Origin of the sequence: Thalassospira lucentensis (genome assembly GCF_032921865.1) — a bacterium.
Taxonomy (GTDB): Bacteria; Pseudomonadota; Alphaproteobacteria; order Rhodospirillales; family Thalassospiraceae; genus Thalassospira; species Thalassospira lucentensis_A.
Genome location: NZ_CP136684.1, coordinates 2,471,717 through 2,586,825 on the forward strand (window position 1 = coordinate 2,471,717; position 115,109 = coordinate 2,586,825).

The 115,109-nt window shown below is 54.6% G+C and carries 111 protein-coding genes and 1 riboswitch (1 of these 112 cut by a window edge); of the genes, 51 read left to right on the plus strand and 60 right to left on the minus strand.

The features are described 5' to 3' along the window. Window positions 1-45: 45 nt before the first annotated feature. From R1T41_RS11990 to R1T41_RS12005, 4 genes are all read right to left on the minus strand, one after another. On the minus strand, window positions 46-1,353 hold the full coding sequence (locus R1T41_RS11990) for a TRAP transporter large permease subunit (RefSeq protein ID WP_114111600.1): 1,308 nt from the start codon (window positions 1,351-1,353) through the stop codon (window positions 46-48). Between the two features lie 149 nt (window positions 1,354-1,502). Further along, window positions 1,503-2,138 (minus strand): TRAP transporter small permease subunit, encoded by a 636-nt coding sequence (locus R1T41_RS11995; protein WP_297011630.1) that lies wholly within the window; start codon window positions 2,136-2,138, stop codon window positions 1,503-1,505. A gap of 183 nt (window positions 2,139-2,321) precedes the next feature. Next, window positions 2,322-3,350, minus strand: coding sequence for a TRAP transporter substrate-binding protein (locus R1T41_RS12000; RefSeq protein ID WP_062952963.1), 1,029 nt, complete (start codon window positions 3,348-3,350; stop codon window positions 2,322-2,324). Then, complete coding sequence (locus R1T41_RS12005; protein ID WP_062952962.1) at window positions 3,347-3,958, minus strand: gluconokinase; 612 nt, start codon at window positions 3,956-3,958, stop codon at window positions 3,347-3,349. The genes R1T41_RS12000 and R1T41_RS12005 overlap by 4 nt, the downstream gene beginning before the upstream one ends. A gap of 142 nt (window positions 3,959-4,100) precedes the next feature. Between R1T41_RS12005 and R1T41_RS12010 the strand changes: the two genes are divergently transcribed. Next, window positions 4,101-5,126 carry a LacI family DNA-binding transcriptional regulator gene (locus tag R1T41_RS12010; protein ID WP_317337234.1) on the plus strand — a complete coding sequence of 342 codons (1,026 nt, stop codon included), beginning with the start codon at window positions 4,101-4,103 and terminating at the stop codon, window positions 5,124-5,126. Window positions 5,127-5,151: 25 nt separating this feature from the next. Here R1T41_RS12010 and R1T41_RS12015 read toward each other — a convergent pair whose 3' ends face one another. Beyond that, window positions 5,152-5,721 (minus strand): YigZ family protein, encoded by a 570-nt coding sequence (locus R1T41_RS12015; protein WP_317337236.1) that lies wholly within the window; start codon window positions 5,719-5,721, stop codon window positions 5,152-5,154. A 48-nt stretch (window positions 5,722-5,769) separates the two neighbouring features. Then, a complete protein-coding gene (locus R1T41_RS12020) occupies window positions 5,770-6,519 on the minus strand; it encodes a sulfite exporter TauE/SafE family protein (RefSeq protein WP_317337237.1) in 750 nt (249 codons plus the stop codon). Window positions 6,520-6,928: 409 nt separating this feature from the next. Between R1T41_RS12020 and R1T41_RS12025 the strand changes: the two genes are divergently transcribed. The 5 genes from R1T41_RS12025 to cysS all read left to right on the plus strand — a co-directional run bounded on the left by R1T41_RS12025 (window position 6,929) and on the right by cysS (window position 13,652). Next, entirely contained in the window at window positions 6,929-8,314 is a 1,386-nt protein-coding gene (locus tag R1T41_RS12025; RefSeq protein WP_062959853.1) for a class II 3-deoxy-7-phosphoheptulonate synthase, read from the plus strand. 261 nt (window positions 8,315-8,575) lie between these two features. Continuing rightward, window positions 8,576-9,061 (plus strand): hypothetical protein, encoded by a 486-nt coding sequence (locus R1T41_RS12030; protein WP_062959854.1) that lies wholly within the window; start codon window positions 8,576-8,578, stop codon window positions 9,059-9,061. A 102-nt stretch (window positions 9,062-9,163) separates the two neighbouring features. After that, entirely contained in the window at window positions 9,164-10,840 is a 1,677-nt protein-coding gene (locus R1T41_RS12035; protein ID WP_317337238.1) for an NAD+ synthase, read from the plus strand. A gap of 12 nt (window positions 10,841-10,852) precedes the next feature. Then, window positions 10,853-12,205, plus strand: a complete 1,353-nt coding sequence (gltX, locus tag R1T41_RS12040; RefSeq protein ID WP_317337239.1) for a glutamate--tRNA ligase — start codon at window positions 10,853-10,855, stop codon at window positions 12,203-12,205. A gap of 67 nt (window positions 12,206-12,272) precedes the next feature. Beyond that, the gene (gene cysS / locus R1T41_RS12045) at window positions 12,273-13,652 is read left to right on the plus strand and encodes a cysteine--tRNA ligase (protein WP_317337240.1); all 1,380 of its coding nucleotides are present in this window, start codon (window positions 12,273-12,275) and stop codon (window positions 13,650-13,652) included. A 57-nt stretch (window positions 13,653-13,709) separates the two neighbouring features. Here the strand turns inward: cysS and R1T41_RS12050 are convergent, their stop codons facing one another. Both R1T41_RS12050 and R1T41_RS12055 read right to left on the minus strand, forming a co-directional pair. After that, window positions 13,710-14,105, minus strand: a complete 396-nt coding sequence (locus R1T41_RS12050) for a carboxymuconolactone decarboxylase family protein (protein ID WP_317337241.1) — start codon at window positions 14,103-14,105, stop codon at window positions 13,710-13,712. Window positions 14,106-14,133: 28 nt separating this feature from the next. Further along, complete coding sequence (locus R1T41_RS12055) at window positions 14,134-14,499, minus strand: MerR family transcriptional regulator (RefSeq protein ID WP_062952946.1); 366 nt, start codon at window positions 14,497-14,499, stop codon at window positions 14,134-14,136. Window positions 14,500-14,670: 171 nt separating this feature from the next. Between R1T41_RS12055 and R1T41_RS12060 the strand changes: the two genes are divergently transcribed. Then, window positions 14,671-15,609, plus strand: a complete 939-nt coding sequence (locus R1T41_RS12060; protein WP_317337242.1) for an aldo/keto reductase — start codon at window positions 14,671-14,673, stop codon at window positions 15,607-15,609. Then, window positions 15,609-16,316, plus strand: a complete 708-nt coding sequence (locus tag R1T41_RS12065) for a DUF6064 family protein (RefSeq protein ID WP_317337243.1) — start codon at window positions 15,609-15,611, stop codon at window positions 16,314-16,316. The genes R1T41_RS12060 and R1T41_RS12065 overlap by 1 nt, the downstream gene beginning before the upstream one ends. Here R1T41_RS12065 and R1T41_RS12070 read toward each other — a convergent pair. From R1T41_RS12070 to R1T41_RS12080, 3 genes are all read right to left on the minus strand, one after another. After that, window positions 16,287-16,976 (minus strand): LysE family translocator, encoded by a 690-nt coding sequence (locus R1T41_RS12070; protein ID WP_317337244.1) that lies wholly within the window; start codon window positions 16,974-16,976, stop codon window positions 16,287-16,289. The two genes, R1T41_RS12065 and R1T41_RS12070, sit on opposite strands and share 30 nt — an antisense overlap. A 146-nt stretch (window positions 16,977-17,122) precedes the next feature. Beyond that, on the minus strand, window positions 17,123-17,809 hold the full coding sequence (locus R1T41_RS12075) for a DsbA family oxidoreductase (RefSeq protein ID WP_007091292.1): 687 nt from the start codon (window positions 17,807-17,809) through the stop codon (window positions 17,123-17,125). Window positions 17,810-18,039: 230 nt separating this feature from the next. Continuing rightward, window positions 18,040-18,300: a hypothetical protein gene (locus R1T41_RS12080; RefSeq protein WP_062952942.1), complete on the minus strand. Its 261-nt coding sequence runs from the start codon at window positions 18,298-18,300 to the stop codon at window positions 18,040-18,042. 281 nt (window positions 18,301-18,581) lie between these two features. On the opposite strand from R1T41_RS12080, the gene cimA reads away from it, so the two are divergent. Further along, complete coding sequence (gene cimA, locus R1T41_RS12085; protein ID WP_317337246.1) at window positions 18,582-20,195, plus strand: citramalate synthase; 1,614 nt, start codon at window positions 18,582-18,584, stop codon at window positions 20,193-20,195. A gap of 58 nt (window positions 20,196-20,253) precedes the next feature. Here the strand turns inward: cimA and R1T41_RS12090 are convergent, their stop codons facing one another. The 5 genes from R1T41_RS12090 to R1T41_RS12110 all read right to left on the minus strand — a co-directional run bounded on the left by R1T41_RS12090 (window position 20,254) and on the right by R1T41_RS12110 (window position 24,961). Then, window positions 20,254-20,778 carry a hypothetical protein gene (locus tag R1T41_RS12090; protein ID WP_317337247.1) on the minus strand — a complete coding sequence of 175 codons (525 nt, stop codon included), beginning with the start codon at window positions 20,776-20,778 and terminating at the stop codon, window positions 20,254-20,256. Between the two features lie 4 nt (window positions 20,779-20,782). Continuing rightward, window positions 20,783-22,021 carry an agmatinase family protein gene (locus tag R1T41_RS12095; RefSeq protein WP_317337248.1) on the minus strand — a complete coding sequence of 413 codons (1,239 nt, stop codon included), beginning with the start codon at window positions 22,019-22,021 and terminating at the stop codon, window positions 20,783-20,785. Window positions 22,022-22,076: 55 nt separating this feature from the next. Then, a complete protein-coding gene (locus tag R1T41_RS12100) occupies window positions 22,077-22,895 on the minus strand; it encodes an ABC transporter ATP-binding protein (RefSeq protein WP_317337249.1) in 819 nt (272 codons plus the stop codon). Next, a complete protein-coding gene (locus R1T41_RS12105; protein ID WP_317337250.1) occupies window positions 22,895-23,716 on the minus strand; it encodes an ABC transporter permease in 822 nt (273 codons plus the stop codon). The genes R1T41_RS12100 and R1T41_RS12105 overlap by 1 nt, the downstream gene beginning before the upstream one ends. A gap of 174 nt (window positions 23,717-23,890) precedes the next feature. Then, on the minus strand, window positions 23,891-24,961 hold the full coding sequence (locus tag R1T41_RS12110) for a putative urea ABC transporter substrate-binding protein (RefSeq protein WP_317337251.1): 1,071 nt from the start codon (window positions 24,959-24,961) through the stop codon (window positions 23,891-23,893). Between the two features lie 106 nt (window positions 24,962-25,067). After that, a riboswitch (guanidine-I (ykkC/yxkD leader) is annotated at window positions 25,068-25,175 on the minus strand. Between the two features lie 298 nt (window positions 25,176-25,473). Between R1T41_RS12110 and R1T41_RS12115 the strand changes: the two genes are divergently transcribed. Then, a complete protein-coding gene (locus R1T41_RS12115) occupies window positions 25,474-26,265 on the plus strand; it encodes an RNA methyltransferase (protein WP_317337253.1) in 792 nt (263 codons plus the stop codon). A gap of 195 nt (window positions 26,266-26,460) precedes the next feature. Then, window positions 26,461-27,078: a 30S ribosomal protein S4 gene (gene rpsD / locus R1T41_RS12120; protein WP_062952936.1), complete on the plus strand. Its 618-nt coding sequence runs from the start codon at window positions 26,461-26,463 to the stop codon at window positions 27,076-27,078. Between the two features lie 144 nt (window positions 27,079-27,222). Here the strand turns inward: rpsD and R1T41_RS12125 are convergent, their stop codons facing one another. The 4 genes from R1T41_RS12125 to R1T41_RS12140 form a co-directional block, all read right to left on the minus strand. Next, the gene (locus R1T41_RS12125; RefSeq protein ID WP_317337254.1) at window positions 27,223-29,439 is read right to left on the minus strand and encodes a mechanosensitive ion channel family protein; all 2,217 of its coding nucleotides are present in this window, start codon (window positions 29,437-29,439) and stop codon (window positions 27,223-27,225) included. 224 nt (window positions 29,440-29,663) lie between these two features. After that, window positions 29,664-29,999: a Grx4 family monothiol glutaredoxin gene (gene grxD, locus R1T41_RS12130; RefSeq protein WP_007091305.1), complete on the minus strand. Its 336-nt coding sequence runs from the start codon at window positions 29,997-29,999 to the stop codon at window positions 29,664-29,666. A gap of 97 nt (window positions 30,000-30,096) precedes the next feature. Continuing rightward, a complete protein-coding gene (gene rarD, locus R1T41_RS12135; protein ID WP_317337256.1) occupies window positions 30,097-31,005 on the minus strand; it encodes an EamA family transporter RarD in 909 nt (302 codons plus the stop codon). A gap of 198 nt (window positions 31,006-31,203) precedes the next feature. Beyond that, window positions 31,204-31,437, minus strand: coding sequence for a BolA family protein (locus R1T41_RS12140; protein ID WP_062952934.1), 234 nt, complete (start codon window positions 31,435-31,437; stop codon window positions 31,204-31,206). Between the two features lie 328 nt (window positions 31,438-31,765). Here R1T41_RS12140 and R1T41_RS12145 point away from each other — a divergent pair, with 328 nt between their 5' ends. Both R1T41_RS12145 and R1T41_RS12150 read left to right on the plus strand, forming a co-directional pair. Then, window positions 31,766-32,272, plus strand: coding sequence for a glyoxalase superfamily protein (locus tag R1T41_RS12145; RefSeq protein WP_317337257.1), 507 nt, complete (start codon window positions 31,766-31,768; stop codon window positions 32,270-32,272). Between the two features lie 143 nt (window positions 32,273-32,415). Next, window positions 32,416-34,011, plus strand: a complete 1,596-nt coding sequence (locus tag R1T41_RS12150) for a PIN domain-containing protein (protein ID WP_317337258.1) — start codon at window positions 32,416-32,418, stop codon at window positions 34,009-34,011. Window positions 34,012-34,015: 4 nt separating this feature from the next. On the opposite strand, the gene moaA is transcribed toward R1T41_RS12150, so the two are convergent. The 3 genes from moaA to R1T41_RS12165 all read right to left on the minus strand — a co-directional run bounded on the left by moaA (window position 34,016) and on the right by R1T41_RS12165 (window position 36,388). After that, entirely contained in the window at window positions 34,016-35,014 is a 999-nt protein-coding gene (gene moaA, locus R1T41_RS12155; protein WP_062959870.1) for a GTP 3',8-cyclase MoaA, read from the minus strand. Between the two features lie 192 nt (window positions 35,015-35,206). Beyond that, window positions 35,207-36,040, minus strand: a complete 834-nt coding sequence (locus R1T41_RS12160) for a hypothetical protein (RefSeq protein WP_062952928.1) — start codon at window positions 36,038-36,040, stop codon at window positions 35,207-35,209. Window positions 36,041-36,202: 162 nt separating this feature from the next. Further along, the gene (locus R1T41_RS12165) at window positions 36,203-36,388 is read right to left on the minus strand and encodes a DUF3553 domain-containing protein (protein WP_007091313.1); all 186 of its coding nucleotides are present in this window, start codon (window positions 36,386-36,388) and stop codon (window positions 36,203-36,205) included. A gap of 303 nt (window positions 36,389-36,691) precedes the next feature. Between R1T41_RS12165 and R1T41_RS12170 the strand changes: the two genes are divergently transcribed. The 6 genes from R1T41_RS12170 (at window position 36,692) to R1T41_RS12195 (ending at window position 44,210) form a co-directional block, all read left to right on the plus strand. Next, entirely contained in the window at window positions 36,692-37,300 is a 609-nt protein-coding gene (locus tag R1T41_RS12170; RefSeq protein ID WP_317337260.1) for a histidine phosphotransferase family protein, read from the plus strand. A 141-nt stretch (window positions 37,301-37,441) separates the two neighbouring features. Beyond that, window positions 37,442-40,132, plus strand: a complete 2,691-nt coding sequence (locus R1T41_RS12175; protein WP_317337261.1) for a chemotaxis protein CheW — start codon at window positions 37,442-37,444, stop codon at window positions 40,130-40,132. A 16-nt stretch (window positions 40,133-40,148) separates the two neighbouring features. After that, window positions 40,149-40,655: a chemotaxis protein CheW gene (locus tag R1T41_RS12180; protein WP_007091316.1), complete on the plus strand. Its 507-nt coding sequence runs from the start codon at window positions 40,149-40,151 to the stop codon at window positions 40,653-40,655. A gap of 84 nt (window positions 40,656-40,739) precedes the next feature. Further along, window positions 40,740-41,105 (plus strand): PleD family two-component system response regulator, encoded by a 366-nt coding sequence (locus tag R1T41_RS12185; protein ID WP_062952925.1) that lies wholly within the window; start codon window positions 40,740-40,742, stop codon window positions 41,103-41,105. Between the two features lie 69 nt (window positions 41,106-41,174). Next, entirely contained in the window at window positions 41,175-42,893 is a 1,719-nt protein-coding gene (locus R1T41_RS12190) for a chemotaxis protein CheB (RefSeq protein ID WP_317337262.1), read from the plus strand. Window positions 42,894-42,899: 6 nt separating this feature from the next. Further along, window positions 42,900-44,210: a protein-glutamate O-methyltransferase CheR gene (locus R1T41_RS12195; RefSeq protein WP_317337264.1), complete on the plus strand. Its 1,311-nt coding sequence runs from the start codon at window positions 42,900-42,902 to the stop codon at window positions 44,208-44,210. Window positions 44,211-44,321: 111 nt separating this feature from the next. Here R1T41_RS12195 and ctrA read toward each other — a convergent pair whose 3' ends face one another. Next, entirely contained in the window at window positions 44,322-45,020 is a 699-nt protein-coding gene (ctrA, locus tag R1T41_RS12200; RefSeq protein WP_007091320.1) for a response regulator transcription factor CtrA, read from the minus strand. A 403-nt stretch (window positions 45,021-45,423) separates the two neighbouring features. Here ctrA and fliI point away from each other — a divergent pair, with 403 nt between their 5' ends. Next, on the plus strand, window positions 45,424-46,923 hold the full coding sequence (fliI, locus tag R1T41_RS12205; protein ID WP_317337265.1) for a flagellar protein export ATPase FliI: 1,500 nt from the start codon (window positions 45,424-45,426) through the stop codon (window positions 46,921-46,923). Between the two features lie 54 nt (window positions 46,924-46,977). Then, window positions 46,978-47,406, plus strand: coding sequence for a flagellar FliJ family protein (locus tag R1T41_RS12210; protein WP_317337266.1), 429 nt, complete (start codon window positions 46,978-46,980; stop codon window positions 47,404-47,406). A 6-nt stretch (window positions 47,407-47,412) separates the two neighbouring features. Here the strand turns inward: R1T41_RS12210 and R1T41_RS12215 are convergent, their stop codons facing one another. Further along, entirely contained in the window at window positions 47,413-47,895 is a 483-nt protein-coding gene (locus R1T41_RS12215) for a YbaK/EbsC family protein (protein WP_317337268.1), read from the minus strand. Next, entirely contained in the window at window positions 47,892-48,629 is a 738-nt protein-coding gene (locus tag R1T41_RS12220; protein WP_062952918.1) for a TerC family protein, read from the minus strand. Before R1T41_RS12220 ends, R1T41_RS12215 begins: the two co-directional genes overlap by 4 nt. Window positions 48,630-48,837: 208 nt before the next feature. Between R1T41_RS12220 and R1T41_RS12225 the strand changes: the two genes are divergently transcribed. The 4 genes from R1T41_RS12225 to R1T41_RS12240 all read left to right on the plus strand — a co-directional run bounded on the left by R1T41_RS12225 (window position 48,838) and on the right by R1T41_RS12240 (window position 53,135). After that, a complete protein-coding gene (locus R1T41_RS12225; protein WP_317337270.1) occupies window positions 48,838-50,067 on the plus strand; it encodes an ABC transporter substrate-binding protein in 1,230 nt (409 codons plus the stop codon). A gap of 6 nt (window positions 50,068-50,073) precedes the next feature. After that, window positions 50,074-51,759: an ABC transporter permease gene (locus R1T41_RS12230; protein ID WP_317337271.1), complete on the plus strand. Its 1,686-nt coding sequence runs from the start codon at window positions 50,074-50,076 to the stop codon at window positions 51,757-51,759. Window positions 51,760-51,766: 7 nt separating this feature from the next. Beyond that, window positions 51,767-52,444 (plus strand): ATP-binding cassette domain-containing protein, encoded by a 678-nt coding sequence (locus R1T41_RS12235; RefSeq protein WP_317337272.1) that lies wholly within the window; start codon window positions 51,767-51,769, stop codon window positions 52,442-52,444. A 136-nt stretch (window positions 52,445-52,580) separates the two neighbouring features. Further along, complete coding sequence (locus tag R1T41_RS12240; RefSeq protein WP_317337273.1) at window positions 52,581-53,135, plus strand: 2OG-Fe(II) oxygenase; 555 nt, start codon at window positions 52,581-52,583, stop codon at window positions 53,133-53,135. On the opposite strand, the gene R1T41_RS12245 is transcribed toward R1T41_RS12240, so the two are convergent. From R1T41_RS12245 to R1T41_RS12360, 24 genes are all read right to left on the minus strand, one after another. Beyond that, window positions 53,136-53,537, minus strand: coding sequence for a hypothetical protein (locus R1T41_RS12245; protein ID WP_097051037.1), 402 nt, complete (start codon window positions 53,535-53,537; stop codon window positions 53,136-53,138). It abuts the gene before it with no gap. 103 nt (window positions 53,538-53,640) lie between these two features. Next, complete coding sequence (locus tag R1T41_RS12250; RefSeq protein WP_317337274.1) at window positions 53,641-55,239, minus strand: hypothetical protein; 1,599 nt, start codon at window positions 55,237-55,239, stop codon at window positions 53,641-53,643. Window positions 55,240-55,243: 4 nt separating this feature from the next. After that, a complete protein-coding gene (locus R1T41_RS12255) occupies window positions 55,244-56,032 on the minus strand; it encodes a MinD/ParA family protein (RefSeq protein ID WP_062952911.1) in 789 nt (262 codons plus the stop codon). Continuing rightward, the gene (locus R1T41_RS12260) at window positions 56,029-57,015 is read right to left on the minus strand and encodes a GTP-binding protein (RefSeq protein WP_062952910.1); all 987 of its coding nucleotides are present in this window, start codon (window positions 57,013-57,015) and stop codon (window positions 56,029-56,031) included. Before R1T41_RS12260 ends, R1T41_RS12255 begins: the two co-directional genes overlap by 4 nt. A gap of 24 nt (window positions 57,016-57,039) precedes the next feature. Further along, window positions 57,040-59,196 (minus strand): flagellar biosynthesis protein FlhA, encoded by a 2,157-nt coding sequence (flhA, locus tag R1T41_RS12265; protein WP_062959886.1) that lies wholly within the window; start codon window positions 59,194-59,196, stop codon window positions 57,040-57,042. A gap of 86 nt (window positions 59,197-59,282) precedes the next feature. Continuing rightward, a complete protein-coding gene (locus R1T41_RS12270; RefSeq protein ID WP_317337277.1) occupies window positions 59,283-60,851 on the minus strand; it encodes a sigma-54 dependent transcriptional regulator in 1,569 nt (522 codons plus the stop codon). 58 nt (window positions 60,852-60,909) lie between these two features. Continuing rightward, window positions 60,910-61,704, minus strand: a complete 795-nt coding sequence (locus R1T41_RS12275) for a motility protein A (protein WP_062952907.1) — start codon at window positions 61,702-61,704, stop codon at window positions 60,910-60,912. Window positions 61,705-61,726: 22 nt separating this feature from the next. Continuing rightward, window positions 61,727-62,089, minus strand: coding sequence for a flagellar motor switch protein FliN (gene fliN, locus R1T41_RS12280; RefSeq protein ID WP_007091338.1), 363 nt, complete (start codon window positions 62,087-62,089; stop codon window positions 61,727-61,729). Continuing rightward, complete coding sequence (locus R1T41_RS12285) at window positions 62,079-63,191, minus strand: FliH/SctL family protein (RefSeq protein WP_317337278.1); 1,113 nt, start codon at window positions 63,189-63,191, stop codon at window positions 62,079-62,081. The genes fliN and R1T41_RS12285 overlap by 11 nt, the downstream gene beginning before the upstream one ends. 81 nt (window positions 63,192-63,272) lie before the next feature. Beyond that, a complete protein-coding gene (gene fliF / locus R1T41_RS12290) occupies window positions 63,273-64,922 on the minus strand; it encodes a flagellar basal-body MS-ring/collar protein FliF (RefSeq protein WP_317337279.1) in 1,650 nt (549 codons plus the stop codon). A gap of 310 nt (window positions 64,923-65,232) precedes the next feature. Next, window positions 65,233-66,942, minus strand: a complete 1,710-nt coding sequence (locus R1T41_RS12295) for a flagellar hook-basal body complex protein (protein ID WP_317337282.1) — start codon at window positions 66,940-66,942, stop codon at window positions 65,233-65,235. 51 nt (window positions 66,943-66,993) lie between these two features. Continuing rightward, entirely contained in the window at window positions 66,994-67,779 is a 786-nt protein-coding gene (locus R1T41_RS12300; RefSeq protein ID WP_317337283.1) for a flagellar hook assembly protein FlgD, read from the minus strand. Window positions 67,780-67,800: 21 nt separating this feature from the next. Then, a complete protein-coding gene (locus tag R1T41_RS12305; RefSeq protein ID WP_317337284.1) occupies window positions 67,801-69,399 on the minus strand; it encodes a flagellar hook-length control protein FliK in 1,599 nt (532 codons plus the stop codon). A gap of 199 nt (window positions 69,400-69,598) precedes the next feature. Beyond that, a complete protein-coding gene (fliS, locus tag R1T41_RS12310; protein WP_297016723.1) occupies window positions 69,599-70,114 on the minus strand; it encodes a flagellar export chaperone FliS in 516 nt (171 codons plus the stop codon). Between the two features lie 57 nt (window positions 70,115-70,171). Further along, window positions 70,172-71,944 carry a flagellar filament capping protein FliD gene (fliD, locus tag R1T41_RS12315; protein WP_317337285.1) on the minus strand — a complete coding sequence of 591 codons (1,773 nt, stop codon included), beginning with the start codon at window positions 71,942-71,944 and terminating at the stop codon, window positions 70,172-70,174. Window positions 71,945-72,049: 105 nt separating this feature from the next. After that, window positions 72,050-72,421 carry a flagellar protein FlaG gene (locus R1T41_RS12320; protein WP_317337286.1) on the minus strand — a complete coding sequence of 124 codons (372 nt, stop codon included), beginning with the start codon at window positions 72,419-72,421 and terminating at the stop codon, window positions 72,050-72,052. A gap of 86 nt (window positions 72,422-72,507) precedes the next feature. Continuing rightward, on the minus strand, window positions 72,508-73,878 hold the full coding sequence (locus tag R1T41_RS12325) for a flagellin (RefSeq protein ID WP_317337287.1): 1,371 nt from the start codon (window positions 73,876-73,878) through the stop codon (window positions 72,508-72,510). A 403-nt stretch (window positions 73,879-74,281) separates the two neighbouring features. Further along, window positions 74,282-75,655 carry a flagellin gene (locus R1T41_RS12330; RefSeq protein WP_317337289.1) on the minus strand — a complete coding sequence of 458 codons (1,374 nt, stop codon included), beginning with the start codon at window positions 75,653-75,655 and terminating at the stop codon, window positions 74,282-74,284. A 110-nt stretch (window positions 75,656-75,765) separates the two neighbouring features. Continuing rightward, window positions 75,766-76,236, minus strand: a complete 471-nt coding sequence (gene fliW, locus R1T41_RS12335) for a flagellar assembly protein FliW (RefSeq protein WP_297014443.1) — start codon at window positions 76,234-76,236, stop codon at window positions 75,766-75,768. An 83-nt stretch (window positions 76,237-76,319) separates the two neighbouring features. Next, complete coding sequence (locus R1T41_RS12340) at window positions 76,320-77,549, minus strand: flagellin (RefSeq protein ID WP_297014442.1); 1,230 nt, start codon at window positions 77,547-77,549, stop codon at window positions 76,320-76,322. 27 nt (window positions 77,550-77,576) lie between these two features. Next, the gene (gene flgK / locus R1T41_RS12345; protein ID WP_317337290.1) at window positions 77,577-79,988 is read right to left on the minus strand and encodes a flagellar hook-associated protein FlgK; all 2,412 of its coding nucleotides are present in this window, start codon (window positions 79,986-79,988) and stop codon (window positions 77,577-77,579) included. Between the two features lie 17 nt (window positions 79,989-80,005). Beyond that, window positions 80,006-80,467 carry a hypothetical protein gene (locus R1T41_RS12350; protein ID WP_317337291.1) on the minus strand — a complete coding sequence of 154 codons (462 nt, stop codon included), beginning with the start codon at window positions 80,465-80,467 and terminating at the stop codon, window positions 80,006-80,008. A gap of 5 nt (window positions 80,468-80,472) precedes the next feature. Further along, the gene (locus R1T41_RS12355) at window positions 80,473-80,820 is read right to left on the minus strand and encodes a rod-binding protein (protein WP_062952893.1); all 348 of its coding nucleotides are present in this window, start codon (window positions 80,818-80,820) and stop codon (window positions 80,473-80,475) included. Then, window positions 80,820-81,962, minus strand: a complete 1,143-nt coding sequence (locus R1T41_RS12360; RefSeq protein WP_062952892.1) for a flagellar basal body P-ring protein FlgI — start codon at window positions 81,960-81,962, stop codon at window positions 80,820-80,822. Before R1T41_RS12360 ends, R1T41_RS12355 begins: the two co-directional genes overlap by 1 nt. 353 nt (window positions 81,963-82,315) lie before the next feature. On the opposite strand from R1T41_RS12360, the gene R1T41_RS12365 reads away from it, so the two are divergent. Both R1T41_RS12365 and dksA read left to right on the plus strand, forming a co-directional pair. Further along, window positions 82,316-82,759: a flagellar assembly protein FliX gene (locus R1T41_RS12365; RefSeq protein WP_062961031.1), complete on the plus strand. Its 444-nt coding sequence runs from the start codon at window positions 82,316-82,318 to the stop codon at window positions 82,757-82,759. Window positions 82,760-82,911: 152 nt separating this feature from the next. Continuing rightward, entirely contained in the window at window positions 82,912-83,331 is a 420-nt protein-coding gene (gene dksA, locus R1T41_RS12370; RefSeq protein ID WP_007092332.1) for an RNA polymerase-binding protein DksA, read from the plus strand. A 241-nt stretch (window positions 83,332-83,572) separates the two neighbouring features. Here the strand turns inward: dksA and flgH are convergent, their stop codons facing one another. The 4 genes from flgH to flgF all read right to left on the minus strand — a co-directional run bounded on the left by flgH (window position 83,573) and on the right by flgF (window position 87,198). Next, window positions 83,573-84,346 carry a flagellar basal body L-ring protein FlgH gene (flgH, locus tag R1T41_RS12375; RefSeq protein WP_317337293.1) on the minus strand — a complete coding sequence of 258 codons (774 nt, stop codon included), beginning with the start codon at window positions 84,344-84,346 and terminating at the stop codon, window positions 83,573-83,575. Window positions 84,347-84,473: 127 nt separating this feature from the next. Continuing rightward, window positions 84,474-85,358 carry a flagellar basal body P-ring formation chaperone FlgA gene (gene flgA / locus R1T41_RS12380; protein ID WP_231858337.1) on the minus strand — a complete coding sequence of 295 codons (885 nt, stop codon included), beginning with the start codon at window positions 85,356-85,358 and terminating at the stop codon, window positions 84,474-84,476. Between the two features lie 223 nt (window positions 85,359-85,581). Next, complete coding sequence (flgG, locus tag R1T41_RS12385; protein WP_062952889.1) at window positions 85,582-86,367, minus strand: flagellar basal-body rod protein FlgG; 786 nt, start codon at window positions 86,365-86,367, stop codon at window positions 85,582-85,584. A gap of 69 nt (window positions 86,368-86,436) precedes the next feature. Next, a complete protein-coding gene (flgF, locus tag R1T41_RS12390) occupies window positions 86,437-87,198 on the minus strand; it encodes a flagellar basal-body rod protein FlgF (RefSeq protein WP_062952888.1) in 762 nt (253 codons plus the stop codon). 339 nt (window positions 87,199-87,537) lie between these two features. On the opposite strand from flgF, the gene R1T41_RS12395 reads away from it, so the two are divergent. From R1T41_RS12395 to R1T41_RS12440, 10 genes are all read left to right on the plus strand, one after another. Next, the gene (locus tag R1T41_RS12395) at window positions 87,538-88,071 is read left to right on the plus strand and encodes a flagellar basal body-associated FliL family protein (RefSeq protein ID WP_062952887.1); all 534 of its coding nucleotides are present in this window, start codon (window positions 87,538-87,540) and stop codon (window positions 88,069-88,071) included. Window positions 88,072-88,140: 69 nt separating this feature from the next. After that, entirely contained in the window at window positions 88,141-89,268 is a 1,128-nt protein-coding gene (gene fliM, locus R1T41_RS12400) for a flagellar motor switch protein FliM (protein WP_062952886.1), read from the plus strand. Next, entirely contained in the window at window positions 89,268-89,915 is a 648-nt protein-coding gene (locus R1T41_RS12405) for a DUF6468 domain-containing protein (RefSeq protein WP_317337295.1), read from the plus strand. The genes fliM and R1T41_RS12405 overlap by 1 nt, the downstream gene beginning before the upstream one ends. A 151-nt stretch (window positions 89,916-90,066) precedes the next feature. Then, window positions 90,067-90,798: a MotE family protein gene (locus R1T41_RS12410; RefSeq protein ID WP_062961027.1), complete on the plus strand. Its 732-nt coding sequence runs from the start codon at window positions 90,067-90,069 to the stop codon at window positions 90,796-90,798. 219 nt (window positions 90,799-91,017) lie between these two features. Beyond that, the gene (locus tag R1T41_RS12415) at window positions 91,018-91,404 is read left to right on the plus strand and encodes a response regulator (protein ID WP_062952883.1); all 387 of its coding nucleotides are present in this window, start codon (window positions 91,018-91,020) and stop codon (window positions 91,402-91,404) included. 32 nt (window positions 91,405-91,436) lie between these two features. Beyond that, window positions 91,437-92,087, plus strand: a complete 651-nt coding sequence (locus R1T41_RS12420) for a protein phosphatase CheZ (RefSeq protein WP_317337296.1) — start codon at window positions 91,437-91,439, stop codon at window positions 92,085-92,087. Window positions 92,088-92,098: 11 nt separating this feature from the next. Continuing rightward, complete coding sequence (locus R1T41_RS12425; RefSeq protein WP_062952881.1) at window positions 92,099-92,947, plus strand: flagellar motor protein MotB; 849 nt, start codon at window positions 92,099-92,101, stop codon at window positions 92,945-92,947. Further along, window positions 92,947-93,669, plus strand: a complete 723-nt coding sequence (locus R1T41_RS12430; protein WP_062952880.1) for a flagellar motor protein MotB — start codon at window positions 92,947-92,949, stop codon at window positions 93,667-93,669. Before R1T41_RS12425 ends, R1T41_RS12430 begins: the two co-directional genes overlap by 1 nt. Before the next feature lie 2 nt (window positions 93,670-93,671). After that, complete coding sequence (locus R1T41_RS12435) at window positions 93,672-97,196, plus strand: hypothetical protein (protein WP_317337298.1); 3,525 nt, start codon at window positions 93,672-93,674, stop codon at window positions 97,194-97,196. An 85-nt stretch (window positions 97,197-97,281) separates the two neighbouring features. Next, entirely contained in the window at window positions 97,282-98,601 is a 1,320-nt protein-coding gene (locus R1T41_RS12440) for an SEL1-like repeat protein (protein WP_209221377.1), read from the plus strand. A 78-nt stretch (window positions 98,602-98,679) separates the two neighbouring features. Here R1T41_RS12440 and fliP read toward each other — a convergent pair whose 3' ends face one another. The 5 genes from fliP to csrA all read right to left on the minus strand — a co-directional run bounded on the left by fliP (window position 98,680) and on the right by csrA (window position 101,410). Then, entirely contained in the window at window positions 98,680-99,504 is an 825-nt protein-coding gene (gene fliP / locus R1T41_RS12445) for a flagellar type III secretion system pore protein FliP (protein ID WP_062961024.1), read from the minus strand. Then, window positions 99,501-99,863, minus strand: coding sequence for a FliO/MopB family protein (locus tag R1T41_RS12450; protein WP_062952876.1), 363 nt, complete (start codon window positions 99,861-99,863; stop codon window positions 99,501-99,503). Before R1T41_RS12450 ends, fliP begins: the two co-directional genes overlap by 4 nt. Before the next feature lie 148 nt (window positions 99,864-100,011). Continuing rightward, the gene (locus tag R1T41_RS12455; RefSeq protein ID WP_062952875.1) at window positions 100,012-100,350 is read right to left on the minus strand and encodes a hypothetical protein; all 339 of its coding nucleotides are present in this window, start codon (window positions 100,348-100,350) and stop codon (window positions 100,012-100,014) included. Beyond that, window positions 100,340-100,768, minus strand: coding sequence for an EscU/YscU/HrcU family type III secretion system export apparatus switch protein (locus R1T41_RS12460; protein WP_062952874.1), 429 nt, complete (start codon window positions 100,766-100,768; stop codon window positions 100,340-100,342). Before R1T41_RS12460 ends, R1T41_RS12455 begins: the two co-directional genes overlap by 11 nt. Before the next feature lie 276 nt (window positions 100,769-101,044). Further along, window positions 101,045-101,410 carry a carbon storage regulator CsrA gene (gene csrA / locus R1T41_RS12465; protein ID WP_317337299.1) on the minus strand — a complete coding sequence of 122 codons (366 nt, stop codon included), beginning with the start codon at window positions 101,408-101,410 and terminating at the stop codon, window positions 101,045-101,047. Window positions 101,411-101,604: 194 nt separating this feature from the next. On the opposite strand from csrA, the gene flgB reads away from it, so the two are divergent. From flgB to R1T41_RS12505, 8 genes are all read left to right on the plus strand, one after another. Beyond that, window positions 101,605-102,006 carry a flagellar basal body rod protein FlgB gene (flgB, locus tag R1T41_RS12470; protein ID WP_062952873.1) on the plus strand — a complete coding sequence of 134 codons (402 nt, stop codon included), beginning with the start codon at window positions 101,605-101,607 and terminating at the stop codon, window positions 102,004-102,006. A gap of 24 nt (window positions 102,007-102,030) precedes the next feature. After that, window positions 102,031-102,438: a flagellar basal body rod protein FlgC gene (flgC, locus tag R1T41_RS12475; RefSeq protein ID WP_062952872.1), complete on the plus strand. Its 408-nt coding sequence runs from the start codon at window positions 102,031-102,033 to the stop codon at window positions 102,436-102,438. Window positions 102,439-102,485: 47 nt separating this feature from the next. Continuing rightward, entirely contained in the window at window positions 102,486-102,812 is a 327-nt protein-coding gene (gene fliE, locus R1T41_RS12480; RefSeq protein ID WP_062952871.1) for a flagellar hook-basal body complex protein FliE, read from the plus strand. Between the two features lie 166 nt (window positions 102,813-102,978). After that, window positions 102,979-103,248, plus strand: coding sequence for a flagellar biosynthesis protein FliQ (fliQ, locus tag R1T41_RS12485; protein ID WP_062952870.1), 270 nt, complete (start codon window positions 102,979-102,981; stop codon window positions 103,246-103,248). Between the two features lie 36 nt (window positions 103,249-103,284). Further along, window positions 103,285-104,049 (plus strand): flagellar biosynthetic protein FliR, encoded by a 765-nt coding sequence (fliR, locus tag R1T41_RS12490; RefSeq protein ID WP_062952869.1) that lies wholly within the window; start codon window positions 103,285-103,287, stop codon window positions 104,047-104,049. A gap of 50 nt (window positions 104,050-104,099) precedes the next feature. Further along, window positions 104,100-105,170, plus strand: a complete 1,071-nt coding sequence (gene flhB / locus R1T41_RS12495) for a flagellar biosynthesis protein FlhB (RefSeq protein ID WP_062952868.1) — start codon at window positions 104,100-104,102, stop codon at window positions 105,168-105,170. A gap of 131 nt (window positions 105,171-105,301) precedes the next feature. Continuing rightward, window positions 105,302-106,183, plus strand: coding sequence for a class A beta-lactamase (gene bla, locus R1T41_RS12500; RefSeq protein ID WP_317337302.1), 882 nt, complete (start codon window positions 105,302-105,304; stop codon window positions 106,181-106,183). A 126-nt stretch (window positions 106,184-106,309) separates the two neighbouring features. Further along, entirely contained in the window at window positions 106,310-108,940 is a 2,631-nt protein-coding gene (locus R1T41_RS12505; protein WP_062961018.1) for a PAS domain-containing sensor histidine kinase, read from the plus strand. A gap of 36 nt (window positions 108,941-108,976) precedes the next feature. Here the strand turns inward: R1T41_RS12505 and R1T41_RS12510 are convergent, their stop codons facing one another. Continuing rightward, window positions 108,977-109,873: a LysR family transcriptional regulator gene (locus R1T41_RS12510; RefSeq protein ID WP_062952865.1), complete on the minus strand. Its 897-nt coding sequence runs from the start codon at window positions 109,871-109,873 to the stop codon at window positions 108,977-108,979. Between the two features lie 152 nt (window positions 109,874-110,025). Here R1T41_RS12510 and R1T41_RS12515 point away from each other — a divergent pair, with 152 nt between their 5' ends. From R1T41_RS12515 to R1T41_RS12540, 6 genes are all read left to right on the plus strand, one after another. Beyond that, window positions 110,026-110,703 carry a hydrolase gene (locus tag R1T41_RS12515; protein ID WP_062952864.1) on the plus strand — a complete coding sequence of 226 codons (678 nt, stop codon included), beginning with the start codon at window positions 110,026-110,028 and terminating at the stop codon, window positions 110,701-110,703. Between the two features lie 188 nt (window positions 110,704-110,891). Then, window positions 110,892-112,754, plus strand: coding sequence for an amidohydrolase (locus R1T41_RS12520; RefSeq protein WP_317337304.1), 1,863 nt, complete (start codon window positions 110,892-110,894; stop codon window positions 112,752-112,754). Between the two features lie 96 nt (window positions 112,755-112,850). Beyond that, the gene (locus tag R1T41_RS12525) at window positions 112,851-113,072 is read left to right on the plus strand and encodes a DUF1427 family protein (RefSeq protein WP_297206039.1); all 222 of its coding nucleotides are present in this window, start codon (window positions 112,851-112,853) and stop codon (window positions 113,070-113,072) included. Between the two features lie 4 nt (window positions 113,073-113,076). After that, complete coding sequence (locus R1T41_RS12530; RefSeq protein WP_062952861.1) at window positions 113,077-113,241, plus strand: DUF1427 family protein; 165 nt, start codon at window positions 113,077-113,079, stop codon at window positions 113,239-113,241. 12 nt (window positions 113,242-113,253) lie between these two features. Next, the gene (locus R1T41_RS12535) at window positions 113,254-114,858 is read left to right on the plus strand and encodes an MFS transporter (RefSeq protein ID WP_317337305.1); all 1,605 of its coding nucleotides are present in this window, start codon (window positions 113,254-113,256) and stop codon (window positions 114,856-114,858) included. A 151-nt stretch (window positions 114,859-115,009) separates the two neighbouring features. Further along, a protein-coding gene (locus R1T41_RS12540; RefSeq protein ID WP_411045423.1) for a hypothetical protein crosses the window boundary here: on the plus strand, window positions 115,010-115,109 show its beginning. The gene runs 608 nt beyond the window's last position; only the first 100 of its 708 coding nucleotides appear in the window; it begins with the start codon at window positions 115,010-115,012; its stop codon lies beyond the right edge, outside the window.

Consider the following 115,109-nt stretch of genomic DNA (forward strand, 5'->3'; position numbering starts at 1 on the left):
ATGGCTTCCCCTTTGTCGTTTCTGTTTCTATCGGCTTTGGTGATCCTACCGTCCGGTAATCCCCGGGAAGATGATCAGAAGGGCCACGGCCAGCACCTGCAGGCAGATGAACGGCACCAGCGCCTTGAAGATCGTGCCAAGCGTTATATCCGGTGGTGCCACCGATTTCAGATAGAACGCGGCGGGCCCGAATGGCGGGGAAAGGAAGCTGACTTGCATGTTCATCGCAAACAGAACCCCGAACCACACCGGGTCATAGCCAAGCTGTTTGATGATCGGCACAAAGATCGGCATGGTCAGAAGCGCGATCCCGACCCAGTCCAGGAACATGCCGAGCACAAACAGGATCAGCATCATGAACAGGATGATGATCGTCGGATCATCGGAAATGCCGGTGATCAGGGCCGATACGAACTTAATACCGCCCATCAGGTTGAACACCCCGACAAGGGCCGATGCGCCAATCCCGATCCAGACGATCATGCCGCAGGTCGACAGCGTCTGAAGCGATGCGGCCTTAAGCATCGAGAGCGAAAACTCGCGCCGAACGATGGTCGATGCAACCACACCGGCAACGCCAACGGCGGAGGCTTCGGTGACCGATGCAATCCCGCCATAGATCGAGCCCAGAACGCAGATCACAACAAGGATCGGCAGGAACAGACCCTTGAGAAGGCGTATTTTTTCCTCGGTCGGGATTTTTTCGGTGCGCGGCGGCGGGGCGATGTTATCGCCGGTGTAGCTTCGGAACAGCACATAGGCGACATAGAAACCCGCCAGCATGAAACCCGGAATGAAGGATGCGGTAAACAGATCGCCGATTGATACGTTCGCGGTCAGGCCATAGATGATCAGAACGATCGAGGGTGGCACCATCGTGCCCAGCGACCCGCCGGCACAAACCACACCGATGGCAAGGTTTTTGTCATATCCCTGACGGAGCATCTGCGGCAGGGCCAGCAGGCCCAGCAGCACGATTTCGCCGCCGATGATGCCACTCATGGCGGCCAGGATCACGGCGACAAAAATCGTCTGGACCGCGACCCCGCCCTTAAGCCGCCCGCCAAACAGGCGCATGGCTTCGAACAGGTCCCTGGCGATGCCGGATCGATCAAGGATCGCCGCCATCATCACGAACATCGGGACCGAGACAAAGACAAAGGATGACACAAACGAATAGACCCGGCTGGTGATCAGCGGCACCGCCATCGGCCCGAACCAGCCAAGGGTGAATATCAGGGCAATCAACAGGGTCACAAATGCCAGCGGCATGCCGGTTATCAAAAAACCAAGCAGCAGCACGAACATCGCAAGCGTGCCATATTCAATGCCAAGGGACTGCAAATCAAACATCGGGATTTATCCTGTTACGCCGGATATAATTGTTTCCATGCCGTGCATGAGCGGACCCGTTCATCGGTGATGCTGCCGGGCAGAATGACGGGGCCAAATTCACACGTAATATGATGTGGCTTTTAAGGTGTTCCGGGATGTTTCGCAGGTCAGTCATGGCCTGTTCCCGTACCGGAATTTGCACCTGCATAATCAGGTTTTGCGCGCATATAATTGATCGTCAGAATGACAAACTGGATCGTCAGGGCGATCAGAACGAACAGCATGAAAATCTTGAGCAACCCCGGATAGGGCGCATTGAACGCGCTGCCGGTGGTTTCCAGATGGATATCCCCACCCGGTTTGAATGCCGCGCGTTTGACCATCAACCATGCCGCCCAGGCAAAGAAGCCTGACGAGATCGCGCAAACGACTGAAATGCCGATATCAAGTGCGCGCCGGAACCGCGGACCGGCGATGTCATAGATGATGACAACCCGGATATGCTTGTTGCGCGATGCGCAGTAAAGCCCGCCAAACACAAAGCCGACGGCTGATAAAAACGTCGTTGTTTCATGGGCCCAAAGGGTCGGGCTGTTGAAGACATGACGCATGAAAATTTCGAAAATCAGGATGCCCATCGCCAACAGGAAACCGAGCGCGAAGATCGAACTGATTTTGTCGACAGCCCTGCCAAACAGGCCGGAAACAGTCGGGACCGGTTCGGGGGTGCCATCGGGCTCTATCGCCAGATCCGGGGTGGGCGGGATGTCGCTATGTGCCGGTTTTTCCGGTGTCGGGGCCATTTTCGCAATCCTTGCAGGGACAGGGAATACAATCCGGCAACGGGGAGGACCGCATCGCCCCATATCGTCTCTTATATCGGGCTTGGCCGGATTGTATCAGCTTGTCACCGGCGGGCCCGAAAGGCCGGGCACCGCCGATGACAGGGTTTATTTTGCCGTGATCCTATGACCGTGCGGTCACAATCAGATCATGCCTTGCGCGGTCAGATACTTGATCAGTGTATCATAAACCTTCTGGGCATTTTCCGAACGACCGGCGACTTTTTCCCACTGGCTGGTGGCGATTTTACGGAATTTGTTGCGCTCCTCGGCCGACCAGTTGTGGATGGTCACACCGCCCTCGGCACGTGCCTTGGCAACGGCTTCCATGTCTTTCATCGCAAGCTGTGCGTCCATGTCGCGCGCCATATCGCGGACCGAAACCTCAAGGATGGTCTGAAGGTCTTCGGGCATGGAATCCCATTTCGCCTTGTTCACCGAAACTTCAAGCATCGGCATGGAATGGAAGCCCGGATAGACCGGATGTTTCGCAACGTCATGCAGGCCCATTGCCTGGTTGGTCGAGAACACGGTCGCATCCGCGGCATCAATCACCTTTTTATCAAGGGATGTGAAAACTTCGGACTGCGGAATGTTCACCGGCGACGCACCGGCCGCGGCAAAGACTTCCTGCACCATGCCTTCGGGTGCGCGCATTTTAAGGCCTTTAAGATCGGCAACACCGTCAAGCGGCTTGGACGAAACGAATGCTTCCAGACCCGGGGTTACAGCCCCGATGAAATGCAGGCCATAGGGTTCAAGCATTTCATTCATCAGTTCCTTGCCGCCGCCATATTCGACGAAACGCAGCATTTCGGACGGTGCCGACCATGCCCCAACCGGGTTGGCGATCAGGCCGAATGCCGGGTCCTTGCCGGTGAAATAGCTGGTGTCGGTGATGTGACCATCGATGATGCCTGCAGCAATCGCGTCCTGGGTTTCGGCATGTTCGACGACCGAGTTGACCGGAAGCATTTCAACAGCAATGCGTCCGCCCGACATTTTGCCAACGCGTGCGGCCCATTCCTGTTCGATGACGAAGTTCGGCACACCGGCCGCATCGCTTGACTGGACTTTAAGGGTGAATTCCTGTGCATTTGCGGCCAGCGGCGATGCCATCATCAGGCTGGCGGCAAGTGCGGTTCCGGCGAGTGTCTTGAACGATAGGGTCATTTGTCTTCTCCCTGGGTTACCGGTTTTCCGGCGGTCTTATGCGTTTTGGTGGATGGACTGTCGATTTCGCCTGCTGCAAGACGCGCAGCAATGGCCGAAACCACGGCTTCAATCGGGGCGTCGATGGAAACAGTCACGCTGATCTCGTCCGGCCCCAGCGGTTCGAGATCGGCCAACTGACTGTCAAGCAATCCGGGCGGCATGAAATGGCCGACCCGGCGATCCAGCCGGGACCGGATCACTTCGCGCGAACCGTCCAGAAAAACGAATGTTGCAGGTTCCATATGGTCCCGCAGAAAATCGCGATAACGCCGTTTCAGTGCCGAGCAGGCGATAAAGATTTTCGGCGTGACGGAACCGGTATCAATTCCAAGTGCGGCCTGTTTGGCCGCCGCACTGAGCGACGCCAGCCAAGGCCAGCGCATCTCGTCATTTAGCGGCATGCCGTTACGCATGTTTTCGACATTTTGCGGAGGATGATAATCGTCGGCGTCAAGCCACACACCATTACAGGCGTTGGCAAGGCGTTGCGCGACCTCGGTTTTGCCCGATCCGCTGACACCCATCACGATGAGAAATTCGGCTTTGATGGCTGTTCCTCCCGCCACTTCATTTTCGACTTTTCTTTATGCGGGTCTTGCCCGTCATTGTTTGTTAGCGCTAACATAATGATAGCGCTAACATCGAGTCAACAGATATTGTGAAACCTGCGGATCGCGGATATGAGGAAGAAGGTATGAGAAGGGAAACATGAGAAAACGCAGAGGGGCCGGACGGCCGACCATCGCTGATGTGGCCGACAGGGCCGGTGTCAGCACGATCACCGTTTCACGGGCCTTGCGTGATCCGGCCAAGGTTTCCGAAGCATTGCGTGAACGTATTGATGCCGCGGTTCGCAAGCTTGATTACGTTCCCCATTCCCATGCCAGTGCGCTGGCATCCTCGCGTTCCAACATTGTTGGCGTGATCGTGCCGTCGCTGACCAACAACGTGTTTGCCGATACCCTGCGTGCGATTTATGACGAGCTCGAACAGGGACCGCTTCAGGTACAGCTTGGCAATTCGCGTTATGTCGCCGCCGAGGAAGAACGCCTGATCCGTATATTCCTGAGCCAGCGTCCGGCTGCTCTGATCGTTGCCGGTGGCGATCAGACCAAAGCAGCGCGCGCCTTGCTTGAAAAGGCAGATTGCCCGGTGGTCCAGATCATGGAAGTCGATCCGGACCCCATTGATATGATGGTTGGCTTTTCGCATTTCGAAGGCGGGCGGGCGGCTGGCCTTCACCTGTTGCAGCGCGGCTATCGCAGGATCGGTTTCATCGGCGCACGGATGGATCCGCGGTCACGTCGCCGTATGGAAGGTTTTGCCGAAGCATTGCGATCATCGGGGCGGTATGACTCGGAACTTTTCATGACAACAACCCGGTCATCAAGCACGTCGCTGGGTGCGGAGCTGATCGGGGCGTTACGCGAAAAAAGGCCCGATATAGAAGCGGTTTTCTGCAACAACGATGACATGGCGCTGGGTGTTCTGTTCGGCTGCCAGCATGCCAGGCTGCGCGTGCCCGAAGATCTCGGCATCATCGGTTTCAACGATCTTGAAATGATGGCGGCGGCCTGTCCGTCACTGACCAGCATCCGGACAAACCGCTACGGGATCGGCAAAACGGCAGTTGATATGATCAGCGCAAGACTGGATGGGGAAGGTCCGGAAAGCTGCGTTGTCGATCTTGGTTTCCAGTTGCAGGAACGTCAAAGCACCGCACGGCGGGCCTGATATCCTGTTCTGATCGCGCCAGTTGCTAATTCCGATGGATCGGGAAACGCCCGGCAAGCTCGGCCACGAGTTCCTTTGGTCCCGAAATCCGCATACATGTGCCTTCGGCATCGAACTGTCGGTCCAGAACGGTGATGCCATCCTGTGCGCAGGCCTGCTCCAGCGTTCCGGCATCGGAAAAACCGGCAAACAGGTCTGCTTCACCCTGCGGGACATAATCGATGACGTCGGCAACGCTGCAAACCGCATTGGCAGCACCGCTATAAGCCCGCACCAACCCGCCGGTGCCAAGTTTTACACCGCCAAAATAACGGGTGACGATCACCGCGACATTAATCAGGTCGCGCCCCTGAAGAACCTTAAGGCACGGAACACCGGATGTGCCCGATGGCTCCCCGTCATCCTTGCCATGCTCGATCAACTGGTTTTCGTCATTCAGATACCGATAGGCCGTGACATGGTGATTGGCCTTGGGGTGGGCGACGCGCAATTCTGCAAGCCTTGTCGCGAGATGGTCATAAGGGACCAGTTCGGCCAGAAAGCGCGATTTCTTTTCTTCGGTTTCGGCAAATGCGGGGCGGGTGACGGTTTTCATCACGACTGGATAGCAAAGGCAGGCGCATTGCACCAGCGTGCTAAAGTTTTACGACGGAGACAGCGCGAATTTGCCGATCAATATCGCCCCGAAAATAATCAGCATGACCAGAACCACCTTGCGGAAGGTTTCGGCATCCATGCGGTTGCGCACCGCACTGCCAAGTTTGGTGCCAGCATAAACCGGAACCAGACCAGCCAAGGATATCCAGACGGTTTCAAGTGTCATCAACCCCATCCGCGTCAGGCCAAATGCCATCACGATGCTTGAAAGGCTAAACGAGATATTGATGGCTTGGATAAAGCGTTTGGGATCAAGCCGCAATGACAGCAAAAAGGGCAGGACGGGCATGACTTGCGAGCCGGTAATGCCATTCACCAGCCCCGTGGCAAAACCGGAAACCGGTGCCAGATAGCGCGCGACTTTATCCGATAAAGGTTTGCCATGACGAAACAGCGTGATGGCCCCGTAATTCATTAAAACCAGTCCGAGCACCGCACCGGCCAGTATGCTGTCGACCATGCCAAGCACGGCAAGTCCGATCAAAAGCCCCGGGATGGTTGCCACAAACATCGGCCAGAACCGGTTGACGGTTTCGCGGAAATGCCCGGCCTGGGCCATGATGATCGAATTGCTGACAAGCGACGGAATGATCACAAGCGGCATCCCGGCCTTGAGCCCAAGTCCAAGGGCCAGGATCGGCAGGGCGGATGTCGAAAACCCCAGGCCGGTTGCGCCCTTTACAAAGGCTGCCACAAAATAGGCGCAGGCAATAATCGAAATTGTTTCAATGGACATGGGGCTTCCGCAATGAGGTGTGGCGCGCGCAGTGTGCCGCGATATGGGGGATCGCGCAATTGAATGCTGATGACTATTTGTTCTGACAGTATTGGGCGTGCCTGCTGTGTCGTTTGACGGGATGTCCGGATTCGAAGGATTTCCATCGTCCTTGCGGGAACGGGCTACTCCTCAAATCCATCTGCAATTGGTAATTTGGGGTGGAACTTTGCGTGTTGTTTGCGGCTATTGGCAAAAAATTGCGGGTTTTTCTTTGCGAATTGCACGGAAGGGGTGGAAATGCGGTTGCAAAACCCGTATCAAGTTTGGCCCGGTTGACAGCGCCGGTTGAATGGGCGGAAATCCGCTGTGACGCTGATTATATGGTATAGTAACGGCATGATGAACATGCCGGATTGAGAGGAAGCAAATGAGCAAGAGCTGGAGCATTGATAGCTGGCGCAACCTGCCTGTGAAGCAGATGCCGACTTATCCGGATGCACAGGCCCTCAAGGCCGTAGAGCAAGAGCTCGGCAGCTATCCTCCTTTGGTATTTGCTGGCGAAGCGCGCGCATTGAAAGAAAAGCTTGGCGAAGTTGCCGAAGGCAACGCATTCCTGCTGCAGGGCGGGGACTGTGCCGAAAGCTTTAAGGAATTTCACCCGAACAATATCCGCGACACCTTTAAGGTCATGTTGCAGATGGCGGTTGTTCTGACCTATGGCGCGGCATGCCCCGTGGTCAAAGTTGGCCGTATGGCGGGGCAGTTCGCCAAGCCGCGTTCGTCGGATACGGAAACCATCGATGGCGTCGAACTGCCGAGCTATCGCGGAGACAATATCAACGGCATCGAGTTTACGTCCGAAGCCCGTGTTCCGGACCCGCAACGTCAGATTCGCGCCTATAACCAGTCGGCATCGACCTTGAACCTGCTACGTGCTTTCGCGCAGGGTGGCTTTGCCGATCTGAGCAAAATTCATCGCTGGAACCTGTCATTTGTCGATAACAGCCCCGCGGGTGAACGATATCGCAAGATGACGACCCAGATTGATGAGGCCGTTGCCTTCATGCAGGCATGTGGCATTACCGCCGAAACCGCACCGCAGATGCGCGAGACGGATTTCTATACCTCGCACGAGGCGCTTTTGCTGGGTTACGAGCAGGCCCTGACCCGTCAGGACAGTCTGACCGGCGACTGGTATGACTGCTCAGCGCATATGTTGTGGATTGGCGACCGTACCCGTCAGCTTGACGGGGCGCATGTTGAATTCATGCGCGGTGTGAACAACCCGATTGGCATGAAATGTGGTCCGACTACTGAAGAAGACGACCTGATCCGTCTGATCGATGCCCTGAACCCGAAAAACGAAGCCGGTCGTCTGACCCTGATCGCACGCATGGGCGCAGGTAAGGTCGAGGATCACCTGCCCCGTCTGGTGCAGCGGGTCAAGGCAGAGGGCCGCAAGGTTGTCTGGTCCTGCGATCCGATGCATGGCAACACGATCAAGGCGGCGAACGGGTATAAAACCCGTCCGTTCGATGCGATCCTGTCGGAAGTCAAATCGTTCTTTGACGTGCACAAGGCCGAAGGTACCCATGCCGGTGGCGTTCATTTTGAAATGACCGGCACGGATGTGACCGAATGCATTGGCGGCGCACGTGAAGTGACCGTCGATAGCCTCTCGGATCGTTACCACACCCATTGCGATCCGCGCCTGAATGGCGGGCAGGCGCTTGAACTTGCGTTCCTGATGGCCGAAATGATCAAAAAAGAACGTGACAGCGTTCGTGCAGAACAGCTTGCTGCGTCGGCATAATTGACCATCTGAATGCGTGAACTGATAAAGGCGTCCGGGCAACCGGGCGCCTTTATTTATAGGGGATGCGTCCTTTGAGGGTTGAATATAAGAGTTGCTCTATTTAAAGGGAGCGCATTCGGGGACTGTTTCGTTAATTCTGTCCCGATGTATGCATTTTGCCCCTACACTGATGCGGGCAACATCCTTAAGTATAGAGAATCGCGCGGCATTACTGTGCGCTGACAAGACATGATGTGAAACAATGAGGTCGCACAGAACATGGTGGATGAGGCGGATTTCGCCGAATGGCAGAAGAAAGTGGAGGGAACAAACATTTCCTCGACGACACTGCTTGCGACCGATTACCTGAACCATTTCAACGAAATCGTGATGCTTCTGGAGATGGTTCCGGACATGCCCGACATGCTTGAGGACTGCAAGGAATGGGCACCTAAAAGCTATCAGGACCATTTCCGCGACAGTGCGTTTTCCGACAAGGAACTGGCGATAGAGGCTTATGACCATGTGCCCGAACGGTTCCGCCGTCCGTTCGAGGAAACCATCGAACATATGAATGCCATCGTGTTTCGTGCCAACGAGCAGCTTGAAGTGCTGATTGCCGAGGGTAACGAGGGGCTTCTGCGTGAAACAGCAGGTACGGTGACGTTGTCATTGCAGCGTTTCATGGATGTCGCCAGCGGCATTATCCATGGATCGGCCAAAACCATGAGCCAGGACGAAATCGACGCGGCCCTTGCCCTGTGATATGGGATAAAATGATGTTCCGGTCTGTTGTATCGATGTGGTTTGCCCTGCTTTGCGCATTCGGCAATTGACACCAAACCGGACGCCTCCTATTCCAACATCATGACAAATATGCTTGCCATCGCAATTGCCCAGCTTAACCCCATTGTCGGCGACGTTGCCGGGAATGCCGAGAAAGTTGTGGCTGCCTGGGAAACTGCGGCTGATCAGGGCGCGGATATTGTCCTTTATTCCGAACTGGTTCTGTCCGGCTATCCGCCCGAGGATCTGGTAATGAAGCCTGCCTTCATGCGCCATCTGCGCCATGCGGTCGATGATATCTGCGAACGCACCAAGGCCCTCAAAAACGGCCCGGCCCTGTTGCTGACGACACCGTGGGATATTGACGGGGAACGCTTTAACGCGGTCCTTCTGATTGATCAGGGCAAGATCGAAACGGTGCGGGCGAAAAACGACCTGCCGAATTATGGCGTGTTTGATGAAAAGCGCGTCTTTAGCGCCGGACCGATGCCCGATGTCGTGTCCTTCCGCGGGGTGAAACTTGGTGTGCCGATCTGCGAGGATGTCTGGACGCCAAAGGTTATCGCCCATCTGAAAGATCGCGGGGCGGAAATTTTCCTGGTGCCGAACGGATCACCGTTCGAGGCCGACAAGGGTGATCTGCGTCGTAACCTGATTGCGGACCGGGTACGTGAATCCGGCGTTCCGATGATTTACTGCAACGAGGTTGGTGGCCAGGACGAACTGGTGTTTGACGGCGGTTCGTTTGGCCTTAACGGTGACGGTTCCTTGGCCGTGGCCCTGCCGGGCTTTGCCGAGGATGTCGTCACCAGCACATGGTCGCGCGGTGAAGACGGCGGGTGGCGGTGCGATGCAAATGCACCAAAGGCCGAATATCCAAGCGGGCTTGATGCAATTTACCAGACACTGGTTCTGGGGCTTCGGGATTATGTGAATAAAAACCGGTTCCCCGGTGTTGTGATTGGCATGTCGGGCGGGATCGATAGCGCGCTTTCGGCGGCCATTGCTGTTGATGCGCTGGGGGCGGATCGGGTGCGGCTGGTGATGATGCCGTCGCCCTATACGTCCAAGGAAAGCCTTGAGGATGCCGAACAATGCGCCGGGATGCTAAAAACCGGCATTGAAAGCATCAATATCGGGCCTGCCATGGGTGCATTCGAACAGATGCTTGGCCCGGCATTCGAAGGCCGTGACCCGGACATTACCGAAGAAAACATTCAGGCCCGTTCACGCGGGATCATCCTGATGGGGCTTTCAAACAAGTTCGGCCATATGGTTCTGACGACGGGTAACAAGTCAGAAATGTCGGTCGGCTACGCCACGCTGTATGGTGACATGTGCGGTGGCTATTCGGTTTTGAAGGACCTTTACAAAACGACTGTGTTTGCGCTTTGCCATTGGCGTAATGCCCATCATCCGGCGGGCGCGCTTGGCCCGGATGGTATGGTGATCCCGGAACGGATCATTACCAAGCCGCCATCGGCCGAACTGCGCCCGGATCAGAAAGACGAAGATAGCCTGCCGCCTTATGACGTTCTTGATGATATCCTTCATCAGATGATTGAAGGCGAACGGTCTGTTTCCGAGATTGTCGAAAGCGGCCATGACGAGGCCACGGTGCGCCGGGTCTGGCGGTTGCTTGACCGGGCGGAATATAAACGCCGACAGGCACCACCTGGGGTCAAGATCACCCCGCGTGCCTTTGGCCGCGACCGCCGCTATCCGATTACCAACGGTTTCACGAATTTAGTGACCTGAAAAAAGTTTGAAATGACAAAACCTGTCCTGCGATTTGCACCCAGCCCGACCGGGCTTCTTCACGTCGGTAATGCCCGTGTTGCCATGATGAACTGGCTTTATGCCCGTAAACATGGCGGCGAGTTTATCCTGCGCTTTGACGATACCGATCCGGTCCGTTCCAAAGACGAATATGTCGATGCGATCCGTGAAGACCTGAAATGGCTTGGTATCGACTGGGACCGCGAAGAACGTCAAAGCCTGCGTCAGGATAAATATGACGCGGCGATTGACGACCTGAAATCGCGCAACATGCTTTATCCGTGCTATGAAACCGAAGGCGAACTGAACTGGAAACGCAAGGCCGCCCGCCAGCGTCATCAGCCCTTCATCTATGACCGCAAGGCATTGACGCTTTCGGATGATGAAATCGCCCATCTTGAAGCGGAAGGGCGCAAACCGCATTGGCGCTTCCTTCTGACCGATGGCGTGGTTGAATGGGATGACCTGACGCGCGGAATTTGCACGTTCGATACCGAACATGTGTCCGATCCGGTTCTAATCCGCGAAGACGGATCGCTGCTGTATATGCTTGGCTCCGTGGTTGATGACCTTGAAATGGGTGTTACCCATATTATCCGCGGCGAGGACCATGTGACCAATACGGTGTCGCAAATCCTGCTTTATATGGCGATGGGTGGTAAGCCCGGTGCGCTTGAATTTGCCCATATGCCGCTTTTGGCGGGGCCGGGTGGTTCGCAGTTGTCGAAACGTCTGGGCAGCCTTTCGCTGCGTGAATTGCGCAATGACGGGTTCGAGGTCGCATCACTTGTCGGGCTTCTGACCGGGCTTGGTGCATCGGACAAGATCGAACCGGCGACCCTGACCGAGGTTCTGGGCAAATTCGATCTGTCGCATTATGGCCGTTCGACCCCGAAATTTGATCCGGCGGAACTTGCCAGCCTGAACGAAAAAGTCATTCATGACATGTCGTTTGAAACGGCAAAGCCAAAGCTTGAGGCCCTTGGCCTGGGCGACGCATCCGAAGAATTCTGGAATGCGGTGCGCGGTAATTGCTGGCGCGTGGCAGAAGCGGTTGAATGGTGGGATGTGATCACCAAACAGGTCATCCCGCAGATTGACGACGCCGATGCAGAATTTTTAAAGCAGGCGGCCGATATGCTGCCCGAAGGCGACCTTGACACAACCAGCTGGAAAGCATGGACCGGTGCGATCAAGGATGCGACCGGCCGCAAGGGCAAGGATCTTTTCATGCCGCTGCGTAAGGCGTTGACGGGGCGTGAACATGGCCCGGAAATGTCAGCGATGCTGGTTCTGATCGGACGTGAAAAGGCGTGTGAGCGGCTTTGTGGAAAGGCGGTCTAAAGCAAACAGCTTTGACCGCCGGAAATATCCCGCAAACCCGAAAACACAAGCCATATGGACCGAAAACATGACCAAGACGACATTGCGTATCTATGACACATTAAGCCGCGAAAAGCAGGTGTTCGAGCCGATCGATGCCAACCATGTCCGGCTTTATGTCTGCGGCCCGACGGTTTACGACTATGCCCATGTCGGTAATGCTCGGCCTGTTGTGGTGTTTGATACGCTGGTGCGTGTATTGCGCCATATCTATCCAAACGTGACCTATGTGCGCAACGTGACCGACGTTGATGACAAGATCAACGAACGTGCCCGCCAAAGTGGCGAGCCCATTTCGGAAATCACCAAACGTACCCATCAGGCATATCTGGATGATATGGGCGCGCTTAATGCCGCCAAGCCCGATATCGAACCGCGCGCGACCGAACATATCGCAGAAATGATCGCGATGTGCGAAAGCCTGATCGAACAGGGCTTTGCCTATGCCGCCGAAGGGCACGTACTGTTTTCCGTTGGCCAGTATGAAGAATACGGCAAACTGTCGCGTCGCGACCGCAAGGAAATGATCGCCGGTGCCCGGGTTGAAGTCGCCCCCTATAAAAAGGACCCGGCGGACTTTGTGCTTTGGAAACCATCCGATGACGAGACGCCGGGCTGGGAAAGCCCATGGGGCCGCGGACGTCCGGGCTGGCATATTGAGTGCTCTGCCATGTCGACGCGCTATCTGGGCGCGAATTTCGACATTCATGGCGGCGGATCGGATCTGGTTTTCCCGCATCATGAAAACGAAATCGCGCAAAGCTGCTGCGCGAACAAGGGTTCTAGTTACGCCAAATACTGGATGCATAACGGCCATCTGATGGTCGAAGGTGAAAAGATGTCCAAGTCGCTTGGCAACTTTGTCACCGTGCATGAATTGCTCGAAAGCTGGCCGGGCGAGGCGATCCGTCTGGCGATGCTGGGAACCCACTATCATCAGCCGATCAACTGGACCGAAGAAAACCTGCGTCAGGCCAAAGAGGCGCTGGATCGGTTCTATACTGCCCTTCGCCAGACCACCGATATCGAACCGGAAAACACTCCGGTGCCGGAATCTGTTCTGAATGCGCTGTGTGATGATCTTAATACGCCGCTGGCGATTTCGGAATTCCATGAACTGGTGACCGAACTTAACAAGGCGACGAAGAAGTATGATAAGGCCGAAGCCAAGGGCCGTGTTCTGGCGGCGGCAAAGTTGCTGGGGATTCTGGAAAATGATCCGGAAGCCTGGTTCACCGGTTCTGCCGATGAAGATGAAGCTGCCGAGATTGACAGTCTGATCCAGCAGCGTGCCGAAGCGAAGAAAAACCGCGACTTTGCCACCGCCGATCAGATCAGAAACGATCTTTTGGCGCGTGGTATCCTGCTTGAAGACTTCAAGGACGGTACGAGCTGGAAGCGCGTTTGATCCGTCGGATTTGAATTGGAAAAGGCACCGCAGGGAGACCTGCGGTGCCTTTTTGCTTTAATTGGCGGTGGCGTCCAGTTCGTCAAACAGTTCCTGTGCGGCATTCAGGCCGTTGATCGCGGCGGGAAGACCGCCATAAACCGCCATCTGCCAGATCGCTTCGATGATTTCTTCGCGTGTCGCCCCGGCAGCAAGAGAATGTCTGATATTGACCTTAAGCTGCGGTGCGGTTTGCCCGCCCAGAACCGTCAGGGCGGAAATCGTGCAGAGCTGACGGGTTTTCAGATCAAGGTTGGGCCGGGCGTAATGACGGCCATAGGCCCATTCAACAAGACTTTCGGCAAATCCGGGCACCAGGGTATCGTATTTTTCGGCCAAGGCACCTTCAAGCGGCGGGTTCAGACGTGCGACAACATCGCGCCCGGCGTCGAGCGCGCTTTTATGTTCAGTCATAAGGGGCTCCTGTAAGGTATTTTTGAGGTCAGGCCGTTTTCTTGCGGCCGATTTCGTCGTAATTGGCGATTTTGTAATCGAGCACTTCGAGGGTTTCGGTCAGTTCGGCGATTTTCTGGGCCAACCCGGTCCGATAGATTTCAAGAAGTTCGCGCCGTTCGCCAACCGTTTGTTCGCCTTCGCTGCGCAGACGGGCAAACCGGACCCGGTCGCGGATCGGCATGCCAAGATCCTTAAGCCGGCTTATGAAAGTCAGCCAATCGAGAATTTCCGGGTCATAGTACCGTCGGCCGCCCGCATCGCGGGATGGTTTGGGCACAAGACCGATTTTTTCGTAATAGCGCAGCGTATGAATGGGCAAACCGCTTTTGGCCGAGACTTCACCAATCATCATGTCGGTCACCTTTCAGCTTGGGGAACTTTCAAAAGGCTAGCTGCTGGAGTGTACTTTAGGTCAAGCGTAAATTTTTTGCCAGTTTGTGCAACAGCTTGCAGTTGCGCAGACATGACATTCTGACCACCTTCTATCCTGTGACCGGTTCGAAACGACAATGTTGGGATTGCGATGTTTTTACTGGGTCGACGGAATTTCCTGCGCGGTGCGACGGCAATTGGCGCAACAGCGGGCCTTGGCGCGATCAAACCGCTTTGGGCGCAAACGCTTGATAATCGTGCGGTTCTTGATGTGATCAAAAAGCCGATCCCGTCAACGGGTGAAATGATCCCGGCGGTTGGTCTGGGTAGCTGGATCACGTTTAATGTCGGCAATGATCCGGTTTTGCGCGACCAGTGCGCCAATGTCATGCAGGCCTTTTTTGACGGAGGCGGACGGATGATCGACAGTTCGCCGATGTATGGATCGTCCCAGGATGTGATTGGTTACGGGCTTGATAAACTGGGAGCGCGTGATCGGGTATTTTCAACCGACAAGGTCTGGACGTCGGATGACGGTGCAGAACAGATCGCCGAAACATCTGATTACTGGAACATCGAAAAGTTTGACCTGTTGCAGGTCCATAATCTGGTGGGGATCAACGACAATCTGCCGCTTCTGTTCGATATGAAGGATGCCGGACGACTGCGTTATGTCGGCGTGACGACGTCGCATGGCAGACGCACCGATGATCTGATCGCGGTGATGAAAAACACGCCGCTTGATTTCGTACAGGTCACCTATAACCCGGTGGATCGCAAGGTCGAGGATTACCTGCTGCCGCTGGCTTCGGAACGCGGAATTGCCGTGATCGTCAACCGACCGTTTCAGGGCGGCCATCTGATTGATCGGCTTGAAGGTGAAAAACTGCCGGACTTTGCCGCCGAGATCGAAGTGCGAAGCTGGGCGCAGTTGATTCTGAAGTATCTGATTTCCCATCCGGCGGTGACCTGTCCGATCCCGGCAACGACACAGCCGATGCACGCCATGGAAAACATGCAGGCGGCCACCGGCCCAATGCCCGATGACGACATGCGCCAACGTATTGCTGCCGTGATCGGGGTTCTGTGATGAGCGAGTGGTGGAGCTACAGTCTGGCAGATTTTCTGCTGTTTTCGCCGCGCGTTTATTACCGGCTGTTTGAAACGCTGAATACCACATGGTGGCTGGCGGTTACCGCCGCATTGGTAGCAGGGATCATCACCTTTGGCCTTTCCATCCGGTACGGCAATCGCGGCAACCGGTTGGCGCTTGTGCTGTTGGCGATGATCTGGGGCTGGGTGACTGCGGGCTTCCTTTGGTATTATTACCAGCCGATCAACTGGATAATCCCTTATTTCATTCCGGCATTTATCACAGAGGCATTGTTGATGGTGATGTTTGCCGCGCGCCGGATGCCGTTGCGATTTGGCTGGCGCGGTGATTTTTCCAGCATTGCCGGGGTGGTGATGATCGCGATTGCGATTTTCGTCTATCCCTTTGTCGGTCTGATCGAAGGGCGTGACCTGATACAGGCGGAACTGTTTGGTAGTGCCGCCGATCCGACGGCAATCGGAACACTTGGCTTTATCCTGCTGGCGCGCGGGTCGTGGCGCTGGGTCCTGTTGCCTGTGCCGTTGGTGTGGTGTGTACTGTCCAGCGGGACATTATGGGTGATGGACCAGAATATCGCGCTGCTGCCCCTGATTGCTGTCTGGTTGACGGTGCTTGGCGGCTGGATGGATCAGAAAAGCGGTGTCACCCGCCGGTCATTGCTTGATACCGGCGGGGATGACTAGAGTTCGTGCCGCGCGATTTAACGCCCGGCAAGCAGGCGAATACCAGAACACACCCAGCAAACCATTGATCCAGCGTGCCGCCCGACGATACAGCGAAATCGCCGGGGCGGTGGAAAAGGCGGTGGCATAGGCGAAATGTACCACGGTTGAAATCGTGCCACAGCCAATCACGATCACCCATCCTACCCAAAGTGGCGTGCCATCGGCAAAGCCGATGGAGATGATGGCAATCCATGTCAGGATTGCCTTGGGATTTGTCAGGTGAAGGCTCAGTCCACGACTGAAATACCCGACCGGCGAGATGGTTTTATTGTCGCGCGCAATGGCATCGCCAGCCGGTTGGGCGGGCCGGAAAGCGGAACGAAATGCCTTGAAAGCCATCCATAAAAGATAAATCCCGCCGGCAATGCGAATGATGGTCATGGCATCAGCCCAGCTTGCCAGAAGGGCGGACAGACCCGTCAGGGTCAGAATGCCAATGCAAAGCGAACCTGTTCCGATCCCGATGGCAAAGCAATGACCGGCACGGCGACCGCGTTCAAGCGAGACACCCATCAGACCCAACAAGGCAGGGCCGGGGCTGATCAAGCCCATCAGAAGGGCGGCATAGGCAAGAAATATTCCCGGCAAATAGGGGGCGATATCGGCAAAGTCGATCATGGGGCGATCCTTTGTCAAACATGGTGGCAAACATGCCGTGGTGGCGGTATGAAAACTGTACGCCCCGGCTGTAGTTCTGTCGAGAATGCAAAAGCCCCGGTGCAAAAGGCAACCGGGGCTTTTGATGATCATATCCGATGACGGTATCAGTCTTCAAAAATGACTTCGTCGTCGGCAACCTCGACCTGACGGGCGATTTCGGACAATGCCTGTTCGAAAACTTCGGGCGGATGGCCGCCGGAAATGGCGTATTTGCCGTTCACGACATAGGTCGGAACCGATGAAATACCGGCATTGCGGAATTCTTCCTCTTCGGCGCGGACTTCCTTGGCGAACATGTCGCTACCAAGAATTTCGTCTGCCTTTTCCGGTGACAGACCAACCTCCTCGGCGGCGCGTTTGATCACGCCGTGATCGCCGGGATTTTCGCCTTCCTGGAAATAGGCGCGGAACAGGGCCAGTTTCAATTCGGTCTGTTTGCCTTCCTTGCCCGCCCAATAAAGCATTCGGTGCGCATCAAAGGTATTGTAGATGCGGCTGTCCGAGCTAAAGCGGATGTCAAAGCCGACATTTTCACCCATCATCGAAATACGGTCGCGATTTTCCGCACTTTGATCCGGGGTCAGGCCGTATTTTTCCTTGATATGTTCCGACAGGTTCTGGCCTTCGGGACCCATATCCGGGTTCAGTTCGAACGGGTGCCAGCGCAGTTTGATGTCGACCTGACCGTCCAGACGCTCAATCGCCTGTTCAAGGTTTTTGTAGCCGATGATGCACCAGGGGCAGACAACGTCGGAGACGATATCGATCTGCATCGGGATGCCGTTGCTCATGAATTGTGCCTTGTCTTATGAATATCTGGATGGGTCACACATAAGCGGTATGAAGCCAAACGCAAGGACAGAAATGCGCGGGCTTAAAAGAAACGGCCTGTCCGGGGGAGACAGGCCGTCATATGTGCAACAACTCGGCGGGGGGAGGTAGATTAATCATCTAATCCGAGTTTCGGGGTGTGCACGTGGGACGCTTCTGATGGCAGCGCGGCCAACAGGGGAGGCGAATTTCAATCCATGCCGTCGATATTCTGGCGACGGGCGTTGTCGACCATATATTCGGCAAAGGTTTCAAGGGTAGGACAGGACCAGTCCGCCGCCGTTTTTTCGCCGTCACGTTCCCATTGACCGTACCAGCGGTCATCAGGTTCGAGAAAGATCGTGTAAGCGGCGAAACGGTCGGACGCCGTCCAGCTGTTTTTGCCGGCACGGTGCCAAGTCAGACCCGCAAGCAGCATAACGTCAAAATCTTCGGCGGCTTTCAATGCCATCTTGGTGTCCCTATCCATGCGAAGCCCGAAGAAATGGGGGGTGTATTCCCAGTCACTTCACAATGTATGGTAGAGTTAATCATTACTACCATGCCTTTACAACCATTCAGGGGGACAGGTTTGCTATCCTAAAGGTGGGCAATTAGGCGATTTTGGGCAAAAAGCAGCGCATAATTGGCATGTCTTGTAATGCGGTTGCGTAAATGACGGTTTTGCGGCAATTTGCCAGACCGTCCGGCACATGCCGGAACAAGAGAAGATCGATCAGTTTTGGAATGAATATGTCAGACAAGCGCGTCTATCTATACGACAGTACCTTGCGCGACGGGCAGCAGACCCAGGGCGTGGATTTTTCGGCAGCGGACAAAACCGCAATTGCCAAGGCACTGGACGAGCTGTCGATTGACTATATTGAAGGCGGTTGGCCAGGTGCAAACCCCACCGATGACGCATTCTTTGCCAATCCACCGAAACTTAAAAATTCGAAACTGACGGCATTTGGCATGACGCGGCGCGCGGGGCGTTCGGCATCAAACGATCCGGGATTGACGACGCTTGCACAAAGCGCGGCGATTGTTTGCATGGTCGGTAAAAGCTGGGATTTTCAGGTGACCGAGGCGCTCGGGATCGAGCTTTCGGAGAACCTTGCGATGATTTCGGAATCCATCGCACATCTCAAAAGCCAGGTTTCCGAAGTCATGTTCGATGCGGAACATTTCTTTGATGGCTACAAGGCCAACCGCGACTATGCTCTTGCCGCAATCAAGGCGGCCTACGAGGCCGGTGCGCGCTGGGTTGTCCTGTGCGATACCAATGGTGGCACTCTGCCCGATGAGATTTTCGACATTGTCACCGATGTTTGTTCCCATGTTCCGGGCGAGAATGTCGGCATTCACTGCCATAACGATACCGAGAATGCGGTGGCGAACTCTTTGGCGGCGGTTCGTGCCGGGGCACGGCAGGTGCAGGGTACGTTGAATGGTCTGGGTGAGCGGTGCGGCAATGCCAACCTGATTTCGATCATCCCGACATTGATGCTGAAGATGGGCTATGACGTTGGCATTTCACACGAACAGCTAGCCCATCTCCGCCGGATTTCGCACATCCTTGATGAACGGCTTAACCGCGAGCCTACCCGTCAGGCGGCCTATGTCGGGGATAGTGCATTCGCGCATAAGGGCGGATTGCATGTGTCCGCCGTGGAAAAGAATCCGGCCTGTTACGAGCATATCGAGCCGGAGCTTGTCGGAAACCAGCGTCATATCCTTGTGTCGGATCAGGCGGGGCGTTCAAACATTCTGGCCCGGTTCCGTGAAATCGGGGTCGAGGTCGATCCGAAATCTGATGCGGTTGGCAAGCTTGTCGAAGCGGTCAAGCAACGCGAATTTGATGGTTATGCCTATGACGGTGCCGAAGCAAGTTTCGAACTTCTGGCGCGCAAGGCACTGGGCGAGCTTGACCGCTATTTCCGTGTGACATCGTTCCGCGTGATTGACGAACGCCGCTGGGTGGATGAGCAGGACGAACAGGTCATCACCATGTCCGAAGCGACAGTCAAGGTCGTGGTTGGTGACGGGCAGTTCATGTCCGTGGCCGAGGGTAATGGCCCGGTCAACGCGCTTGACGCGGCATTGCGCAAGGTGCTTCTGACCGTGCCGGAATATGTCGAAGCCGTGCAGCAGATCGAACTGATCGACTATAAGGTCCGCATCATAACACGTGGTGATGGCACGCGCGCAGTCACCCGCGTCATGATCGAAAGCCGCGATGCCGAGGGCAATAGTTGGTCAACAGTTGGTGTTTCAACCAACATTATCGAGGCGTCCTATAACGCGCTTCGGGATTCGATCACCTATAAACTGTTCAAGTCCGGCGTGCGTAGCCAGCATGCGTGACTGTTGGTTTAGGCGATAAAATTGCAAAAGGGCGCGGTTTGATCCGCGCCCTTTTTGTTTAGCTGTGATGGTGATGCAGGTGGTCATGATTGTGCGCATGTCCGAAGCGTTCGGCCGTGAAGCTTAGCAAATCGATATCGGAGCGTTCGGTCATCGACACATAGGTGAATGTCATGGTTTCGCGTTCCTCGATCATGCTGCCGGGAAACGGCAGATAGGCCAGTTCGCGGGTGGCAAAGGCCGGGCAGGCGGTGCCGATTTGCCAGTGCGTGGTGATTCTGGCATCGACCAGATGCATGGTCAGGCCGTCCTTGCCGGTCTTTTGAAACGGGATGTCGGCAAGGCGAAGGTAGCTTGCCTTGTCATCGGCCTTGCGGAAGCCTTCGACGAAGCTTGAGGACAGGACCTGTAATTCTTCGGCATGGTCGGCGTCGCTTTGGCCGTGGACATGCGAATGCAGGTGATCGTGGTCCGGGGCGTGATTATGCCCCGGTCCGTGTGAGTGGTTTTGCCCGACATCATGATGATGGTGGTCGTGATCATGTTGATGATGCGTGTGGGTGTGGGGATGATCATGGGGCATCGGGTTACTCCACATCCGGGCCGGCGGGGATGCTTACCGGTTTGTCGATGATGCCGCGATGCGATCCCATTTTGCCGTGCGACACCAGTGTGCCCAGCACATCGACAATCACGCGCGTTGCCAGAAGGGCGGTAATGTCCGAGCAGTCATAGGGCGGGGAAACCTCAACGACCTCAAGCCCGCAAATGCCTTCGGCGGCGACGAGCGATACAAGTTCCAGTGCCTCGCGCGGCAGGAAGCCGCCAGGTTCCGGCCAGCCGGTGCCCGGAACGAACCCGCAATCGACACTGTCTATATCAAACGAGATATAGACAGCATCAGCATCCTTCCATGCCAGTTCAAGCGCGCGTGCCGCGGTTTCGGCAAGTCCGAGTTCCTCGACATCGCGCATGGTGAAGATGTTGGTATTGCGATTGCGCGCAACTTCGACCCCTTCGCGCGGGACCTGCCAGCCACCAATGCCGACCTGCACAAGGTTCACCGCCGGAACATTGACCAGATCGGTGGCATGGAACCACGGCGTGGTATGCATCCGTTCATCAAGGTCCTTTTCCTGAATGTCGATATGACGGTCGAAATGCACGATACCGATGCGTTTGGATGTGCATTGCGCAATGCCGCGCACGCACGGGAAGCCGATGGAATGATCGCCACCGATCATGATCGGCAGCGCGCCGCTGGATGCGACGTGACTGACCGCGCGCGTGATCTGGTCAAAGGTCTTTTCGATATTGGCCGGGATGGTGAAAACATCGCCCACATCGCACAGCGTCATCTGTTCGCGAAGATCGACCCCCATTTCATAGTTATAGGGCGTGTAAAGGGCGGATATCTTGCGAACCCCCTGCGGGCCGAAACGCGTGCCGGGCCGGTATGTCGTGCCACCGTCAAACGGGATACCGATCACGGCTGCATCATAGGCGCCGACCTTGGTAACGTCTTCGATATAGGGCGCTTTCAGAAAGGTATTGATCCCGGCATAATGGGGCAGTTCACCCCGGGCAAAGGTCGGAATTGATTTATCAGTCAGGCAATCGGACCCGGTCAGACCCATGCGAAGCGCCCACTGCTTTTCCTTTTCCCAGGCGGCTGATGGCAGCAGGGCTTCTTTTTCCGCCGATTTCCATCCGCGCAATTGCAGCTTGTCGAAATTCGGGTGGTGATGGCGGGTTGCATTGGGGGCGGGCAATGTTCCGGCCACGCGATGTCGGCGGACATTTTGGGGGGCAAAGAAATCGCGCATGGTTGTTTCCTTCGGGTTGCGTCAGTCTTTGTTGGGTTGGCTTTCGGGTTCGAGATCAGGGAACGGGTGTGGTCGCCATCAGGGCGGCCGAGAAATTCATGCCGTCGGTTTCATCGGTTTCGCCATTGGCACCGGGAACCGGTGCCGCAGACAGATCAATCGGCAGGTCATATGTGATGGTCGCGCCATAGGCTTCGGGTGTGACCGGATCGTCGCGCAGCTTGTCAAACACCAGCATCCTTGTGCCGAGTTTGAAGGCCTCGTGGATGTCGTGCGTGACCATGAAAATCGTCATGTCATGCGCCTTCCAAAGGCCCAGCAGCAATTCATGCATGTCATTGCGAATACCCGGATCAAGCGCGCCAAACGGCTCGTCGAGCAGCAGCACGCCGGGCTTCATCGTCAGGGCCTGCGCAATGGCAAGGCGTTGCTGCATGCCACCCGAAAGCTGGCTGGGATATTTGTTGGCCGCCGGTGACAGGCCGATTGTTTCAAGCAATTCGGCAACGTCGTCGCGGGCCTTTTTGCGGGCACGGCCAAACAGGCGGCCGGTCAATTTGCGTGCGGCAAATTCCGCCCCGATCATCAGGTTTTCGGCAACGGTCAGATGCGGAAAAACCGAATAACGCTGAAATACGATGCCGCGATCAGGTGTCGGTTGTTGCGGCAATGGGGCGCCATCCATCAGGATATCACCGCCACTTGGCAGTTCCTGGGACAGCAGCATGCGCAAAAAGGTCGATTTGCCACAGCCCGATGCCCCGACCAGCGTGCAAAACGCCCCGGCTTCGATATCCAGATTGATGCGTTCAAGTACCGGATATTCGCCGTAAGACTTGCTCAGGTTGCGGATCATGAATTTCGGGTCGCGCATCACAGACTATCCCCCGAAAGGTGGTTCCACGGAAAAGCCCTGCGCGATGCCATCAGCAGCAGGCGATCAAGAATAAAGGCCAGAAGCGTGATCCAGGCTACATAAGGCAGGATCACATCCATCGCCAGGTAACGGCGGACCAGAAAGATGCGATAGCCAAGGCCGCTCGTGGATGCGATGGCCTCGGCCGAAATCAGGAATATCCACGCCGGGACAAGGCCAAGCCGGATGGCGGTGATCAGTTTGGGCATGACTTGCGGCAAGACCACGCGCGTGATCATTTGCCATGTTGATGCGCCCAGCGTTTCTGCCTTGATGATCAGTTCGCGCGGGATTTCCATCACCGCCTGCGACACGCAACGGATCATGACGGGGGCGGTGCCGATCATAATCAACATCACCTTGGATGTTTCGCCCAATCCGAAAATGATGAACAGGATTGGCAGAATGGTAATCGGTGGGATCAGTGACAGGGTGGCGACAAACGGTGCCAGCCCGCGCCTGATATGCGGAATGAAGCCGATGGAAATGCCAAGCCCGACGGCAAGCAGGGTGGAAATGAAAATACCAACCGTAAGGCGCGACAGGCTATCGACCGTATCAAGCCACAGCAGATAATCGCCCGACCGTTTGTCGGCCTCGAACCCCATGCGCCAGATCGCATCCCCCATGCTGCTTAGTGACGGCAGCAGTTTGTCCGCCGGATTATCGATCCGTCGCAGATGGCTTGCGATGGCATAGGCCCCGATCAAAAGCGCAAACGGGGTCGAACCCAGCAATATGGCCGCGCGTCTTGAAAGAGTGCGGTTGATGATACGCATGGCCGTCACCTTGCAATTGCAAAAACGGTATAGGTGTCAAAACGGGGCAAAGTTCACAAAGGTCGGCCATCCGAACCCGAAGCAACCGGTGCAATGAATGTTACCGGGCCGGATGGCCGACAGAGTTAAACAGCATTAATCAGCAAAGCGCGTGGTGACGCGAACACGCTGCGCTCAAAGTTCGCCCTTGGCGGCCATTTCCATATAGGTCGTGTCGAATTTCAGTTTCACATTGGCGCTGTCGCCATAGATGCTGCCGTCCGGGAAGCTGACGCCGACAAATTCCGGGCTTGGTGCGCCTTCGCCAAGGATGCCCTTGTCGAACAGGAATTCGGCGACGAATTTCATGGTTTCGGGAAGCTCGGCTGATTTGGTGAATTCAACGGCCTTGTCCGGGGTAAAGAACATCGCCGTGCTGGCAAGCTGGGCGTCATATCCGGCAAGATCGGTTCCAGATGCTTCGGCCATTGCAGTGCGTGCGGCAATGCCTTCGTCCGTGTCGGATGCCATGATGCCCATCAGTTCATACCATGCACCGACCAGTGCCTTGCCAAATGCCGGATTGTTGGCAAGGGTTTCGGTGTTGACCATCATGATATCGATGATTTCGCCGGGAATGCCCGCACTGTCAAAGACAAGCGTTGCATTATCGTTGGCGGCGATTTCCGATAGAAGCGGGTTCCACGTCACGACAGATGTTACATCATCGGTGGCATAGGTCGCGATCATGTCGGCATCGGATGTATTGACGACGGTGACGTCCTGTTCAGACAGACCTACTTTCTCAAGGGCGCGTGCCAGTAGATAATGGGAAACGGAAAGTTCGACCAGATTGACATTCTGCCCCTTGATGGCGGCAAGGTCGGTTGCGTCTTTCAGGATGATACCGTCATTGCCGTTGGAATAATCGCCAACAATCAGGGCGGTGGTATCAACCCCGCCACCGGCCGGGATCGAAAGCGCGTCCATATTGGTCATGGAGCAGCCGTCATATTCGCCGGCGGTATATTGGTTGATTGATTTAACGTAATCATTGATCTGCACGATATCGACCGAGATGTCGTATTTGTCGGCCCATTTTTTCATGATGCCGCTGTCTTGCAGATAGCCCCACGGCATCCAGCCGACATAGATCGACCAGCAGACTTTGAATTCGGATTTTTCTTCGGCGTGGGCGGGCAGGGAAGCCAGAGAGGCAGAAAGGACGGCGGCAAACGAAAGTGTTTTAAAAAACGTCTTTAACATGTGTGCGCTCCTGCTTGTTTTGCGGATCACTTCGGATCAGTCAATTCAAGAAAGGCTCTTGCACACAAACCGGGAGAAGGCTTGTGCGCGACAAACCTGTGCAGTTGTCTCCCGGGATTTTGGCCCGCCGTGTCACCGGTCTATGAAACGTCGACCGGCTTGCGCCTCTCGGACCAGCATCCCTTTCGGAACCGGAACCCTAGGCGCGCTGCACAATCAAACAGAAGCAATGCATATGCCAGTCACCTGAAATGTATCTTCGGATGATGGTAGTGTTATGGAAATAAAGGATAATACTGGTGTTGGTGGGGCTGCCCCTCGTGCGAAATGCATATATGCACCGCACAATTTATGATTAAAAAATCACCATAAAAATAAAAATGTTTAAAATGTATGCATTATTCGTGTGTGTAATGTGTACTGGCATCGTGCATTGGCTTTTGGTAAAGAAGCGCCAATATTGACGGGCATGCCCGCACTTCACCCCACGCAAAGACCGGAGAATTCAAGCGATGAGCGACGTCGCAGACGCGGCTATGCCGGATGGCGCAAGACCCGAAACCGGCGGTATCGCCAATCCGCCTGTCATCATCCTGATTGAACCGCAGCTTGGCGATAATATCGGCAAGGCGGCGCGCGCCATGCTTAATTGCGGATTGGTTGACCTGCGTCTGGTGCGGCCGCGTGATGGTTGGCCCAATGAACGGGCGACGGCCAATGCATCAGGGGCTGATATTGTCATCGACAATACCAAGGTGTTCGAGCGCGAAGAAGATGCGCTGGCGGATCTGAACCGGGTTTATGTGACGACCGCGCGGACGCGCGACGCGATCAAGCCGGTCTTTACCCCAAAGGGGCTGGCGCCTGAAATGCGTGCCAATGTCTCGCGTGGGGAAAAGATCGGGGTCATGTTCGGTCCGGAACGCACCGGTGTGCGCAACGAACATATTTCGATGGCCGATGCGGTTGTAACCGTACCGCTTAACCCCGGTTTCACGTCGCTTAATCTGGCGCAGGCGGTGTTGCTGATCGGGTATGAATGGTGGCAGGCCGGTGTTGATGTGCCCGACTACCAGATGATGATGAACGATACCTTTCCGGCCACCCGGGACGAACTTGACCGTCTGTTCGAACATCTTGAGGCGGAACTGGACAATTCCGGCTTCTTCCGGGTGGAGGCAAAACGCCCGAATATGGCACGCAATATCCGCAATATTTTCAACCGCGCCAACCTGACGCATCAGGAAGTTCAGACACTTCGCGGCATGATCGTTGCTATGCGGGGTGGCAAATTCAAAGCGTGACGGTCGTGGACATGGCGGCAAGGCTGGTGTTTGGGTGATTCTTTTCGTTTGACTCTGCGGTCTTGATCTCTATATTGCGCCTCACTTCCGAGAAAGTGGGGCGAAACGGGTGTTTTCGTCCCCGTTCCTGTTTAGGGTAACCGAAACAGGAAACTATCGGGACAATAAAGTGATCTTAAAAAAGAGAGTTACAAAATGTCGAAACGTATTGCTGCAAAGCATAAGATTGACCGCCGCCTTGGCGTGAACCTTTGGGGCCGTGCAAAATCGCCGCTGAACAAGCGCGAATATGCACCGGGCATGCACGGCGCGACCCGCCGTAAAAAGCCGACCGATTACGGCACCCAGCTGTTCGCCAAACAGCAGCTTAAAGGCTACTACGGCTCCATCTCCGAAAAACAGTTCCTGCGTTACTACAAAGAAGCATCGCGTCGTCCGGGCGATACTTCCGAAACGCTGGTCGGTATTCTCGAGACCCGTCTTGATGCCGTTATCTACCGCATGAAATTCGTTCCGACCGTGTTCGCAGCGCGTCAGTTCGTTAACCACGGCCACATTCTTGTCAACGGCAAGAAAGTCACCATTCCTTCTTACCTTGTTAAAGAAGGTGATGTTGTTGAAGTCAAACAGGCTTCGCGCGAAATCCCGATGGTTATGGAAGCTGCCAACCTGAACGAACGCGACGTTCCGGAATATCTCGACGTTGATGCGAAGGCCTTCAAAGGCACCTTCGTTCGCGTTCCGAAATTCGCAGAAATTCCGTACCCGGTTCAGATGCAGCCGAACCTGGTCGTCGAATTCTACTCGCGTTAATCCTTTATCGGATTTCGCGAAGACGAACACAGAACGCCCGCTGGAAACAGCGGGCGTTTTGCTTTGTTAGCCCTCATCAAAAAGCCCCGCACGGTTTGCTGTGCGGGGCTTTTGATTTCGGATCGTGCGACGGGCCTTGGGTTACTAGCCCTTTGGCGGGGCGATCTGTTCGGATGCCTGCTGTGCGGCTGCGGCAATCGCTTCTTTTTTCTGTTCCGGTGTCGCGTCGTCGGGCACATCGACCTTCACATTGCGGGATGCCATGTGGATGCCGTTTTCCTTGAACATCGCCAGAACGCTTTGATAGACGGTTTTGCGGATGGTGAATTGTTCGCCGGGCTTGGAGGTATATTTAAGCCCGATCACCATGTTGAATTCTTCCATCCGGCGAACGCCCTGCGATTTCAGCGGTTCGATAAAGCTGTCACCGATCAGCGGATCTTCCAGCAGTTCGGCAGACAGCTTTTTGACCAGTTTCTTGATCTTGTTGACGTCGGTTTCGAACGGTACGCGGAATTCAAGTTTGACGATCACCCAGTCGCGGCTGTGGTTGATGATCGATTTGATTTCGCCAAAGGGCACGGTTTGGAGGGGGCCGCGGTGATGGCGCAGTTGCATTGACCGGATCGAGATATTTTCGACCCGGCCGCGCAGGTTATCGACCTCGATATATTCACCAAGCCGGAAGGCATCATCAAGCAGGAAGAAAACCCCGGCGACCACGTCACGTACCAGTGCCTGGCTGCCAAAGCCGATGGCAAGGCCAACAACCCCGGCACCGGCGATCAACGGGCCGATATCAACGCCGAGTGCTGACAATGTCACCATCACCACCATGATGACGATGACGGTAAGCGCGAAGTTTTTCAGAAGCGGCAAAAGGGTTTCAATCCGCGATAACCCGGTACCGCCACCTTCGCCGTCGCCATGTCCATCTCCAGCACCGCTTTGGCTCATGCGTTCGTCAAGGAATGCCTTGATCAGGGACCAGACCAGGTCGGCAATCAGCAGGATCATGATGATTTCTGTCGAGGCATCAAGCGCACGCGCAATGATCCCGGCATCCTCGGCCAGCGCAAGGCGATCAAATCCCCAGATGCGCCAGAAACTGGCAAGGACAAAGACAATTGCCAGAAGCCGCACACCGCGTTTCAGAACCGGGGTAAAGACCGGAAGGTCCGGCTGAACAGGTTTGAATTCTTCCTCGGCCTCCATCGCGGCGGCTTCGGCACGGGCATTGATCGCATCTGCTTCAGCTTCGGCCAGTCGGGCTTTTTTGCGATGCTGGCTTTCGATGATGTTGCGGAAAATCGCATCAAACAGGCAGGCTATGCCAATTGCCAGCAGGCACTTCATGAAGCGGTCTGCCGCCAGAATGGTCGTCGCGCCGAGTGCAATCAGATAGGCGCAGACAAAGACGGGCCATAAACGGGCAAGCGATACGGGCAGGGCAATCTTTTCAACTGCGCCCGTGAGCTGGTGAGTGGCGAAATAACGTGCCAGCGAAACCGTTGCGAAGCAAAAGGCCAGAACACTGATCACGACCGCGATATCAAAAAGGATGATGTCGCCATTTACCATTGCCGGTGATTGCCGAAAAACCCCGGCCAGCGCAAAGGCAGATAACGAGACGCCACTTGCGATGGTGATGGTGCGCGTCAGTGTTGCTGCAGTCTGTGGATCCACATTGATCATCCGAAGGCCTTCGGCCTGTGGCGCAAACAGGAATTGCAGCACGATCATGACGAGACGCAGGACAAAGAACGCGGCGAGCAGTGACAGGAGTGCTTCCTTCATCAGGGGGGGCCAGTCAAAGATCATGAAGGCACCGATCGAGCCGATGGCAAAGACCGTCAAAGACAGCAGCGACAGGACGGATAAAAGCGCCATTTGACGCAGCCGGTCGAAAAACCGGGTGGGGTGCTGTGCTTCAAGATAGCTGCAAAGCGGGGCCGCAGCGCGGCGATACAGGAATTCGACGATCAATCCGACACCGACAAAGATCACGGTAAACAGCGCAAGGCGCATCAGTCCCCTGCGGCCGATATCCGATGCCAGGAAATCACCGGTTCGTGCCATTTCATCGGGAAAGGTTTCAAGACCGGTAAAGGTATCTGCGATCTGTTCGCGGGTTCGTGCAACCCCGGCATCAAGAAAGTCGTAATAGCTGAAGGTCGTTTCAGCCGTCTCGGACAAGGCATCATCGGACGGATCGGTTGTTTCCGTGGTCTGTACTTCGTTTTGGGCGGCGATTGTAGCCAAGGCAGCCTGTGCATGTGCCCTGTCTGCCATAGCCGACACAGTGCCGGCCACCAGCAGCCAGAGCCCGAGGCACATCAGGATTTTTGTTGTGATTTTCATAATGTCCCGCCCAACGTCCTGTTCGTAAAAACGAATTCCCATCTGGAAGATGGTACAGGCAAACAGGGCCTTCAAGGAATAGTTTTACGACGTCGGCCCATATGCACGCAGGGCTTGAGGTGATGGAAATCGCAGCAGGGCAATAAAAAACGCGCCGGGCATCCGCACGGCGCGTTTCATCTCTTCGGCTGTCAGGCCGGATCGGGTCTGTGTCATCCGCCTTTTCAGGCAGCGACAGCAACGCCCTTGTCTTTCAGGTGCTGGGCCAGTTCGCCCGAGGCATACATTTCACGAACGATGTCGCAACCGCCAACGAATTCGCCTTTGACGTAAAGCTGCGGAATGGTCGGCCAGTTCGAGAAGTCCTTGATGCCCTGGCGGATTGCCGGGTCGACCAGAACGTTGATGTCCTTGAACGGCGCGCCGAGTTCGGCAAGGACCTGCACGACGGCGGCCGAGAAACCGCATTGCGGGAACATCGAGGTGCCCTTCATGAACAGAACGACGTCGTTATCGTTGATGTCTTTCTGGATGCGATCAAAAACCGGATTGTCGGTCATGTTGGTTGTCCTTGGCTGCAAAGGCGGCGATCTCTCTGCCGCGATATTTCAGGTTATGGTTTTATGGCCGAAGATATGGCTGGAAGGGGCGGTTCTGTCAACTCTTGCGGCGCAATTGCCGTGCGGTCCGCAGATTATCCCATGTAAAAATGCCAAGTCCGATCCACACCAGCGCATAGGTTATCATATGTGCCCCGGTAAAGGTTTCGCCAAGCAGCAACACCGCGACGAAGAACTGGATCGTCGGGTTGAGATATTGCATCAGGCCAAGAGCGGAAAACTTCATGTTCCGGGCAGCAAAGGCAAACAGCACCAGCGGAATTGTCGTTACCGCGCCAAGCGATATCAGCAAAATATCATTGCCGATTCCCAGATTGCCGAAGGCCATATTGCCCGACATGCCGAGCCAGACCAGATAGCCAAATGCCATTGGGGATAGCAGCAGACATTCGATAAAAAGCCCGGCAATCGGGTCAGCCGGGACAAATTTGCGGATCACCCCGTAAAAGCCGAACAGCAAAGACAGGCTAAGCGCGATCCAGGGCAGGGAGCCGAAAAACACCAGAAGATTCAGAACCCCGGCAAAGCAGACCAGTACGGAGACGATCTGTATGCGATTGAGTTTTTCGCCAAAGAAGATGCGGCCAAGGATCAGCATAATCAGCGGCATGATATAATAGCCAAGGCTGGCCTCAAGCGCATGCCCGATATGAACCGACCAGATATAAATTACCCAGTTCCCGGCAATCAGCAGGCTGCTCAGAAACAAAAGCCCCATGGTGCGCCTGGATGACAGCAGTTCCCACAACCGGGCGCGACGTTTCAGAACAAAAACCAGCGTTAATGTCAGGATCGCGGACCATAGAATGCGATGGGCGAGAATTTCAAACGGGCTCGCGAAATCGATGATTTTGAAATAGAAGCCCAGAAAGCCCCAGATGACAAAGGCACCAAGCCCGGCCAGTGGTCCGGCACCGATCAAAGCCGGTTTTTGGGATGATGTCATCGTTATTGAACCATGGTCATTTTGTGGGGCCAAATGGCATGTGCCGGTACTGGCAAAACAATTGTTAGTTGGCAGGGCCGACCGGAAGTCGCGGGAAGATCGGAACATCTGGGGCGCCGAAGGTCATCGGCGCCCGTCATGCTTCTGGCCGGATGCGATCAGGGGTGGCGTTCGCAAGCGGTCATTTCCAGCCGGAACTTATTCCGGTGCAGATGTCTGCAGTGCAAGGGCGTGCAGTTCGCCGCCCATTTTGCCCTTGAGTGCGGAATAGATCATCTGGTGCTGCATCACGCGGGTTTTGCCGCGGAAGGATTCGGATACAACGATTGCAGCATAATGGTCGCCATCACCGCGCAGATCCTCGATGCGGACCTGTGCATCGGGAAGGGCTTCCTTGATCATCGTTTCGATTTCGTGGGCTTCCATCGCCATGGCGTTAATTCCTTATAATTGGTCGGACACCCTTGCGCCCTGTTTTGCGCATCCATCCGGGTGCCCGGCGATATTTGTTAATTCTGGTATATGTTGTCCCTGTGGGGGCTGTCAATTTCTGCAAGTCGCGAAGTGCTTCACAAGGTCAAAGATGCGGCGATGCTTGTGTTTCGCGGCACATTGCGCTAGGAAAATCGCGGTTGCTCACACCGGCCGTCCGCCGGGCATCTGCCCATGGTAAAGTGATGCAGACGATTTTATCGGTTCCCCGTTTTCTTTGACGCCGGACCGGCAATGCGGACACCCGGCCTCCTGTCAGGAGACGAAAATGAGCCAAACTTCTCAAAACCTGTCCGTAAAACCGGAGCAGACATCAGCCGATTTAGCGAAAATTGGATCGGGTGATCTCGCCGGTATGCTCAAGGCACAGGCGAAACGCCTGCGCAACGCACTTGCCAGCCGTAACCTGACGGTTTCCCGCGCCGGCAGCCTTGAACTTCTGGCGCAAAGCCACGGTTTTCGTGACTGGAACACTGCGATTGCAATGACGCGCAAACGCGAACCGGTTCGGATCGCCGATCTTGGTATCGGTAAACGGTTTGCCGGGTCCTATCTGGGGCACGCAGTGTGCGGGCAAATTCGTGGTGTCACCAAAACCCCGGTCGGCGGTGTCTACCGGATCGAAGTCCATCTGGATCGACCGGTTGATGTCGTGACATCGGAACGTTTCAGCGCCCTGCGACAACGCATTGCTTCGCGGATCAACGAGGATTGCGAACCCGTACTTGCCAATGGTACGCGCGGCCCCGGTCTTTCGGTTGATTTGCTGCTGTGACAGTGACTGAGCTTCTTGCGGACATAAATCCCGAAACCCTCCGGCAGCTTCCCAAGGTTGCCGGAGGGCTTATGTATTTTAGCAGGTCTTGAGTTCGATGATGTTACGAAAGTTGATCGGACAAGTAAATCTACCTGCGTAAATTGGATGCACTATTTAGTATTGGGATGATATTAGTTGTTTCTATTTTTAGTTTTGGTCATCGTAGTGCACAAGATAGCTTTGGGTTGGGAGGATCGATATTCCTCCATGTGCCGACGGGGGATTTAATGCGGCATCTATATCAAGGATATTACCAACCAACTGACGCAGATTTGAATATCCTACGTCGAGAGGGGCTGATCGTTTTTGATGCAAATGTCTTACTGAATCTTTACCGATACAGGCTCTCTACAAGAGAGAAACTGTTTAAAGAAATAGAAAAGAACAATGATAGAGTGTGGATTCCGTATCATGTTGGATTGGAATTTCATCGAAATAGATTGAAAGTAATATTTGAGCAAAATGATAAATCACCAAGATTTAGAGAAATAGTAGATGAAAATATATCAAGAATTGAAGGTAGTGTAGGAAATTTAAATTTAAAGAAAAAACATAGTTTTCTCGACCCTGATGGGCTAATTACTGGCCTTAAAAAGGTGAGAGATGAGTTTTTTGAGGGTATTGAAAAGGAAGAGGGACGGCACAATCCTGTGCAGTCCGGTGCCGCAGACGTCGTTTTAGATCAAGTAGGAAAGTTGTTCGAGGGTCGGATCGGCAATTCACCCGAGAGCCAAGATTCACTGAATGAAATTTACAAGGAGGGAGAAAAGCGCTACGCCGCAAAAATACCACCTGGTTATGAGGACTCACGAAAAGGAGATGAAAACGATAATTTCCATTTTGGAGGCTTGGAATACAGTAGAAAATTCGGGGACCTCATTATTTGGAAGCAAATAATTGATTATGTGAAATCTAAGAACATAAAAAATATTATATTCGTGACTGAGGATGAAAAGAAAGATTGGTGGTGGTTTGCGGAATGGGGAAAAAAGGAATTAATTGGTGCTCGACCTGAGCTCGTTGAGGAGATCTGCAGGGAAGGTGGTGCATCTAGATTTTATCTCTGCAATACGGCGAGGTTCTTAAAGTTGGTAGACGATGCATCTAATTCTGACGAAATCAAAGAAGCAATACAAGATGTAGAGACAGTTGCCGCTAAACGGTTGGCTCATGAGGCGGCTAAATATTACTCTCAACCTGCATTATTTTCAGATAACTATCGCCACAATAGATCGTCGTCTTTCGGGTATATGGAAAGAGGCTCGCGTAGTGAAATTTACGATATTATTGCTCGGCACATATCATTTCGGTTTGGCGAGATCATTCCATACGACAAAAAGTTTCCAATGTTCGTTTCAACGAAATTGGAGGAAAAGTATGGGTATACCATCGTCTCTATGAGAACTACGCGTGCGGCTGTAATGCGTGTTAGGGAAATTCTTTACCGAGCTTATCATGCGTTGATGGAAGATGATTTTTCCGTCATCAGCATATATGTGTGCGTCCTAGAAGGCCTCGGGGATTACACAAATTTCCGCTCGGAGCTGGCTTATCTCCAGAAAAGCCTGAACAATGTCGGCAGCAATATAATTGTGGTGGTCGGTGAGATGGTTTCGGACGAAAACGAACAGGGAAGTAGTCCCGAATTTGCTGAGCGTATAGTTTTATCAAGCATGACTGGTAATGTTTTTGATTGATTAACTAGCCGCCGGTCATGCTCATATGGCGGCCGACTGCCGGTTTCTGACCTTTGCGGTCGATGACGAAATCATGCCCCTTGGGTTTAAGCAGCATGGCTTCGTCAAGCAGCCGGTCAAGGGCTTCTGCCTCGCCCGAACGCAGGGCTGCGCGCAGATCAACGTGGTCTTCCTGCCCAAGGCACATGTAAAGTGTGCCGGTGCAGGTCACGCGCACGCGGTTGCAGCCTTCGCAGAAATTATGGGTAAGCGGCGTGATGAAACCAAGACGCCCGCCGGTTTCCGCCACCGTGACATAGCGTGCCGGGCCGGGGGTGACATGGTTGCTGGGCACCAGAGTATATTCCTGTTCCAGCCGTTCACGAACAGCGGTCAGTGGCAGATACTGATCGGTGCGATCCCCGTCGATATCGCCAAGCGGCATGGTTTCAATCAGGCAAAGATCAAAGCCTTCCTTGCCACACCAGGCGACAAGACGGGAAATTTCGTCTTCGTTGAAATTGCGAAGGGCGACCGTGTTGATCTTGATCTTGAGCCCCGCCTGTTTGGCGGCTTCAAGCCCGCTTAACACCTGTTCAAGGCGGCCGCGGCGGGTGATTTCGGCGAATTTCTGATGATCAAGGCTATCAAGCGAGATGTTGAGCCGTTTGACACCAAGGCGCGCCAGATCATCGGCATAGGTGGCAAGCTGGCTGCCATTCGTCGTCATGGTCAGTTCGTCAAGCGCACCGGATTTAAGATGGCGCGACAAATCCCTGATCAGGTCCATGATGCCACGGCGCACCAGCGGTTCGCCACCGGTCAGGCGCAATTTGCGCACTCCGCGCGCGATGAAGGCCGAACAGAGCTGATCGAGTTCCTCAAGTGTCAGGACTTCGGATTTTGGCAGAAAGATCATGCTTTCGGCCATGCAATAGGTGCAGCGGAAGTCACAACGGTCCGTCACCGATACCCGTAGGTAGGATACGTGACGGCCATATTTGTCGATCAGCGGTCTGGTCATGGCGATGGCGCTTGTTTCTGTTTTGCGGGTCCGGAAACGCTATGTAGTGCGCAAGTTCGACTTTTGCACAGGGGGGATCGATTTGGCCACCCCGATTTGCGATGAAATCATCACCTTTCCGTCAGATAGGACAAAAAACCGCGGGGAATATCCACCGCGGTTTTTTTGGGTTGTCGGGGAATGACCGGTTGCCTATTTCCAGTTATCGGCTTCGCGGATATGAAGGGCTGCGATATCGCGATCAAGGGCTGCCATGACATTGCGCAGGGTTTCGACATTCTCGCTGCCAAGCTTGGCCACCAGTTCGGCCGAACGTTCCGGCTTGGACAGGGCAGCGCGAACATCGCGAAACAGCGAGCGCAGCAGACGCGCGCAGTGCTCTTCGGTAAAGACCCAGGCATGATCGCCATGCGGCAGATTGTCGTTAATAAGCTGGATCATCCACTGTTTACGGCGTTCGTAATCCTTGAAATGCAGCGCCATGCGCGCAAATACCAGATTAAGCCGGTTGGCGACCTGTGGTTCTTCTGCCAGATGATCCCAGTAATCAGTTGGATCACGAAGTTCGTCATCCTCGTCGGCATGCTGGTCGATGATGGTCTGGATTTCGCCGTCGATTTCCTGAAGCATATCCATGCCGACCATCATGCGGATGACCTTGAAGAAAGGCTGCAGGATTTCGCGTGACAGTGCGCCATGTTCAAGATCGCCTGCTTCGCGGCCTTCAAGCTGATGGGCAAAGCGACTGACCAGAAGGCGGCCCAGTGGATCGTGGCGCACAGCCGCATTCTGACGGGCCTTGACGGTATCGACATCGGTTTCAAGTGTCATCCATGCCGCATCAAACAGCTTGTCCTGTCCGCGCAGGGTTTCAAGCGCGCTTGAAATCTGATCAGTGCTAACGGTTCCACCGTGGGCCTTGGCTTGTTCCATGAGGCTGGCGGCAAATTGTTCGAGCACAGAGAATGCAGCGGTGTAGTGACGCTGTTTGAAGCTGTCCCGCGGTGGTTTGACGATTGCAATCATTTCCCGTTCCGACCCTGTTATCATTGAAGCCAGTGCGCCCGGGGGGGCTGCCCGGTAGCCTGATGCATGCGACCTTGCGTATCAAATTTCGTTTAATACGCCGAAATGTTTAACATTTTCGTTTCAGCAAGTTCCATGCCATGCGCAAGCATGATGGTGAACCTATTCATAGCCGACCGCAGCCTCGACAATTTCAAGCACGACATGGCGCGGACGGATGATCTGGCGCCCGGCTTCTTCGAAATTCACCGCGATCCTGTCGCCGTCGACTGCCTGAATACGCCCGAGGCCCCAATCGGGTTGACCGGGATGGCGGACAATGGTGCCAGGGGTCAGCAGGAAATCCATGATCATGCTCTTTTGTCTGATGTTGGTATCTTCAATATAGTCAGGCAATACGCCGGGAACAAATGCTGTGCAATGATGGCAATCACATATTTTGGAACTGGGTAAAATTTGCCGGTTTGCAAATGCGGCAAAAATCCGGGGGCTAAAGAAGGTTTTAACACATCTGGCTGCAATCTGGGCGCGGATTGCAGTTGCCCGGTCCGGTTCGTCCCGAATATCGCCGGAAGGTACTGTGCAAATCGCGCATTGCTTTGGGGAAGCGGTGCGGACCTGTTGAACAGAATTCTTGGAGATACCCGTTATATGGAACAGGACAGAGCAGTGGAACTGATCCTGATCGAGCTGATCAGCTCGCGCATTTGCCACGACCTTGTCGGGCCGGTGGGGGCTGTGAATGCCGGTGCCGAACTGATGGGGGAAGCTGGTGTTGCCGATGACGAGGCGCTTGCGCTGATGCGCAAAAGCGGGCTTGAGGCCGCGCGTCGTTTACAATTGTTCCGGCTGGCATTCGGTCGCGCGGGCAACAGTGTTGATACAAAATCGATGCGTGATGCGGTTGCCCAGAGTTTCGAGGCCGAAGGCAAGGTGACCTTGCAATGGGACGAGATTGGAATTGATCCAGCTCATGGACGGCTTGTGCTTAATATGGTGATGTTGGCCCGTGAAGCCCTGCCGTTTGGCGGGGATATCCGTGTGATGCGCGAATCCGAAGGCAGAATTACGGTTAATGCGGCGGGTAAACGGGCGGCATTCCGGCCGGATATCGAAAATGTCATGAAAAACGAAGTGTCGCCGGAAGAGCTTGATCCCCGGACCGTGCATGGCTTTTTCCTGCGAAATCTTGCGCATCGGACCGGTGGTGCGCTTTCGGTCTTGCAAGACGACGGAAATGTTGCATTGATCTATGATTAAAAAAAAGACCTGCGGGTCTGGTAATACCGTGTGCTAGGTTCTACGTAAGTAACGGATTGAACGTGTGTTTCGCGCACTGGTCGTAGGGATGGGCGTTCCTGTTCCGGCAGCGTCTGACTGTCGGAGATGTGGAGGGGGTATATGGACGATCTTTTAAGTGAATTCCTGACAGAGACTTCGGAAAGCCTGTCGACGCTTGACGTCGAACTGGTGAAACTGGAGCAAAATCCGAATGATCCGGATATTCTGTCGAATATTTTCCGCCTGGTGCACACCATTAAAGGGACTTGCGGGTTCCTTGGTTTGCCACGACTGGAAGCTGTTGCGCATGCCGGTGAAAACGTGCTCGGCAAAATTCGCGACGGTGAACTGGTCGTAACGCCGGATGCGGTGACGCTCGTTCTTGAGTCCATCGACACCATCAAATATCTGTTGAGCGAGCTTGAGCAGAACGAAACAGAACCGGACGGCAACGATGCCGATCTGATCGCGCGGCTTAACCATTTTGCCGATACCGGCACGATCATGGGAGGCAGCGCCGCACCGGCAGCAGCCGCCCCGCTCGAGGAAGCACCCGCTGAAGAAGTGCCGATGACTGACGACGAACGGTTGCAGGCGATTTTCGATGCGACCGAAGTCGATCCCGATATTCAGGAACCGGAGCCAGAGCCGGAGAAACCCGCACCGGCGGCAGCCCCGCCAGCAGCGGCGAAGTCGCAGGCCGTTGCACCGGCAAAGGCAGCAGCATCCGAGGGACCAAAGGCCGAAGCGCCACGTGGCGAGGCCAAGGAAAGTTCCGTCGCAGCCCAGACGATCCGCGTCAACGTTGAATTGCTTGAAAACCTGATGACACTGGTTTCCGAGCTTGTCCTGACCCGTAACCAGCTTCTGCAGATGGTTCGTGGCAAGGATGACAGCGAATTTACCGTTCCTTTGCAGCGTCTGTCGCACATCACTACCGACCTTCAGGAAGGTGTGATGAAGACCCGTATGCAGCCGATCGGCAATGCCTGGGCGAAGCTGCCGCGTATTGTTCGTGACCTCGCGCTCGAGATGAACAAGAAAATCGATCTGCAGATGATCGGTGCCGATACGGAACTTGACCGTCAGGTGCTTGAACTCATCAAGGATCCGCTGACCCACATGGTTCGCAACTCTGCCGACCACGGTCTGGAAGATATTCCGGGGCGCCGGGAAGCAGGCAAGCCGGAAACCGGTACTGTCACGCTGAACGCCTATCACGAAGGTGGTCACATCATCATCGAGATTTCCGATGATGGTCGCGGGCTTAATATCGAACGGATCAAGGCCAAGGCGATTGCCAACGGTCTCGCAAGCGAGAGCGATCTTGACGGTATGGCGGACTCGCAGATTCACCAGTTCATTTTCAAGGCCGGTTTCTCGACCGCCGAAAAGGTGACTTCGGTTTCGGGACGTGGCGTCGGTATGGACGTTGTCCGTACCAACATTGAAAAGATTGGTGGTACGGTCGAACTGAAATCGGTCGAAGGCCGCGGGTCGACCTTCATCATCAAGATTCCGCTGACCCTTGCCATCGTTTCGGCACTGATCGTTGAAAGTGGCGGCGAACGCTTTGCCATTCCGCAGATCAGCGTTCTGGAGCTGGTTCGTGCTTCAAGCAATTCCGATCATTCGATCGAACGTATTCACGATACGCCGGTCCTGCGCTTGCGCAACCGTCTGCTGCCACTGGTCACGCTCAAGAAAATTCTTGGCCTTGATGATGGTGAAACGACGGTCGATGACGTGGATGAAGAAGCCTTCATCGTCGTCACGCAGGTGGGTACCTATTCTTTCGGTATCATCGTTGACCGCGTGTTCGACACCGAGGAAATCGTGGTCAAGCCGGTTGCACCGATCCTGCGCGATCTGTCGCTGTTCTCGGGGAATACCATCCTTGGCGACGGCAGCGTGATCATGATCCTTGATCCGAACGGCATTGCTACCCGGACCGGCGAAATCACCGTTGGCGGTTCGCAGGGTGTCGAAAGCAAGGCGCGTTCTGATACCGGTGATCGCGAAACGACTTCCATGCTGGTCTTCCGGGCTGGCGGGTCCGAAATTCGTGCAGTGCCGCTTGCACTTGTCGCCCGTCTCGAGGAAATCGATGTCGAAAATATCGAATACTCGAACGGTCGCCCGCTGGTGCAGTATCGTGGCAAGCTGATGCCGCTGGTCTTTATCGATGGTTCCTATCAGATGAAGAGCGAAGGTCGTCAGCCGACCTTGGTATTCCAGGACCGCGAACGGACCATGGGTCTTGTGGTGGACGAGATCGTCGACATTGTCGATGACGTCCTGAACGTTGAACTGACAGCCGATCAGGATGGTCTGGTTGGTTCGGCGGTGATTGATGGCAAGGCAACCGATCTGATTGATGCCGGTTACTATCTGGAACTGGCGTTCTCGGACTGGTTCGGCCACGAGGATACTGGCGGCGAGAAGAAGCGTGTTCTTCTGATCGATGACAGCCCGTTCTTCCGCAACCTTCTTACGCCGATGTTATCGGTGTCCGGTTTCCGTGTCATTGCGGTCGAGAATGCCGAACAGGCGCTTGATCTTAAAAATCGCGGGGAAATTTTCGACGCGATCATCAGTGATATCGAAATGCCGGGCATGAACGGTTTCGAATTTGCCGAAAGCCTGCAGAATGATGAACATTGGGGCGATACCCCGATCATCGCGCTGTCTTCGCACACCAGCGAGGAAGACTTCGAACGGGGTCGTCAGGTTGGCTTTAGCGACTATGTCGCGAAATTCGATCGAGATGCGCTGGTATCGACGCTGATCCAGACGCTGAGCGCAGTGTAAATCGGGGAAAAGTCCAATGAGCGATAAAAAGGCACTCGTCCCGAGCAAAGAACAGAGCACGGCCCTTGACCTTGGCGGGGCAACGAAGGATTTCGTTACCGCCTATATCGGCAAGCAGTTGTTCGGTATTCCGGTTCTGACGGTTCAGGATGTTCTTGGTCCGCAGCGTATCACCCGCATTCCGCTGGCTCCGCCAGAGGTGGCAGGGTCGCTGAACCTGCGCGGTCGTATCGTGACGGCAATCGATGTTCGCAAACGTCTTGGTCTTCGTGAACGCGAAGATGATGTACCGGGCATGAGCATTGTGGTCGATCAGGGTGGCGAACTTTACAGCCTGATGGTCGATCAGGTTGGCGAGGTTCTGAGCGTTCCGCAAAAGGCATTCGAACAGAATCCGGCGACGCTTGATCCGCGCTGGCGCGAATTTTCCGATGGCATTTTCCGCCTCGACAAGAAGCTTCTTGTCATTCTGGACGTAACCCGTCTGCTTGATTTTACCGTTTCGGTAAAACAGGCGGGCTAGGTATGATAGTATGTGCCGGGTGCAAAATGCATCCGGTACAATGCCGGTATTGGCTTAACGATCTAATTTGCGAGAAGGAAGTCGATGAAGAGTTGTCTCGTCGTCGATGATTCGAAAGTCATCAGAATGGTGGCACGCCGTATCCTTGAAGAAATGGGATTTGCGGTCATTGAGGCTGTGGATGGGCAGGAGGCAATTGATCGATGCCTTGAAGCCATGCCAGACGCGGTGTTGCTTGATTGGAACATGCCGGTGAAAAGCGGGATTGATTTCCTGCGGGAACTGCGCGCAGCACCTGGTGGCGATGAGCCCGTCGTCGTGTTCTGCACCACAGAAAACGATCTCGAGCACATTCAGGAGGCCATTACGGCCGGTGCGAACGAGTATATTATGAAGCCGTTCGACAGCGAGATCATCCAGGCAAAATTTGAGCAGGTGGGTCTGATTTAAGGTTCCTGTCAGCGTCGCTGTGCATTTGCCTTGGTTTTGGTCCGGTTGCTCTAACGGGAACGTCGGTACGTGGAAGACACGCCAATCCATCCGCCCTATAAAGTCCTGATTGTCGACGATTCCGCAATCGTGCGTGGTCTGGTAACCCGTATGTTGCAGGAAGACGACGATATCGAGGTCGTCGGTTCCGTCGCCAATGGCGAGGATGCCCTTGTGGTTATGCGCAAGGAAATCGGGATCGAGGCTGTTGTTCTTGATATCGAAATGCCGGTCATGGATGGCCTGACGGCATTACCCAAACTTCTTGAAATTGATCCGACGGTCCGGGTGATCATGGCATCAACCCTGACCAAGCGAAATGCCGATATCAGTTTCCAGGCGATGACGCTTGGTGCGGTGGACTACATTCCCAAGCCCTCATCGGCCAAGGACCTTAATGTTGGCGAAGGCTTCCGGGCCGAGCTGCTGGACAAGGTCAAGGCATGGGCCGAACAGCGTCGCAAGATGCTTGGCGCTGAGCAGGGCCGTTACGAGGATCAGGCCGAGAATGTCGTGCCGGTTCCCGAAAACCCGGATGCCGCGCCGGAACACGATGTTCCACCAGCCAGCGATGAAGATGATCATGGCAATGCAAAGCCGGATGGGACGGATGCCCCTGCGCCGTTCCGGGCCGAGCTTTCGGTCGAACATCAGACTTTGCATAAACCGGGACGGGTACAGCGAAAGCGTTTCACCGCCGAACTGCGCCCGCGACCGACGCATCAGCCCGGTCGTCACGGACCGATGTCGACCCGCCCGATACCCCAGCCACAGCATCAGCCGCCGCAACATCCGCAACCGGCTCCAGCAAATACCGATGCCAAGGCTGCCGGTGCAGCGGCTTTGACGCGTGATGCTGCCCCGTCTGCAGCCGCGACGCAGCCGCGTGATCCGGGTCGGCTGATCCGTGAGGCAGCCATTGCTGCAGGCGATACCAAGGCCGTTAATGCTGGTATCAAGCCATCTCGTCCGGCAGGCAGCACCATTGTTTCCAGCGGGGCGACCGCACGTAATGCACCGGTTAAACCGGCTCCCCAGCGTGCCGCTCCGGCCGCACGCAGTCCAGCAGCTGCGGCTGCTGCGCGTGCCAAGGCACCTGCCGGTGCCGCGGCACCCGCGCCAGCACGACGCGCGATGACAACGGGGCAGATCAGTCTTCTTCCGGAAAAACGCATCAATGTCGAAGTGATTGCGATCGGCAGTTCGACCGGTGGTCCGCAGGCTTTGTTTGAAGTGCTACGCGGGCTTGCCGGTGTGCGGCAACCGATTTTCATCACCCAGCATATGCCTGCGACCTTTACCACAATCCTTGCAGAACACATCACGCGTCTGACGGGGCTTAAATGCCAAGAAGGCCAGACCGGCATGCCAATTCAGGGTGGGCAGGTTTACCTTGCCCCTGGGGATTACCACATGGTGGTAGAGGGCCGCGGTAACAGCAGGAAAATTGTTCTGAACCAGAACCCGCCTGAAAATTTCTGTCGTCCGTCGGTTGACCCGATGCTGCGCAGCCTTGTTGAAAGCTATGGTGGTAATATACTGACGGCTATCCTTACAGGTATGGGGCAGGATGGTATGTTGGGCGGGCGTGCTGTTGTGGGTGCCGGGGGAATGGTTGTTGCGCAGGACGAGCAGACAAGCGTTGTGTGGGGAATGCCGGGTGCCGCAGCGCATGCAGGCATTTGTTCAGCGGTTCTCCCCGTGGGTGGCATCGCGGCCTATATCAAAAAATTTGCAGGGGGTCGTTAAGCCGAGATGATGAGGCCGGAAGACTTCGATTTCGTTAGCAGACTGATAAAGTCAAAATCCGGGCTCGTTCTGAGCCAGGACAAGACGTATCTGCTCGAAAGCCGGCTGATGCCGATTGCGCGCAAGCGCGGGCTCAAGGACCTGACTGAACTGATTGCGGCGTTGCGCGGTGGTGACCGTGTCCTTGTCGAGGAAGTCGTTGATGCGATGACGACCAACGAGAGCTTCTTCTTCCGAGATACCAAGCCGTTCGACCAGTTTCGCCATGTCGTTCTGCCGCACATGATCAAGGAACGTGCTTCCAAACGTCATCTGCGGATCTGGTGTGCAGCTGCGTCCTCGGGGCAGGAACCCTATTCGCTGGCGATGATCCTTGATGAATTTAAAACCCAGCTTTCAGGCTGGCGGGTTGAAATTATCGGGACAGATATTTCGCGCGAAATCCTGACCAAGGCTCGTGCGGGTCTTTATTCCCAGTTCGAAGTCCAAAGGGGCCTTCCGATCCAGCTTCTGGTCAAGTATTTCCAGAAGAAAGAGGACCAGTGGCAAATCTCGCAGGAAATCCGGTCCAAGGTTCAATACAAGGAATTCAACCTGCTCGATGATTTCCGTCCTTTGGGGCAGTTTGACATCGTCTATTGCCGCAACGTGCTGATTTATTTTGATCAACCGACCAAGACCGATGTACTGGCGCGTATTTCGGCATTGATGCCCGATGACGGTTTCCTGTTCCTTGGCGGAGCAGAGACGGTTCTGGGCATTTCCGACAAATTCAAACCGCTGGCACGCCAGCGCGGCATTTATCAGCTGAACCGTCCGGGAGCCCCGGATGTGGATGTTTCTGCGCTGGAAAAAATTCAGGCAGGCGGCGCTGCTGCGACGGCCGGGGCGGGTGTTGCGACGGGAGGCTTTGCCTTTCCGAAACCAAAGCATATGCAGAATGCAGCGGGTGGTACGACTGCCGGTGCCGGAACCGCAACGCAGCCGCGTCCGGGGCTTTCGACCGGAACCGCCGCGCGCCCGGCAACCACCACGGGCACCGGTTCAACCGGGACAGCGACCCGACCGTTGACAACAGGAACAACCGGTACTGCAGGCAGCACATATTCGCGCCCATCTTCGACCGGGACCAGCAGCACCGGTTCCGCCGGCACAGCCGGATCAACGTATCGTCGTCCATTGGGAACGACCGGTTCGACGGGAAGCACACCGCCTGCACGACCATCCAGCGGAACAGGCAGTACGGGGACCGGTACAACGCGCCCGTCGACCACGTTTGATCGTTCGCGTTTCGGTAAACCCGAAGACAAGAAATAGAAAACCGGTACTTCTCGGTAAGCCATAAAGTACAAAGCAAAACGCCCCGATGAAGCATCGGGGCGTTTTTGACTTTGGGCACAGCGGAACGCGACGGCAGATGCGTTGCGATCAGGCGGCTGCGCTACTGTTGACGTCCGGGTCGCGCAGGACATAGCCCCGGCCCCAAACCGTATGGATGTAGTTGTCACCCTTGGTGGCTGACTGGATTTTCTTGCGCAGTTTGCACACGAAAACGTCGATGATCTTGAGTTCCGGCTCGTCCATCCCGCCATAGAGATGGTTCAGGAACATTTCCTTGGTCAATGTCGTGCCCTTGCGCAGCGACAGCAATTCAAGGATGCCATATTCCTTGCCGGTCAGATGCAGCGGCGATCCGTCAACATCAACGGTGCGTGCATCAAGGTTCACATTGAGCCTGCCGGTGGCAATCATCGATTGGGCATGGCCGCGCGACCGGCGAACGATCGCCTGAATACGTGCCAGCAATTCGACCTTGTCAAACGGCTTGGTCAGATAGTCATCCGCACCGAAACCAAGTCCTTTGACCTTGTCTTCGGTTTCGGTCAACCCCGACAGGATAAGCACCGGAGTTTCAACGCGTGCGTCGCGTAACCGTCTGAGAACTTCATAACCGTCGATATCCGGCAGCATGAGGTCCAGAAGAATAATATCGTAATCATAAAGTTTACCGATCTCGAGGCCATCCTCCCCAAGATCCGTGGTATCGACAACCATGCCTTCTGATTTCAACATCAACTCGATGCTGTCAGCAGTGGCATTGTCGTCTTCGACAAGCAGCACCCGCATGTTCCGCTCCGTTACCGTGTTCCGCAAAAATTCCGTGTTGATCCGGCTTATTCCGACAAGCGCCCCAACGATTGCCGTGTGGAAATTTTATTCCATTCCGTTAACGATACGTTGCTTTGCGACTCGTGGCAAGCAGGCGAGTCGCATCTTGTTAACTTTTTTTCACCGATAAAGGCGACTCGGTTCCGGAATGTGAAGTTTCCCAACGGTTTGCGCCGTTAACGACCATGCATGCCGATACCGGATTTTTAATGCCGATTTGGCATATACGGGTTTTTAATACCGTTTATGACACTTATATCTGGTGCGACGCGGACGAATTTGCCACCCTTTGACAGGATGGTGACGATAAAATTCCGGATCGCATCACGTATCGACACCCGTCAGACAGAAAAGTGCAAACGTGTTTCAGATTGGCCGAAACATCATCGCCGAACTTCGCCGCATTCCCGATTACAGGATTGTTGGGCGGGTTACGGCTGTTTTGGGGCTGCTGGTCGAGATTGGCGGGGTCGAAGGCGCACTATCGGTTGGGGATCGTTGCAAGGTCAAACGCCGGGATGGCGAGGCCGTCATTTGCGAGGTTGTCGGTTTCCGGAATGAACGCGCTCTTTTGATGCCGTTCGGGATGCTTGACGGCATCGGTATCGGTTGCGAGGTCGAACTGGCCGACACCCAGCCACAGGTCTATCCCGATGAAAGCTGGCTTGGGCGTGTGGTCAACGCATTCGGGCAACCGGTCGACGGCAAGGGTCCTCTGACCGAAGGTCCAATACCCTATCCGATCCGCAATGCACCGCCATCCGCCCATTCGCGCCAGCGTGTTGCCGGAAAGATCGATCTGGGTGTGCGCGCGATGAACACCTTCCTGACCTGTTGCCGGGGGCAACGTATGGGGATTTTCGCCGGGTCGGGTGTGGGTAAATCCAGCTTGCTGTCGATGATGACCCGCCACACGACATCCGATGTATCGGTCGTCGGTCTGATTGGCGAACGTGGCCGCGAAGCACGCGAATTCATCGAAGACGATCTGGGCGAAGAAGGTCTCCGCCGTTCCGTCGTCGTCGTTGCCACATCGGACGAACCGCCGCTGATGCGTCGTCAGGCAGCCTACATGACGATGGCACTGTCGGAGTTTTTCCGTGATACTGGGCGCGATGTCCTGTGCATGATGGATTCTGTAACCCGTTTTGCCATGGCCCAGCGTGAAATCAGCCTGTCGGTGGGCGAGCCGCCTGCGTCAAAGGGCTATACACCGACGGTATTTGCCGAATTGCCGCGTCTTTTGGAACGTGCCGGGCCGGGCGGGCCGGGGCAGGGATCGGTCACTGGCCTCTTTACCGTGCTGGTCGATGGCGATGATCATAACGAACCGATTTCCGATGCGGTGCGCGGTATTCTTGACGGGCACGTTGTGCTGGATCGCGCAATTGCCGAACAGGGACGATATCCGGCCATCAATATTTTACGCAGTGTGTCGCGTACCATGCCGGGCTGCAATAACGAGCATGAAAACCAGATCGTTTCGCGTGCTCGCCAGTTGCTGGCGACATATGAGGACATGGCCGAACTGATCCGTCTGGGGGCCTATCGTCTGGGGACGGACCCGAAGGTGGACGAGGCAATCCATTACTTCCCGCTGATCGAGGAATTCCTGAAGCAGCGCAAAACCGAATGCACCCGTCTGGCCGACGGTTATGCTGAATTGGCACGTCGTCTTGATCTGGCACCTGCCCAGCAGGAAGCCCCTGATGGGGCTGGTCAACCGGCAGCCAATCCGCAAGGCGCAACCGTCATGGAACGCAATCGTCTTCGGCCCCAAGTTAACAGTCGTTCAACCGCCGCAAATGCGGGGAATGATCTGAATGCAGCGAAGCGTGCGCTTCGGCGTGATCAGCAATGAGATCATGATCATGCTGAAATGCGGTGCCAGCGATATTTCGGATAACTGACAGCGATGGCCAAGGATTTCAAAACCCTGATACGTATGCGCAAATGGGCCCTGGATGACAAACGCCGTGAACTTGGCGAGATGCAGGGTGTGCTGAATAATCTTCTGGCGGAAAAGAATGCACTGGAAAAAGCGGTGGTCGAAGAGCAGAAGGTGGCGGCCGAAAACCCCGAACTTGCCGGTTTCGCCTATGGATCTTTTGCCAGTGCTGTCATTGCCGAGCGCGCGGCACTGGTCAAACGGATATCCGATCAGGAAGTCAAAATTGACGCGTTCCGTGACGAGGTCGCCGATGCATTCAAGGCCGTGAAAACCGCCGAAATTGCCGAACGCAACCGCGTCGAGGCGGAGCGTGCGGAAGAAGACCGCAAGGAACAGGCCGAACTTGATGAAATCGGTGCACGTTCCGCCACCCGTGATGATGGCCTGATTTAAGTTGGGTCAGGCCGAGATCGAAACACCTGTTTCAACGCCGGTTACCCGGCGGAGTTCGTCCGGGGGCATGGCAAAGACCGTCTTGGGTGTTCCTGCCGCCAGCCAGATCGTTTTTTTCGACAGCAGTTTTTCATCAATCAGGGTTTCGACTGGTCCGACATGGCCAAAGGGCGGCACGCCGCCAATGGCATAGCCGGTCGAGGTGCGGACATCGTCTGCCGTCGCCTTACGGATCGAAAGGCCGCCGATCAGTCCGGCAACGCGTTTTTCATCGACCTGATCGGCACCGTTCATGATGATCAGGATTGGTTTGTGGCGTTCGGTCATGAACACCAGTGATTTTCCGATATCACTGATATCGCAGCCGATTGCCGATGCGGCATCCGCAGCTGATCTTGTGCCATCGGGAAATTCCAGCACCTTGATATGATCAAGGCCATGCTTGTCGAATGCATTTTTCAGGCACGAAGGAGGTGCGACCTGTTTCATTTGGTGGCTCCGAGCTCTTTGGCTTTGCGTTTACGCTTCTGATTGATCAGGTTCAGCGTTTCTACCCCAAGGCTGAATGCCATCGCGAAATAGATGTAACCTTTGGGGACATGGATTTCGACACCGTCCAGCAGCAGGACAAATCCGACCAGGATCAGGAAGGCCAGTGCCAGCATTTTGACCGATGGGTGTTTCTCAACAAAATCGCCAATTGTTTTGGCCGCAGCCAGCATGACGAGAACCGACAGAACAACCGCGATCATCATGATCGATATATGATCGACCAGTCCAACGGCGGTAATCACACTGTCGAGCGAGAAGATGATATCAAGCAGCATGATCTGGGCTATGGTCATCGCAAAGCCCGACATGATCTTGCCCGGTCCGTGTTCTTCGGGTTCGTCGATTGTGTGATGAATTTCCTTGGACGCCTTGGCAATCAGGAACAACCCGCCGACAATCAGAATAAGATCCCGGCCACTGACTTCCTGCCCGAAGGCGGAAAACATCGGGGCAGTCAGTTCCATCACCCATGCGATACAGGCCAGAAGCACAAGCCGCATGCCCATCGCCCCGATCAGGCCGATACGGCGTGCCGATTTCTGCTGATTTTGCGGGAGTTTGGATACGATCACCGACAGGAAAACAATATTATCGATGCCCAGCACGATTTCGAGCGCGGTCAGGGTGGCAAGCCCCATCCACATATGCGGATCCGTGACCCATTCAAACATGATCTGTTCCCGTTTCTGTGTTCCTGACCGCGATTTCCGCAGCACCGATAAGGTGTAATCACCAGCCATCTAACGCAAGCGTGAATTGATTTTAGTCTGCCAAGATTGGAAAAATGATGGCAACAAAAACAAACAGGTAACGCGGATGACGCCCGATTGTTTCAATCGGCTGTTATTTGTGGCCCATCCAGTAACAAGGATTTCCAAGATGCGCGTTTTTCTTGCCGGTCTGAGCATTGTCGCCGGTCTCGCGACAGCAGCGGTTACCATCCCTGCCAAGGCCGACCCGGCACCCGATATCGGCAACTGGCAATCGGTTCTGGATCAGGCGCGCGGCCAAACGGTTTACTGGCATGCCTGGGGTGGGGAGCCGCGTATCAATGATTACATCGCATGGGCTGGTGCGCAGGTGCAGGAACGTTATGGCGTAAATGTCGTACAGGTAAAACTTTCCGACACCGCTGATGCGGTGGCAAAGGTGCTTTCGGAAAAGACGGCTGGCGTTGATGATGGCGGGGCGGTCGATATGATCTGGCTGAACGGTGAAAACTTCGCCGCCATGAAGCGCAATGATCTTTTGTTCGGTCCATGGGCGGAACAGACGCCGAATTTTGCCTATGTCGATGTCGAAGGCAAGCCAACCGTCATCAATGATTTCACGATACCGACCATGGGTCTTGAAGCGCCGTGGGGCATGGCGCAGGTCAGTTTCTATTATGACACCGCACGCCTTGATAGCGTGCCCAAATCAGCACAGGAACTTCTGGAATGGTTGGTTAAACATCCGGGGCGCTTTACCTATCCTCAGCCGCCAAACTATATGGGTTCGACCTTCCTGAAACAAATCCTGACCGAACTGGTTGAAGACCCCAAAGTTCTGCAACAGCCTGCAAATCAGGTAGATGCCGAAAAGGTATTGGCACCACTTTGGGGATATCTTGAAGATTTGCAGCCGCTATTGTGGCGCAATGGACAAGCCTACCCGCAAAACGGCGCGTCATTGCGCACGATGATGGCCGATAACGAGATCGATATCGCGTTTTCGTTCAGTTCCGGCGAAGTGTCATCTGCGATCGAGGCGATGGAGCTGCCCGATACAGTCCGGTCCTATGTGTTTGACAACGGCACGCTTGGCAATACCAACTTCGTTGCCATTCCCTATAACGCATCTGCCAAGGCAGGGGCGGTTGTACTGGCCGATTTTCTGATGTCGCCCGAAGCCCAGTTGCGTAAACAGGATCCGCAATATTGGGGGGCCGATACGGTACTGGCGATGGATAAACTTCCTGCGGATATGCAAAAGGCCTTTGCCGATCTTGATCTCGGCATCGCGTCGCTGTCTCCTTCCGAACGTGGGACGGTTTTGCCGGAACCGCATCCAAGCTGGATGGAACTGGTTGAAACCGAATGGCAGAAACGTTATGGCGTGGCCGAATAGACATACATGCTGAGGTTTTTTCCGGCTTTCACCCTTATTCTGATGATCGGTCCGGTTTGCGCCGGGCTGATCGGAACGATGTTGCCTGCATTCGGGTATCTTCCGGCGCTTGGCGGTGACGGAATATCGATTGATCCTTGGCGTGATTTGTTACGTCAGCCCGGATTGGCGATTTCTGTGCGGCTATCGCTTGTGAACGGACTTGTTGCCACCCTGATCTCGTTTTCACTTGTCATGCTGTTCTGTGCGGCGTGGCAGGGCACGCGGATTTTTGCGGTGATGCAGCGGTTATTGTCACCAATCTTGTCCGTGCCACATGCTGCTGCGGCTTTTGGTTTGGCATTTCTGATTGCACCAAGCGGCTGGATTGTTCGGGCGGTGGCACCGTTTGCCGGATGGGATCGACCGCCTGATATCGTGACCTTGCATGACCCGATGGGAATTGCCCTTATTGCCGGGCTGGTTGCCAAGGAAATTCCGTTTCTGTTGTTGATGACACTTGCCGCCTTGCCGCAGGCAGATGCAGACCGGACCCGTCAGGTGGTTCTGACGTTTGGCTATGGTCGTGTGGTCGGCTGGCTGAAAGCCGTGTTGCCGCGGATCTATCCGCAAATCCGTTTGCCGGTATTGGCGGTGCTGGCTTATTCAACCTCTGTTGTTGATGTCGCGATGATCCTTGGCCCAACGACACCGGCCCCTCTGGCGGTACGTATTCTGGGCTGGTTGTCCGACCCGGACCTGTCGCATCGTTTTCTGGCCTCTGCCGGGGCGATGTTGCAGTTGATCCTTGTGCTTATGGCGATTGGGATCTGGTGGGGAGGGGAAAAGCTGGCCGGATTTTGGGGGTGTTTCTGGGCCGAAGGCGGGATGCGCGGACGACGGGATGGAACCCTTCGCCGTTTTGCTGCGGGTGCGGCTATCCTCTCGGCAGGGGCCGTGTTCCTTGGGCTGGCAAGTCTTCTGGTCTGGAGCTTTGCCGGATACTGGTCGTTTCCGGAATTCCTGTCACGCAGTTTCAGTCTGCGTCTCTGGATGCGGGAATACGACATGCTGGGCGCGATACTGTGGACGACACTTGTGATTGCAGTCTTATCGGTGATGGTTGCGATTGCACTTGTTCTTGGATGTCTTGAAAACGAAACTCGCCGGTTCCAAAAACCGGGGCAGGGGGCGATGTTATTGATTTATCTGCCGCTTTTGATGCCGCAGATCAGCTTCATGTTCGGGCTTCAGGTGTTTTTCACTGGTATCGGGCTGGAACGTACGTTGATTTCTGTCGTGATCGTTCACTTAATTTTTGTGCTGCCCTATGTTTTTCTATCACTTGCCGATCCGTTTCGCGCCCTTGATCCGCGATATGGACAAACGGCCCTTTGCCTTGGAGCATCACCGGCACGGGTGTTCTGGCGGGTCCGGTTGCCTTTGCTGACCCGTGCGGTTCTGACGGCTTGTGCGGTCGGTCTTGCGGTCAGTGTCGGGCAATATCTGCCAACCCTTTTGATCGGAGCGGGGCGGTTTGCCACGGTAACGACCGAGGCGGTTGCACTGGCGTCGGGCGGAGACCGGAGGATGATCGGGATTTACGGGCTTTTGCAGATGATCTTGCCTTTTGCCGGTTTTGCTCTGGCTCTTCTGATCCCGGCTGTTGTGTTCCGTCAGCGGCGCGGCATGGCCGACCATAACAGGGGATAGTTGGCATATGAGCAGAATCCTCAACCCCGATAGCACCACATCCAGCGGACTTGAATTGCGCCGGGTTTCCATTCGCCTGAATGGGCGGGGGCTGGTTGATATTGATATCGTGATCAAACCGGGCGAGATCGTGACGCTTATGGGGCCAAGCGGTTCGGGGAAGTCCAGCCTGCTTGCGCATATTTGTGGAACATTGCCATCGGGCCGTGCCGCCGGGTTTGAGGTTGGCGGGCAGGTCGTGTTGAACGGAATGTCGCTGGATGGTTTGGCACCACAGGATCGTCATGTCGGTATTCTGTTTCAGGATGACCTTCTGTTTCCGCATTTATCGGTTGGGGGTAATCTGGCATTTGCCCTGCCGTCAACCATCCGCGGGCGCGACGAACGCAGGCAACGGATTGATGAAGCACTTGAAAGTGCCGGGCTTGGTGGCTTTACCGACCGTGATCCTGCGACATTATCCGGGGGCCAACGTGCGCGCGTGGCCTTGATGCGGGTGCTGTTGTCCGAACCCGATGCGCTTTTGCTTGATGAACCGTTTTCAAAGCTCGATACCGAATTGCGCGACCAGATCAGAACCTTTGTTTTTGATCAGGCACGTTTGCGCGGTCTGCCGACCCTTATGGTCACCCATGATCCCGAGGACGGGGCTGCGGCGGGTGGCAGGATCGTGAATCCGGTATAGCATGCAGGCGGTTTCTGCATGATTTTCACGCTGGTCAATCCGGGCGTTTGGTCCTAAGAGAAACCCACCGCAAAGAATTGTCTTGGGTCCGGGATACAAAATCAAAAGGCCCATGCGGCATCGGAGAATGTCGTGAATGTTTCCAGAAAAAATGTATGCAATCGTTCCGGATGCGCTCGATACCGCAACCTGCGACCGGTTGATTGACGGATTTTCGACCGAGCTTGATGACGGCGGCCTTGTTCAGGGACAATCGGCAAGTCATATCCGCCGCTCACAGATCACCTGGTTCAACGAAACGCAGGAACCGGTCGTGATGCGGCGCATTATCGACATGGTCGCGGACGTCAACCGCAATGTGTTTGATTTTTCTCTGTCGGAGTTTGCCGAAGACGCACAGATCGCCTGCTATGCCGGGGATCAGCGCGGCCATTATGACTGGCACAGCGACGTTGGCGCATCCGATATTGCACGCCGTCGCAAACTGACCATGGTGATCCAGCTATCCGAACCCAACCAGTATGAAGGCGGTTTGTTGCAGCTAAACCCGGCGGGGCATGTTTTTGATGCGCCGATGGAACGTGGCACGGCGATCTTTTTCCCGAGCTTCGTTTTGCACCGGGTGGCACCGACCACCGCGGGCCTGCGTTATTCCCTGACCCAATGGGTGCACGGAACACCTTTCCGCTGATCAGTAGCGTTCCAGCCGGTCGAGCAGGCGCGGATTATGCCATTTCGGCTGGCGGTCTTCGAGTGCGGCTTCGTGGTGCTGGACGCTGGCATTGTCGGCCTTTTGTTTATCAAGGCGCAAATTGATCCAGCGCGGAATGATCTCATTGTTGAAATCTTCCATCAGAAGCACGGCGGCTGTTTCGAAATTGTCGAACGGAATACGGGCGATTTCGGCAAAGTATGCCGTCAGACAATCCGGTCTGAGGATCAGCCGGTCAGGAACATAACGCAGCGTCATGCGTGCTGGAAAAACGGTTTCGCATCCGGTCAGCTCGCTTTGTAACGTCACGACATAGTCAAGCTGCGCCCCCGGATTATGTTCGGTCAGCAACAGGTTTCGACGTTCAAATATTTCCAGCATCGGCGCGACCTGTGATTATTCAGATGAATATTCAAGATTACTCCTGCCCGGCAGGAACGAAAAGGCTTCATTTCAAGGACATATCCCGGCATAGCCGAAAAGCTTATGCTTCGATCCCGTGATGGGAACCCGGCTTGGGTTCGTTGGCCGGTGGGGCGATTTCGACGAAGCGGCTACCATCCTGAAAAATCAGGTGGCCCTTATAGCCGGAAATCTGCAATGCCTCGCGGAAGATACCGCGGATGTCGTCACGATTATTCGATTGCAGCGGATTTTCAGTGCGCACGATCAAATCGAACTTGCTGTCTTCGCCTTTGACCAGACCGTCAAGCTGGGTGTGGCCCACCTCGCTAAAAGACAGATCAAGCAGGAAACGCGTACCGGGTTCTTCCTTTTCGCCCTTTTCGTTTTCACCGTCGCCATGTCGCCACGCAAGGCGCACCTGTTCGATCCGTTCGCCCATCTGAAACGGCATCGGCATCACACGCCAGCCATCGGGGCGTTCATCGGCGGCCATACCGCGCAGGGTGGCAAAATCACCTTCAAGCTTTTTGAGGATATCACTGCCGCGGCCGTCGATTGATGACAGGCTGTTGCTGGCACGGTCCCCCATCCAGCCGCGTGCGGTGCCACCAGGGCCGGTCATGGCCGCGAAAAAGAACATCATGGTGGTGGTCAGTTTCGGTCCGGCCTGCGGGATGCTGTTTAACAGGGCTGCTGCCGCACCGGGATCATGTTGTGCCAGTGCCGTAACGGCCTGCTGCAGGCTGCTCCAGTCACGCGACAAGGCGGCATTCTGGCCGCGTGCAATCAATTCCGCCTCGGTCATTTGGGAGATTTGGGGGCTGCGTCCGGTCGTGGTGCTGGCATCAATGCTGAATGAAAGGGTCGCACCAACGGGCGCTGGAACCGGCAATCTGATTCCTACGACACCAGCAGATGTACGAAGGGCAGTAAAGCCATTTGGTAACATGCGGGCTTCGGCGCTGTCAGGGGGCAGAACAGTCCCTGTCAGAACCAGCGGTGTCGGGGCCGTGCCCCCAGACCCGCCTGCAACGACCTGACCGGCAAGACCCGCTGTCGAAGGCCCTGTCAAAGTACCACCGGTAGCAATCGTCGGGGGGGTGCCGGTTGTTCCCGCGGAAGTCATATTTGCAATCTGGGCGGCTTTCCCGGCGCTGACGGCACCTTGTCCGACAAAGATAACCTGTGTCTGGCTTCCGGCAGGCAACTGGCTGCCATTGGGCAGCGTCAGGCTGCTTGTTGTGATGGCGCCAAAGGTTTGACCGGGGATCAGCGGATTGCTGTTGATGCCCGCAGTTGGCAAACCGCTGCCAGTTCCGGTTGCCCCCGGTGTCAGTGTTTGCGGCAGAACCTGAAGACGAAGGGATGCTGCTGGATCGCTTCCCTGCTGCGCCTGGGGTATGATACGAACCCACAGGAAGTCACCAAGATTGGCTGGAATTGGTGTCGGCAGCTTTATGTTCACCTGACCCAGACTGGTCAGAAGAGTCAATTCATTGCCCGAACGTGATTGGACCGACGCCTGAAGCAGGCTTTCGACCGGCAGTTTGGCAATGGCATTGGCGACCTGTTGCGCGGCACTGACCTGTGCCGGTGGCGTGCCTGTCCCACCTGCCGCCGAACCACCCTGACCGCCGACTGCGGTACCGGGTGTTATGGCCTGAGGCGGGAGTGTCATGGCATCAGCCCTCCAGCAGTTTTTGCGTGATCGCTTCCATGTCTTGGGCGGCATCACAATTGGGATGGCGCATCAGAAGCGGGGTTTGTGAACGAATGCATTCCGAAACACGTGGATCAGCACGTACAACGCCCAAAAGCGGCGGACTGATCTTCAGGAAACCTTCGCAGGCTTTGAGAAGCTTGTTATAGATCGCCTCGCCTTCCTTGCGGTCCTTGGCCATATTCACCACCACACGGATATCGGTTTTGGGCCGGGCCATATGGGTGACCTTGATAAAGGCATAGGCATCGGTCAGCGACGTCGGGTCACCGTTGGTAATGACAATGACCGTGTTGGCAAGGCTGGTCATCTGGCGCACGCCCTGATCAACGCCTGCGCCGAGATCAATCAGCACCTTGTCATAGCTTTTGCCGGTCTGGATCAGATCGTCGGAAAGGGCCTGAAGGCGGGTGACCGGCAGATTGGCAAGACTGCCCGATCCGCTGCGCCCCGCAATGATATCAAAGCCGCCGTCAGGGAACGGAGTTACAGCTTCGCGCAGGCCGATCCGGCCGGAAATCACGCCGCCCAAATCATGTTTGGGCATCAGGCCAAGCTGGATATCAATGTTGGCAAGGCCAAGGTCACCGTCAAACAAAAGGGCCTTTTTGCCTTCGCGCACCAGCGAATGGGTCAGGGTAATGGCAAACCAGGTCTTGCCCACGCCCCCCTTGCCCGATGCAATGGCAAGGACGTTGCGGCCTTTGGCACGCGGAGCAGTTTTGGATACTTCATCAGACTTGGCAGTCATTTCACGACCTCGGAGAAACTCGGTTTCGCGTTCTCGGCGCGATGGGACGGTATCAGAAGTTTGGCCAGAGCGACGGGGCTGATCGCGGTCAGTCCGTCTGCAACCTGTGCGGTCATACTGACATTGCAAAGGGAAAGATTTCCTGAATCCGCACCGTATAGCGCGCCGCCAAGGCGCGATGCAACATCCAGTCTGGAAATCACCATGCGCGAAACACCGCAATCGGCAAAGGCACTGGCGATATCGGCACATTCATCGGCGTCGACCCCCGCGGGATTGACCAGCACGGGTTCGCTGGGAACGGCAGTCATGAAATCGCCCAAAGCCTTTATGTCGGCATCGACATAGGGATTGCAGCTTGCCGTGTCGACCAGAACCATATCGGCATCCCGCATGCGGGAAAATTGCGATTTGAATTCTTCGGGGGTTCTGACCAGTGACAGATTGATGTTCAGAATACGCGTGAAGGCCTCAAGCTGTGCGACACCACCCGCGCGTTTGTAATCGGTGGTCAGTACCGCAACCTTGCGTTTTTTCATCACGGCACGTGCAGCGGTTTTGGCAACGGCCAATGTTTTGCCACAACCGGGAGGCCCGACAAAGGCAAGAGCGCGCGGTGTGTTTTTTTCCGGCAGGGGTGAAAAATCGAAAATCTCGTCAAGGGCGGATGCCAGAAGCTGCTGGGCATTGGTGGCACCGCTTTCACGGCCCATAAGATCGGTCAAACGCAGTCGCAGTCGTTCAGGCAGATTATGGCGCAGCAGGGCCTTTTCGGCGTGATCAAGCAGTTCCTGATGGCCCGGCGGGCCCGCATCGACAATATCGAAATCAAGATCGGGGTCGCGGTCAAGGGCCGCGGTAAGGCGAACACCCGTGCCCGGGATATCCTGTGTCGACACGATAATGGCATCCGATCCCATATGCTCTTTGACCAGTGCCATCGCCTCGGTCATGGTCGGGGCGCTGAAGGTCTTAAGGCGCATATGCTGTCCCCTCGCAACGGATCATCATATTTGCCCCATGGTTTTAAGTTGAGCCTTGGGATGGATTTCGTTCTGTGACATCACAACCGTGGTTGGCCGGAACCGTTCGACAATGGATCGGACATAGGGACGAATACCCGGGCTTGTCAGCAGAACCGGACTTTCGCCCATCATGCCTAGCCGCTCGAACGTGGTACGCACCTTGTTGATGAATTCCTGAAGCTGGCTTGGTGGTATCGACAGTTGCTTTTCCTCGCCAGAACCAACCAGACTTTCGGCAAAGATCTGCTCCCACTGGGGTGACAGGGTCACAAGCGGGATGACGCCATCATGGTTGGTATTCACATCCGACAATTGGCGCGCCAGACGGGACCGCACATGTTCGGTCATGAAGGTCGGATTGCGGGTAAAGGCGGTTGATTCCGCAATCCCTTCGAGGATGGTCGGCAGATCGCGGATCGATATGCGTTCGGTCAGAAGGTTTTGCAGAACGCGCTGAACCCCACCAACGGAGACCTGACCCGGCACGATATCCTCGACCAGCTTTTTCTGGTCGTCGTCGAGTTCGTCCAGAAGCTTCTGTGTTTCGGCATAGGACAGCAGTTCGGGCATATGGTCCTTGATCACCTCGGTAATGTGGGTGGTGATCACGGTTTGCGGGTCCACAACGGTATAGCCGCGGAACATGGCCTCTTCTTTCATGCCCTGTTCGATCCACATGGCCGGCAGGTTGAAGGTCGGTTCCATGGTCTTTTCACCGGCAAGGGTGATTTCCTCGCCGCGCGGGTCCATGACCAGCAGCATGTTGGGGCGAAGGTCGCCACGGCCGGCCTCGATTTCCTTGACGCGCAGCACATAGGTATTGGCGGGCAGCTGCATATTATCCTGAATGCGCACGCTGGGCATGACAAAGCCCATATCGGTCGCCAACTGACGGCGTAGTGCCTTGATCTGATCAGTCAGCTTCTGGCCACGTTCGGTACTAATCAGTGACAGTAGGCCGTATCCCAGTTCAAGCCGCACATAATCCATGCGAAGCGCATTGGCGATCGGTTCTTCGGGTGGCGGGCCTGCGGCGTCGGCTGCGGTCTGGGCTTCTTCCATCTGGGCGTTGGCAGCGGCTTCTTTCTGCTTTTTGCCAAGATGCCATGCCAGATATCCGAGCACGATCGCCAGACCAAGGAACCAGACCATCGGAATGCCGGGCAAAAGCGACATGCCCGCCATCATTGCGGCCGCAACACCAAGGGCGGCGGGGTAATTGCTGACCTGTCCGAAAACGGCCTTTTCGGTTGCGCCGTCAAGGCCACCCTTGGTGACCAGAAGGCCCGCAGCCGTCGACACGATCAGGGCGGGAATCTGGGATACCAGACCGTCACCAACGGTCAGGATGGTATAGGTTTCGGTGGCCTCGGCCAATGACAGGCCCATCTGGGCGGTACCGATGATGATACCACCGATCACGTTGATGAAGGTGATCAGGATACCGGCAACCGCATCGCCGCGGACAAATTTGGATGCACCATCCATGGAACCGAAGAAAGAGCTTTCGTCTTCCAGTTCCTTGCGGCGTGCCTTTGCCTGCGCCTCGTTGATCAGCCCCGATGACAGATCGGCGTCAATTGCCATCTGTTTGCCGGGCATAGCATCAAGGGTAAAGCGTGCCGCGACCTCGGCAATACGTCCCGAACCCTTGGTGATAACGACAAAGTTGATGATCACGAGGATGGCAAAAACAATAATCCCGATCACGAAATTGCCCGAGATCAGGAAACTGCCGAATGCCTCGATCACGGCACCGGCAGCATGGGTGCCTTCGTGGCCATGGCCCAGAATCAGACGCGTGGTGGCGATGTTCAATGCCAGCCGCAGCGACGTCGCCACCAGCAGGATCATCGGGAAAGAGTTGAATTCAAGCGGCTTCTGAATGAACAGGGATGTCATCAGAATCAGCACGGAGAAGCTGATCGACAATGCCAGCAGAAAATCGAGCAGCCAGGGCGGCATCGGGAACATCATGACCACAAGGATCAGGATGAAGCCAAGCGCCATGGCGATGTCGCCACGTCTCAAGGCCGAGCGGACGCGCGACTGGATACCGGCCATGTTCAGGCCGCCTGCGCCACCCGATCCTTCCGATCCGTCAGATCCTGCCGGTGTGATGTCTCGACCGTCGGCCATGTTGCCTGTTGGTTACCCTATGTTGTTCGATCCCGGGAATGCATCCCTTAGTTCTGATATGGGGTGCACCGGTCGTTTTGTAATATTCAGTCCTGGCCATTACCGGGTTGCGGCACGGCAAGGCCTTCGTCGGTATACTGACGCAGTTTGTTGCGTAGCGTGCGGATCGAAATGCCCAGAATGTTGGCCGCATGGGTGCGGTTACCAAAGCAATGTTTCAGTGTATCAATAATCAGATCGCGTTCGACATCGGCAACAGTTCGGCCGACCAGTGCCGCGGTTACCGAAGAGTCTCCGTAGGTTTGATCTGTGGAACCGACATCATGATCGACAGGCTCAGCCGGGCAGGGCGATGCGTAATCTTCGTGATGATGAGGCTGCGGCGCAGGCGGAACCGGACGATAGGCGGCACCACCATAAGCTGCGTTGGCATTTGCATAGGCCGAACTTGCGCGTGACGGGGCACTTGGTGCCGGTTGGGCCGGGGCAGGTGCAGATGTCTGCGCGGGCGCTGCTTCGGGTGTCGGAGCTGATTGCCAGCCCGGTTCGCTGCTACCCGCGCCGGAAAGCATGATGGCTTCGGGGCCGATTTCGGTTGGACCGGCAATCAGGACCGCGCGATGCATGGTGTTTTCCAGTTCTCGAACGTTGCCGCGCCAATGGTGGCTGCGCAAACGTGCGATTGCCAGCGGGCTGATCGGTCGGATCGGCACGTCATTGGCTTCGGAATATTTTTTCACAAAGAATTCCGCCAGAACCGGAATATCGTCGGGCCGCTCGCGCAGCGAGGGAATATCAAGATTGACGACGTTCAGTCGGAAATACAAATCCTCGCGGAAATTGCCGGCATTGACTTCGGCCTCAAGATTGCGGTTCGAGGTTGCCAGAATACGGACATCGACCTTGACCGGGCTTTTACCGCCCAAACGGTCGATTTCCTTTTCCTGAATGGCGCGCAACAGTTTTGCCTGAAGGCGGACATCCATTTCGCTGATTTCATCAAGCAAAAGGGTACCGTTATTGGCTTCTTCGAACTTGCCGATACGCCGGGCCTGTGCGCCGGTAAAGGCACCTTTTTCATGGCCGAATAATTCGGATTCCAGAAGGTTATCGGGAATGGCCGCACAGTTGACCGCGACGAACGGTTTATCGGCGCGGTTGGATTTTCGATGTACGAAGCGCGAGATGATTTCCTTGCCGGTTCCGCTTTCGCCTGTGATCAGGATGGATGCGCTGCTTTTGGCGACCTGTTCGGCAAGACGCAGGGTTTCGGCCATGCGGGCATCGCGATGGATCAGGGCATGGCTTTCTTCGGTAACGGCTTCGAGGATGGCGGCAATCAGATCGGCTTCGGGTGGCAGCGGGATGAATTCCTGTGCACCAGCCTTGATCGCATTGACCGCACCATTGACGTCATTTCCGATACCGCAGGCCACCACCGGAACATTGATGCGTTCACGGTGCATTGCCTCAATCAGGGCGGCGACATCAAGGGTGATGTCGGCCATGACCAGATCAATACGGTTGCCTGCGCGCAGGATATTCAGCGATGTCGTGACACTTTCGGCCAACTGGACTGTTGCGCCGCGTGCCATCGCGATCTTGCTGGCTGCGCCGATCTGACCGCCCAGTCCACCAACGATCAATACCTGCATAGTCTCATCTCTTTCCGCTTCGTTCCCAATGGCAATTTCAATTGGCGGCTTTCACCGATCAATCGAAATAGCTGACCCGTTTTGACGGGGGCAGGATGGAGTTGATCAGCATTTCCAGACGACGGGGGTTTTCCTGTCGCCCGATGGAGACGGCCCCCACCATATAGACCGAATTCAAAAGTTCTTCTTCGCCCGAGTTGCGTTCGAGTTTGGCCGCAAGCGGCATAAACACCATGTTTGCCAGAACCGCACCATAGAAAGTCGTCAGAAGCGCAACCGCCATGGACGGGCCGATCGAAGACGGGTCATCAAGGTTGCCGAGCATCTGCACCAGACCGATCAGCGTCCCGATCAGGCCCATGGCCGGCGCGATATCGCCAGCCTTTTTCATGATGTTTGCACCTTTCTGGTGGCGTCCGATGGTGGCGTTCATGTCCTTGCGCATGATGGCTTCGACTTCTTCGGGGGGCGTGCCGTCGACAACAAGTGACAGACCCTTCCAGAGATATTCTTCGCTTTGCAGGCTATCAAGATGGCCCTGAAGCGACAGAACCCCGCCTTTACGCGCAATTTCAGCCAGTTGCAAAATCTGTAGGGCGGCATCGGCCGGGTTGCGCGATCTGTGAAAAATCGTGCGCATCAGGACTTTGCCGGCGCCAAGAAATTCGCCCAAAGCAAAACAGACAGCGGTAATCGCAGCCGTCCCGCCGATCACGATCAGAACGGACGGAATATCGATAAATGCCCCGGGCGATCCCCCCAATACGATCGCCGCAATCACAAGTGCGAAGCCGATAGCCAACCCCGCAACCGTCGCGATATCAAACGACGTTTTAGTCCCCCCGTCCGCCATACCCGCTCATCCTCTCAAAAGACTAGTTTTTCTCGGACTTGATGATTTCCGTCATGGTTACCCCCAGACGGTCTTCGACAACCACCACTTCGCCGCGTGCGACCAGACGGTTGTTTACATAAATATCAATAGCTTCCCCAACCTTGCGGTCAAGCTCTACGACGGCACCACGCCCCAGTTTTAGCAACTGGCTCACCTGCATGGTTGCTTTTCCAAGGACTGCCGAAACCTGAACGGGAATATCATAAACCGCTTCGAGATCCTTGGAGGTCTTCATGGCATCGCTGCCGATCTCGGCGGCGGCCAGAAGTTCGGTGCCTTCGCCCTCTAGCTCGATATCGTCATTGTCGAGTTCCGAGAGTTCAAGATCGTCATCATCGGCCATTTTCGTCTCCTGGTCCTTGAGCTTCCTGCGTCACATCGACTTTTGTTTCGTTTTCGACATCGGGTTTGTGATCCGGCTGCAACGGGTCCCCATCCTGTTGTAGCTGATCATCTTTATCGTTGATCCCGATTTCTATGTGCGACGCATCATCCTGCGGGGATGTTGGCATATTAACCCGTTCTGTGCCATGACCTTCTTCGGTCTGACCGGTCGATACAGGTGTGTCGTGTGATCCTGTTCCCTCGGCGTCAAGCCGGTTTCCAGGTGCCGGTTCCGGATCGGAAGCCGGTACCTCGGACCTTGCCGGGGGCTGTTTGGGCGGCAGGTCGGCCAGACTGGTGTCTTGTATGACAGGATCGCCCATATCGCTGCCGTCGAGCTCATACTCCTCGCCATGGCCTTGAAGGGCGCGCTCCACGATATCGTTGATTTCGGCCCAGATGCGTTTGGTATCGCGAACCGCTGTTCCGTCGCCCCATGAAACATGGCAATCACCAAGATCGATATCGGGTTCGCCAACCACACCGACCTTGCCCGAGAACCCCCGCGACTGCGCGATTTTTTCAACACTTTCCGAAACCATGTCGCTGATATCGGGATGGACCTGAACAATCACCTTGGGCGCGTCAAACAGGTTTGCCAGACATTGACGTACGATGCTTTCGATTTCGGTGAGTTCGAACTGTTTCGACCAGGCCGGCGCAATTTTGCGCATCACGCCGATAGCAACATGAATGGCGTCCTCGTTGATGCGGGCGTTGGCGCGTTTTTGCTGTTCGTCAATCCGGGCAAGGGTCTCGGCAAGACGTGCCGAAGTATCTGCCATCGCCTGTTCAAGGGATGACCGAATTTCAGCATGTCCCTGTTCAATGCCGCGGGCGAAGCCTTCGGCATCGGCGGCTTCGCGGGCCGCGGCCTCAGCTTCGGCTACCATCTGGGCGGCTTGTTCTTCGGTGTAAATTGCCGGAGGAGGGGGCGGGGCCTCCTCCTCCTTTTTCTTTTTGCCCAGAGAATAATGTTCATCATCCGAACCGGACGAACGAATGACGTTATCGGCATCATCGAAACTGAGCGAGAATTTGAATTTTTCAATGGCCGTCATATCGAACCGCTGGTTTGGTTTGGGCGACAAGCGGGCCGGTGGCCTTACGCCACCCTGCCCATGATTGGATCGTCAGGCAAATCAGGTTTCCTGATAAAGCCAGTTGCGAATGATCGACAGAGCCTCTTCCGGGTGCTTCTCGACAATCTCGCCGATCTTCTTGACCGAGGAGGCTTTCACACGACCTTCGACCTGCGACAGGTTGATCAGTTCTTCGCCATCTTCCATGCCCGGTGCTATCGGAACCGGTGATGGTCCTGTCAGGGCAGGGGTGCCTTCTGCCGTCATGTCCTCGGCCAGCAGCTGACGCTGTGCCATATCGGCGGCACTTGGCAGTGTTTCGAAGGCACGGGTCAGAAGCGGGCGAACCACCAGAAGGATGACCAGAATCGCAACGATGGCAAGGACCAGCATCTCGGCGATACGGAAGATTTCGGCTTTGTCGAGACCAAGGAACGTTTCGACATCTTCATCCGGGAACAGGTCTGCCGTGTCGGCAAATCTCATATTGATCACTTCGACCTGATCGCTGCGTGCAGGGTCATAGCCGATTGCACTGCGAACAAGAGCCGCGATCTTCTCCAGATCCTCCGGGGAACGTTCCTGATAAAGCCGTTCACCGTTCTCATCTGTGGTGTAGGTCCCATCAACCAGAACCGCAACGGTCACTCGGGAAATTTCGCCAATTTCCTTGACCTTTGTCGTGGTGGTTTTGGAAATCTCGTAATTGACGGTTTCCTCGGACCGGGTTTCCTGGCTGCTGGTGCCTGCTCCCTGTCCGGCGTCGAAGTTGGCGTCCGGCAGATTGTTTTGCAGCGTTACCGGGTCGGTACCCTCGGTTTCGCTGTTGGTGGAATTTTCGTCGATCGTCTGGCTGGAGCGTACAACCCGTTCGTCCGGGTTAAACCGTTCATCCGCCGTTGTGACCTTGTTGAAATCCATTTCAACCGAAACTTCGGCACGGACTTCGCCATAACCAAGGGAACGCGACAGAAGATCTTCGATCGTATTGCGCAGGCGCGTTTCGTTGCGGATGCGCATTTCATCGGCGGTCTGGGTCAGGAAGGTTGATGATTGCTCTTCGCCCTGACCGCGAGCCAGAAGGCGACCGCGTTCATCAATGATCGAAACCTTGCTTGGGGTCAGTTGGGGCACCGCCGCTGCAACAAGATGCTGGATGGCAATGACCTGTTCGGGTTTCAATTCTCCGCCAGCCATTTTAACGGCGATGGATGCGCTTGCTTCCTGTGTTTCACGCGAGAACATCTGGCGTTTGGGCAACACAAGATGAACACGCGCCTGCTGGACGGACTGTATGGCCGTGATGGTACGCGCCAACTCGCCCTCAAGCGCGCGGACATGGTTGATGTTCTGCTCAAAGCTGGTCGCGCCAAGGCCGCTGCCATTGTCGAAAACTTCATAGCCGACGGAACCACCTGTCGGCAAACCGCTTTCGGCCATCGACAGGCGCATGCGGTTGACCTGATCGGCCGGGACCAGAATTTCGGTGCCGTTATTCAAAAGCTGGTAGGAAACCTGCTGTTCTTCTAGCCGGTTGACGATCTGGCTGGCGTCCGCAGGATTAAGATCGCGATATAGCAATTCCATATTCGGTGCCGAGACACGCAGAATAAGGAATGCAAAAAACACAAGCAGCAACACCCCGACGCCACTAATGGCCATCAGGCGTGTCGGTCCAAGACCTTTAAGCGTTTGCAATAAACCGCCCACGTTCGACTGCTCCGGATCGATTGTTACCACTGTCCCCAACACCGGCAGATGTCCGCACAATAGCTACCGGTATCATCAACGAATAGAAGCGCATATTGAAGAACAGGTTAACGACCGGCAATTATTGCCCAGTAATGTGTCCAAAATTCGCCAGTGATTTGAATCATTTGCATCTTTGGCGAGATCAATATGCTGCCCATTATGTAGGTATTGCGTGCCCCAAAAAGAAGCCCGGCTGAAAAAGCCGGGCGAGTCCCTGTAAATATGCAGTCCATCGGGGCAGCAAAGCCGCCCCGATGGTATCCATCAGTTACCGTTTGATACGGATAAGCTCGTCGAGCATTTCGTCAGTCGTGGTGATCGTCTTGGTGTTCGCTGAATAGGCGCGTTGGGTCACAATCATGTTTGTGAATTCCTCGGCAAGATCGACGTTCGACGATTCAAGCGCGGATGCCACAACGTTACCTGCACCATTCAGACCCGGTTCACGCAGCAGATAGTCACCCGATTCACGTGTCTGACGATAAACGTTACCCGAATAGTTTTCCATTTCATCAGGGGCTTCGAATGTCGCAATTGCCAGTTTATAGATTGGACGTTTCACACCGTTGGCGAATTCGACCTGAAGGAAACCTTCCTCGGTGAAGGCATAGTTCACCATTGAACCTGCCTGGGCACCGTTCTGGTTAATAAAGCGGGTGTCATACTCTACGAGGTTACCGTTAGAGTCCGAACCTGCACCAAACTGGGTGATACCGTTCGTCAGTCCAACCGTACCGAGATCAAGGGTGATTTCGTTGGGATTGGAGCCATTGGTCCAGTTTGCGGTGATTTCCTGATCAAGCAGGTCGGTACCAGCGTTATCGGTAAAGGTCCGCAGGCTGCCGTCACCGTTAAAGGTAATGATACCGGACTGGATCAATCCGTTAGGATGCTGGGTCGCATCAAGTTCACCTGTTGTCGTGTTTCCGGTAAGTTCAAATCCCCAACGGTTTTGGCCCAGCTTAATGACCTGCAACTGGACAACATGTGCCGTACCAAGGGAGTCATAGATTGTTACAGGCATGGTGTTGTTTTCGGCAACAGCGCCCGATGCCAGGTTACCACCCGTGTAGGTCGCAGCCAGAGTTGCCGGGAACGGACCGGTAAAGCCAAGAGCCGTCAGCGGCGTGTTGTTGTTGTTGGTAATGACAACGTCCTGATCGGCGAAGGAACCGGTAATGGTCAGGGTATCGTTGGTGCCGGTTGCTGTTGCTGTTGCGGTCACGCCGGTAACAGCACTGATTTCTGCTGCGATATCAGCAAGCGTTTCACCAGCGTTGATTGTGATTGTCGTGGTGGTACCGTTATAGGTGATGTCAAAAGAATCACCGGCGGCAATGCCAGCCTGACCTGCAAGGGCAGCAGTACCATCAATACCCAATGTGGTGGAAACATCCGAACCGCCTGTCAACGGAGTTTCATTGGCATTAAGGTTTGCCCCGAACTCAATTGTCGTGGTTGACGCGGCTGCCGTCAGGATCGAGTTGATATCAAGAACCTGCAGATCGGAAATCGCAGAACTGTTCGACGTTGTTGGCGTTCCTGTCGGGTCCAGAAGGACGCCATTACGATCGGTTGCCCAGCCCTGAACATAATACCCGGCAGTATTACGCAAGTAGCCGTCATCGTCAGGTTTGAAATCACCTGCACGCGTGAAGAATATTTCGTTGTCCGAGCCGGGGGTGTTTGTGTCGCGGACAACAAAAAAGCCATCGCCGGAAATTGCGGCTGCTGTATTTGACGAGGTCGCCTGCAGCAAGCCCTGCTTGCTGATCAATGCGGTCGGGTGAAACCGAACACCACCGGGGGTGTAACGGGTGTCGGTTGCGGATTCCGTAACAAGCGTCGAGAAACGCCCAACGGTTCCCTTGTAACCGACCGTATTGAGGTTCGAGATGTTATCCGAAATGACGCCCAGGTTTTGCGACTGGGCATTAAGGCCGGATACACCGGAAATCATTGCACCAAAAAGGCTCATTTTTATTCTCCTGCACCTACAGGGTGTTGATCAAAATCCGGATGAGAGCCTTCAGGCTGCTTCGTCCTGTTCGTCAGTTCCGGGATTATTATTGTCGTCATTATTATCACCGGTCTCGGTTCCGGTATCTGTGCTGTTCGCGCCAAGCTTGACGTTAGTCAGGGTTCCAAACGGCACAGAAACGTCACCGATACGCAGATAAATGTCGTTATCACCAATATCGACACTGTCGACATTGCCGATGATACCAATCGCCATCGAAGCGGGTTTGCCTTTTTCGTCCTTGAACGTATCACCGTTGGCAGCCATCGGTTTAAGCACAAGGGTGTAGGCACCCTCGGCCTGCGCGACGCCACTATTGTTCTTGCCGTCCCAGGTAAAGTTCTGAAGACCGGAAACGTCGGTGAGATCTTCGGAATAAACCGTCTTGCCGCTTTGATCCTGGACCTGCAATTGCAGGCGCGGAACTTCCGGCGAGATGTTGTATTTGTATTTGAGCTCGCCACCATCTTCGAGCCAGTTGGTGTCGCCAACCGCTTCGATCTCGGCCCCGACATAGGACAGGGCGGAAAGCTGTCGCTGCTGGCTTTGCATCGCAAGCAGGTTTTCAAGGTTCTTGTTGCTCTGAATCCCTTGCTCGACCTGGGCGAACTGGCTCAACTGGTCGGTGAATTTGTCACTTTCCATCGGCGAGGTCGGGTCCTGATTCTTGAGCTGGGTGGTCAACAGCGTCAGGAACGTGTCGAAGTTCTGGGCCAATTGGTTGGCGGAGCTGCTGGAGGCAGCATTCGTATTGTTTCCTGCCACGCCAATATTGGTAGTTGATGAAACGGTCATAATCCTGTTCCTCTACCTTTCCTAAATCCGGATATCAACGAGGCCGTTGGGATTGATCCCGTAGCCAATCGCGACATGTTCTGCGAGTTCGGCACCGCTCATGACGTCACCTTCGTCAGGCGTGCTGCCAGGATTGTTTGCCATGCGGGATTGGCCGTTGCCTTCCTGGCTTTGGCCACCTTCGTTCCGATGTTCGAAGGTAAAGCTTTGGCTATCCGCATTCAGACCTGCATCTTTGAGGGCCTGCTGCAAAGCACGTGAATCCTGTCGCAGCATATCGAGAGTTTCACGGGTATCTGCCTGGATAACACCCTGAACGCGACCGTCATGGCTGATTTCCAGTTTCACATCGACCCGACCAAGATGTTCAGGGCGCAGTTGAACAGAAATTTTGTCCACACCCTCGCTGGCGGCATTGCGGATATGCACCGCGACCTGCTGCTGCACCTGCTGGGCGGGGGCATGGCGTGCTGTATGTGCTGTCTGACCAGCGGCATTGCCCTGGGTCAGGATGTTGTTGCCGGCAAGCTGGCCATTACCAGCCTGCACAGTGCCATCGGTCGTGCCGGTTGCGCTAACGATGGACGTTGTCTTGCCGTTGGTTGCAGTTTGAGGTTGGGCACCTGGCTGCATGTTTTGCAGATTGGCCGCACCGGCCATGGCCTGCTGTGCTGCCTGATTGGTCGTGGCTGTCGGGTTTGCATTCGCCGAGGTTTGGTTGCCGGTACCTGAATTGGCATTCGCAGTATTGTTACCGGTCGTACCCTGTGCGGTTTCGCTAACCGATTTAACGGTGCGTTCACCACTCATGGAGTCAACGATCTTCGAGAGGAAACTGTCGTTATCTCCGACACCTTCGGTGCTGCCATCAACGCCGTTCAATGCCGACTTCGCTGCTGCACCTGCCGCCGGTTGGGAGAGGGCAGTAGAACTCATCAGGCCGTCGGTTGTTCCGTCGGCATTCTGTGCGGGCGTAGTAGAACCAGGCTGAGTAGCAGCCTGTGCTGTCGAGGCGACGACCGCGCCAGTTTGAGTTGCCAAGTTCGGATTGGTTTGCTGAGCCGCCGGATTTATAACGGGGATAGCTGCCAAATCAGGATCAGCGACTTTATCACCTTGTGGTGTTTCTGCTGCGGTATCATCTTTCACTGCAACTTGTTCACCGGAGGTGACTTCTTCTTCCGGACTTTGGGCAGGTTCGGAATGATCATTCGGGGATGTCATATCACGTTCGTTCCGGTCATCCATTGCCGGATCGCTATCTGCCACGTCAGTACTGTCTTTTGTGTCATACGCATCGTCATGCTTGTCCGCGGCATCCCGGTGATCATATTGGTCATCGTGATCGGTGCGTGTCTCGTTCCGCGGGCTATCGGGCTTGCTGTAATTGTCGCGCGATGACGAATTTGCTGTGTCGCTGCGCTTTGCATCCTCGTCATGACGGATTTGTGTATGGGCAGTTTTTGCCGCGTCATGACGGATTTGGGAATTGCGTTCTGCCCAGTTGTCTGTGACCTGATCCATCACGTCGCCAAAGGACACATCGCTGCTGACAGACGCGGTCTGGCCCGGGATGGATATGGTAGGTGATGCCGATCTGATAATCGCAGAGCTGTTCATGACATGGTCCTTCTCAAAACAGTGTCAGAACATTTGCAAAAGCCGGGCCAATTTTGAGTATTAAAGATTCATGCAGAGAATCAGATATTTAACTATCACATCAATCGGGAGGCATTTTTTACCGGGCATTCTTTGTCTTCTGGTGGAAACAAAAAAGCCCCCGACGGAGCGGGAGCTTTTGGCAACGACAGATAAAAGATCAGGCAGAAATTGACAGGCCGGATGGGCGCGGCCGGTTTTCATTCCCGTCTTCCGAGGAAGGGGACGGCTGACGAGGAGAATACTGTGCTTGCGGGCGTTGCTGGGTTTGTTGCACAGCCATAATCGCCTGTCGCATTTCATCTTCGCTTTTGTCAGCAAGGGTTGCCCAAGAGTCCCGTAATGGTGACAGAAGACGGATAACTTCGTTTGCTGCCTCCGGGTCGTTATGGCGATCAACATCCATCAACCGGATCATGCAATGAGAATAAAGACGTTCGAGATTAGCAGAAATTTCTCCGCCCTGATCCATGTCGAGGGTACTGGAGAGGTGTGCGATCAACTCTTGCGCTTTACAGTTGGCATTGCAGCGGCTCTGAATATCTTTGCTTTCGATTGCACGGAGAGCCTCTTGCAAGCACGACAGCGTTTTCTCAAACAGCATGAAAACCATTTTGGCGGGGGATGCTGTATTGACTTGCTGATTCTTGTACGTCTGTGCTGCACGTTCGTTCATGCTACACTCCTTGGTCTGCTAGGCGTCCTGTCAGTGTGCATGTATGGCGGCAAAAAGTTAATTATTATCTTTGCCGGCCGCCATCAATTCATCGAGAGAGCTCTGGATGTTCTTCATGCGGGCCAAGGCAGTTTCCATGTTAATGAAGCGATCCATCAGGTTTTCACGCTGGCTCGCCAGACGTTCATCAATCCGGTCAATTTTGTCCTGATAGGATGTGTTCTGCGTTTCAAGTGCAGTGATTTCCTGACTCAGGCTACCTTCTTCGTCCTTCAGGATCGAATCCAGTTCGAAATACAGTTGCGAGCCGATACCGACGCTGGTGTCAACTGTGGCTGTTGTAGAAGCCATTCCGTCGCCACTGTAAAACAGTCGCAAGCCGTCCGCAGTCGTTATGCTGTTGCCACTAACTGTTGCGTTTTTGCCTGTGGTGGTTACACCGTCAACGGTGATATCGTAGGTGACGCCATTCACCACACCGCCCGACGCATTAATGTTAAAACTGTAAGTCGCGGCATTGGTTTTACCGTCGAAGCCCGTCATCGTCAGATCCGAGTTGTCTGACTTGCCACGGAACAGGAAGAGTTCCATGACTTCATTTGGCTCATTCAGAAGGGCTTCGTTCAGTTTGGTTTCATCAATCTGAAGCGTGTTGTTAAGCAATGGATCCTGATTGGTGCCATAAGCGATAAAATCGACACCAATTTCAGCCAAGACAGAATAATCGTCTTTATCTGTCCGGTCCGTTACGCCCTTGGCAAATGAACCTGCAATCTGCTGCAAGGCGGCTTCGATGGATTTGACTGTTGAGTTCCCCAACAGGACTGAATCTTCCGAAGCTTCCCCCGTGGTGGGATCAACAAACGTCTTTTCGTTGATAAAGGACTGCACGGCATTATATGCGTCAACAAAATCAACGATGGCCGTTTTGGCTTGGTTCAGGTCCTGCTCAACTTCAATTTTGATCTTTGTGCCCGGTTCTGCATCGTAAAGGCTGATGTTTAGCCCATCGACAAGATCCGAAAACTCATTTGACGAACGGGTAACGGCAACGCCGTCAAGTTTGATCAGGGCATTGTTGCCATCATCAATCACGTTTGCCGCGTTGATCGTCGTCGGATCACTCAGAACGCCAAGGTTCTGAAGGACTGCACCGCTATCATCACTAAAGGAAATCCGGTTTTCCTCGCCTTCCGCTGTCGAAGTAAAGATCAGCGTACTTTCAGTTGGTGAAACCTTGACGACAGATGCCTGAACGCCTGTACTGTCCTTAAGGTTATTAATCTTGTCGCGGATATCCTGAAGGGTATCGCCTGCGCTCACGGTAATTTGCGAACTTCCGGTTCCACCTGTGATGGTGAACTGGCCGGTGCCTGCTATCCCTGTGACATCTGCACCTGCTGCAACGCCGATCGTATCGCTTGAAAGCTTGTGCTTGGTTGCAATCTGATCGACTTCAAAAGAATAGGAACCGGTTGCAGCAGCATTGGATGCGGTGATGCCAATCAGCTCGCCAGCGGTGGTCGAGCTATCGGTTGATGCATAAATCTGTTTTGACTCGAAAATGTTCTTCGATTTGTCAAAGCTGGTCGCCCCATAAAGATTCGCCATGGAATCTTTGAGAGTCCCCATCAAATTTTGAAGGTCTTTCAGGGCTGTAAGTTTGTCGTCATTGGACTCGATCCGTTTTTCCAGAGAGTCCGCTGGAATGCGACGCGCGGCAATCATCTTGTCGACAACATCAACAAAGTCGATGTTCGAGGAGCCGCCCGAAAGCTGAATTCGGCCGTTCTCACCAACATAGATGTTATTCAGGTTTACGCCGCTCATTTGTTTAGCTCCCTGGGCACGTCGATAGGCAACATTTGCACTTCTTGTCCTGACGCTATTTTATGAGCAAGAAGCGTGCCTTTTCCGGAAAGCCCGATCGCTGGATTAAATTTCTTCGTCGACGATGCTGCCAAGATATTCCCGGATTTGCGAGAATAAATGCTGCAATTCTTTGGACGGTATTTCACGAAGAACTTCGCCGTTCGACCGATCCGTAACTTTGGCGATAACGCGACCGGTATCCTGATTGAAGTTCAGTTCGATACGCGCGTTAGCATCAGTAAGTTCGGGAATGTCGAGTTTGGCCAAGGCTGCTTGCAGCCGATGTCCGGCATCTGCCGAAGTCGATGAACTTTCGCCAGAAGTTGAAGGTTTGGCTGAAATGCCATGGCCAGCAACATTGCTTGGCGCAGAAGACGCTGAACCAGAAGCTGATCCGGACGAACGTTGATTTTGATATGCGCTTACAATTTCCATCTGACCCTCCTATGCCGCTTCTGCGGCAAAGGATAATCCGGATGAAGGATGGGAGACTAACTCCCATCCTTCCTCGGATATCCGGATTACTGCAGGAGACGCAGCAGGTTCTGCGGCATCTGGTTTGCCTGAGCCAGCATCGCAACACCGGACTGAACCAGGATCTGTTTCGAGGTGAACGCGGTCATCTCGGCAGCAACATCAAGGTCAAGCAGGGTAGAACGAGCCGATTTAGTGTTTTCCTGGGTCGAAGCAAGGTTCTGACCAGCAAAGTCCAGACGGTTCTGAGAGGTACCAATCGCAGCACGTGCACGCTGCAAGTCATCAATCGCGCGGGTAACAACTTCAACAGCTTCCTGAGCACCGGCCGCCGTATCAATCGCATTGGCGCCCAGATCACTGAGGCTGGTTTCGGTGCCGGCAGTGCCAGTACCAAGAGCCTCGGAGTCGACAGCGCTCAAGTTGATCGAGAGACGGTCGTTTGCAGTGTTACCGCCGCCAACCTGGAACTCGATGCTGGCAGCAAGCTGCTGACCGTTATCTGCAGCCATGGAAACGGTGTTGTTACCGGTGTCGATAATCGTGCCGCCACCAAAGGTAACGTTGCCGCCACCAAAGTCTGCGTTGCCACCTGTACCACCCCCAACAACATCAACCGTCGCGGTGAAGTTGTTATTGATGTTAATCGACAGGCCGAGTTCATCAAAGTTGAGCGTGCCTTTGTCGCCTGCGGTCATCTCTTTGGAGCCACCGGTCAGATAATCGGTCACGTCAATCGACTGGGTCAGCGGAGCATCGGCACCGGCCGTGAGGTCAATGTTTGCCGTGACGGTCATGATGATCTGGGTCGAGCCACCAGCAGATATTTCGTTGATCTCGATCGTGAAGTTGTTGTCGGTAACACCGTCTCCTTCACCATCCGAAGCCCAGAGGTTGTTATTGGTGATGGCAATGCCATCAAAACCGGTCTGAGCGGAGATTGCTTCGCCCTGGTTGCCAGCCTCGAGATCCGTGTAGTTCAGAGCCACGTCACCACCATCGCCAAGCAGCTGAATGCCGTTGAAGTTGGTGGAGGACGAAATACGATCGATCTCGTCACGAAGCTGGGTGAATTCATCATTCAGGAAGCCGCGTTCGGTATCGGACAGGTTGCCCGACGAGGACTGAACGGCAAGCGTTTTCATGCGAACGAGAATGTCATCGATGGTTGCCATGCCGCCATCGGCAATCTGCAGCATCGAGTTGGCCTGGCCAACGTTGACAGTTGCAGTTTTAAGGGCCTGCGTGGTTGCGTTCAGGCGGGCACCGATTGCCATGGAAGCCGCATCGTCACGTGCGGAAACAACACGCGTACCGGACGACAGTTTCGACAGCGAACGGGTCGCCATTTCATCAGAAGCCGAAAGGTTACGGTGAGCAACGTTGGCAGCATAGTTGGAAATGATATTAAGAGCCATGATGTAATCTCCTACTTGGATAGCTCGGAACGGCATCTTGCCATTCTTGAACCTGGCAACAGCGCCAGATAGTTTTCAAGGATCTTCCTGATCAAAGAAAACTGGATTTCTTGTAGTTCGAAATATACCTATGGATGAGCATGCTGTCCAGCGAAAACTTACTGGATAATTAATTATTTAAAAACAGCAACTTAGGGATGTTTTTGTTGGTTTTTTCGAAAGCCTCTATCAACGTAGAGGCACAAAACCATAAGGGAAATGGAGTGTTTTTGTGTGATTTTGCGAATTGTCGCTAAGACCTATGTATGGGGTGATTGAGTTGGCGTCTCAGCATGATTAACAGAAAAGGGCGACAGTAAATGCTGCCGCCCTTTTTGGTGGTTGAAATCCGATTTGGCTAATCTTAGCCCTGCAGGAGACGCAGCAGGTTCTGCGGCATCTGGTTTGCCTGAGCCAGCATCGCAACACCGGACTGAACCAGGATCTGTTTCGAGGTGAACGACGTCATTTCAGAGGCAACGTCAAGGTCAAGCAGGGTGGAACGAGCTGATTTAGTGTTTTCCTGCGTTGTAGCAAGGTTCTGACCAGCAAAGTCCAAACGGTTTTGGTATGTGCCGATACCCGCCCGTGCACGTTGCAAATCGTCGATTGCGCGGGTTACGACCTCGACGGCCTCTTGGGCGTTCGCGACAGTGCTGATTGCGTCAGCTCCCAAATCGCTGAGGCTGGTTTCGGTTCCGGCATCACCGGTACCGAGGGCTTCTGAATCAACCGCTGACAGAGTGATTGACAGGCGATCGTTTGCGGTGTTTCCGGCCCCAACCTGGAATTCAATGCTGGCAGCAAGCTGCTGACCGTTATCTGCAGCCATGGAAACGGTGTTGTTACCGGTGTCGATAATCGTGCCGCCACCAAAGGTAACGTTGCCGCCACCAAAGTCTGCGTTGCCACCTGTACCACCCCCAACAACATCAACCGTCGCGGTGAAGTTGTTATTGATGTTGATCGACAGGCCGAGTTCATCAAAGTTGAGCGTGCCTTTGTCGCCTGCGGTCATCTCTTTGGAGCCGCCGGTCAGATAATCGGTCACGTCAATCGACTGGGTCAGCGGAGCATCGGCACCGGCTGTGAGGTCAATGTTTGCCGTGACGGTCATGATGATCTGGGTCGAACCACCAGCAGATATTTCGTTGATCTCGATCGTGAAGTTGTTGTCGGTAACACCGTCTGCTTCACCGTCCGAAGCCCAGAGGTTGTTATTGGTGATGGCAATGCCATCAAAACCGGTCAGTGCGGAGATTGCTTCGCCCTGGTTGCCTGCTTCGAGATCATCATAGTTCAGAGCCACGTCACCACCATCGCCAAGCAGCTGAATGCCGTTGAAGTTGGTGGAGGACGAAATACGATCGATCTCGTCACGAAGCTGGGTGAATTCATCATTCAGGAAGCCGCGTTCGGTATCGGACAGGTTGCCCGACGAGGACTGAACGGCAAGCGTTTTCATGCGAACGAGAATGTCATCGATGGTTGCCATGCCGCCATCGGCAATCTGCAGCATCGAGTTGGCCTGGCCAACGTTGACGGTTGCAGTTTTAAGGGCCTGCGTGGTTGCGTTCAGGCGGGCACCGATTGCCATGGAAGCCGCATCGTCACGTGCGGAAACAACACGCGTACCGGACGACAGTTTCGACAGCGAGCGGGTCGCCATTTCATCAGAAGCTGACAAGTTACGATGAGCAACGTTGGCAGCATAGTTGGAAATAATATTAAGAGCCATTTTTCCCTCCTACATGGATCCAAAAGAATGGCTCCAAGCCATCCGATCCGTCGGCGTCATTGCCTTGCGTTCTTGTCAGCAAAGATCGTGCCAGTTGAACTAGGCAAAAATTACAGGTCGTGTTGTACCGAGTATTTGTCGTTAGGCATGATGTGCTGCCAAGCGACCTGCCGGACGGTGTCAATCAGGATCGGTGCGCGCAGGTTGGTGGACATTGTTATACCTTTCCCATCCGTCGCACTTCTCACCGTCACGACCAAAATGATCGCAACATCTTTGTGTTCTATCGCCAAGCTCTTGAGTGCGATTTCCAGATCCTTGTCCGAATAGACACCGCTTTCCATATTGTAGGGAGCCACGATGAAGGACAGGTTGGCATCGGTCAGGCTTTGATAAAGCTTGAATTGATCAAGAGACGTATTGGGAATATTGGCGATACCAAATACATGGTGCTCTGGAAAACCAAGCAAACCGACAGGCATATATATGCCCTTGTCCCAGCTGAATTCGATTTCACCAAAGCGTGTTTCAACAATTACGGACTCTGGTATTTCTTTCTCGGCGATTTTTTCGGAATCCATAACCGATTTTACTCCGGCGTTTAGAAGTTTCGGCCTGACACGACCGTAAAGTTAATATCTTACGATAATCCGATTATGGATCATTACCGCAAATAATTGGCCAAGGACAATTCTGAAGCACGCGAGATCGCAATAAAGCTGGCATTCAGTGCTGTTGCATACTGGGCAGATTCAGCCACTACCAAAGGCACATCGACACCTTCAATGTCGCTTATTGCCTGTGATGCAAATACTTTGTAATCCTCGTGACGTGTTTCAACACGTTCGATATTTGCAATGTTAAGGCCGATTTTCCCCTGAACGTTCGGCAGGTTATCAATCGCATCTGTGATGTGACCCAGCGCAACATTAAGCGCATCCGGATCGGTCGTACCAGCAGCAATTCCCAAGCCCTGAATCAGGCTTTGGAAGGCGGGGTCATCTGCAAGAATGCCATAAGAAACGTTATAGCCATCATCAACACGCGCTGAAAGGATCTGCTGGTCACCGGCGTAATAAGAAGTATCCGGGCGCGGGTTGGGAATTTTGGTCATGCCCAGCGCACCCAGCAGGTTACCACCCGCAATTTCAGTGATCGTGATTGACCCGTTGCCGACGTTTTCAATGTTCAACCGCGGGCCTTCATGTTCGTCAAGGCCGCGCAATGTTGCGATAGCACCATTGGCTGTGTTGCCATTGATTGCGTCACGCAAGTCTCCGATGGTCCATGTGGCCGGGTCATAATCCACAGTTGACGTTACGCTGTTGCCGTCGATGTCTGTGCTGACAATCTGGAGTTCGCCATCGGTAACGCCGAGGGAAGCAAGAGTAAGGCCATCAGTAATGGTGGTGCCGGACTCACTCATATAGTTGTCTGGTGCGTACATCTTGTCGATATCAACAGCTGGCAACTCCGAGCGCCCGCCAGCAAACAGATACCGGCCATCAAGATTGGTGTTGAGAAGGCTTGCAATCTGCTCCATCGCCTGCTTGGCTTCGTTGTCCAGATTAACATCCGATGCCTGATTGGCGTTAAGCGACTGAACAAGCAACGTCTTCATTTTGACGGCAATGTCCATCATTGTGTCGACTGCGCTCTCCATATTCTGAAGGCGAAGCTTGGTCTGGGTGGTATTGCGTAAATACTGTTCGGTGCGGGTATATTCCGCTTCGAGGTTCAGAAGGCGCTGGGAACTATCGGCAATACCCGAATAATTACGTGATTTTTGTCCGCTGGCTGCCTGGGTGTTAAGGTCGGAAACCCTTGCCGCGTTTCTAAGCGCCAGGTCGGACAGTAGCGTATGGTTTGTATATGTAGCTACGCGCGTTACCATTTTGCCCTCACAAATCCCTATCGCAGTTTAAACTGCATTCAGCAGCGTATCAAACAATTCATCAACCGTGGATATGACCCGGGCAGATGCACTGTAGGCGCGCTGGAAAATAATCAGATCCGACATTTCTTCGTCCAGGTTGACGCCCGCTTCATTCTGAATGCGGTTGCCAAGGTCTGTAACGAGGTTGGACTGAAACTCATAGCTGCTTTCGGCAACCGATGCTTTGGTGGCAGCAGTCGCAATGATGCCAGCAGCAAAGTCGGTCAAAGAAGTACGTTCAGCTGACAATCCGCCTGCGGCCTCAAAGTCAATGTCGGTGCGTTCGAAGGTCTGGCTAAGCGAAAGCGCGGCACTGTTGTCACCTTCGTGCACGCCATGCTGTATACCAAGTCCCAGAATTTCTGTCAGGCTGTCACCGGCACCCGCACCACTATCCTGGAAGAACAAGGCATCGCCATCTGCGTCCGTGACACGCAACTTGTATCCGCCCAGTGCACTATCGAAAACAACTTGGGCATTAATGTTGTTGTCTGTCAGTGTTGCGCTGTTGTTGATGGCATTCGCAATGTCTTCAAGCGACGAGTTGCTGTCATAGTTGATATTCACACTGGTGAAATCGCCAGCAACCGTAAGCGTGTAATTGACAGGTGGGGGAACCAGTGGCCCCAGACCCGAAATGGCCGTTGCCGTATCCACAACCGCTGTGGATGTCTCATACGTGTCAGCATTTAATTGACCGCGAACAATACGCGCCGGATCATTTTTTATGCTGGAAGCGACGTCCATATTTCCGGCAAGAACAGGCATATCTTCGGTCATGCCAATTGTTTTGGACATGTTGCCGGAGTCAGTGATTGTCATGTTGGATGTATAACTGATCACAAGACGGTAACGATCACCATCCTCAACCAGATAGGCGGCTTCGGCGGCGTCAGCCGCCGTCATGCCTGCCCCCTGAAGGGCGGTTCGGATTGCGTCACGTACATCCGTAAGGCTGTCAGTGGCAGTGTAGTTCACGGTGATGCCCGGTGTGGTCAAAACCCCGCTTCCAGCACTGATCACCATGGAGTTCGCAGTGACTCCAAGAGCCGCCGTTGCACTGTCTTTTGCCGACGAGGTCATGGTATCGGAACGTTTTACCGTTGCCACGAAGTCGTTCAGGCCGAAATAGTGCGACATGCCTTGGCTGCGGCCATCGCTAGTGGTGATTGAGCTGGTCATTTCGTTGATCGAAATGCGGTTGCCGTCCAGCCCCTCGACAACCATCCGGCCATCAACTAGCGATGCAGTAAGATAGGTACCGGCGGTGGAGCCGTTGATCGCGTCGATCATTCCCTGAACCGTCGCAGGAGTGGTTGGCAGAGTAATATCGGCCCAGCTGTCGGTCGCCGTCAGGTTGCCGTCAGCGTCAAGTGCGGCAATACGGAAAGTCCCCGTTGCCGTCAGTGGGTCATTTGCTGCAACCATCCGGGTGCCGGACAAGTTGGCCGGAGGTGGGAAGGCCGTGCCTCTATTGTGTTCTTCGTTGATGGCATCGCGCAGCTCACCAGCCAGTTCGTTTATCTGGTCGTTCAGGCGCGGCAATTCCGTGTCGCGCATTTCAAGCAGGCCCTTGATCGTACCATTCTGTATGACGTCGGTAACGTCTTCACCATTCAGCATGATGCCCGATCCACCTGTCCCGGGTTCGAAGCCAGCAGTGGGGCTGAAGGATAGAGTGGCAGGGGTTCTATCAAGGAGCGTGCGACTGCCATTGGCAGTAAACAGAACCATTGATCCGTCACCACGGTTATACGTGGTGACGTTCATGATTTTGGACAGTTCGTTAATTTTCAGATCGCGCTGGTCCTCAAGCTCGGTGGTCGGCTGCCCCAGGTTTTTCTGGCGCACCACATCCGTATTGAGCTCGGCGATCTCGTTCAGCAATACGTTGGCGCTATCAACTTCATCAGAGATGTTCTTGTCGATGTCGCCACGCATGTGCTGAATCTGTTCGGACAGGTTCTCGAACGCATCCATCACCTGAATGGCGCTTTCGATCACTTCGACTTTTGGCGAATTCTGTTCCGGCGTATTGCCAAGTTGCTCGAATGCGTCGGCAAGATCACTGATGCGCTGGCTTATCGCACCATCAGACTGAGGCGTTCCAAACAGGGTCTGGATGCGCTGGAAGAATTCAAACCGGACTTCTTCGCGTCCAGCTTTGCCAAGCTCGCCGCGCATTTCACGCACAAGACCCTCGTTGACATTACGATAAATGTCGCCGATCTGCGAACCTGCACCAACCCCGTCGAGCACCAGAGTTTCCTGGCCAGCGATCTTCTTCGAATAGCCGGGGGTATTCACGTTCGAGATATTCGAAGAGGTGATGGAAATGCGGGCCTGTGCGGTATTGAGGCCGGAAATTGCGCTGTTAAGTGCCTGGGTCAGTGACATGATCTTCGCCTTTACCCCTAGAGCGTTTCGTTAACGCTGTAAGACGTGCCGGGTTTGCTGGTCGGGCGGCCGTAGCCACCAAGGGATGCCTTGCCGGTCTGGCCGGAACGGTTATAGGTCGTGCAGTCTTCCTTGGCCTTGTCGTTCACCGCACGAACGATGGCATTGACCATGCGTTCGTTGGTGGCCTTGGCGGCTTGGAGGGCGGTCATGTTGCGACGGGCGGCCTGCTGGAATTCGGCTTGCAGGTCTCGAAGCTCAGCCTTGTCGTCCTCGGGCAACTGGCGGAGCTCCGAAGCGCGTGCACGCAATTTGACGACAAGTTGTTCGTACTGCATCGACAGGGCAGATTTTTCCGACACGAATTGCTCATACTCGGCAATTTCGAGCTTGCGCAGCCCCTGGGTTTCACGCTCCAGCAGGGAAATAAGGTCATATGTGACGCTTTTAAGCTCGATAACCATCTGTTCGGTGGTCATGGTCATTATCCTTCCTGCACCTTGAGAATTTCGCGTGTAACGGCATCTGCAATTCCGATGCCACCTGCGCGGGTCATTTCTTTGGCGTATTCGTCAACCAGCAGGGAGCGCATCATGGTCTCGCCGTGACCGCCACCAAACATTTCGTTGGTTTCGATGCCGGCAAACATGTGGCTCAGCATCTGGCCAAGAAACATGGACTCAAATTCTTCACCGGCTTTACGGGCCTGTGCTTCGGTTTTGATGTGACCATCCGTCAACTGGCTGGCACGGCTGGTTACGTTATTTTGTGCGCCATACTGGGCGGAGGCCTGGGCTTGCGCCATCAGGGCGCTGGTGCTGTCGATCATCATCACATCACCTCGATTTCGGCCTGGAGGGCGCCGGACGTTTTGATCGCCTGAAGGATGGTGATCATGTCGCGCGGGCCAACACCAAGACTGTTCAGGCCGTTGACCAGTTCCTGCAGGCTGACGCCACTTTCAAGCACGCCAAGCTGGTTATCCTCGCCTTCATCCACTTCGATATTGGTCCGGTCGACAGTTTCGGTCGTGCCGGTCTGGGAGAACGGGGAAGGTTGCGATACCTGCGGGGTCTCTGTGACGCGGATGGTCAGATTGCCCTGTGCGATTGCAACGCGGTTGATGCGTACATTTTCGCCCATCACGATCGTGCCGGTGTTTTCGTCAATGACGACGCGTGCGATCTGATCCGGTTCGACGCGAAGCTGCTCGATGTCGGTCAAAAGAGCCACAACATCCTGATTGTAGCGTTCCGGAATGTTGATGCGAACGGTGCCCGGGTCGCTTGGACGGGCTGCGACTTCACCAAGATAGGCATTAACGGCTTCGGCGATGCGGCTGGCCGTTGTGAAATCTGGGTTGCGAAGAACAACGGACATGTTCTGCATGGAATTCAGGTTGAAGTCGATTTCGCGCTCAACGATACCGCCATTGGCGATGCGTGCTGATGTCGGAACTCCCTTGACCACAGTCTGCGCATTGCCGCCGGCAGAAAATCCACCAACTGCAAGATTGCCTTGGGCAACAGCGTACACTTCGCCATCCGCGCCCACCATCGGGGTGACAAGAAGCGTACCACCCTGAAGACTTTCGGCGGTGCCGATTGCGCTGATGGAAACATCAAGGCGCGAACCCTGACGAGAGAAGGGAGGCAGGGTGGCGGTGACCATTACTGCCGCGATATTTTCTGAATCAATGTCGTCGATCTGACTGCGTACATTGATACCAAGGCGTTCAAGCATGGCCACAAGGCTTTGGCGGGTGAAGTCGGCATCGCCAAGGTCGTCACCTGTGCCGTTCAGGCCGACAACAAGGCCGTAACCGACCAGCATGTTGTCACGAACGCCTTCGAAGTCCGCGATATCCTTGATACGCGACTGGGCATTCGCCGGAGCAACCTGCATCAGGGCAACCATGCCAAGAATGCCAAGTACTGCTGCCTTCACTACATATTTGCCAAGACCTGTGATCATATTCTTTGTTCCGCTTCCGGGGATGGGAGCCATCCGATACAATTCGGAAACCACTTCTGCGAAAACCGTGCCAGATGACAGAAAGCGGTCGCTTTGGATCGTGGATTGCGCAAGTTGCCGGAAAATCGGTGCTTGTTTGATGCGCAGAAGAGCTGCACGGCGATAGAAGCATGACGACCCGGCATTTTTTTCCCGTTGCGCCAGGCTGCGCTTTGGGGGAGACTTGATCCGGCCCGGTTCACTGTCAAAAGGCTATCCGGATCGGGCCTACGAGCTTTGCAGTGTAGATTGACATTACCAAGGCTGCAGGTTCGACCCGGGAAAGCTTACCACATAGCAGGCGGAAGTTAAAAATGAAGGTCAGCGGATCCAAGGCAACAGGTACAAACAGCACGTCACGCAAGAAAACATCTGGCGGTGGCGGTGCTGGTGGTTTTGCCGATGCCATTCGCTCCCTCGATTCCAGCGGCGGAGCAAGCGGAGCCGGTGGTGTGCATAGTGCGGGCACTGTCAGTGCGCTTGATGCCCTGCTGGCTTTGCAGCAAAGTGGTGATGCGCTTGACTCCCCGAAAAAACACGCGGTTCTAAGGGCTGAAAGTCTGCTTGAGCAGCTTGAGGGAGTGCGTGACGCGCTGCTGAGCGGGACTTTGCCTGCCAACCGGTTGCGCCAGCTTGTCGGGCTGCTGGATCAACAACGCGAAAACATTTCCGATCCGGCTCTTTCTTCTGTGCTGGACGAGATTGATCTGCGTGCGCAGGTGGAACTGGCAAAGCTTGAGGTTTCGGGATTAGCTTGAAATCAGCGGTTTCGAGAATGATTTTGGTCGTGAAACCCAAGGTTTCGAAGGCTTTCTCACTAATTCAGATTTATTTGTTCAATCAGCTTGCACCCATTGCGCGCGCCCTCTATATTGCCGCGCGTTCGATGAGTCCTGTATAGAGGGCGTACATGACTATCACGCTACCACCAGACTATCGTCCTGCTGAGGACGAAGAGTTTATGAACCCGCGCCAGCGGGAATATTTCCGGCAGAAGCTTTTGGCCTGGCGGGCTGAACTGCTGCAAGAATCTTCGGAAACATTAGCGAGCCTGCAGGATGGCGGGGGACTTCAGGAACCGGATCTGACCGACCGTGCTTCGGCCGAAACAGATCGGGCCTTGGAACTCCGCACTCGTGACAGGGCGCGTAAGCTGATTTCAAAAATTGATGCTGCTTTGCGTCGAATTGAAGACGGATCATATGGTTACTGCGAAGAAACCGACGAGCCGATCAGCCTTAAAAGACTTGAAGCTCGTCCGATTGCGACCCTGAGCATTGAAGCCCAGGAACGCCACGAACGGATGGAGCGCACTCGCCGCGACGACTGATCGCGTCGGGAACAAACAAGGGTCGCGCTTGCGTAGATCCGGCCAAAAGGCAAAAGCCAAGGCTCTGTGGGGGAATACTGGTTAGGGATAACCAAAATCAAAGGTCCGGTTGCGATGCGCAGCCGGACCTTTTTTCTTTTCGGCATGTCTGGGAACAATAAAACCGGCCTTCGGGAAGGCCGGTTTTGATTGATGGGGACTGCCTGCGGAAACCCAGGAAAATGCAGGCGATCAGGTTTGGTCAGAAGGGCAGGATGACATCCATGATTTCGCTGCCGTAGCGCGGCTGTTGAACATCGGAAATCGTACCGCGCCCACCGTAAGAAATACGTGCTTCGGCGATTTTGTCATATTCGACTTCGTTAGCGGAACTGATGTCGGCTGCGCGGATAACGCCCGCGATCTGAACTTCGCGAACTTCGCTGTTCACCCGGATTTCCTGACGGCCATGAATGACATAGTTGCCGTTCGGAAGAACCTGAATAACGATGGCTGCTACACGCAGATCAATTGCTTCGTTACGGTCAAGCGTGCCACTGCCTCTGTTGGATGTCGCGCTGTCCATATCGAACATTGACGACGGGTTGATCGTTTCCGGCAATACTTTGGTGAATTCAGACTCGAGGCCGAAAAGGTTCGGTACTGCAAGGTCCTCGCTATTGGTGCGCGACCGTGCGGTTGTGTTGGCCAAGGCGGCACTATCCTGCATGTCTACGACAACTGTCAGGATGTCACCGACCTGGTTGGCGCGCTGATCCTTGAAGAATGAGCGCGCACCGGACCGCCAAAGCGAGTTCGGGTTGCTTTCCGCGACCTGCGGGGCCGGCATTGGCAGGCTCACCGGTCGGTAGGTCTCGGATTGGGTTGGGTTATCGATTGCCGACAGTTTTGGTGCTTCGCCAACTTCGGAAAGACGCTTCATGGCATTGCAGCCAGAAAGCAGCGCTGTTGCACCAACCAAACTGGTTACGAGCACCAGACGGCGAATCGAAATCTGGAAATGATTACCGGGCATTTATTCCTCCTGGGATTCCTGCCGGTAATTACGCAATCCTCGTGCCAGATTTCTTGGGTGATTAGGGCAAAGCTTGCCGGGTGTGCAAGTCTTTGAATTTGATCGGGATTGGTTGGTAATTATCTCGTTACTGCGACATTGCGGGCAGGGCGCGAACCTCATTCTCGGCAACAACTTCCACCTGAATGGTTTTGTTGCTGGTCATGTTCATGACGCGAATGACTGATCCTTTTGCACCATCTTCCAGGGCCTTGCCCCGCGCCGTCAGGGACATATTTTCTGTCACCAGCCGGATTGTGACCAGTGCCCCGCGCCTGACCAGGATCGGATTGGAAAAATCGCGAAACATCAGGGGTTCGTCGGGTTTGACCGGGCGTAATGCTTCCTTGCCGACGACATCATCAATGTCACTGATGGTACCGGCCGGAAGACGCTCGGTCCGGATATTCCTGTATTCAACCTGATCGGGGCGGACGACAGCGCCCCGCCGGATTGGTTCCACAACAACCGGTATCTGGGCCAGCGGGAAATATCTGCCGCTCATACGGTAGGTGCGGCGCTGCGCGGTTTGCGAACCGGTTGTGACATTCGCGATAAACCGGTTGGTTCGCTGGTTGACATCCAATCCGGTAATTTCGACTGCGGCCGGGACGTCAACAGGCAGGTGGATTTGAAATGTTTCGCCCGACAGGTCAACATTAAAGGGGGGCTTTATACCGTGATCAACGAGGGCATCTTTGATGGCATCGGCAATCTCGTCTATCGAGATTGTCTGGCTGGCACGTGTGATCACGATCTGGTCGGCTGCTGTGCGCGGGCGCCATTGCACCTTGTGTCGTTGGGCAATTCCATAAAGCCAGCGATAATCAAGAACGGTTTGACGTCCCGGTTGCGGAGAGTGGGCGACAGGAATGTCGCTTTGTTCAAGGTCGATGCCGCTGAAAATATCCCCCAGGGTTACATATTGCCCCTCAACGATCGCATCCGGACGCAACAGGATATTTACATCCATTTCCCGTGTGCCGGATGATGATTGTGCGTGCGGCTGTCCGGGATTGCTAAGCAACACCGGGAGCAGCAATGCAAGGATAGGGAATATTTGCTGTATTTTCATGCGACGACCATAGCACGGAACTGTGTAAATCGCGTAAATGCAGTTTACGCGGGTAACCGGTTTTTCGGTTACCCGCGCAATTTCTGTCCGAACAGTCCTGTTATCCCTGAGACGAACCGAATTAACGCAGGTTACTGACCGCGCTCATCATTTCGTCCGTGGTCGAAATCGATTTCGAGTTCATTTCGTAAGCGCGCTGTGCCTTGATCAGGTTGGTGATTTCCTGAACCACGTTGACGTTTGACGATTCCAGATAACCCTGTTGGAGGGTACCAAAGCCAACCCCGCCGGGAACCCCGGTTGCCGGGTTACCGGAAGCCTCGGTTTCAAGGAACAGGTTGTCACCCAAAGCGTCAAGACCTGCCGGATTGATGAAGGTGGCGAGCTGGATCTGACCTAGGTTCTGAAGTGCAACCTGACCATCGATTTCTGCAAATACTTCACCAGATGTATTGATTGTAACAGAGGTTGCATTGTCCGGCACAGTGATGCCGGGCTGCACGGCAAAGCCGTCTTTGGTGACAAGCTGGCCATCGGCGTCGAGTTTCAGTGTACCATCCCGGGTATAGGCCGTTTCACCGCTTGGCAAATCAATCTGCAAATAGCCGCGGCCCTGAATGGCAACATCAAGTTCGTTTTCGGTGAGTGTCAGTGTGCCTTGTCCCATATAGCGGCCAATTGCGGCAGTTTTTACGCCGAGACCAACCTGGATGCCAACGGGGACAATTGTGCCGGTATCCGACGATGGAGACCCGGCGCGACGCAGGTCCTGATAGAGCAGATCCTGAAATTCAGCGCGCTGGCGTTTGTAGCCGGTTGTGGTCATGTTGGCGATGTTGTGCGAGGTCACATCCACGTTGGTGGACTGTGCCTGCATGCCAAGGGCTCCAATATCAAGTGACCGCATCTTCTGTCTCCTGGGTCTGCGCCGACGGCGCATTTGAATTCTTTATTTCGGGGCGAGGGTCCCGGTTAATCAGGCGCGAACATCGCCCAGTTTGCTGATCATGTTGCGTTGACGTTCGTTCTCGCTCTCGAGTGACCGCGTCACGGACTGGTAGGTGCGCAACACATCAATCATCTGGGTCATCGAACTGATCGGATTGACGTTGGATTTTTCCAGAGCACCCTGAACGACGCCGGGATTGTCAACCGGCTGGGCGCCATCGGGATCATTCGGATTGTCCTTGACGACGCTGTAAAGCGAGCTGCCGGTTACATTCATTTCCTGAACGTTGTCGAAAGTAACGACCTGCAGCTTGCCAATCTGGCCAATGTCGGTCGAGATACTGCCGTCACCCTTGATTTCGATCAGATTGTCGGCTTCGTTAAAGAAGATCGGTTGACCGGCATCACTCAGGACCGGGTACCCTTCATTGGTAATCAGCTGACCGCCCGGATCGAGGCTGAAATTGCCATTCCGGGTATATTGGGTGCCGCTTGGTGTCTGGACGGCAAAGAACATATCCGGCTGGCTCAATGCGACGTCTAGCGGTCGTTCGGTATTTTCAATATTACCCACGCGTGTATCGCGGAATTGCGCGATATCCTGGACAAGCGAGATTTCACGCTCGCCCCGGAACGGCGCATCCTTGTTCTTCGCGATCCAGTCCGTGAACATCATTTTCTCTTCCTTGTACCCGGTCGTGTTCATGTTCGCCAGGTTCTGGGAGATGTTGTTCATCATGCTGCGAAGCGTCTTTTGGCGCGACAAAGCGATGTAGGTAACGTTTTCCATATTCTCAGTTTCCCAAATCGGGTCAGTGATCTGGGCAAGCTATCTGCGAAAGGTGTGCCAGTTGATATAACATATTGAAATTAGGGAAATAATTTGGGGGCGGCATTTGTTGCCCTGCGGAAAGGTTTGGCTTTTTGGAAGAACTTGCCGTGCTATCAGGTTGGGTTGGTCCCTGGAAGGGGTGGCAACCCTAGGTCCGTATATTAGATTAATAACCATGCCCGCTATTCTGTTGGATGCGGGAAACGGAATTTTAACGTCGAGGCGTTATGCCTCATCATTCCGGCATAGTGTTTGCTGGACATTGTAACGGGTGTGAAGACGGGATAGTGCAGGCCGATGGGTGATGATGTCGACGAAATAGAAATGGATGGTGGCGGCGGGCGCAGTAAAAAGCTGCTCGTTGTTGTTATCTTGCTGGTATTATTGCTTTTGGGTGGTGCTGCGGCTGCGTATTTTACCGGGCTTTTGCAGCCGGTGATTGATATGCTTACCGGTGGTGGAGGCACGCAGACCGAGGAAGTCATTTCGGAAAGCGCAATTGAGGAAGCACCGGGAGTTCCGGAAAATGTCGGCTTTGTTGATCTTCCTGAAATTCTGGTGAACCTCAATGCCGGTGGTGGCAAGCAAAGCTATCTTAAAATACGTGTCAGTCTGGAAGTGGCCGATCAGGCCATGTTGCCGCAGATCGAACAGATGATGCCGCGTATTGTCGACAACTTTCAGGTTTATCTTCGCGAGTTGCGCCCAGAAGACCTGGCCGGATCCGAGGGGATGTTCCGCCTGCGCGAGGAATTGCTGATCCGGGTTAGTGCCGCCGCCAAGCCGGCAAAAATTAACGACGTTCTGTTCAAGGAAATGCTGGTACAATAGGGTGCCGGCGACAATGCCAGAGCTACCATCAAGAAGGTAACGGGCCAAAGAGCCAGGGACAAATCGCCGATGGCAGATGAAGATGATGATGACGCACTCGCCGCCGAATGGGAAGCCATGGCCGGTGGTGACGAGGATGGAGATGACGGCGGCGAGGATATGGCCGCCGAATGGGAATCCATGCTTGGTGACGAAGATGGCGGTGGCGAAGACGAAGATGTCGGCCCCGGATCCGCGCGTGTTCTGAACCAGGACGAAATTGACAGTCTTCTGGGCTTTGATGACGGATCAGGCTCAGGCGACCAGTCAGGTATTCAGGCGATCATCAACTCATCAATGGTCGCCTATGAACGCTTGCCGATGCTCGAAGTTGTTTTCGACCGGCTGGTCCGCATGATGTCAACTTCGTTGCGTAACTTTACATCGGATAACGTCGAAGTGTCGCTCGATAACATCCTGTCGCTACGCTTCGGGGACTATCTGAACTCGATCCCGTTGCCCGCGATGCTGGGTGTTTTCAAGGCCGAGGAATGGGATAACTATGGGCTGCTGACGGTCGACTCAGCGCTGATTTATTCAATCGTGGACGTGTTGCTTGGCGGGCGTCGCGGGACTGCAGCAATGCGTATCGAAGGGCGTCCCTATACCACGATTGAACGCAACCTTGTTGAGCGAATGATTCATGTGGTTCTTGGGGATCTGTCGGCTGCGTTTGATCCGCTGAGCCCGGTGACGTTCCGGTTCGAACGCCTTGAAACCAACCCGCGTTTTGCGACCATTGCACGACATGCCAACGCCGCCATCGTGGCGAAGCTGCGCATTGATATGGAAGATCGTGGTGGTCGTCTGGAACTGCTGATCCCATATGCAACACTGGAGCCGGTTCGTGAACTGTTGCTTCAGATGTTCATGGGGGAAAAGTTCGGTCGTGACTCGATTTGGGAAAACCATCTGGCGAACGAGTTGTGGCAAACCCACGTCAACCTTCTTGCCGTACTTGATGAACAGATCATGTCGCTGGGTGATGTGATTAATCTGGAAGTTGGCAACCGTTTGGTTCTTAATACCAGTCCGACGTCGCCTGTCGAGGTTCGGTGCGGCGATGTGCCCCTGTTCAAGGGGATGATGGGGCGCAAGGGGGACAGGATCGCGATCCAGGTACGTGACCGGGCGCGGCATAATGAGGAAGACAGTTGATGGACTATGCCATCTATCTTGATCTGGTAATGATTGTCCTGCTTGTGGCAACAATCATATATGCCATGATCCTCAGCCGTCGTTTGGCGGCCTTCCGCCGTAATCGTGAGGAAATGCAGAATTTTTTGACGGCTTTCAACGCTGCCAACGAACGTGCTGAAGTATCGATCCGCGCATTAAAGGAAATGGCAGAGCAATCCGGTGAAAAACTGCGCGAGGATATTGAAAAGGCAAATGCGCTGAACGAAGATCTTTCTTTCATGGTCGACCGTGGAGAAAGCATTGCCAACCGGCTGGAAAAGGCGGCAAGCGATGCCAATGCAACCCGGCGTGGCGGCGGCGGGGCAAAGTTTGCCGGGGCAGGAAATTCCGCCGGACATGAACGCAGTGATATGGTTGACGACCGGCAGGGTGTCGAAACCCGTGCCGAAGAACTTGCCGCCCGTCTGATGCGTGATGTCGAACGCGGCACGGGACCGACAGCGTCTTCGCCAGCCGAACCGTCAGGTGACAGATATGGTTCAGGTGCGCGTTCTGGCGGATCATCCGTACCGGAAACTGCGACCGATCCTTACGGGCAGGATGAGGATGCGGGCCGGTCGGAAGCCGAACGCGAACTTCTTGCCGCGTTACGTTCTGTTCGGTAAGGGCGCATCTGTATCGAGAAACAGATAAGATCGTTATGTTTGCGGAAAAACAGGATTGGCGTCTTTTTTCGACAAATTTGGTACCTACCTGTTAGTATATGATTTGAAATTCAATGTGGACGCGAAAGCGTTCCGTCTACCGGGTGAATGAATGTCTGCTGTGCGTATCCTGCCGTTGGTGGTCGTAGTCGGTTTTATCGTTTTGACGGTCAAAATCGTCGGGCTGTTTTCGGATGAACCGAAAGGCAATGACGCCACTGATGCCTCCGGTGTCAGTGTGATGCAGGTTGCGCGTGCGCAGGCCCAGGAGCAGCCGGCACCAGCAACCGACCCGGCGACCACGGAAGGGACTCCGGGCCCTGGACTGGACGATCCTCTGGGGATGATGGAAGGCGACGGTGCTTCCGGTCTGCCTGAAGATGCGGGTGATACTCCGCCGATGCTTGGCGGGGACCCGACCCTGTTTACCCAAGAAGAGATCGATCTTTTGCAGAACCTGTCCGTCCGGCGTTCAGAGCTGGATCGCAAAGAGCAGCGCCTTGATGAACGCGAGAGCCTGCTGGCAGCCGCCGAAGCCCGGATTGACGCCAAGATCGAGGAAATGAAATCGCTGAAAACGGCCATCGAAGGTTTGGTCGAGACGAAGGAAGAGCAGGAAAACGAACGGATCACCAAGCTGATCAGCGTTTATGAAAAAATGAAACCAAAGGATGCCGCTCGCATCTGGAACGATCTTGATATGGATATATTGTTGCAGGTCGCACTTGGCATGCGCGAGGCAAATACTGCCGCTGTTCTTGCTGAAATGTCCGCAGACCGCGCCCGTGCCCTGACAACAGAACTGGCCTACAAGCAGGATATCAACATGTTGCCGCTTCAATAATACCTAATATGCAGCTTCGGGTAAAATCCCGTCTGTATCAAAGGCTGTCAGCCGGGGATTATTCAAGCATCATCAACATGATGGACGTTATTAGGGAATTGTGAAAAGCCTTGATTAACCATTGTTAAATAGGTACATCACGATTATAGGGGCCTTACCCTTATGCACAGGGAATACAGGGGTAAGGGTGAGAGATTTGATAGCATGATGGAGTGGTGAATGGCCGTCGATCCGAATATGCCGATCCTGATTGTGGATGACTACAAAACCATGTTGCGTATCATCCGCAATCTCCTGCGGCAGCTGAACTTTACCAATATCGAAGAAGCGACGGATGGCAGCATGGCGTTGCGCAAACTGCGCGAAAAGCCGTTCAGCCTTGTAATTTCCGACTGGAACATGGAGCCGATGACCGGTCTTCAGCTTCTGAAGGAAGTTCGCGCTGATACAAAGCTGAAGGATCTGCCCTTCATCATGATCACCGCTGAGGCGAAAACCGAAAACGTTGTCATGGCAAAAAAAGCCGGCGTTTCGAATTATATCGTCAAGCCGTTCAACGCAGAGACGTTGAAGGGCAAACTCACCACCGTTATCGGTGAGTTCTGATTAGGGGCGCGGGGCATTAGTCCCGCGATACCATGATGTCCAAAACGTCCAAAGACGAACTGCGGCAATTGTTGCTGGACCTGAAGGCGCGCCTTGATGGTGACGAGCTTAAGGTCGAACAATTGTCCGATCTGATGGATCAGCTTTCCCGCTTTGTGTCGGAAGGTGACAAGCCATCGGATGACCAGAAACGCCTGTTTGGTGAATTGGATGAACTTTCGGGCATCATTCGCAAGATGAAATCCGAAATCGCATCTTTGCGGCCGGACGATATCAAGGCGGAATATATCCCCAATGCCACGGACGAGCTCGACGCGATTGTCGATGCGACAGCCGGGGCAACGCATGAAATCCTTGATGCGATGGATACGCTTGAGGAGTTCGCGGCAACTCTACCCCCCGAGCAGGCGGAAATCGTTACCAGTGCAACGATGCGTGTTTACGAAGCCTGTAACTTCCAGGATATCACAGGTCAACGTACCACCAAGGTGATCAAGGCCCTGAAATCTATTGAGGAACGGGTCGAAGGACTGGTCAAGGCATTTGGTGACGAGATTGCCAAATACGCCGCGTCCAATCCCCGGAAGAAGAAGGAACCCGAAGGCGAAGCGGCCTTGCTGAACGGGCCGCAGCTCGACGGTAAAGGTGTCTCGCAGGCTGACATCGACGCGATGTTTAGCTAAATGGGACGGTTATGGCGGAAATAGAGGACGACGGACCAAGACCACCAAGCCCGCCTACAAACGGGGCGGTTGCGCTGTTCCTCGCTCTCTATCTGCTGCTGCTGGCTTTCTTTATCCTGCTGAATACCATTTCGACCTTCGAGGAAGTCAAAACCCGCGAAGTTCAGGAAAGCCTCTCTTCGGCCTTCGCCGCCATTCTGCCACCGACCACCAGCCTGCAAACCGTCACCTCAATCGAGGGACCGGTTGTTGCGGCCGAAGATACCCAGGACAAACTGGGTTCCCTGTTCCAGACTGCAATCAAGGTTGTTCGTGTTCAGGTCATCCAGCCGGGCACGCTGATGGAAGTCATCATGCATGTCGAACAACTGTTTGATCCAAATTCCATTTTGATCCGAGAACGCCAGAACGAATTCATGGACCAGCTTGCAGAAGTGCTGGCCGATGAAAGCGGTTATGCGTCTTATGAGATGGAAATGGTGATGGGCAGCGAAGTCGGGTCAAAGGGAACCGTCGAGATTGAAAACAATCTTCAGATCGGTCGCGCAGGGGCGTTTGCCCGGGACCTGATTGATCGCGGTGCACCTGAAAACAATCTTTATGTCGGTATTGATCCCGGGGCTGATCCGTTCATCGTCACCTTCCGCTTTTTCTGGGATTTCGGCCCGAAAGAGCCACCTGTTCCGATTACGACACCAGCGCAATCGGATAGCACGGATAACGGCGCGATACCTGCTCCGGCATCAAGTGGTACGGGAAATGGAAATAGTGGCAAAATGCTGATCCCGCTTCCGGGGGGCAATCGACCGGGAATTAACGCGCCCATTCCGTTGGCTCCGCAAACGGGGGGGAATGGCTGATGGACGAGATGAAGCGTAATGATAGTCCGAAGGGGCCGCCGCCGTGGATGCTAAGCCTTGCGGATCTGATTTCGCTGTTGCTGACATTCTTTGTGATGTTGTTCGCCATGTCCAAGGTCAAAATTGACCGTTGGGACGAGGTCGTCGACTCTTTGTCGCAATCAATCAAGCCATCCCCGGTCGAAGAGAGTGATGAACCAACCGCGCAGCTGAACATTCCACGGGTCTATCGCAAACCTGCGATGAACCTTGATTACCTCAGCGCCGTGATTGATGACGCGATTGATGACAACGATGTTCTGGGCGACGCCACACTTAGTCGTGATGCTGACAAACTTGTCATTTCTTTGCCGGGCGATATCCTGTTTATCAGTGGTAGTTCCGATATGACGGATAAGGCCCGTCAGGCTTTGTTTGTTCTAGGTGGCGTCCTGAGGAATATCGGAAACCGGATTGGCGTTCAGGGGCATACTGATCCCCGACCGGTCAGCGGGCGGGGCCTTTATGCCTCCAACTGGGAACTTTCCCTTGCCCGTGCTGCTGCCGTTGCCAACGAACTTAAAAGATCCGGTTACACGGATTACATAAATATTTACGGATTTGCGGCATCAAGATACGACCAGCTTCCGATTATGGCAGACGAGCAGGCACGTTTTACAATGGCTCGTCGGGTCGACATTGTGATTGAACCCCATAGCGGAAGCGGGATCGGAGGTTCGTAAGAATGCTTTTGGTCGTAGCGCGTCTCCTGCTGGCTGCCGTTATTGTGGTAGCCGGTCTGGCAGTATTGCCGGTCATGGTAACGCGCCCCGCACTCGCCCAGGCGGCAGATCCGGTGATCATCCGCTCGGGCGCACATAGTGGCTATGGACGTATCGTTCTGCAATGGAACAAGCCCGTCAATTACACCGCTGAAATCATCGGTGATCAACTTGTCGTGCGTTTTGACCAGCCGCTTGTTGCCTCAATGCGTGGGGTTCTCGGACCTGTTTCCGACTATGTGAGTGACGGTTTTTTTGATCCTGACGGACGTACTGTTGCTTTTGTTCTGCGTGACGATTTTGAAGCCCGGGTTTTTAATGTCGGGAACAATGTGGTTCTTGATATTCTGGATAAACCAGCCCCAGCCCCCGTACAGCCTGCATCGCCGGAACCGACACCACCCCGTCCGGCACCCAACCCCTCGGCCGAAGTTGCATCCGAACCGTTGCCCACGCCGCAAGCCCGACCAAACACGTCATCGGCACCAGAGGCTGCGGTCACACCGGCTGCCGCCACACCTGACCTTGAAGTCCGGGTCGGGCGGCATCCAACATTTTATCGACTGGTCTTTGATTGGCCCAATCGTACCGACTACGCGTTAAATGGTGATCAGGGCAACCAGACACTCGCCTTTACCAGTCCTGCCCGTATTGATGCGACTGGCGTGACACGCCGTTTACCCGAAGGGGTCACGCTTCGCCAAAGTGCAACAGATCCCTTATCTGTTGGTATCGAGACCAATCCGCCGCGCGCACTGAGACATTTCAGGTCCGGTAACAAAGTCGTCGTTGATTTGATGGGCGTTCAGGGTGATCCCGCCGATACGGGAGGCCCCGGAACAACGACGGCGACCCGGTCTGCCTCCCCGACGCCATCTGTCCCGGCGGCACCTGCGGCACCACCAGCACCAAGCCAAACTGCATCCGATGCACCATCATCCGTTGGTTCATCGAGTTCCGGCGCGGCTTCAGAAAGCGCATCGGTACCTTCGCCGACCGCACCAACGGATGATCCGATTGCACGCGGACTTTCAGAACAGGCCGGTACGCCGGTTTCGCCAGAGGCCGTTGCGCCGGCGCGAGAAAGCATCGGGACTTTGGAAGTCACGGTGACACAGGACCCGACGAGACTTACACTTGGCTTCCCGTTCGGGCAGCCGGGTGGAGCCGCAATTTGGTCGCGTGCCGGTTTCCTGTGGATGGTGTTTGATGTGCGGGCAAATCTTGATCTTGATGCCGTGCGTCAGGATGCAGCCCAAATCGTCGGCGTCATAGAACAAATCGACAGCCCCTATGCGACGGTGTTGCGCATGACCATCCCGGAAGGGATTGGGCTTTACACCACACCTTCTGAAAACGGCGACTGGAACGTCACCCTTCAGCAAGGAACCATGCAGCCGATAGAACGGTTAGGCCCGTCCATCGAACTGGATAATCAAACACGTGCCCGTCTTGTCGTGCCGCTGATAAATATCAGCCCGACAATTCCTATCGAAGACCCGGAAGTTGGTGATTCGCTGCGTGTCGTGCCAACCCGCGAGATGGGTTACGGTATCGAGACGGCATTGCGCTATCCCGATTTCGAAGTTCTGCCGTCCGTCCAGGGGGTGGTTGTTGCCCCCGTCAACGAAACCGTCCAGGTTACCAATCGCGATGATGGTCAGGCTGTTGTGGTGACGGCGGCGGATGGTTTGAACATTTCGCCGGAAGGTGCCCGTCTTCTGGCTTCTGCGACCGGCGTGCGCGCCCGTGCGGGAGAGGGCCGCGAAGGTCTGATTTTCGAGCTTGATGACTGGCGTCGCGGTGGTCTTGATAATTACAACAAGGCGATCCATCAATTGCGTCGGGAACTGGCGCAAAGCGGTGACGAACACCGCAACAAGGCCCGCCTTGAACTCGCGCAATATTACATGGCCAACGGGTTGGGCCCCGAAGCCGATGCTGTTGCTTCGACCATGGAAGATGACGACCCGCTGATTGCACAGAAACTGCAATTCCGCGCCCTCAAGGCGGCGATCAAATTCCTTGACCGAGAATATGATGAGGCAGCTCGTCTGCTGGAGGACGAGCGCCTTCGCGCCATTCCCGAAATGCAATTGTGGCGAGCGGTCACATCGGCCGCACGCGGTCGACCTAACGATGGTGCGCGGGACCTTCTTGAAAGCGTGCATATCCTTGATAATTATCCGCCGGAACTGCTGTCGCGACTGGGGCCACTTGCTGCGGAACAGGCTCTGATCGTCGGTAATCCCGAAGCAGGCATGGACCTGATCGAAAAAATGCTTGTGGCCAAGGGGCTTGGTGAAAGCAAGATCAAGGATGTCGAATATCTGAAAGGCATCTTTGAAGAAGAAGCCGGCGAGTTCGAACAGGCCGTCGCCACGTGGGACGAGGTTGCCGAAGGCGACAATCGCAAGGCACGCGCGCATGCCATTTTTGATCGCACCGAACTTTTGATGCGTCTTGAACGTTTGACCCTTGATGACGCCATCGAGCAACTGGAAAAGCTGCGCTTTGCGTGGCGCGGGGATGGCTTCGAAATGGCGCTGTTGCGCCGTTTGGGCGAATTGCAGATCAAAAACAAGCAATATCGCGAAGGGTTGAATACCTTGCGTCAGGCGGCAATTTTCTTCCCCAATAGTCCGTCGGCGACAGAAGTTACCGACATGATGCATGACACGTTCGAATCGATTTATCTTGGTGACGAGATCAATAATATTTCAGCTATCAAGGCGGTTGCGCTGTATGACGAGTTCCGCGAACTGACACCGGCAGGCGAAAAGGGTGACGAACTGATCCGCCGTCTGGCCGACCGTATGGTGGATGTTGAATTGTTTGACCGGGCTGAAACCCTTTTGGAACATCAGGTTGATTTCCGCCTTAACGGCACGGAAAAGGCGCGTGTCGGGGCCAGACTGGCGCTGGTGTATCTGCTTGACAGTAAGCCCGAAGAAACCATTCGCGTGCTTGATAACAGCGAGGTGGCTGGCATGTCTGACGAGCTGGAAACGCAACGCCGGCATCTGCGCGCACGTGCCTTGCTTGATACTGATCGCGGTCCCGAAGCCATGGCATCCCTTGAAGGCGATCTTTCGAAGGATGCGGAATTGCTGCGTGTGGAATATTACCGGGATACCCGTGATTATCTCTCGGCGGCCGAAACCTTCCAGCGTCTCGTTGGTGAGGATCAGGGCAATATGATCGAGAATTTTGGCGACGAACGTGCGCGCTATGTCCTGAACTGGGCAGTTAATCTTGCGATGGGCGGGCAGGAACGGACGCTTAATATGCTCAAACGCCGCTATGGCATTGTCATGGCGCAAAGCCCTTATGCCGAAGCATTTAGCCTGATCACATCAAGCCCGTCTCAAGGTTTGATCGACTACCGGACCCTTGCAAGCAAGGTTGACGAGGTCGAGAGTTTCCAGGGATTTTTGGGCAATTATCGTGATCAGTTGGAAAAGTCGCAGCTTAGTGCTATAAACTAATAGTCATATTTATGTTTTGATTGGATTGGTGCGCCCTTAAGGTGTGAAAATTCAGTCTTTTTCTATTGGTGGAAGCAGTGCTGTGATGGATCGTGCACTTAAAATGGTCTATTACGATGAGGCGAAGGTTGAGCGTGATATCTTCGCGCAGCTTTCGCTTGCGCTCAGGCATTTTCGTGGCGTTGGCATGCCGCGGGATGAGGGCGCCACGCGCAAGATCCTTGACCAGATTCACCGTCAAAGCCGCGCCTTTGCTGCCATCTGCTATGGCTTCATGCGTTCCAAGGGGATCGGTGTTGCCGAGGATCAGGGCGAAGGTGATCAGTGGTACCGCGAGGCAGCTTACTGGTTCCGCGAAGAGGCACTCGGCGGCGAAGGTATTTCGGCCAACAATCTCGGCTATCTGTATGCCAAGGGGCTGGGGGTGCCGGAAAACCCGGAAACTGCGGCCGAATGGTTCGAGCAGGCATCTGAAAACGGATCAATTGCCGCCCTTTATAACCTTGGGGTGTGTTACCTCAATGGATGGGGCGTGGATCAGAGCGACGAGATGGCGGTGGAATATCTGCGCCGCGCGAGCGAGGCCCATGATCCCTCTGCTGCCAGTGTACTTGCCTATCTTTACCTTGAAGGGCGCGGTGTAAAACGCGATCCGTCAAAATCGTTTGAATATAATCTGCGCGCGGCCCGTGCTGGTAGTGTCGAAGCGGCATCTGCTCTTGGCTATGCCCTTGGTGTTGGCTTGGGGGCAGAACGCAATATTGCCGAAAGCATCAGTTGGTTTGAAATGGCCGCGAACGAGGGCGATACCTATGCCCAGGCCAATCTGGCGATGTATTTCTGCCATTCATCCGATTTGAAGCTGTTTAACCGCGGCTGGACAATGTTGATGAATGCGTGTGATCAGGGCGATATTTCTGCCAAATACCAGATGACGCAAATTCTGATTTTTGGTGTTGCGCATCGCGAACCCGATTATGCTGCAGCACTCGATCTTGCGATGGATTTGGCCGAACTCAGCCATCCGGGCGGATATCACCTGATTGGTGTGATGTATGAACATGGCCTTGGCGTGCCGGTTGATATGGTCCGTTCAGCAAGCTGGTATGAACGGGCGGCGCGTAAGGGATCAGCCAATGGGCAGGCTGCCCTGGGACGGCTTTACGCGATTGGTAGCGGGGTCGATCAGGACAATATCATGGCCTATTACTGGCTCAGGATGTCAGCGCCGTCGGCGGGAAGCCAGGCATACCGAGAAATGGAAGCTGTGCGGGCGCGTATGAATGACCGTGAACGCCAGCAGGCCGATCGTTATGTTGCGGATAATCCTGCACCACGTCGTGGCGGCTTTGGCCTGAAGCCGCTTGAAAAGAATGTTTTCAAGACGGGTAAAAGGCCAGTCTGACCTGAAAGCCGTGATAATCAGAAAAGCCGCCTGCTTATGCAAGGCGGCTTTTATTTTTGGAGCTTGCGCTAATGGCCGCTAACCGCCGAAACTCTCTACCAGCGATCCCGATATCAGATACCATCCATCGACCATCACAAAGAAAATCAGTTTGAATGGCAACGAGATGATCACCGGTGGCAACATCATCATACCCATTGACATCAGGATACTGGCAACCACCATGTCGATGATCAGGAACGGGATAAACAGCAGAAAGCCGATTTCAAACGCACGGCGCAATTCGCTGATCATGAAGGCCGGAATCAGTGCGCGCAGCGGGATGGTTTCCGGGCCGGTTACCTCGACATTGGCAAGATTAACGAACAGCTCAAGATCGCGGTCGCGCACCTGCGTCATCATGAAATCATGAACCGGTCTGACGGATCTTTCCATGCCTTCGAATTCGTCGATATCACCGTTGATCATCGGCTGCAGGCCTTCGTCCCAAACGCGTTCCATCGTTGGCATCATAATGAACAATGTCAGAAACAGCGCCAGACTGACCATGACCTGGTTGGGCGGTGATTGCTGAATGCCAAGGGCTGTGCGCAGCAGGCTGAGTACCACAACAATCCGGGTAAAGGACGTAACCATCATCAGGATGGCAGGGGCAAGGCTCAGTACCGTGATCAGGCCAATAAGCTGGATCATCCGACCCGATGAAGTCACGCCGGGTCCTTCGCCAAGATCGAAATTGAATGTTTGGGCATGGACAGTGTCGCCGCCAAATCCGATAGCGATCAGTGGTACCAGCGACCACACAGCCGATAGTACCAACCAGCGCGGCACGTTACCACTGTGCGCGGTTTGTTTATGCCTGACCTGTTCTTGTCGGGAATGTGAAGCGGGCGCGATGCTCATGCGGGTTGTTTCCCGGTGGTCGAAAGCGGTGTTTCTTCGGAGAGGCCATCATCGCCGTGAATGCGCATATCGTTACCAAGTACTTCGGAAAAATGTGTGCCGATATTGCGCTCTATCACGCAATCGCCGGCAGGGCCCAACAAAACCAGATGTTCCGTATCGTCACGTTTGAAAAGAACCAGTCGACGTTTGGTATCAACCGGAACGACTTCGACGATTGAAAGTCGGCGTTCCTTATTGCGGCGATTGATGTTTCGCGCGCCGGGAATAAAACGCCGTGCAACCAGCGCCAAAACCCCGATCATGCCCAGTACAAAGACAAGGGCAGCCACAAACCGGAAATAAGCGCTAAATTCCATCAGGTTACCTTCCCCGCGACGGACCTGTGATGTTGCCCGGTTTTATGATCCGGACCCCGTTCTGTTTACCGTGCACAGGCGATACAGGCAAGCCACCATCGGATTTCGCGATCCGCGTTGCGCCGCAAACCGGTGTGACGGAACTTGCTCAGCGGGTGGTCCGGGCTGCATGCGCATAGGCATTGGTTGCCTGTGCGTTATTGCTAAGACCGCGCAACTGGCGTTGCAGTTCGGAATATTCCTTGTGCATCGTGGTTTCGAGACGTGCCAGATCGTCGGTCAGAGCCGCCAGAAGTGGTGCGACCTCGCGGCGCTGTTCACCATTCATGGCACGTGCCTGCACACACAGATCGGAAATTTTGGTTTCCAGTGTATTCAGCTCGACCACTTTGCCGTCATCGACAAATCGCTGACTGGCCGTGATCAGGGATAAAACACGCTTGAGATCTTTTTTGAACTGATCGGGTTTGAATTGTTCAGGGCTCATTTGGATCTTCCCGGTTGCGATCTGCAAAACTGTTTGCCGACACTTGGTCGATATTCGACGTTGTCGGTCGTTTCTTCGCCGGATCACCGTAAATCCGGTTGATACGGTATATATAGTTCAGAATCTCGGCGACGGCAGCGAACGCTTCGAGCGGTATCTCGCTATCGACGTCCACAGCCATCAGAATTTCTGCAAGATCGCTGTCTTTGCGGACTTTGATCCCGTTGGCAAAAGCGAGTTGCAATATCTGTTCCGCAACACTGCCTTCGCCCTTCGCGCTTAATATCGGCGCGTTATCCCGGCCATGGGCATAGCTTAGCGCCACGGCTTTTTGGTCGTTGGAACCGGGCGCGGCAAGATTTTCCGTGCGGATTTCGCGCGGATCGGTGATGTCGACCTTGGGTCGGTTACCGGTCATTCTTGCCCATCTCGTCAAGTTCCCGCGTTTTGCGCGGCTCTATCGCCCTTCACAAGCCTCGACCATAGCCAGAAGATGGTCAACAAATCGTTGCCGTCACCTGCAACCGGTCAGAATGTTGATGATGCTGTAACGGAGCAGGTAGGGGCCGGCATAGGCAAATCCGACAGATGGGGTCAATATCCCGGCTACCTGCCAGGAGGATGACGAGATTGCCTGTCGTATGTCGGTGATCTTGCATCCCCGGCCCATGCCGGTGATTGCGCGACCGAAAAATCAGTCTTTACCGTCGTCTTTGTCGGCGTCAGGACTGTTTTTCATATTGTCGGTAACCGCATTGGCCACCTGCCCCAACTGACGCACAAGATCCGCACTGGCCGCAGCCGAACGGTTTTCTTCCTGAATGCGATCATAAAGTTCGCGCCGCAGGACCTGCACATCTTCGGGAAAGGTGAAGCCCAGCTTCACGGTTTTGCCGCGAACCTCAACGACGGTAACTTCGATGTTGTCGTCAATAACAACGGAGTCGCCAACTTTTCGTGTGAGATAGAGCATGAAATGTCCCGGTTTCGATAGATGGCGAAAGAAATTCGCCAGACGCGACACAATATGCCCGCTTTGTCCGTCGCGGTCCAGTGCCACCGATAGTAACCCGGCCTGGCATTGTAATTTAACGCTTTTCCGGCTTTTGGCACGCCTCATGCAGTGTAGTTTTCAGGATCGAGCAGGGCGGCAAAAATCACCTTTCGCAAGATCCGGGGCCCGATCCGGGCACGGCGTTAACTTCGACTTTACCGGCCCACCTAATACTGGGGTCGCGATAACAGGAGCAGGCAATGGATATCGGCAAACTTGGCATGTTCGCCAATCTGAAAGAAAAGATGGACTGGCTGACGCAGCGTCAGGAAGTCATCGCGCAGAATATTGCCAACTCCGATACGCCGAATTACCGCGCCAACGACCTTAAAGAATTCGACCCGAAGACCATCGGTCGCGACCGCCAGTTCATTCTGGCGATGCAGGCAACCGCACCGGGTCACAGTCAGGGCCTGCACAAACCGCAGAACTTCAAGGACGAGGAAGTGCGCAAGAACTATGAGGTCGCGCCCGGCAAAAATGCAGTCATCCTTGAAGAGCAGATGGTCAAGATGAACGAAAACCAGGTCGATTATCAGACCATGACCCGACTTTATGCCAAGCATAAGTCAATGATGATTTCGGCTTTGGGCCGCGCATAAGCAGCGTTGAAGGAATAAGCGATCATGGAACTTTACAAAGCTTTTAAAATTTCCGCTGCTGGCATGCGTGCACAGGGTACCCGACTTCGTATCGCGGCTGAAAACGTTGCCAACGCAGACAGCCTTCCGACCGCACAGGGGCAGGACCCGTATCGCCGCAAGCTGCTGACTTTCAAGAATGTGATGGATCGCGAAATCGGCGTCGAGCTAGTCAAGGTCAATAAAGTCATGACGGACAAGTCCGATTTTGGTATGAAATACGAACCGAGCCATCCGGCCGCCAATGATCAGGGTTATGTTCAGACCCCGAATGTTGAAACGCTGGTCGAAATGATGGATTTGCGCGAAGCACAGAGAAGCTATGAAGCCAACCTCAATGTGATACAGTCTTCGCGCAGCATGCTGCTCAAGACCCTTGATATTCTGCAGTAAGTCACAAAATATCAGGTCTGCGAACGCCGCTTTAAGGATACGAACCGATGGTTGCCAGTTTCAACGATGCCATTTCTGCCTACCGTAACGCTGCAAGCGGTAAAACCGCGAGCGTGGCCGAGCGTGTTGGCGGTAACGGTCAGACCGTCAACCCGGGGGAAAGTTTTGCCGACATGGTGAAGGGGGCGGCAATTGATGCCCGTGCAACCATGGTGAACAGCGAACAGATGACCCAGAAGGCCATCGTTGGTGACGCAGAACTGCATGAAGTGGTGACCGCTGTTTCGGCTGCCGAAGTAACACTTCGTACTGTGGTCAGTGTTCGTGACAAGGCCGTTGAAGCCTATCAGAGTGTATTGAGCATGCCGATCTGACGGTTGATTGAATTGTCAGATGGATGTTTTGGACAAGCCGCACGATATTCGTGCGGTTTTTTGTTTTTGCGGTGACCGAATTGAAATTACAGGAAATCATGGCCCATCACCGGTCTTATCCTGTATGAATGATGTAACGTGACGGAAGACGAGGCAGGAAGACCCGATGGATCAAGCGGAAATCATGGACGTGGCCTATGATGCCGTATGGACTCTTCTGAAGGTCAGTACACCCTTGATGCTGATTGCATTGGGGGTTGGTTTGGTTATCGCGCTGTTTCAGGCTTTGACCCAAATCCAGGAAATGACCCTGACTTTTGTACCCAAAATCCTCGTGATTTTTATCGCGCTGCTGGTGCTTTTGCCGTTCATGATGACGGAAATGACCGAATTCATGGGACGAATGGTCGATCATTTTATTGGCCTGCCGAATTAGCGAAACAAACCCAATAACAGGACATCCTGAAAGAAGATGAATCTCGATGATCTTCTGACACTTAATGTCTATGTGGTCCTGATGAGCTTTGCCAGGGTCGGGGCGGCCTTTGCCTTTATGCCTGGAATCGGGGCAAGGGTTGTACCCGCAAGGGTTCGGCTGGTTTTTGCTTTTTGGGTGGCAGTGGTGATTTCACCGCTGGCGGGTCCGTTGATCCCCGAACAGCCTGCAGATGCGCCGACGCTTTTTGTCCATCTGGCCTATGAACTGACCATCGGAGCATTTTTTGGTTTGTTTGGGCAGGTCATGATGGCGGGTTTGCAAACGGCCGGTTCGATTATTGCCTATAGTTCTTCGATGGCAAACGCCTTCAGCGGTGATGCGCTGTCGGGGGCGCAAAGTGCGGTAACAGGCAACTTCATCACGCAGATCGGCATGGTTTTGATTTTTGTAACCGGCCTTGATCATCTGATGATACAGGCCGTGTTTGAAAGCTATTCCCTGTTTCCGCCGGGTGGCGCCTTGCCGGTTGGTGATATGAGCGAATTTTTCGCACGTGCGATCAATGAGAGTTTTGTCATCGCGATGAAAATCTCCGCGCCGTTCCTGATCGTTGCAATCGTGCTGCAGGTGGCGTTGGGCATTTTGAACAAGCTGATGCCCCAGTTGCCGGTGTTCTTTGTCGCCATGCCGGTTCAGATCGGGTTGGCTTTTGTGCTTCTGGCACTGGCATTGCCGACCATGATGATGGTATTTTTGGAATATTACGAGAACGGGTTGGAAAGTTTCGTCAACCCCTAGGGACCGCCAACCTTTCGGCATAATGCCGGGCAATCCGGAATGGTATGGGAATGGCCGACGAAGACGACAGCCAAAAGACAGAAGACCCCACAAGTAAAAAGCTTGAGGACGCCCGAAAGAAAGGGCAGGTACCGGTTTCCAAGGAAGTCGGTAACTTCATGTTGCTATTTGGCGGTGGTCTGGTGATGACCATGATGGCACCCGGTATGGCGCAATCCGTCCGGGATCTTGCGGTTGGATTTATCGAACATCCGCATATGTATGATGTCAGCCAGGCAGGCCTGCCGGTACTGATGAAGGATGTGCTGTTGGGAATGCTTTATGTGTTGGGCATTCCTTTTGTTCTTTTGATGTTTTTTGCTGCTGCCGGGCATTTGCTGCAAAACGGCCTGGTCATCGCCGTTGAGCGTATTTCTCCCAAACCGGATAAACTTAACCCTCTGAATGGGGCGAAGAACCTGTTCTCGATGAAGAACATGGTCGAATTCGTCAAAAACGTTTTCAAGATTGTTCTGGTCGGTGCAGTCCTGGGGTTTGTGATTGTTCCCGAACTGATGGATGTTGAGCTTTATCCTCAGATGCCGATCGAAATGGCGCTGGAACGGCTTTACGATATGATCATTATTCTGATGATCGCAGCCATTTCGCTGACAGCCGTGATTGCGGGGCTCGATTTTGCCTATCAGCGCTATGAATTCACCAAGCAGATGAAAATGTCCAAGCAGGAGATCAAGGACGAATACAAACAGACCGAGGGCAGCCCGGAAATCAAGGCCAAGGTCCGCCAGATCAGGATGCAGCGCGCCCAGCAGCGCATGATGCAAAACGTGCCCAGTGCCGACGTCGTGATCACCAACCCGACGCACTATGCGGTGGCGCTGAAATATGATGTCGGTGTAATGGAAGCCCCGATGTGTGTCGCCAAGGGGCAGGACAATATCGCGCTTAAAATCCGTGAAGTAGCCGAAGAAAACAACGTCACCATTATGGAAAATCCACCAGTTGCGCGTGCCTTGTTTGCAACAGTGGAAGTCGATCAGGAAATCCCGCCCGAACATTACAAGGCGGTTGCCGAAATCATCTCGTTCGTTTTCCGCCAGCGCGGCAAGAAGCTGGGTTGAGTGCAGGCCCAGATGGCCACTCGCAAGTTCGACCTTTCGACATTATTGCGCCAAAATTCGGCCGTTAATCCCGGTGACAAGCAGCCTGCCTCGTTATCTGTTTGTTTTTGTTTCCGGGAAGTCTGCAAAATATGTCTGCGTTTAAAAAAGCCGTTCTGGTATCTGCTACCGTTCTATCGTTGCTGGTGCCGTTCGGGATGCCGATGGCTGCATCGGCTAATGATCGCCTGACGGATGCCATTCACGCGGTTGAAACCCGGCTTGATGCGAGGGTTGGCGTCAGTATTCTGAATGTGGAAAACGGCCGGGAATGGCAATATCGTGCAGATGAACGTTTCCCGCTGACAAGCACGTTCAAGCTTCTTGCCTGTGGGGCGATACTCCACAAGGTCGACCTTGGAACAGAAACGCTTGATCGCCGGATTATCTACGGCGTCGAAGATCTGGTGACTTATTCACCGACAACCGAAAAGCACGTTGATGGCGGGATGACGATCGGGGAATTGTGCGAAGCCACCCTGCATCTGAGTGATAATACAGCAGCCAACCTGATCCTTGATGCTTTGGGCGGGCCGGATGAACTGACCGCCTATTTGCGTGATATTGGCGATGATGTGACCCGACTTGACCGGATCGAACCCGATCTGAATACGGCAAAACCGGGCGATCCACGCGATACCACAACACCCGATGCCATGCGCGCTTCGCTTGCCTATCTATTGCTTGGCGATGCCCTGTCCGCAGATTCCCGACAGCTTCTTGAAGACTGGCTAACGGGTAATCAGGTCGGTGGTCCGTTGCTGCGGGCCGGTTTGCCCGACGACTGGAAGATTGCGGACCGAACTGGGGCAGGCGGGTTTGGATCGCGTGCGATTGTGGCAGTGATCTGGCCGCCGGAACAAAAGCCGGTGATTGTTGCGATCTATATAACCCAAACATCTGCATCAATGGATGAACGCAATGCTGCGATTGCCGATTTGGGGCAGGAAATTGCGGCTGCGATCATGCGCTAGGTCTGGGGTCCGGGCAGAGTACATTATGTCTTCCGACTAATGTAAAACTTGCCGGTAGCCAGTCAGCCCAATAGCAGCTAAAAGTATAGAGCAATATTGTAAGTTATTGGCGTTAAAGGCGGTCGCGTGCTGTTTCGGGGAATTATCCTTGCTGTAAGTGTCGCATTTGTCGCTTTTGTTTATGTCCTGTTGCAGGTCATGGCAAAGGCTGGCCTTGATGTGCGTATCATGTGGATCATCGGGTCCATGGTAACGGGGGTGGCGATCGTTGCGGTGGCCGCCCTGTCACTGTCTGCACGCTGGCGATCAGCCGGTGATCGTGACCTAGCACCATTACTGAATGGTCTGGCGCATTCCGATATTGGTGTTGCTCTGATCGATGCCTATGGCCGCACGCTTTATGCCAATCCTGCCTTTCCCCGCAAACTCGGTATCGAACCGGGCGAAGACATGCTTGCCGCACTTGAGGCACGCCTGAGCTATCTGGATGTCGGCAGTTCCGAACTGGCCGATTTGCGTACGCGTGCAATGCGCGGCGAGGCCGGCGAGATTTATGTCGATTTTTCCCAGTCCAAAAAGCCCGAGCAACTGGCCCTTGCGGCTCCTGCCGAGCCTGCGGACAGTGACGCAATCGGGAATGATACCGGTAACGACGACGCATCGTCAGAAGACATTGCTGAAGAAACCTACGAAGCCGGAACGGCCTGTCTTCGCATTTCAGTGACGGCGGCAAATGCCCGTGCGGGTCAGATGCTTTGGACTGTTGACGGTATTGATCCCTCCGCCATGCCAGAACCGGGTCGTTCACTTGTTATTGCAGAACAGTCTGCTGCTTTTGGTGCGTTTGTTACCGGTTCGGATGATGAAATGACCGTCGGCGGAGTGGCCTCGCGGATGGCTGATGGTGCCGGAAGCGAACAGGCCGACCAGATGATTGAACGTCTGCCTGTCGGTGTCTGCGGTCTGGATGAAGAAGGCCGCATTCTTTATCTGAACCGGCGTCTGGCAAGCTGGCTTGGCGGTGAACCCGAAGATTTTGCCAGCGGCACGCTGGAACTGGCTGATCTTATTGTCGGCGATGGCATGAATGGCGAGGTAAAGCTCAAGGTCAAGGGCGGCGAGCCCATCAAATGCTTTGTCACCCATTCGATCAATGCACCTGGCACTGGCCCGATCCGAAGCCAGGCGGTGGTCTTCCCTGATCCGATGCCGGCTCATGAATGGGAACATGCGCTTGCGGAAACAGAACGGCGGGTGCGCTGGTTCTTTGATGACAGCCCGCTTTCGATTGTTCTGGCTGATATGTCCGGTACCGTCACCGACGCCAACCGCGCCTTTATCGAGACGGCGGGGCAGCGTCATGAGCGGGTGATCGGTCGATCCATTCTTGAACTGATCGTTCCCGAGGATCGCGACGAGGTCGCGCGCTATCTGTCCAAGGCTGTCATGGGTATGGGCAAGGGTGGTCAGATCGAAGCACGTCTGCAGGGTTCGCGTGGGGTGGCCGCACAGATTTACCTGCAACGTGTGGCCGGACGCTCGGGTGAAGCCGGTGCGCTTCTGCTGAACTTCCTTGATACGACCGAACAAAAGAACCTTGAGGAACAATTTGCCCAGTCGCAGAAAATGCAGGCCGTCGGCCAGCTTGCGGGCGGGGTTGCGCATGATTTCAATAATCTGCTGACTGCGATGATCGGTTTCTGCGATCTGTTGCTGTCGCGGCACGGGCCAGGTGACCCCAGCTTCGCCGACATCATGCAGATCAAACAGAATGCCAATCGTGCTGCCAATCTCGTCCGGCAGCTTTTGGCGTTTTCGCGCCGTCAGACATTGCAGCCGAAAATCATCAATATTACCGATGCGCTGGCAGAAATGTCGAACCTGCTGCGCCGCCTGATTGGTGAAAAGATTGATCTGAAGGTCAGTCACGGGCGCGATATCGGGTTGGTAAAGGTTGACCCGGGGCAGCTCGATCAGGTGATTATCAACCTTGTTGTCAATGCGCGCGATGCCATGGCGGCCAATGGCGGGACATTGACGGTTCAGACCGGTACCGAGATTGTCGACGAGGCGCGTAATACCGGCACCGAACTGATCCCGCCGGGGGATTACATCCGGATCGAGGTTTCCGATACTGGTATAGGTATTCCCAAGGATAACCTGACGCGTATTTTCGAACCCTTCTTCTCGACCAAACAGCGCGGCGAAGGAACGGGACTTGGTCTTTCGACCGTTTACGGGATCGTCAAACAGACCGGTGGTTTCGTGGCCGTTCAGTCGGAACCCGGTGTTGGAACGACCTTTACGATCTATCTGCCGCGCTACGAAGCAACCGAGGAAGAACTGGCCGAAACCCGCGCGGTGGCAGAAGAAGCCCCGTCACGCGATCTGACCGGTACCGGTGCGATCCTTCTGGTCGAGGACGAGGATGCCGTGCGGACATTCGGCGCTCGTGCACTTCGCGGCAAGGGTTATGACGTGCTTGAAGCCAATAATGGCGATAACGCGCTTGAGGTTCTGGCCAAAACCGACAAGACCATCGATCTGGTCATTTCCGATGTGGTGATGCCGGGGATCGATGGCCCGACATTGATCCGGATGCTGCGCGAAAAGCGTCCGGATTTGCGGGTCATCTTTATTTCGGGCTATGCCGAAGATACCTATCGTGACGAACTTGACGAAGAAAACGGTGTTCACTTCCTACCCAAACCCTTTTCGCTCAAGGATCTTGCGACCAAGGTCAAGGAAGTCCTGTAATCGATATTCCGTTGGCTTGTTTACACAGTCTTTTGGTCAGAAGTGAACAGCTGAGTATTCCTCGGCGACCATATCGGTGAACAGGCGTACTTTTGATGACAGATGCCGGGTCGGCGGATAGATGACCTGCAGGCAAAGCTTCGGCAGTTCGTAATCCTCAAGCAGCTTGACCAATCTTTTGTATTTGAAAGCATCGCGAAGGGCATATTCCGGAAGCACGGATATGCCCAGACCGTTTTCGACCCAGACCATCAATGCTTCCATATTGTTGGTCTTCATCGCAGATTCTGCTTTGATTTCGACCCGGCCATTGGCTGTCTGATAGACCCAGTTCCGCATGCGATTGCGGTTTGCGTAGACAATCAGCTTGTGATTGCGCAGATCGGCCGGGGTTTGTGGCATTCCGTATTTCCGAACATACATCGGCGCCGCACAGGTGACATATTTCAGCGTCGCGATGCGATGATCAACCAGATTGGTTTCTTCATCCGGGCGGGCGATTCGCACGATCAGGTCATAGCCTTCCGATACCGGGTCGACCAGTCGGGTTTCCAAATCCATTGAAACCGTCATATCCGGATAGACTTTTACAAAATTCGCCACGGTTTGGGCGAAGTTGATACCCTGAAAGGGCAGGGGCGCACTAATGCGCAAATGTCCTGACGGTGTCGAAGACGTTGTCGTAACGGCAAGGTCAATCTCGTCAAGATCATCAAGCACCTGCCGGGCACGTTCATAATAAACCTGCCCCGTACTGGTGGTCGCAACGCTTCGCGTCGATCGCTGAAGAAGCTGCGTATTCAACCTTTCTTCAAGACCCATGACCAATCGGCTTACCGTAGACCGGGGCAGGCGTGATGCCCGTGCCGCTGCGGTAAAGCCGGAATTCTCAACCACTGCGACAAAAGCACGCAGTTCAGCAAAACGATCCATCGTTAATTTGTCTCAAATTTGGGATAATTTGTCTCAAAATAACAGAATTGTTCCATTTTTAAAAGATGTCATTATCTCCTCATCACCCGAGCACAGATGAAAACGGGTGGGGATCAACAGGCAAGACTTACGTCATTAACAGGAGAATTATCATGTCAAAGCTCGAACTTCTTACTCCGAAAAATTCGCAGATCATCTTCATCGATCATCAACCGCAAATGGCATTCGGCGTTCAGTCGATTGACCGCCAGGTTCTGAAAAACAACACCGTTGGCCTTGCGAAGGCAGCCAAGATTTTCAACATCCCGACCACGATCACGACCGTCGAAACCGAGAGCTTCTCGGGCCATACCTATCCGGAACTTCTGGCAGTATTTCCTGAAAATCCGCTTCTTGAACGGACCTCGATGAATTCCTGGGACGATCAGAAAGTACGCGATGCACTGGCGGCAAACGGCCGCAAAAAAGTAATCGTTTCCGGCCTGTGGACCGAAGTCTGTAACAACTCCTTCGCGTTCTGTGCAATGCTTGAAGGCGGTTATGAAATCTATATGGTCGCCGATGCATCCGGCGGTACGTCGGTCGATGCGCATAATTATGCGATGGATCGTATGGTGCAGGCCGGTGTCGTACCGGTCACCTGGCAGCAGGTTCTGCTGGAATGGCAGCGCGACTGGGCACACCGTGAAACCTACAACGATGTAATGGCACTCGTGAAAGAACATTCCGGCGCATATGGCATGGGCGTCGATTATGCCTACACCATGGTTCACAAGGCACCGGAACGTGTCGAACACGGTCCGCGCCTCGCACCGCAGGCTGCTTCCTGATGTTAGGGCACGACGGAAAGGGGATCTCCGTCGTGCCTTTTCTTTTTGGCAGTGGACCGGTCAATCGCTTGTCTCAGGCTGCCTTTTTTGCAGGGATCAAATCAATGAAACGCCGGACTTTCGTGAAAGGTGTTGCCGCCACGGCCGCCTTGTCGACTTTGCCGATTACAGGGATCAGGAGCCAGCAAATGAAAGACACCGCCGACACCATCATTTACAACGCCAAGGTCACGACACTCGACCCAAAGACTCCGGAAGCAGAAGCCATCGCGATTGCCGATGGCAAGGTTCTTGCGGTCGGTGACGAAGCCGGGATACGCAAACTGGCCGATCGCAAAACCAAAATGATCAATGGCGGCGGCCGTCGCATCATTCCGGGGCTGAATGACAGCCATACCCACCTTATTCGCGGTGGTCTTAACTTCAACATGGAATTGCGCTGGGAAAACGTGCCGTCCGTTGCCGACGCGCTACGCATGCTTAAAACGCAGGCGGCTGTCACGCCAGCCCCGCAATGGGTGCGTGTTGTTGGCGGCTGGTCGGAATTCCAGTTTGCCGAACGCCGGATGCCAACCCTTGATGAAATCAATGCTGCCGCACCAGATACGCCGGTTTTCATCCTGCACCTTTATGGGCGTGCTTTATTGAACCAGGCCGCAATCAAGGTTCTTGGTTTTGATAAAAACACACCAAACCCGCCCGGTGGTGTCATTGAAAAGGATGCCAAGGGTAATCCGACCGGTTTGCTGCTGGCGAAACCATCTGCCTTGATTCTGTATTCTACGCTGGCCAAGGGTCCCAAGCTTCCGATTGAGGATCAGATCAATTCCACCCGTCACTATATGCGCGAAATGAACCGTCTTGGCATCACCAGCGTCATTGATGCGGGCGGCGGCGGGCAGAATTATCCCGAAGATTACGATGTCATTCAGCGTTTGCATGATGATAGACAAATGACTGTGCGCATCGCCTATAACCTGTTTGCGCAAAACGCCGGGAACGAGCTTAGCGATTATGAACGCTGGGTCGGAATGACCGAACCGGGTGCTGGCGATGATATGTTGCGGATGAACGGCGCCGGTGAAAACCTTGCCTGGTCCGCAGCAGATTTTGAAAACTTCCTTGAACCGCGCCCCGATCTGGCACCGGTCATGGAAAGCGAACTCGAACCCATCGTCGAATTGCTGGCTGAACGCGAATGGCCGTTCCGCATTCATGCGACCTATGACGAAACCATCGACCGTTTCCTCGGTGTTTTCGAACGGGTGAATGGCAAACAGCCGTTCAAGACGCGGTTTATCATTGATCATGCCGAGACCGTTTCCGAACGCAATATCGAACGGATCAAGGCACTGGGCGGCGGGATCGCGATCCAGCATCGCATGGCATTCCAGGGCGAATATTTTGTCGACCGTTACGGCAAGGATGCTGCCATGGCGACCCCGCCTGTTTCCAAAATGCTGGAATATGGTCTTCCGGTCGGGGCGGGAACGGATGCGACCCGCGTTGCATCCTATGACCCGTGGGTCGGTCTTTACTGGCTTACTACCGGCAAGACGGTTGGCGGTATGTCACTTTATGACAATGACAACGTTCTTGATCGTGAAACTGCACTCATGCTGTGGACAAAAGGGTCGGCATGGTTCTCGGGCGAGGCGGATGTCAAAGGTACGCTGGCACCTGGACAATATGCCGATCTGGCCATCCTTTCCGCTGACTATCTAAGCGTCCCGCCCGAAGAAATCCGCCGGATTAACTCGGTCATGACCATGGTTGGCGGCAAAGTGGTTTACGGCGAAGGAGGGTATCAGTCCCTGTCGCCGGAAATCCCACCAGCATCTCCTTCGTGGAGTCCGGTTTTGCATCAAAAAAGCCCGGGACAGCGCCCGGAATCCCATGCTCATCACGCGGAGCGCGCATGCCATGACGCATGTAACCATGGTTGCGGTGTCCACGGACATGATCACGGGATTGCCTGGAATAATCCTGTGCCGGTTGCGGATGCGAAATCGTTCTGGGGGGCGCTGGGTTGCTCCTGCTTTGCCGTCTAGCGCCGTTATGGGCCGGGCGGGTCTTACCCGCCCGGTTCACTGAAAGACAAACAGGCAGGGCTTCGATGGGCCGGATGCCGCAACGGATTGAAAATCATGAAAATCGTATTTGGACTTTTGCTGGCGATCCTGATTGGCATCGGTTGCCGGGTGATCGATATCCCGGTTCCTGCCCCGCCTGCCATGACAGGTGCGCTTCTGGTACTTGCCATGACGATTGGCTATCTGGTGGTGGATCGCTGGTTCCCGCATCGTCGCTGTGACAATCGTAAAAATTGCGCTGGTCCGATTGGACACGTGCCCAAGGCTGGAGAGTAGGACCATGTGGCAACTTCTGACCGGGATTGGACTGGGACTTGCGATTGGTGGCGGATGTCGCTGGCTTGATTTGCCTTTGCCAGCGCCTCCGAAAATTGTCGGTGCACTTTTGGTGGTAGCGATGACGGCTGGGTTTGTGATTACCGATCACATCCTGACCGTGCAATAGGGGAAGCTTAAGATGAATACGCAAAAATCAGAAAACACCCCCGGAACCGCAGCGGGCCCGTGGTCGCCTTTCCGCCATCGTGCTTTTGCCTTCCTCTGGATCGCAACCGTTGTTTCAAATATCGGAACATGGATGCATGACGTTGGTGCGGGTTGGTTGATGACGGAACTTTCACCATCCCCCTTCGTCGTCGCACTGGTACAGGCGGCAACCACCTTGCCGGTGTTTCTGTTCGCGATATTTGCCGGTGCTCTGGCCGATCTGATGGATCGTCGCAAGTTGCTGCTTGCGGTCAACCTCGTGATGGCAGGATTGGCGGCGGCTTTGTCATCACTTGTTTATCTGCAACTGGTAACGCCGCCGATCCTGATTGCCTTTACCTTCATGATGGGAACCTGCGCGGCACTTATGGCACCTGCCTGGCAGGCAATTGTCCCGTCGCTGGTTGATAAATCGCGTTTGGCGCCTGCTATCGCGCTGAATTCGATGGGGATCAATGTCAGTCGTGCAATCGGTCCGGCATTGGCCGGCTTCCTGATTGTGTCTGCCGGGCTGGTTGCACCTTTTGCACTTAACGCGATCAGCTTTGTCGGCATTCTGGTTGTGTTGTTCTTCTGGAAACCGGCAAAGCCCGAACAGATTATGCCGCGTGAAAAGGTTTTCGGGGCGATGCGCGCGGGGCTTCGTTATGTATTTAACAGCCCGCCGGTCATTGCGACGCTGGTGCGCGCGGTGGCGTTCTTTGTCTTTGCAAGTGCCTATTGGGCGATGCTGCCGCTGATTGCGCGTGAAGTGTTGTCAGGCGGCCCGCAGCTTTATGGCATCCTGCTTGCCAGTGTCGGTGCCGGGGCGGTTATCGGGGCCGTTGTTTTACCGCGGATCAAGGCGCGTCTGGGGGCTGATAAAACCGTCATGGCCGGAACGGTTGGCACGGCGTCGGTTCTTGTTGCCTTTGCCCTGGTCCAGCAGCCGGTTGTTGCGGTGATCGCATCCTTTATTGCCGGGGCATCGTGGATTGCCGTTCTGTCATCCTTCAATGTTTCCGCACAGACGGCATTGCCTGATTGGGTTCGGGCGCGTGGTTTGTCTGTCTTTCTGACGCTGTTTTTCGGTGCGATGTCGGGTGGCAGTATCCTTTGGGGCTGGGTTGCAGATCAGTTTTCGATTGAAACGGCGCTATTATGTGCGGCAGCCGGGGCGATTGTTCTGATGTTTGCCACCATGCGGTTTGCCCTTAATCAGGGGGCGGACCTTGATCTTGCACCATCGATGCATTGGCCAGAACCGATAATCGGTGAGGATGTCGAACATGATCGCGGCCCTGTCATGATCCGGATTTCCTATCGCATTGCCGATACGGACCGCGAGACTTTTGGTGATCTGATGAAAGCCATGCGCAAGGCGCGCCAGCGTCATGGTGCCTATCATTGGAACCTGTATCAGGACAGCAAGCAGGCTGATCTGTTTACCGAGGTATGGTCTGAAGGCTCATGGATAGAACATCTGCGCCATCACAAACGGGTAACCGGCACTGATCGCGTCCTTCAGGAACAGGTCAACAAACTGCATCAGGGAGAAGACAAGCCGCTGGTCCAACATCTGATCGCCGCACGGTGAAACCAATGCGATTTGTGCTTGTTTTCCAAATCTTGAATTCCCCCATGCCCCGAATTTGAAGTAAGTATCATGATAACAGGCCGGGCCCTTATGTTGGGTGCCCGGTCTGTTTGATTTGGACGCCGTTGGCGTCCCGGGGTGCTTTGGGAAAGTGGTGATGACGTTTTGCGGAAAGTCCAGGTCAGGTGCATCCGGCCTGACCATTTTGGTTTTGATTTCGATCCTGAGCCATTCGACATTAGCCGGCGCCA

Bases quoted from the DNA above. Each gene is read 5' to 3' on its own strand.
- R1T41_RS12410 (WP_062961027.1), top strand. From the start codon at position 90,067: ATGTCTGCTGTGCGTATCCTGCCGTTGGTGGTCGTAGTCGGTTTTATC.
- R1T41_RS12530 (WP_062952861.1), top strand. From the start codon at position 113,077: ATGTGGCAACTTCTGACCGGGATTGGACTGGGACTTGCGATTGGTGGC.
- R1T41_RS12090 (WP_317337247.1), bottom strand. From the start codon at position 20,778: ATGCCCCATGATCATCCCCACACCCACACGCATCATCAACATGATCAC.
- gltX (WP_317337239.1), top strand. From the start codon at position 10,853: ATGACAAAACCTGTCCTGCGATTTGCACCCAGCCCGACCGGGCTTCTT.
- R1T41_RS12160 (WP_062952928.1), bottom strand. From the start codon at position 36,040: ATGATTGCAATCGTCAAACCACCGCGGGACAGCTTCAAACAGCGTCAC.
- R1T41_RS12520 (WP_317337304.1), top strand. From the start codon at position 110,892: ATGAAAGACACCGCCGACACCATCATTTACAACGCCAAGGTCACGACA.
- fliE (WP_062952871.1), top strand. From the start codon at position 102,486: ATGGTTGCCAGTTTCAACGATGCCATTTCTGCCTACCGTAACGCTGCA.
- R1T41_RS12240 (WP_317337273.1), top strand. From the start codon at position 52,581: ATGTTTCCAGAAAAAATGTATGCAATCGTTCCGGATGCGCTCGATACC.
- R1T41_RS12405 (WP_317337295.1), top strand. From the start codon at position 89,268: ATGGACTATGCCATCTATCTTGATCTGGTAATGATTGTCCTGCTTGTG.
- dksA (WP_007092332.1), top strand. From the start codon at position 82,912: ATGACTATCACGCTACCACCAGACTATCGTCCTGCTGAGGACGAAGAG.
- R1T41_RS12075 (WP_007091292.1), bottom strand. From the start codon at position 17,809: ATGAGCAACGGCATCCCGATGCAGATCGATATCGTCTCCGACGTTGTC.
- flgB (WP_062952873.1), top strand. From the start codon at position 101,605: ATGGATATCGGCAAACTTGGCATGTTCGCCAATCTGAAAGAAAAGATG.
- R1T41_RS12420 (WP_317337296.1), top strand. From the start codon at position 91,437: ATGATGTCCAAAACGTCCAAAGACGAACTGCGGCAATTGTTGCTGGAC.
- R1T41_RS12185 (WP_062952925.1), top strand. From the start codon at position 40,740: ATGAAGAGTTGTCTCGTCGTCGATGATTCGAAAGTCATCAGAATGGTG.
- flgC (WP_062952872.1), top strand. From the start codon at position 102,031: ATGGAACTTTACAAAGCTTTTAAAATTTCCGCTGCTGGCATGCGTGCA.
- R1T41_RS12415 (WP_062952883.1), top strand. From the start codon at position 91,018: ATGGCCGTCGATCCGAATATGCCGATCCTGATTGTGGATGACTACAAA.
- R1T41_RS12065 (WP_317337243.1), top strand. From the start codon at position 15,609: ATGAGCGAGTGGTGGAGCTACAGTCTGGCAGATTTTCTGCTGTTTTCG.
- R1T41_RS12440 (WP_209221377.1), top strand. From the start codon at position 97,282: ATGGATCGTGCACTTAAAATGGTCTATTACGATGAGGCGAAGGTTGAG.
- R1T41_RS12175 (WP_317337261.1), top strand. From the start codon at position 37,442: ATGGACGATCTTTTAAGTGAATTCCTGACAGAGACTTCGGAAAGCCTG.
- R1T41_RS12020 (WP_317337237.1), bottom strand. From the start codon at position 6,519: ATGTCCATTGAAACAATTTCGATTATTGCCTGCGCCTATTTTGTGGCA.
- flgA (WP_231858337.1), bottom strand. From the start codon at position 85,358: ATGGATGTAAATATCCTGTTGCGTCCGGATGCGATCGTTGAGGGGCAA.
- R1T41_RS12165 (WP_007091313.1), bottom strand. From the start codon at position 36,388: ATGGATTTCCTGCTGACCCCTGGCACCATTGTCCGCCATCCCGGTCAA.
- R1T41_RS12180 (WP_007091316.1), top strand. From the start codon at position 40,149: ATGAGCGATAAAAAGGCACTCGTCCCGAGCAAAGAACAGAGCACGGCC.
- R1T41_RS12080 (WP_062952942.1), bottom strand. From the start codon at position 18,300: ATGGCATTGAAAGCCGCCGAAGATTTTGACGTTATGCTGCTTGCGGGT.
- R1T41_RS12330 (WP_317337289.1), bottom strand. From the start codon at position 75,655: ATGGCTCTTAATATTATTTCCAACTATGCTGCCAACGTTGCTCATCGT.
- R1T41_RS12235 (WP_317337272.1), top strand. From the start codon at position 51,767: ATGAGCAGAATCCTCAACCCCGATAGCACCACATCCAGCGGACTTGAA.
- flgG (WP_062952889.1), bottom strand. From the start codon at position 86,367: ATGCGGTCACTTGATATTGGAGCCCTTGGCATGCAGGCACAGTCCACC.
- R1T41_RS12060 (WP_317337242.1), top strand. From the start codon at position 14,671: ATGTTTTTACTGGGTCGACGGAATTTCCTGCGCGGTGCGACGGCAATT.
- R1T41_RS12435 (WP_317337298.1), top strand. From the start codon at position 93,672: ATGCTTTTGGTCGTAGCGCGTCTCCTGCTGGCTGCCGTTATTGTGGTA.
- R1T41_RS12245 (WP_097051037.1), bottom strand. From the start codon at position 53,537: ATGCTGGAAATATTTGAACGTCGAAACCTGTTGCTGACCGAACATAAT.
- moaA (WP_062959870.1), bottom strand. From the start codon at position 35,014: ATGACCAGACCGCTGATCGACAAATATGGCCGTCACGTATCCTACCTA.
- flgK (WP_317337290.1), bottom strand. From the start codon at position 79,988: ATGTCACTGACCCAGGCACTTAACAGCGCAATTTCCGGCCTCAATACC.
- R1T41_RS12225 (WP_317337270.1), top strand. From the start codon at position 48,838: ATGCGCGTTTTTCTTGCCGGTCTGAGCATTGTCGCCGGTCTCGCGACA.
- fliD (WP_317337285.1), bottom strand. From the start codon at position 71,944: ATGAGCGGCGTAAACCTGAATAACATCTATGTTGGTGAGAACGGCCGA.
- R1T41_RS12145 (WP_317337257.1), top strand. From the start codon at position 31,766: ATGAGCCAAACTTCTCAAAACCTGTCCGTAAAACCGGAGCAGACATCA.
- R1T41_RS12220 (WP_062952918.1), bottom strand. From the start codon at position 48,629: ATGTTTGAATGGGTCACGGATCCGCATATGTGGATGGGGCTTGCCACC.
- flgF (WP_062952888.1), bottom strand. From the start codon at position 87,198: ATGGAAAACGTTACCTACATCGCTTTGTCGCGCCAAAAGACGCTTCGC.
- R1T41_RS12460 (WP_062952874.1), bottom strand. From the start codon at position 100,768: ATGACCGGTAACCGACCCAAGGTCGACATCACCGATCCGCGCGAAATC.
- R1T41_RS12095 (WP_317337248.1), bottom strand. From the start codon at position 22,021: ATGCGCGATTTCTTTGCCCCCCAAAATGTCCGCCGACATCGCGTGGCC.
- rpsD (WP_062952936.1), top strand. From the start codon at position 26,461: ATGTCGAAACGTATTGCTGCAAAGCATAAGATTGACCGCCGCCTTGGC.
- R1T41_RS12525 (WP_297206039.1), top strand. From the start codon at position 112,851: ATGAAAATCGTATTTGGACTTTTGCTGGCGATCCTGATTGGCATCGGT.
- R1T41_RS12510 (WP_062952865.1), bottom strand. From the start codon at position 109,873: ATGGATCGTTTTGCTGAACTGCGTGCTTTTGTCGCAGTGGTTGAGAAT.
- bla (WP_317337302.1), top strand. From the start codon at position 105,302: ATGTCTGCGTTTAAAAAAGCCGTTCTGGTATCTGCTACCGTTCTATCG.
- R1T41_RS12450 (WP_062952876.1), bottom strand. From the start codon at position 99,863: ATGGAATTTAGCGCTTATTTCCGGTTTGTGGCTGCCCTTGTCTTTGTA.
- fliM (WP_062952886.1), top strand. From the start codon at position 88,141: ATGGCAGATGAAGATGATGATGACGCACTCGCCGCCGAATGGGAAGCC.
- R1T41_RS12140 (WP_062952934.1), bottom strand. From the start codon at position 31,437: ATGGCGATGGAAGCCCACGAAATCGAAACGATGATCAAGGAAGCCCTT.
- ctrA (WP_007091320.1), bottom strand. From the start codon at position 45,020: ATGCGGGTGCTGCTTGTCGAAGACGACAATGCCACTGCTGACAGCATC.
- R1T41_RS12285 (WP_317337278.1), bottom strand. From the start codon at position 63,191: ATGACGGCCATTGAAAAATTCAAATTCTCGCTCAGTTTCGATGATGCC.
- R1T41_RS12350 (WP_317337291.1), bottom strand. From the start codon at position 80,467: ATGACCACCGAACAGATGGTTATCGAGCTTAAAAGCGTCACATATGAC.
- grxD (WP_007091305.1), bottom strand. From the start codon at position 29,999: ATGACCGACAATCCGGTTTTTGATCGCATCCAGAAAGACATCAACGAT.
- R1T41_RS12230 (WP_317337271.1), top strand. From the start codon at position 50,074: ATGCTGAGGTTTTTTCCGGCTTTCACCCTTATTCTGATGATCGGTCCG.
- R1T41_RS12250 (WP_317337274.1), bottom strand. From the start codon at position 55,239: ATGACACTCCCGCCTCAGGCCATAACACCCGGTACCGCAGTCGGCGGT.
- R1T41_RS12015 (WP_317337236.1), bottom strand. From the start codon at position 5,721: ATGAAAACCGTCACCCGCCCCGCATTTGCCGAAACCGAAGAAAAGAAA.
- R1T41_RS12515 (WP_062952864.1), top strand. From the start codon at position 110,026: ATGTCAAAGCTCGAACTTCTTACTCCGAAAAATTCGCAGATCATCTTC.
- R1T41_RS12110 (WP_317337251.1), bottom strand. From the start codon at position 24,961: ATGTTAAAGACGTTTTTTAAAACACTTTCGTTTGCCGCCGTCCTTTCT.
- cimA (WP_317337246.1), top strand. From the start codon at position 18,582: ATGTCAGACAAGCGCGTCTATCTATACGACAGTACCTTGCGCGACGGG.
- R1T41_RS12115 (WP_317337253.1), top strand. From the start codon at position 25,474: ATGAGCGACGTCGCAGACGCGGCTATGCCGGATGGCGCAAGACCCGAA.
- flgH (WP_317337293.1), bottom strand. From the start codon at position 84,346: ATGCCCGGTAATCATTTCCAGATTTCGATTCGCCGTCTGGTGCTCGTA.
- R1T41_RS12105 (WP_317337250.1), bottom strand. From the start codon at position 23,716: ATGCGTATCATCAACCGCACTCTTTCAAGACGCGCGGCCATATTGCTG.
- R1T41_RS12010 (WP_317337234.1), top strand. From the start codon at position 4,101: ATGAGAAAACGCAGAGGGGCCGGACGGCCGACCATCGCTGATGTGGCC.
- R1T41_RS12035 (WP_317337238.1), top strand. From the start codon at position 9,164: ATGACAAATATGCTTGCCATCGCAATTGCCCAGCTTAACCCCATTGTC.
- cysS (WP_317337240.1), top strand. From the start codon at position 12,273: ATGACCAAGACGACATTGCGTATCTATGACACATTAAGCCGCGAAAAG.
- R1T41_RS12295 (WP_317337282.1), bottom strand. From the start codon at position 66,942: ATGAGCCTTTTTGGTGCAATGATTTCCGGTGTATCCGGCCTTAATGCC.
- R1T41_RS12325 (WP_317337287.1), bottom strand. From the start codon at position 73,878: ATGGCTCTTAATATCATTTCCAACTATGCTGCCAACGTTGCTCACCGT.
- fliW (WP_297014443.1), bottom strand. From the start codon at position 76,236: ATGGATTCCGAAAAAATCGCCGAGAAAGAAATACCAGAGTCCGTAATT.
- R1T41_RS12535 (WP_317337305.1), top strand. From the start codon at position 113,254: ATGAATACGCAAAAATCAGAAAACACCCCCGGAACCGCAGCGGGCCCG.
- R1T41_RS12170 (WP_317337260.1), top strand. From the start codon at position 36,692: ATGGAACAGGACAGAGCAGTGGAACTGATCCTGATCGAGCTGATCAGC.
- R1T41_RS12125 (WP_317337254.1), bottom strand. From the start codon at position 29,439: ATGAAAATCACAACAAAAATCCTGATGTGCCTCGGGCTCTGGCTGCTG.
- fliQ (WP_062952870.1), top strand. From the start codon at position 102,979: ATGGATCAAGCGGAAATCATGGACGTGGCCTATGATGCCGTATGGACT.
- R1T41_RS12425 (WP_062952881.1), top strand. From the start codon at position 92,099: ATGGCGGAAATAGAGGACGACGGACCAAGACCACCAAGCCCGCCTACA.
- R1T41_RS12430 (WP_062952880.1), top strand. From the start codon at position 92,947: ATGGACGAGATGAAGCGTAATGATAGTCCGAAGGGGCCGCCGCCGTGG.
- R1T41_RS12395 (WP_062952887.1), top strand. From the start codon at position 87,538: ATGGGTGATGATGTCGACGAAATAGAAATGGATGGTGGCGGCGGGCGC.
- R1T41_RS12360 (WP_062952892.1), bottom strand. From the start codon at position 81,962: ATGATCACAGGTCTTGGCAAATATGTAGTGAAGGCAGCAGTACTTGGC.
- R1T41_RS12305 (WP_317337284.1), bottom strand. From the start codon at position 69,399: ATGAACAGCTCTGCGATTATCAGATCGGCATCACCTACCATATCCATC.
- R1T41_RS12365 (WP_062961031.1), top strand. From the start codon at position 82,316: ATGAAGGTCAGCGGATCCAAGGCAACAGGTACAAACAGCACGTCACGC.
- R1T41_RS12355 (WP_062952893.1), bottom strand. From the start codon at position 80,820: ATGATGATCGACAGCACCAGCGCCCTGATGGCGCAAGCCCAGGCCTCC.
- R1T41_RS12300 (WP_317337283.1), bottom strand. From the start codon at position 67,779: ATGACCGTTTCATCAACTACCAATATTGGCGTGGCAGGAAACAATACG.
- fliS (WP_297016723.1), bottom strand. From the start codon at position 70,114: ATGAACGAACGTGCAGCACAGACGTACAAGAATCAGCAAGTCAATACA.
- R1T41_RS12260 (WP_062952910.1), bottom strand. From the start codon at position 57,015: ATGCGCCTTAAGACCTTCAGCGCCCCGACCATGACCGAGGCGATGGCA.
- fliN (WP_007091338.1), bottom strand. From the start codon at position 62,089: ATGGCCGATGATGACGATCTTGAACTCTCGGAACTCGACAATGACGAT.
- R1T41_RS12070 (WP_317337244.1), bottom strand. From the start codon at position 16,976: ATGATCGACTTTGCCGATATCGCCCCCTATTTGCCGGGAATATTTCTT.
- R1T41_RS12320 (WP_317337286.1), bottom strand. From the start codon at position 72,421: ATGGAAATTGTAAGCGCATATCAAAATCAACGTTCGTCCGGATCAGCT.
- R1T41_RS12000 (WP_062952963.1), bottom strand. From the start codon at position 3,350: ATGACCCTATCGTTCAAGACACTCGCCGGAACCGCACTTGCCGCCAGC.
- R1T41_RS12030 (WP_062959854.1), top strand. From the start codon at position 8,576: ATGGTGGATGAGGCGGATTTCGCCGAATGGCAGAAGAAAGTGGAGGGA.
- R1T41_RS11995 (WP_297011630.1), bottom strand. From the start codon at position 2,138: ATGGCCCCGACACCGGAAAAACCGGCACATAGCGACATCCCGCCCACC.
- flhB (WP_062952868.1), top strand. From the start codon at position 104,100: ATGGCCGACGAAGACGACAGCCAAAAGACAGAAGACCCCACAAGTAAA.
- rarD (WP_317337256.1), bottom strand. From the start codon at position 31,005: ATGACATCATCCCAAAAACCGGCTTTGATCGGTGCCGGACCACTGGCC.
- R1T41_RS12055 (WP_062952946.1), bottom strand. From the start codon at position 14,499: ATGATGATTGGTGAAGTCTCGGCCAAAAGCGGTTTGCCCATTCATACG.
- R1T41_RS12100 (WP_317337249.1), bottom strand. From the start codon at position 22,895: ATGCGCGACCCGAAATTCATGATCCGCAACCTGAGCAAGTCTTACGGC.
- R1T41_RS12050 (WP_317337241.1), bottom strand. From the start codon at position 14,105: ATGACTGAACATAAAAGCGCGCTCGACGCCGGGCGCGATGTTGTCGCA.
- R1T41_RS12340 (WP_297014442.1), bottom strand. From the start codon at position 77,549: ATGGTAACGCGCGTAGCTACATATACAAACCATACGCTACTGTCCGAC.
- R1T41_RS12455 (WP_062952875.1), bottom strand. From the start codon at position 100,350: ATGAGCCCTGAACAATTCAAACCCGATCAGTTCAAAAAAGATCTCAAG.
- flhA (WP_062959886.1), bottom strand. From the start codon at position 59,196: ATGGCCGACGGTCGAGACATCACACCGGCAGGATCTGACGGATCGGAA.
- R1T41_RS12195 (WP_317337264.1), top strand. From the start codon at position 42,900: ATGATGAGGCCGGAAGACTTCGATTTCGTTAGCAGACTGATAAAGTCA.
- R1T41_RS12210 (WP_317337266.1), top strand. From the start codon at position 46,978: ATGGCCAAGGATTTCAAAACCCTGATACGTATGCGCAAATGGGCCCTG.
- fliR (WP_062952869.1), top strand. From the start codon at position 103,285: ATGAATCTCGATGATCTTCTGACACTTAATGTCTATGTGGTCCTGATG.
- R1T41_RS12025 (WP_062959853.1), top strand. From the start codon at position 6,929: ATGAGCAAGAGCTGGAGCATTGATAGCTGGCGCAACCTGCCTGTGAAG.
- R1T41_RS12215 (WP_317337268.1), bottom strand. From the start codon at position 47,895: ATGAAACAGGTCGCACCTCCTTCGTGCCTGAAAAATGCATTCGACAAG.
- fliP (WP_062961024.1), bottom strand. From the start codon at position 99,504: ATGAGCATCGCGCCCGCTTCACATTCCCGACAAGAACAGGTCAGGCAT.
- R1T41_RS12255 (WP_062952911.1), bottom strand. From the start codon at position 56,032: ATGACTGCCAAGTCTGATGAAGTATCCAAAACTGCTCCGCGTGCCAAA.
- R1T41_RS11990 (WP_114111600.1), bottom strand. From the start codon at position 1,353: ATGTTTGATTTGCAGTCCCTTGGCATTGAATATGGCACGCTTGCGATG.
- R1T41_RS12270 (WP_317337277.1), bottom strand. From the start codon at position 60,851: ATGCAGGTATTGATCGTTGGTGGACTGGGCGGTCAGATCGGCGCAGCC.
- R1T41_RS12275 (WP_062952907.1), bottom strand. From the start codon at position 61,704: ATGGCGGACGGGGGGACTAAAACGTCGTTTGATATCGCGACGGTTGCG.